The sequence below is a fragment of the Desulfatiglans parachlorophenolica genome (assembly GCF_055394735.1).
In genome coordinates this window covers 5,379,794-5,492,503 of record NZ_AP042460.1, presented here as the reverse complement: position 1 = coordinate 5,492,503, position 112,710 = coordinate 5,379,794, and the positions used below count along the sequence as shown (strand labels likewise).

General features: G+C 58.7%; 113 protein-coding genes and 1 tRNA gene (1 of these 114 running past the window's edge). 61 read left to right on the top strand and 53 right to left on the bottom strand.

Annotated elements, in window-relative coordinates:
- Window positions 1-175 precede the first annotated feature (175 nt).
- The 4 genes from ACZ500_RS25500 (at window position 176) to ACZ500_RS25485 (ending at window position 4,233) form a co-directional block, all read left to right on the top strand.
- The gene (locus ACZ500_RS25500) at window positions 176-928 is read left to right on the top strand and encodes a 3-oxoacyl-ACP reductase family protein (RefSeq protein ID WP_464230242.1); all 753 of its coding nucleotides are present in this window, start codon (window positions 176-178) and stop codon (window positions 926-928) included.
- Between the two features lie 103 nt (window positions 929-1,031).
- Window positions 1,032-2,138 carry a 6-hydroxycyclohex-1-ene-1-carbonyl-CoA dehydrogenase gene (gene had, locus ACZ500_RS25495; protein WP_464230241.1) on the top strand — a complete coding sequence of 369 codons (1,107 nt, stop codon included), beginning with the start codon at window positions 1,032-1,034 and terminating at the stop codon, window positions 2,136-2,138.
- A gap of 84 nt (window positions 2,139-2,222) precedes the next feature.
- A complete protein-coding gene (gene oah, locus ACZ500_RS25490) occupies window positions 2,223-3,368 on the top strand; it encodes a 6-oxocyclohex-1-ene-1-carbonyl-CoA hydratase (protein WP_464230240.1) in 1,146 nt (381 codons plus the stop codon).
- A gap of 97 nt (window positions 3,369-3,465) precedes the next feature.
- The gene (locus ACZ500_RS25485; RefSeq protein WP_464230239.1) at window positions 3,466-4,233 is read left to right on the top strand and encodes an enoyl-CoA hydratase/isomerase family protein; all 768 of its coding nucleotides are present in this window, start codon (window positions 3,466-3,468) and stop codon (window positions 4,231-4,233) included.
- Between the two features lie 290 nt (window positions 4,234-4,523).
- Here ACZ500_RS25485 and ACZ500_RS25480 read toward each other — a convergent pair whose 3' ends face one another.
- Both ACZ500_RS25480 and ACZ500_RS25475 read right to left on the bottom strand, forming a co-directional pair.
- Window positions 4,524-4,925: a cobalamin B12-binding domain-containing protein gene (locus ACZ500_RS25480; protein WP_464230238.1), complete on the bottom strand. Its 402-nt coding sequence runs from the start codon at window positions 4,923-4,925 to the stop codon at window positions 4,524-4,526.
- 11 nt (window positions 4,926-4,936) lie between these two features.
- A complete protein-coding gene (locus tag ACZ500_RS25475) occupies window positions 4,937-6,550 on the bottom strand; it encodes an acyl-CoA mutase large subunit family protein (RefSeq protein WP_464233120.1) in 1,614 nt (537 codons plus the stop codon).
- 583 nt (window positions 6,551-7,133) lie between these two features.
- Between ACZ500_RS25475 and ACZ500_RS25470 the strand changes: the two genes are divergently transcribed.
- Together ACZ500_RS25470 and ACZ500_RS25465 are read left to right on the top strand one after the other, a co-directional pair.
- The gene (locus ACZ500_RS25470; protein ID WP_464230237.1) at window positions 7,134-8,279 is read left to right on the top strand and encodes a sodium ion-translocating decarboxylase subunit beta; all 1,146 of its coding nucleotides are present in this window, start codon (window positions 7,134-7,136) and stop codon (window positions 8,277-8,279) included.
- 81 nt (window positions 8,280-8,360) lie between these two features.
- Window positions 8,361-8,831 carry a hypothetical protein gene (locus ACZ500_RS25465; RefSeq protein ID WP_464230236.1) on the top strand — a complete coding sequence of 157 codons (471 nt, stop codon included), beginning with the start codon at window positions 8,361-8,363 and terminating at the stop codon, window positions 8,829-8,831.
- A gap of 252 nt (window positions 8,832-9,083) precedes the next feature.
- Here ACZ500_RS25465 and ACZ500_RS25460 read toward each other — a convergent pair whose 3' ends face one another.
- Both ACZ500_RS25460 and ACZ500_RS25455 read right to left on the bottom strand, forming a co-directional pair.
- On the bottom strand, window positions 9,084-10,634 hold the full coding sequence (locus ACZ500_RS25460) for an acyl-CoA carboxylase subunit beta (protein WP_464230235.1): 1,551 nt from the start codon (window positions 10,632-10,634) through the stop codon (window positions 9,084-9,086).
- Between the two features lie 114 nt (window positions 10,635-10,748).
- Window positions 10,749-10,961, bottom strand: a complete 213-nt coding sequence (locus ACZ500_RS25455; RefSeq protein ID WP_028320718.1) for a biotin/lipoyl-binding carrier protein — start codon at window positions 10,959-10,961, stop codon at window positions 10,749-10,751.
- Window positions 10,962-11,402: 441 nt separating this feature from the next.
- Between ACZ500_RS25455 and ACZ500_RS25450 the strand changes: the two genes are divergently transcribed.
- From ACZ500_RS25450 to ACZ500_RS25435, 4 genes are read left to right on the top strand one after another with little or no spacing between them, the layout of a single operon-like run.
- A complete protein-coding gene (locus tag ACZ500_RS25450; RefSeq protein WP_464230234.1) occupies window positions 11,403-12,611 on the top strand; it encodes a type II secretion system F family protein in 1,209 nt (402 codons plus the stop codon).
- A 7-nt stretch (window positions 12,612-12,618) separates the two neighbouring features.
- Window positions 12,619-14,424 (top strand): two-component system sensor histidine kinase NtrB, encoded by a 1,806-nt coding sequence (locus ACZ500_RS25445; RefSeq protein ID WP_464230233.1) that lies wholly within the window; start codon window positions 12,619-12,621, stop codon window positions 14,422-14,424.
- A complete protein-coding gene (locus ACZ500_RS25440) occupies window positions 14,408-16,918 on the top strand; it encodes a TIGR03960 family B12-binding radical SAM protein (RefSeq protein WP_464230232.1) in 2,511 nt (836 codons plus the stop codon). Before ACZ500_RS25445 ends, ACZ500_RS25440 begins: the two co-directional genes overlap by 17 nt.
- Window positions 16,919-16,953: 35 nt before the next feature.
- Window positions 16,954-18,498 carry an Rne/Rng family ribonuclease gene (locus tag ACZ500_RS25435; RefSeq protein ID WP_464230231.1) on the top strand — a complete coding sequence of 515 codons (1,545 nt, stop codon included), beginning with the start codon at window positions 16,954-16,956 and terminating at the stop codon, window positions 18,496-18,498.
- A gap of 9 nt (window positions 18,499-18,507) precedes the next feature.
- Here ACZ500_RS25435 and ACZ500_RS25430 read toward each other — a convergent pair whose 3' ends face one another.
- Window positions 18,508-18,738 carry a hypothetical protein gene (locus ACZ500_RS25430; protein WP_464230230.1) on the bottom strand — a complete coding sequence of 77 codons (231 nt, stop codon included), beginning with the start codon at window positions 18,736-18,738 and terminating at the stop codon, window positions 18,508-18,510.
- A 679-nt stretch (window positions 18,739-19,417) separates the two neighbouring features.
- On the opposite strand from ACZ500_RS25430, the gene ACZ500_RS25425 reads away from it, so the two are divergent.
- Together ACZ500_RS25425 and ACZ500_RS25420 are read left to right on the top strand one after the other, a co-directional pair.
- Entirely contained in the window at window positions 19,418-20,578 is a 1,161-nt protein-coding gene (locus ACZ500_RS25425) for a ferric reductase-like transmembrane domain-containing protein (RefSeq protein WP_464230229.1), read from the top strand.
- Between the two features lie 99 nt (window positions 20,579-20,677).
- Window positions 20,678-21,025: a hypothetical protein gene (locus ACZ500_RS25420; protein WP_464230228.1), complete on the top strand. Its 348-nt coding sequence runs from the start codon at window positions 20,678-20,680 to the stop codon at window positions 21,023-21,025.
- Window positions 21,026-21,450: 425 nt separating this feature from the next.
- On the opposite strand, the gene ACZ500_RS25415 is transcribed toward ACZ500_RS25420, so the two are convergent.
- A tRNA-Thr gene (locus tag ACZ500_RS25415) sits at window positions 21,451-21,526 on the bottom strand.
- Between the two features lie 197 nt (window positions 21,527-21,723).
- On the opposite strand from ACZ500_RS25415, the gene pyrF reads away from it, so the two are divergent.
- Window positions 21,724-22,443: an orotidine-5'-phosphate decarboxylase gene (pyrF, locus tag ACZ500_RS25410; RefSeq protein ID WP_464230227.1), complete on the top strand. Its 720-nt coding sequence runs from the start codon at window positions 21,724-21,726 to the stop codon at window positions 22,441-22,443.
- Here pyrF and ACZ500_RS25405 read toward each other — a convergent pair.
- The 5 genes from ACZ500_RS25405 to alaC all read right to left on the bottom strand — a co-directional run bounded on the left by ACZ500_RS25405 (window position 22,432) and on the right by alaC (window position 27,907).
- The gene (locus ACZ500_RS25405) at window positions 22,432-22,881 is read right to left on the bottom strand and encodes a PaaI family thioesterase (protein WP_464230226.1); all 450 of its coding nucleotides are present in this window, start codon (window positions 22,879-22,881) and stop codon (window positions 22,432-22,434) included. The two genes, pyrF and ACZ500_RS25405, sit on opposite strands and share 12 nt — an antisense overlap.
- 191 nt (window positions 22,882-23,072) lie before the next feature.
- Window positions 23,073-23,756, bottom strand: a complete 684-nt coding sequence (locus ACZ500_RS25400; RefSeq protein ID WP_464230225.1) for an adenylate kinase — start codon at window positions 23,754-23,756, stop codon at window positions 23,073-23,075.
- A gap of 373 nt (window positions 23,757-24,129) precedes the next feature.
- Window positions 24,130-25,356 (bottom strand): cofactor-independent phosphoglycerate mutase, encoded by a 1,227-nt coding sequence (locus ACZ500_RS25395; protein ID WP_464230224.1) that lies wholly within the window; start codon window positions 25,354-25,356, stop codon window positions 24,130-24,132.
- On the bottom strand, window positions 25,356-26,666 hold the full coding sequence (locus ACZ500_RS25390; protein ID WP_464230223.1) for a homoserine dehydrogenase: 1,311 nt from the start codon (window positions 26,664-26,666) through the stop codon (window positions 25,356-25,358). Before ACZ500_RS25390 ends, ACZ500_RS25395 begins: the two co-directional genes overlap by 1 nt.
- A gap of 74 nt (window positions 26,667-26,740) precedes the next feature.
- Entirely contained in the window at window positions 26,741-27,907 is a 1,167-nt protein-coding gene (gene alaC, locus ACZ500_RS25385) for an alanine transaminase (protein WP_464233119.1), read from the bottom strand.
- A gap of 163 nt (window positions 27,908-28,070) precedes the next feature.
- On the opposite strand from alaC, the gene ACZ500_RS25380 reads away from it, so the two are divergent.
- The 6 genes from ACZ500_RS25380 (at window position 28,071) to ACZ500_RS25355 (ending at window position 31,214) form a co-directional block, all read left to right on the top strand.
- Window positions 28,071-28,220, top strand: coding sequence for a hypothetical protein (locus ACZ500_RS25380; protein ID WP_464230222.1), 150 nt, complete (start codon window positions 28,071-28,073; stop codon window positions 28,218-28,220).
- Window positions 28,221-28,454: 234 nt separating this feature from the next.
- Complete coding sequence (purM, locus tag ACZ500_RS25375) at window positions 28,455-29,510, top strand: phosphoribosylformylglycinamidine cyclo-ligase (protein ID WP_464230221.1); 1,056 nt, start codon at window positions 28,455-28,457, stop codon at window positions 29,508-29,510.
- 101 nt (window positions 29,511-29,611) lie between these two features.
- Window positions 29,612-29,935 carry a Sec-independent protein translocase subunit TatA/TatB gene (locus ACZ500_RS25370; protein WP_464230220.1) on the top strand — a complete coding sequence of 108 codons (324 nt, stop codon included), beginning with the start codon at window positions 29,612-29,614 and terminating at the stop codon, window positions 29,933-29,935.
- A gap of 165 nt (window positions 29,936-30,100) precedes the next feature.
- Window positions 30,101-30,544, top strand: coding sequence for a CoA-binding protein (locus ACZ500_RS25365; RefSeq protein ID WP_464230219.1), 444 nt, complete (start codon window positions 30,101-30,103; stop codon window positions 30,542-30,544).
- A complete protein-coding gene (locus ACZ500_RS25360; protein ID WP_464230218.1) occupies window positions 30,541-30,873 on the top strand; it encodes a DUF5683 domain-containing protein in 333 nt (110 codons plus the stop codon). Before ACZ500_RS25365 ends, ACZ500_RS25360 begins: the two co-directional genes overlap by 4 nt.
- 8 nt (window positions 30,874-30,881) lie before the next feature.
- Window positions 30,882-31,214 (top strand): hypothetical protein, encoded by a 333-nt coding sequence (locus ACZ500_RS25355; protein WP_464230217.1) that lies wholly within the window; start codon window positions 30,882-30,884, stop codon window positions 31,212-31,214.
- Here ACZ500_RS25355 and ACZ500_RS25350 read toward each other — a convergent pair.
- Window positions 31,205-31,609, bottom strand: coding sequence for a DUF3568 family protein (locus ACZ500_RS25350; RefSeq protein ID WP_464230216.1), 405 nt, complete (start codon window positions 31,607-31,609; stop codon window positions 31,205-31,207). The two genes, ACZ500_RS25355 and ACZ500_RS25350, sit on opposite strands and share 10 nt — an antisense overlap.
- A 284-nt stretch (window positions 31,610-31,893) precedes the next feature.
- Here ACZ500_RS25350 and ileS point away from each other — a divergent pair, with 284 nt between their 5' ends.
- The 9 genes from ileS (at window position 31,894) to ACZ500_RS25305 (ending at window position 40,653) form a co-directional block, all read left to right on the top strand.
- Window positions 31,894-34,686 (top strand): isoleucine--tRNA ligase, encoded by a 2,793-nt coding sequence (gene ileS / locus ACZ500_RS25345; protein ID WP_464233118.1) that lies wholly within the window; start codon window positions 31,894-31,896, stop codon window positions 34,684-34,686.
- A gap of 5 nt (window positions 34,687-34,691) precedes the next feature.
- Window positions 34,692-35,186, top strand: a complete 495-nt coding sequence (gene lspA / locus ACZ500_RS25340) for a signal peptidase II (RefSeq protein ID WP_464230215.1) — start codon at window positions 34,692-34,694, stop codon at window positions 35,184-35,186.
- A 78-nt stretch (window positions 35,187-35,264) separates the two neighbouring features.
- Window positions 35,265-35,396, top strand: coding sequence for a hypothetical protein (locus tag ACZ500_RS25335; protein ID WP_464230214.1), 132 nt, complete (start codon window positions 35,265-35,267; stop codon window positions 35,394-35,396).
- Window positions 35,344-35,481 (top strand): hypothetical protein, encoded by a 138-nt coding sequence (locus ACZ500_RS25330; RefSeq protein WP_464230213.1) that lies wholly within the window; start codon window positions 35,344-35,346, stop codon window positions 35,479-35,481. The genes ACZ500_RS25335 and ACZ500_RS25330 overlap by 53 nt, the downstream gene beginning before the upstream one ends.
- Before the next feature lie 86 nt (window positions 35,482-35,567).
- The gene (gene lgt, locus ACZ500_RS25325) at window positions 35,568-36,359 is read left to right on the top strand and encodes a prolipoprotein diacylglyceryl transferase (RefSeq protein WP_464230212.1); all 792 of its coding nucleotides are present in this window, start codon (window positions 35,568-35,570) and stop codon (window positions 36,357-36,359) included.
- 68 nt (window positions 36,360-36,427) lie between these two features.
- Window positions 36,428-37,645 carry an efflux RND transporter periplasmic adaptor subunit gene (locus tag ACZ500_RS25320; RefSeq protein WP_464230211.1) on the top strand — a complete coding sequence of 406 codons (1,218 nt, stop codon included), beginning with the start codon at window positions 36,428-36,430 and terminating at the stop codon, window positions 37,643-37,645.
- A 3-nt stretch (window positions 37,646-37,648) separates the two neighbouring features.
- Window positions 37,649-38,356, top strand: a complete 708-nt coding sequence (locus ACZ500_RS25315) for an ABC transporter ATP-binding protein (RefSeq protein WP_464230210.1) — start codon at window positions 37,649-37,651, stop codon at window positions 38,354-38,356.
- Window positions 38,331-39,485, top strand: coding sequence for an ABC transporter permease (locus ACZ500_RS25310; protein ID WP_464230209.1), 1,155 nt, complete (start codon window positions 38,331-38,333; stop codon window positions 39,483-39,485). The genes ACZ500_RS25315 and ACZ500_RS25310 overlap by 26 nt, the downstream gene beginning before the upstream one ends.
- Window positions 39,486-39,492: 7 nt before the next feature.
- A complete protein-coding gene (locus ACZ500_RS25305; protein ID WP_464230208.1) occupies window positions 39,493-40,653 on the top strand; it encodes an ABC transporter permease in 1,161 nt (386 codons plus the stop codon).
- Window positions 40,654-40,771: 118 nt separating this feature from the next.
- Here the strand turns inward: ACZ500_RS25305 and ACZ500_RS25300 are convergent, their stop codons facing one another.
- From ACZ500_RS25300 to ACZ500_RS25265, 8 genes are all read right to left on the bottom strand, one after another.
- Entirely contained in the window at window positions 40,772-42,388 is a 1,617-nt protein-coding gene (locus tag ACZ500_RS25300; protein WP_464230207.1) for an FAD-binding protein, read from the bottom strand.
- Between the two features lie 43 nt (window positions 42,389-42,431).
- Entirely contained in the window at window positions 42,432-43,211 is a 780-nt protein-coding gene (locus tag ACZ500_RS25295; protein WP_464230206.1) for an electron transfer flavoprotein subunit beta/FixA family protein, read from the bottom strand.
- 111 nt (window positions 43,212-43,322) lie between these two features.
- Window positions 43,323-44,465, bottom strand: a complete 1,143-nt coding sequence (locus tag ACZ500_RS25290) for an acyl-CoA dehydrogenase family protein (RefSeq protein ID WP_464233117.1) — start codon at window positions 44,463-44,465, stop codon at window positions 43,323-43,325.
- A gap of 41 nt (window positions 44,466-44,506) precedes the next feature.
- On the bottom strand, window positions 44,507-44,962 hold the full coding sequence (locus ACZ500_RS25285; protein ID WP_464230205.1) for a hypothetical protein: 456 nt from the start codon (window positions 44,960-44,962) through the stop codon (window positions 44,507-44,509).
- A complete protein-coding gene (locus ACZ500_RS25280; RefSeq protein WP_464230204.1) occupies window positions 44,962-47,619 on the bottom strand; it encodes a PEP/pyruvate-binding domain-containing protein in 2,658 nt (885 codons plus the stop codon). The genes ACZ500_RS25285 and ACZ500_RS25280 overlap by 1 nt, the downstream gene beginning before the upstream one ends.
- A gap of 126 nt (window positions 47,620-47,745) precedes the next feature.
- Window positions 47,746-48,432, bottom strand: coding sequence for a hypothetical protein (locus tag ACZ500_RS25275; protein ID WP_464230203.1), 687 nt, complete (start codon window positions 48,430-48,432; stop codon window positions 47,746-47,748).
- 2 nt (window positions 48,433-48,434) lie between these two features.
- Window positions 48,435-49,757 carry a sulfite exporter TauE/SafE family protein gene (locus tag ACZ500_RS25270; protein ID WP_464230201.1) on the bottom strand — a complete coding sequence of 441 codons (1,323 nt, stop codon included), beginning with the start codon at window positions 49,755-49,757 and terminating at the stop codon, window positions 48,435-48,437.
- A gap of 83 nt (window positions 49,758-49,840) precedes the next feature.
- On the bottom strand, window positions 49,841-50,266 hold the full coding sequence (locus ACZ500_RS25265; protein WP_464230200.1) for a response regulator: 426 nt from the start codon (window positions 50,264-50,266) through the stop codon (window positions 49,841-49,843).
- Between the two features lie 291 nt (window positions 50,267-50,557).
- Here ACZ500_RS25265 and ACZ500_RS25260 point away from each other — a divergent pair, with 291 nt between their 5' ends.
- Genes ACZ500_RS25260 through ACZ500_RS25250 form a run of 3 tightly spaced genes read left to right on the top strand, consistent with a single transcriptional unit; the run spans window position 50,558 to window position 52,162 of the window.
- Complete coding sequence (locus tag ACZ500_RS25260; RefSeq protein ID WP_464230199.1) at window positions 50,558-50,884, top strand: MoaD/ThiS family protein; 327 nt, start codon at window positions 50,558-50,560, stop codon at window positions 50,882-50,884.
- A 1-nt stretch (window position 50,885) separates the two neighbouring features.
- On the top strand, window positions 50,886-51,236 hold the full coding sequence (locus ACZ500_RS25255; RefSeq protein WP_464230198.1) for a MoaD/ThiS family protein: 351 nt from the start codon (window positions 50,886-50,888) through the stop codon (window positions 51,234-51,236).
- Window positions 51,233-52,162, top strand: coding sequence for a HesA/MoeB/ThiF family protein (locus ACZ500_RS25250; protein ID WP_464230197.1), 930 nt, complete (start codon window positions 51,233-51,235; stop codon window positions 52,160-52,162). The genes ACZ500_RS25255 and ACZ500_RS25250 overlap by 4 nt, the downstream gene beginning before the upstream one ends.
- Here ACZ500_RS25250 and ACZ500_RS25245 read toward each other — a convergent pair.
- Window positions 52,095-53,063 (bottom strand): DUF72 domain-containing protein, encoded by a 969-nt coding sequence (locus ACZ500_RS25245; protein WP_464230196.1) that lies wholly within the window; start codon window positions 53,061-53,063, stop codon window positions 52,095-52,097. The genes ACZ500_RS25250 and ACZ500_RS25245 overlap by 68 nt on opposite strands.
- A gap of 262 nt (window positions 53,064-53,325) precedes the next feature.
- Here ACZ500_RS25245 and ACZ500_RS25240 point away from each other — a divergent pair, with 262 nt between their 5' ends.
- The 3 genes from ACZ500_RS25240 (at window position 53,326) to thiC (ending at window position 56,036) form a co-directional block, all read left to right on the top strand.
- Entirely contained in the window at window positions 53,326-54,144 is an 819-nt protein-coding gene (locus ACZ500_RS25240; RefSeq protein WP_464230195.1) for a YdcF family protein, read from the top strand.
- 179 nt (window positions 54,145-54,323) lie between these two features.
- The gene (locus ACZ500_RS25235) at window positions 54,324-54,488 is read left to right on the top strand and encodes a hypothetical protein (protein WP_464230194.1); all 165 of its coding nucleotides are present in this window, start codon (window positions 54,324-54,326) and stop codon (window positions 54,486-54,488) included.
- 264 nt (window positions 54,489-54,752) lie between these two features.
- Window positions 54,753-56,036, top strand: a complete 1,284-nt coding sequence (gene thiC, locus ACZ500_RS25230; RefSeq protein ID WP_464230193.1) for a phosphomethylpyrimidine synthase ThiC — start codon at window positions 54,753-54,755, stop codon at window positions 56,034-56,036.
- Between the two features lie 10 nt (window positions 56,037-56,046).
- Here the strand turns inward: thiC and mnmE are convergent, their stop codons facing one another.
- The 6 genes from mnmE to rpmH form a co-directional block, all read right to left on the bottom strand.
- Window positions 56,047-57,441 (bottom strand): tRNA uridine-5-carboxymethylaminomethyl(34) synthesis GTPase MnmE, encoded by a 1,395-nt coding sequence (mnmE, locus tag ACZ500_RS25225; protein ID WP_464230192.1) that lies wholly within the window; start codon window positions 57,439-57,441, stop codon window positions 56,047-56,049.
- A 108-nt stretch (window positions 57,442-57,549) separates the two neighbouring features.
- Complete coding sequence (jag, locus tag ACZ500_RS25220) at window positions 57,550-58,347, bottom strand: RNA-binding cell elongation regulator Jag/EloR (RefSeq protein ID WP_464230191.1); 798 nt, start codon at window positions 58,345-58,347, stop codon at window positions 57,550-57,552.
- Between the two features lie 16 nt (window positions 58,348-58,363).
- On the bottom strand, window positions 58,364-60,037 hold the full coding sequence (yidC, locus tag ACZ500_RS25215) for a membrane protein insertase YidC (RefSeq protein ID WP_464230190.1): 1,674 nt from the start codon (window positions 60,035-60,037) through the stop codon (window positions 58,364-58,366).
- A 158-nt stretch (window positions 60,038-60,195) separates the two neighbouring features.
- Window positions 60,196-60,396 carry a membrane protein insertion efficiency factor YidD gene (gene yidD, locus ACZ500_RS25210; protein ID WP_464233116.1) on the bottom strand — a complete coding sequence of 67 codons (201 nt, stop codon included), beginning with the start codon at window positions 60,394-60,396 and terminating at the stop codon, window positions 60,196-60,198.
- 10 nt (window positions 60,397-60,406) lie between these two features.
- A complete protein-coding gene (gene rnpA, locus ACZ500_RS25205) occupies window positions 60,407-60,757 on the bottom strand; it encodes a ribonuclease P protein component (protein ID WP_464230189.1) in 351 nt (116 codons plus the stop codon).
- 34 nt (window positions 60,758-60,791) lie between these two features.
- Window positions 60,792-60,926 (bottom strand): 50S ribosomal protein L34, encoded by a 135-nt coding sequence (gene rpmH, locus ACZ500_RS25200; RefSeq protein WP_084516939.1) that lies wholly within the window; start codon window positions 60,924-60,926, stop codon window positions 60,792-60,794.
- Between the two features lie 345 nt (window positions 60,927-61,271).
- On the opposite strand from rpmH, the gene ACZ500_RS25195 reads away from it, so the two are divergent.
- The 6 genes from ACZ500_RS25195 (at window position 61,272) to ACZ500_RS25170 (ending at window position 67,944) form a co-directional block, all read left to right on the top strand.
- Window positions 61,272-62,309: a rod shape-determining protein gene (locus tag ACZ500_RS25195; RefSeq protein ID WP_464230188.1), complete on the top strand. Its 1,038-nt coding sequence runs from the start codon at window positions 61,272-61,274 to the stop codon at window positions 62,307-62,309.
- A gap of 232 nt (window positions 62,310-62,541) precedes the next feature.
- Complete coding sequence (gene mreC, locus ACZ500_RS25190) at window positions 62,542-63,390, top strand: rod shape-determining protein MreC (RefSeq protein WP_464230187.1); 849 nt, start codon at window positions 62,542-62,544, stop codon at window positions 63,388-63,390.
- A 23-nt stretch (window positions 63,391-63,413) separates the two neighbouring features.
- Window positions 63,414-63,911: a hypothetical protein gene (locus tag ACZ500_RS25185; RefSeq protein WP_464230186.1), complete on the top strand. Its 498-nt coding sequence runs from the start codon at window positions 63,414-63,416 to the stop codon at window positions 63,909-63,911.
- A 134-nt stretch (window positions 63,912-64,045) separates the two neighbouring features.
- Entirely contained in the window at window positions 64,046-65,854 is a 1,809-nt protein-coding gene (mrdA, locus tag ACZ500_RS25180) for a penicillin-binding protein 2 (RefSeq protein WP_464230185.1), read from the top strand.
- A 3-nt stretch (window positions 65,855-65,857) separates the two neighbouring features.
- Window positions 65,858-66,961, top strand: a complete 1,104-nt coding sequence (rodA, locus tag ACZ500_RS25175; RefSeq protein WP_464230184.1) for a rod shape-determining protein RodA — start codon at window positions 65,858-65,860, stop codon at window positions 66,959-66,961.
- Between the two features lie 254 nt (window positions 66,962-67,215).
- Window positions 67,216-67,944 carry a ubiquinone/menaquinone biosynthesis methyltransferase gene (locus ACZ500_RS25170; protein WP_464230183.1) on the top strand — a complete coding sequence of 243 codons (729 nt, stop codon included), beginning with the start codon at window positions 67,216-67,218 and terminating at the stop codon, window positions 67,942-67,944.
- Window positions 67,945-68,006: 62 nt separating this feature from the next.
- On the opposite strand, the gene ACZ500_RS25165 is transcribed toward ACZ500_RS25170, so the two are convergent.
- Window positions 68,007-68,918: an ADP-ribosylglycohydrolase family protein gene (locus ACZ500_RS25165; protein WP_464230182.1), complete on the bottom strand. Its 912-nt coding sequence runs from the start codon at window positions 68,916-68,918 to the stop codon at window positions 68,007-68,009.
- 452 nt (window positions 68,919-69,370) lie between these two features.
- Between ACZ500_RS25165 and ACZ500_RS25160 the strand changes: the two genes are divergently transcribed.
- Together ACZ500_RS25160 and ACZ500_RS25155 are read left to right on the top strand one after the other, a co-directional pair.
- Window positions 69,371-70,549 (top strand): OmpA family protein, encoded by a 1,179-nt coding sequence (locus ACZ500_RS25160; RefSeq protein WP_464230181.1) that lies wholly within the window; start codon window positions 69,371-69,373, stop codon window positions 70,547-70,549.
- Between the two features lie 442 nt (window positions 70,550-70,991).
- Window positions 70,992-71,798 (top strand): mechanosensitive ion channel family protein, encoded by an 807-nt coding sequence (locus ACZ500_RS25155; RefSeq protein ID WP_464230180.1) that lies wholly within the window; start codon window positions 70,992-70,994, stop codon window positions 71,796-71,798.
- Between the two features lie 151 nt (window positions 71,799-71,949).
- Here ACZ500_RS25155 and groL read toward each other — a convergent pair whose 3' ends face one another.
- The 7 genes from groL to ACZ500_RS25120 all read right to left on the bottom strand — a co-directional run bounded on the left by groL (window position 71,950) and on the right by ACZ500_RS25120 (window position 79,593).
- Entirely contained in the window at window positions 71,950-73,575 is a 1,626-nt protein-coding gene (gene groL / locus ACZ500_RS25150; protein ID WP_464230179.1) for a chaperonin GroEL, read from the bottom strand.
- Between the two features lie 14 nt (window positions 73,576-73,589).
- The gene (gene groES / locus ACZ500_RS25145; RefSeq protein WP_464230178.1) at window positions 73,590-73,880 is read right to left on the bottom strand and encodes a co-chaperone GroES; all 291 of its coding nucleotides are present in this window, start codon (window positions 73,878-73,880) and stop codon (window positions 73,590-73,592) included.
- Between the two features lie 176 nt (window positions 73,881-74,056).
- Entirely contained in the window at window positions 74,057-74,335 is a 279-nt protein-coding gene (locus tag ACZ500_RS25140; protein WP_464230177.1) for a hypothetical protein, read from the bottom strand.
- Window positions 74,336-74,425: 90 nt separating this feature from the next.
- On the bottom strand, window positions 74,426-75,238 hold the full coding sequence (gene yqeB / locus ACZ500_RS25135) for a selenium-dependent molybdenum cofactor biosynthesis protein YqeB (RefSeq protein ID WP_464230176.1): 813 nt from the start codon (window positions 75,236-75,238) through the stop codon (window positions 74,426-74,428).
- Between the two features lie 337 nt (window positions 75,239-75,575).
- Complete coding sequence (mutY, locus tag ACZ500_RS25130) at window positions 75,576-76,643, bottom strand: A/G-specific adenine glycosylase (protein WP_464230175.1); 1,068 nt, start codon at window positions 76,641-76,643, stop codon at window positions 75,576-75,578.
- A gap of 71 nt (window positions 76,644-76,714) precedes the next feature.
- On the bottom strand, window positions 76,715-78,031 hold the full coding sequence (locus tag ACZ500_RS25125; RefSeq protein ID WP_464233115.1) for a replication-associated recombination protein A: 1,317 nt from the start codon (window positions 78,029-78,031) through the stop codon (window positions 76,715-76,717).
- A 5-nt stretch (window positions 78,032-78,036) separates the two neighbouring features.
- Window positions 78,037-79,593, bottom strand: coding sequence for a sensor histidine kinase (locus ACZ500_RS25120; RefSeq protein WP_464230174.1), 1,557 nt, complete (start codon window positions 79,591-79,593; stop codon window positions 78,037-78,039).
- Window positions 79,594-79,801: 208 nt separating this feature from the next.
- Here ACZ500_RS25120 and ACZ500_RS25115 point away from each other — a divergent pair, with 208 nt between their 5' ends.
- From ACZ500_RS25115 to ACZ500_RS25095, 5 genes are all read left to right on the top strand, one after another.
- Window positions 79,802-79,945: a hypothetical protein gene (locus tag ACZ500_RS25115; protein ID WP_464230173.1), complete on the top strand. Its 144-nt coding sequence runs from the start codon at window positions 79,802-79,804 to the stop codon at window positions 79,943-79,945.
- A 295-nt stretch (window positions 79,946-80,240) separates the two neighbouring features.
- Window positions 80,241-80,405: a hypothetical protein gene (locus ACZ500_RS25110; RefSeq protein ID WP_464230172.1), complete on the top strand. Its 165-nt coding sequence runs from the start codon at window positions 80,241-80,243 to the stop codon at window positions 80,403-80,405.
- Window positions 80,406-80,422: 17 nt separating this feature from the next.
- The gene (locus tag ACZ500_RS25105) at window positions 80,423-80,587 is read left to right on the top strand and encodes a hypothetical protein (RefSeq protein WP_464230171.1); all 165 of its coding nucleotides are present in this window, start codon (window positions 80,423-80,425) and stop codon (window positions 80,585-80,587) included.
- A 17-nt stretch (window positions 80,588-80,604) separates the two neighbouring features.
- Window positions 80,605-80,736, top strand: a complete 132-nt coding sequence (locus ACZ500_RS25100) for a hypothetical protein (protein WP_464230170.1) — start codon at window positions 80,605-80,607, stop codon at window positions 80,734-80,736.
- Between the two features lie 82 nt (window positions 80,737-80,818).
- Complete coding sequence (locus tag ACZ500_RS25095; protein ID WP_464230169.1) at window positions 80,819-84,376, top strand: DNA polymerase III subunit alpha; 3,558 nt, start codon at window positions 80,819-80,821, stop codon at window positions 84,374-84,376.
- Here ACZ500_RS25095 and ACZ500_RS25090 read toward each other — a convergent pair.
- Window positions 84,313-84,576, bottom strand: coding sequence for a hypothetical protein (locus ACZ500_RS25090; RefSeq protein WP_464230168.1), 264 nt, complete (start codon window positions 84,574-84,576; stop codon window positions 84,313-84,315). The two genes, ACZ500_RS25095 and ACZ500_RS25090, sit on opposite strands and share 64 nt — an antisense overlap.
- Before the next feature lie 60 nt (window positions 84,577-84,636).
- Here ACZ500_RS25090 and ACZ500_RS25085 point away from each other — a divergent pair, with 60 nt between their 5' ends.
- Together ACZ500_RS25085 and ACZ500_RS25080 are read left to right on the top strand one after the other, a co-directional pair.
- On the top strand, window positions 84,637-84,789 hold the full coding sequence (locus tag ACZ500_RS25085) for a hypothetical protein (RefSeq protein ID WP_464230167.1): 153 nt from the start codon (window positions 84,637-84,639) through the stop codon (window positions 84,787-84,789).
- Between the two features lie 150 nt (window positions 84,790-84,939).
- Window positions 84,940-85,710 (top strand): enoyl-CoA hydratase/isomerase family protein, encoded by a 771-nt coding sequence (locus ACZ500_RS25080; protein ID WP_464230166.1) that lies wholly within the window; start codon window positions 84,940-84,942, stop codon window positions 85,708-85,710.
- Here the strand turns inward: ACZ500_RS25080 and ACZ500_RS25075 are convergent.
- Window positions 85,697-86,650, bottom strand: a complete 954-nt coding sequence (locus ACZ500_RS25075; protein WP_464230165.1) for a hypothetical protein — start codon at window positions 86,648-86,650, stop codon at window positions 85,697-85,699. The two genes, ACZ500_RS25080 and ACZ500_RS25075, sit on opposite strands and share 14 nt — an antisense overlap.
- Window positions 86,651-86,792: 142 nt before the next feature.
- Here ACZ500_RS25075 and ACZ500_RS25070 point away from each other — a divergent pair, with 142 nt between their 5' ends.
- The 4 genes from ACZ500_RS25070 to queG all read left to right on the top strand — a co-directional run bounded on the left by ACZ500_RS25070 (window position 86,793) and on the right by queG (window position 91,006).
- Window positions 86,793-88,049 carry an AmpG family muropeptide MFS transporter gene (locus ACZ500_RS25070; protein ID WP_464230164.1) on the top strand — a complete coding sequence of 419 codons (1,257 nt, stop codon included), beginning with the start codon at window positions 86,793-86,795 and terminating at the stop codon, window positions 88,047-88,049.
- A gap of 239 nt (window positions 88,050-88,288) precedes the next feature.
- Window positions 88,289-88,711 carry a hypothetical protein gene (locus tag ACZ500_RS25065; RefSeq protein WP_464230163.1) on the top strand — a complete coding sequence of 141 codons (423 nt, stop codon included), beginning with the start codon at window positions 88,289-88,291 and terminating at the stop codon, window positions 88,709-88,711.
- Between the two features lie 267 nt (window positions 88,712-88,978).
- Window positions 88,979-89,866, top strand: coding sequence for a type I methionyl aminopeptidase (gene map, locus ACZ500_RS25060; RefSeq protein WP_464230162.1), 888 nt, complete (start codon window positions 88,979-88,981; stop codon window positions 89,864-89,866).
- Window positions 89,867-89,968: 102 nt separating this feature from the next.
- Entirely contained in the window at window positions 89,969-91,006 is a 1,038-nt protein-coding gene (gene queG, locus ACZ500_RS25055) for a tRNA epoxyqueuosine(34) reductase QueG (RefSeq protein WP_464230161.1), read from the top strand.
- Here the strand turns inward: queG and ACZ500_RS25050 are convergent.
- From ACZ500_RS25050 to ACZ500_RS25040, 3 genes are all read right to left on the bottom strand, one after another.
- Window positions 90,986-91,594 (bottom strand): flavodoxin family protein, encoded by a 609-nt coding sequence (locus tag ACZ500_RS25050; protein ID WP_464230160.1) that lies wholly within the window; start codon window positions 91,592-91,594, stop codon window positions 90,986-90,988. The genes queG and ACZ500_RS25050 overlap by 21 nt on opposite strands.
- A 65-nt stretch (window positions 91,595-91,659) precedes the next feature.
- Window positions 91,660-92,217 carry a class I SAM-dependent methyltransferase gene (locus tag ACZ500_RS25045; protein ID WP_464230159.1) on the bottom strand — a complete coding sequence of 186 codons (558 nt, stop codon included), beginning with the start codon at window positions 92,215-92,217 and terminating at the stop codon, window positions 91,660-91,662.
- Window positions 92,204-93,091 (bottom strand): alpha/beta hydrolase, encoded by an 888-nt coding sequence (locus ACZ500_RS25040; protein ID WP_464230158.1) that lies wholly within the window; start codon window positions 93,089-93,091, stop codon window positions 92,204-92,206. Before ACZ500_RS25040 ends, ACZ500_RS25045 begins: the two co-directional genes overlap by 14 nt.
- 162 nt (window positions 93,092-93,253) lie before the next feature.
- Here ACZ500_RS25040 and ACZ500_RS25035 point away from each other — a divergent pair, with 162 nt between their 5' ends.
- Window positions 93,254-93,778, top strand: coding sequence for an HNH endonuclease (locus tag ACZ500_RS25035; RefSeq protein WP_464230157.1), 525 nt, complete (start codon window positions 93,254-93,256; stop codon window positions 93,776-93,778).
- A 12-nt stretch (window positions 93,779-93,790) separates the two neighbouring features.
- Here ACZ500_RS25035 and ACZ500_RS25030 read toward each other — a convergent pair whose 3' ends face one another.
- The 10 genes from ACZ500_RS25030 to ACZ500_RS24985 all read right to left on the bottom strand — a co-directional run bounded on the left by ACZ500_RS25030 (window position 93,791) and on the right by ACZ500_RS24985 (window position 101,436).
- Complete coding sequence (locus ACZ500_RS25030; RefSeq protein ID WP_464230156.1) at window positions 93,791-94,210, bottom strand: HIT family protein; 420 nt, start codon at window positions 94,208-94,210, stop codon at window positions 93,791-93,793.
- Window position 94,211: 1 nt separating this feature from the next.
- A complete protein-coding gene (locus tag ACZ500_RS25025) occupies window positions 94,212-94,553 on the bottom strand; it encodes a hypothetical protein (RefSeq protein ID WP_464230155.1) in 342 nt (113 codons plus the stop codon).
- Window positions 94,554-94,693: 140 nt separating this feature from the next.
- The gene (locus ACZ500_RS25020) at window positions 94,694-95,404 is read right to left on the bottom strand and encodes a M48 family metallopeptidase (RefSeq protein ID WP_464230154.1); all 711 of its coding nucleotides are present in this window, start codon (window positions 95,402-95,404) and stop codon (window positions 94,694-94,696) included.
- A gap of 17 nt (window positions 95,405-95,421) precedes the next feature.
- Window positions 95,422-96,627: an acyl-CoA dehydrogenase family protein gene (locus ACZ500_RS25015; RefSeq protein WP_464230153.1), complete on the bottom strand. Its 1,206-nt coding sequence runs from the start codon at window positions 96,625-96,627 to the stop codon at window positions 95,422-95,424.
- 208 nt (window positions 96,628-96,835) lie between these two features.
- Window positions 96,836-97,978, bottom strand: coding sequence for a cyclohexane-1-carbonyl-CoA dehydrogenase (locus ACZ500_RS25010; protein WP_464230152.1), 1,143 nt, complete (start codon window positions 97,976-97,978; stop codon window positions 96,836-96,838).
- Entirely contained in the window at window positions 97,975-98,745 is a 771-nt protein-coding gene (locus tag ACZ500_RS25005; protein ID WP_464230151.1) for an IclR family transcriptional regulator, read from the bottom strand. Before ACZ500_RS25005 ends, ACZ500_RS25010 begins: the two co-directional genes overlap by 4 nt.
- A gap of 410 nt (window positions 98,746-99,155) precedes the next feature.
- Window positions 99,156-99,614, bottom strand: a complete 459-nt coding sequence (locus ACZ500_RS25000; protein WP_464230150.1) for a BCAM0308 family protein — start codon at window positions 99,612-99,614, stop codon at window positions 99,156-99,158.
- A gap of 117 nt (window positions 99,615-99,731) precedes the next feature.
- Window positions 99,732-100,262 carry a ribosome hibernation-promoting factor, HPF/YfiA family gene (gene hpf, locus ACZ500_RS24995; RefSeq protein ID WP_464230149.1) on the bottom strand — a complete coding sequence of 177 codons (531 nt, stop codon included), beginning with the start codon at window positions 100,260-100,262 and terminating at the stop codon, window positions 99,732-99,734.
- Between the two features lie 55 nt (window positions 100,263-100,317).
- Window positions 100,318-101,106 carry a TraR/DksA C4-type zinc finger protein gene (locus tag ACZ500_RS24990; protein ID WP_464230148.1) on the bottom strand — a complete coding sequence of 263 codons (789 nt, stop codon included), beginning with the start codon at window positions 101,104-101,106 and terminating at the stop codon, window positions 100,318-100,320.
- Window positions 101,107-101,187: 81 nt separating this feature from the next.
- On the bottom strand, window positions 101,188-101,436 hold the full coding sequence (locus ACZ500_RS24985) for a hypothetical protein (RefSeq protein WP_464230147.1): 249 nt from the start codon (window positions 101,434-101,436) through the stop codon (window positions 101,188-101,190).
- 1,338 nt (window positions 101,437-102,774) lie between these two features.
- On the opposite strand from ACZ500_RS24985, the gene ACZ500_RS24980 reads away from it, so the two are divergent.
- The 6 genes from ACZ500_RS24980 to ACZ500_RS24955 all read left to right on the top strand — a co-directional run bounded on the left by ACZ500_RS24980 (window position 102,775) and on the right by ACZ500_RS24955 (window position 108,016).
- Window positions 102,775-102,924 (top strand): hypothetical protein, encoded by a 150-nt coding sequence (locus tag ACZ500_RS24980; protein WP_464230146.1) that lies wholly within the window; start codon window positions 102,775-102,777, stop codon window positions 102,922-102,924.
- Window positions 102,925-103,217: 293 nt separating this feature from the next.
- Window positions 103,218-105,248 carry a PAS domain S-box protein gene (locus ACZ500_RS24975; RefSeq protein ID WP_464230145.1) on the top strand — a complete coding sequence of 677 codons (2,031 nt, stop codon included), beginning with the start codon at window positions 103,218-103,220 and terminating at the stop codon, window positions 105,246-105,248.
- Window positions 105,214-105,894, top strand: a complete 681-nt coding sequence (locus ACZ500_RS24970) for a response regulator (RefSeq protein WP_464230144.1) — start codon at window positions 105,214-105,216, stop codon at window positions 105,892-105,894. The genes ACZ500_RS24975 and ACZ500_RS24970 overlap by 35 nt, the downstream gene beginning before the upstream one ends.
- Before the next feature lie 78 nt (window positions 105,895-105,972).
- Complete coding sequence (locus ACZ500_RS24965; RefSeq protein ID WP_464230143.1) at window positions 105,973-106,566, top strand: response regulator; 594 nt, start codon at window positions 105,973-105,975, stop codon at window positions 106,564-106,566.
- Window positions 106,567-107,146: 580 nt separating this feature from the next.
- Complete coding sequence (locus ACZ500_RS24960; protein WP_464230142.1) at window positions 107,147-107,440, top strand: hypothetical protein; 294 nt, start codon at window positions 107,147-107,149, stop codon at window positions 107,438-107,440.
- Between the two features lie 210 nt (window positions 107,441-107,650).
- Window positions 107,651-108,016 carry an Hsp20/alpha crystallin family protein gene (locus tag ACZ500_RS24955; protein WP_464230141.1) on the top strand — a complete coding sequence of 122 codons (366 nt, stop codon included), beginning with the start codon at window positions 107,651-107,653 and terminating at the stop codon, window positions 108,014-108,016.
- Window positions 108,017-108,244: 228 nt separating this feature from the next.
- Here ACZ500_RS24955 and ACZ500_RS24950 read toward each other — a convergent pair whose 3' ends face one another.
- Both ACZ500_RS24950 and ACZ500_RS24945 read right to left on the bottom strand, forming a co-directional pair.
- Window positions 108,245-108,592, bottom strand: coding sequence for a cupin domain-containing protein (locus ACZ500_RS24950; RefSeq protein ID WP_464230140.1), 348 nt, complete (start codon window positions 108,590-108,592; stop codon window positions 108,245-108,247).
- 257 nt (window positions 108,593-108,849) lie between these two features.
- Window positions 108,850-111,120 carry an NADP-dependent malic enzyme gene (locus ACZ500_RS24945; RefSeq protein WP_464230139.1) on the bottom strand — a complete coding sequence of 757 codons (2,271 nt, stop codon included), beginning with the start codon at window positions 111,118-111,120 and terminating at the stop codon, window positions 108,850-108,852.
- Between the two features lie 504 nt (window positions 111,121-111,624).
- Here ACZ500_RS24945 and ACZ500_RS24940 point away from each other — a divergent pair.
- Complete coding sequence (locus tag ACZ500_RS24940; protein ID WP_464230138.1) at window positions 111,625-112,350, top strand: DUF3313 domain-containing protein; 726 nt, start codon at window positions 111,625-111,627, stop codon at window positions 112,348-112,350.
- Between the two features lie 228 nt (window positions 112,351-112,578).
- On the opposite strand, the gene ACZ500_RS24935 is transcribed toward ACZ500_RS24940, so the two are convergent.
- Window positions 112,579-112,710, bottom strand: the end of a protein-coding gene (locus ACZ500_RS24935) for a hypothetical protein (RefSeq protein ID WP_464230137.1). It continues 402 nt past the right edge of the window; the window shows 132 of its 534 coding nt (coding positions 403-534); its start codon lies off the right edge, out of view; the stop codon is at window positions 112,579-112,581.

The window sequence follows — 112,710 nt, the reverse complement described above, 5'->3', positions numbered from 1 at the left end:
ACCCCTCCCTCTCGAAGAACTTCCCCACTCCCTGTCTCCCCATGCCAAAGGTTTTTCCTTGACACCCATCCCATTTTTTTTTAGAGTTCGACAATAACTATATTATGGCTATAATGTAGTTATTTTTTTCGCGGATTCCGTGGCAAAGACCATTATTCTCCGAAAGGTGCCATCTATGAAATTAAAAGACAAAGTCACCGTAGTCACTGGAAGCAGCCGTGGCGTCGGGAAAGCCGTCGCTCTTGGATTCGCCAAAGAGGGAGCCAAGGTGGTGGTCAATTACACCTCCAACGAAAAGGCCGCCAACGAGGTCGTGAATGCCATCGAGGCCATGGGCAGCCAGGCCATCGCCGTCAAGGCCGATGTCGCGGTCAAAGCTGACGCCGAAAGATTGATTGCGAGCGGAGTCGACGCCTTCGGACGCATCGATGCCCTGGTCAACAACGCCGGTTTCACCCGCCCTGCCATGATGTTGAAGATGACCGAAGAAGAATGGGATCAGGTCGTCGACATCCATCTCAAGGGGGCATTCCTCTGCGGCCAGGCTGCAGCCCGGCGCATGAAGGATCAGAACAGCGGTAAGATCATCAACGTCACTTCCGTGGCCGGCCTGGTCGGCACAGTAGGCCAGATCAACTACAGCGCAGCCAAAGGCGGGCTTCTCAGTCTGACGAAATCCATGGCACGCGAACTGGCGCGCTACAATATCTGCGCCAATGTCATCTCCCTTGGGATCGTGGCGACGGACATGACGGAAAAGATCAGGACCGACGATAAACTCAAAGAGATCTACATGAACCGCATCCTGCTCAAGCGTTTCGCGGAGGCAGAGGATATCGCACCCGCCTTTGTCTTTCTGGCTTCAGATGATGCCAATTATATCACGGGTCAGCTTCTATGTGTAGATGGTGGCTATGGGATGATCTAGGCTCAGGCGCCGCTTGAACCTCTCGACCCATACGATCCGCTTCGTCAACGTACCAGAGCGTTGTGATCATCCAAGATGTGATCATCAATAAAGGAGGAGAAAAATGGCAGGAGTACCCGACAAGATTCAGACATGGCAAATGGTGCAACCCACCGTTTTCAACAGGGAGACCAAAGAAACCACACCCGGGAAACTGCAGAAGACCGAAATCCCGGTCCCCGAGCTTCAACCCGGAGAGGTCCTGGTCGAAGTGGCCGGCTGCGGGGTCTGCCACACGGACCTCGGATATTTCTACGACGGCGTCCCCACCGTGGTCAAACCCCCGTTGACCCTGGGGCACGAGATCTCGGGCACGGTGGTCGCCGGCGATGAGCAATGGATCGGGAAAGAGGTCATTATTCCGGCGGTGATGCCCTGCCGGAAGTGTATCCTCTGCAAAACGCGGCGTGGCAACCGCTGCCTCGACCAGAAAATGCCCGGGAACAGCCTCGGAATATATGGCGGCTTCTCGAGCCACATCCCGGTCCCCAGCATCGACCTGTGTGAAATCAAGAACCGCGGCAAGTTCGAACTCTCGCATCTGTCCGTTGTTGCAGATGCTGCGACGACACCCTACCAGGCCTCCAAGCGCGCTGAACTCGAGCCCGGTGACAACGTCATCGTCATCGGCATCACAGGCGGCGTAGGGCAGTACATGGGCCAGATCACCAAGGCCCTTGGAGCCCGCACGGTCATCGGGATCGCCCGGAATCAGGAAAAGCTTGAAAGGTCGCTCAAGTTCGGGGCCGATTTCATCATCAACTCCACCGGCAAGGACGCCGGGGCCGTTTCGAAGGAATTCCGCGGCCTTTGCAAACAGAACGGCCTCCCCAACACCGGCTGGAAGATCTTCGAAGTGACAGGCGCGAAAGGCGGCCAGGAAATCGCGCTGGCCCTGCTCGGTTTTACCGGCAAACTCATTGTCGTCGGGTTCGGCCTTGCCAAGACGGAGTACGCAATCGGACGCCTCATGGCTTTCGACGCCGAGATCATCGGGACCTGGGGCTGCCTCCCCGAATACTACCCCGCCGTCCTGGATATGGTTTTGAACGGGAAGATCAATCTCGAGGAGTTCGTGGAAATACGCCCCATGAGTTCCATCGCAGAAACCTTTGCCGAAGCCCATAAGGTGCCACCCATGAAGCGGATCGTGCTGACCCCTGACTTCTGATGCCTGAAGGGTAAGCGTCTCCCAGAGTAGGGTGGAACAGGCACAAACCATTTTAAATCAGAAAGAAAGAAGGAGAAGAAAACGATGACTTTGAAGGGTCTGGAATGGTTTCCAAGAGAAGACGGAAAGAAAGATCATATGCTGCACACGGACGTGCACTGGGGAACGGAAGCCCCCTGCACGGTCTACGAGAAGCGTCCTCTGAAGGACCCCAAGGGGAACGTGGTGGACGGCCTCTATGTGGCATGGATCCGCTTGAACAACCCGAAGCAGTACAACTCCTACACGACGGAAATGGTCAAGGGCGTCATCGCCGGTTTCGAGAACGCCTCCCTCGACAGAAGCGTGGTGGCTGCGGTTTTCACCGGCACGGGCCCCTTTGCCTTCTGCACCGGCGGCAATACCAAGGAATACAGCGAGTACTACAGCCTCCGCTCGGATGAGTACGGACAGTACATGGAGCTCTTCAACCACATGGTCGACTCCATCCTTGCCTGCAAAAAGCCGGTCATCTGCCGCGTCAACGGGATGCGGGTCGCCGGCGGCCAGGAGATCGGGATGGCCTGCGACCTGGCCGTTTCCTCCGACCTCGCCATCTTTGGCCAGGCCGGTCCGAAGCACGGTTCGGCCCCGGTCGGCGGCGCCTCGGACTTCCTCCCCTGGTATCTGAGCATCGAAGACGCCATGTGGAACTGCGTCTCCTGCGAGATGTGGTCCGCCTACAAGATGAAGGCCAAGAACCTCATCAGCAAGGTCATCCCCGTTTTGAAGGTAGACGGGAAATGGGTGCGAAACCCCATGATCATCACGGAAGACTACGTCAAGGACGGCGAGATCGTCTACGGTGAGTACAAGACGGGCGACGCGGCGAAAGAGGCGCGCGCATTTGTCAAGGAGCATCAGCCCAATGCCGATTTCGAACTGCTCGACAAGGAAGTGGACCGGATCACGTGGACCTTCGCCAACCTCTTCCCCGGATGCCTGATCGAATCGGTCGACAGCATCCGCCAGAAGAAGAAATTCTTCTGGGACACGATGAAGAACGCCCACAGGCACTGGCTGGCCGCCAACATGGGCGGCGAGGCCTTCCTCGGCTTCGGGGCCTTCAACACCAAGAAGATCACCAATCAGGATACCATCGATTTTCTCAAGTTCCGCCAGAACATCGCCGAATGCAAAAACTGGGACATGGAGATGTTCGCGGAGGTCCTGGGAAAGCCCGCCAAATAAAGGGGTTTTGAGGACGCCACTGAACCTGCGGCAGGCATGTCTGCAAACGGAGACCTGCCTGCCGCTTTTTTTTGCAGAAAGATGGGAGCCCCAAATCATGAGTTACGAACATATCGAAGCTACCCTGCAGGACGGCCTCGGGACCATCACACTCAATCGCCCCCCGGTCAACGTCCTGAACATTGCCATGATGACGGAAATCAATCAGGTCCTGGACGGCTGGATCGGGCAGAAAGACCTGAAGGCGGTCCTTTTCCAGGCGAAGGGCAAGTGTTTCTCGGCCGGTGTGGATGTGGGCGAGCATATGGGGGATCTGGCACCCCGCATGATCGAGGCCTTTCACGGGATGTTCCGCCGCATGGACCGTCTGGGCATCCCCACAATCGCCTCGGTCTACGGATCGTGCCTGGGAGGCGGCTGCGAGCTGGCAGTCTTCTGCGACCTGGTGATCGCCGCCGACGACAGCAAGATCGGGCAGCCTGAGATTCAGGTCGGCGTATTCCCCCCGATCGCCGCCCAGATCATGCCGCGGATCATCGGATACAAGGCGGCCATCGAGCTCATCCTCTCCGGCAAAATCATCGGGGCCGACGAGGCTCTGCAGCTCGGCCTGATCAACAAGGCCGTCCCCCGCGACAAACTCGAAGGGGAAACAGCCGCCTTCGTCAAGCCCTATCTGAAGCTGAGTGCAGAGGTGCTGCGGAGCACGAAAAAGGCCATCCGGGCCGGCCTGGACGATGATTTCGAACCGTCCCTGCAGAGGATCGAGGCCATCTACCTCGACGAACTGATGAAGACGGCCGACGCCCAAGAAGGGCTTCACGCCTTTCTCGAGAAGCGCAAACCGCAGTGGACCAATCAGTAGTCATGCACTGACCGGCGGCGGTGACACCGCCTTTTACGGAGTGCAACTCGGCGTCTGCCCGGAAAGGCGACTCGGGCCGGCGCCGGACCCGCCAAATCCGCGGGCTTGTATTCCTCGGGGGAAGACCGCTTCCTTCGAAAGCCGTCGCATGTCGCCAAAGCATACGACGGTCCTCCTCCCCGCCATGGAAAATCCGCTCCGCCTGACTTCCACCTGGTTTCCGCCATAAAACACCGACTCAGCAAGAGCTGATTTTAAATCGAGTCCGCCATGACGGGCCGGGATGCTTCCTATTCTCTTACGTGGGCCCGGATGTAAGCCACGATATCTTCTGTAGAGGTCCCAGGCCCGAAAATCTCGGCGATCCCGCAGTCCTTCAGACCCGGGATATCCTCCTTCGGAATGATGCCCCCGCCCAGGACGATGATGTCCTCGACCTTTTTTTCCCGGAGGAGTTCCATGACCTTTGGGAAGTGGTAGTCGTGCGCCCCTGACAGGATACTGAGGGCGATCACATCGACATCCTCCTGGACGGCGGCCTCGACGATCTGAGACGGGGTCTGACGAAGGCCCGTGTAAATGACTTCCATCCCCGCATCCATCAATGCGCAGGCAACCACCTTGATCCCCCTGTCATGGCCATCCAAACCCGGCTTCGCAGCCAGAACCCTGATCTTCTTCGACGACGTCATCACGCTGCCCTCTATCGACCGATGGTGGTTGTAGGCACATACTCCCCGAAGACACCCCGCAGCACATCGCAGATCTCACCGAGCGTGGCGTAGGCCCTGACCGCCTCCAGGATCGGAGGCATCACATTGCCATCCGACTGAGCCGCAAAGCGCAGCGCCTCGATCGCCCGCGAAACCCGCTCCCCGTCCCGCCGCGCCCTGAGGGCGGCGAGGCGCTTTGCCTGGTCCTCCCGAACCGCGGGGTCTACCCGGAGAAGATTCGAGGGCTCAGGCTCTTCGATCTGGAAACGGTTCACCCCGACCACAACCCGCGCGCCCTTTTCGATGTCCTTCTGATACCGGTAAGCGCTTTCCTGGATCTCACGCTGGATGTAGCCCTTCTCGACGGCTGCAACCGCACCCCCCATTTCGTCGATCTTCTCGATGTAGGCCAGGGCACGGTCATGGATCTCGTCCGTCAGGGATTCGAGGTAATAGGATCCTCCCAGGGGATCCGCCGTATCGGCCACTCCGGTCTCATAGGCGATGAGCTGCTGCGTCCGGAGCGCGATGCGCACGGCCTCCTCCGAGGGCAGGCACAAGGCCTCGTCCATGGAATTCGTGTGCAGGGACTGCGTCCCGCCCAGAACCGCCGCCAGGGCCTGAAACGCCACGCGCACGATGTTGTTCTTCGGCTGCTGCGCCGTCAGGGTGCAGCCCGCTGTCTGGGTGTGAAAGCGGATCATCATCGAGCGGGGATTCTTCGCCCCGAAGCGCTCCTTCATGATGGCCGCCCAGAGTCTTCGCGCCGCCCGGTACTTGGCGACCTCCTCGAGAAAATCGAGGTGGGCGTTGAAGAAAAAGGACAACCGCGGACCGAAGGTGTCCACATCCAAACCGGCCTCGAGGGCGGCATCGACATACGCGATGCCGTTTGCGAGCGTAAAGGCGACCTCCTGGACGGCGGTCGATCCCGCCTCACGGATATGATAACCGCTGATGCTGATGGTGTTCCATTGGGGCACGTGCTCGGCGCAAAAGGAAAAGATGTCCGTGATAATCCGCATGGACGGCTTGGGCGGAAAGATATAGGTGCCCCGGGAGGAATATTCCTTCAGGATATCGTTCTGGATGGTACCCCGCAAGCCGGAGGAGGCGACCCCCTGCTTCTCCCCCACCGCGATGTACATCGCCAGGAGCACCGCTGCAGGGGCGTTGATCGTCATGGAGGTGCTCACCCGGTCGAGGGGGATCCCCTCGAAAAGGGTCTCCATGTCAGCAAGGGAATCGATGGCCACCCCGACCTTGCCGACCTCCCCGATCGCCATCTCGTGGTCCGAGTCGTATCCGATCTGCGTGGGCAGATCGAAGGCCACAGAAAGCCCCGTCTGCCCCTGCTCGAGCAGGAAGCGGTACCGCCGGTTCGACTCCTCCGCCGTCGCAAACCCGGCATATTGCCGCATGGTCCAGTACCTCCCCCGGTACATGGTTGGCTGTACGCCACGCGTAAAGGGGAACTCGCCCGGGAACCCCCTTGTCTCCATATAACCCTGCCTGTCTTCATCGAGCGGCGTGTAAAGGCGCTCGATGGATATCCCCGACATGTTTTCGAAGACAACCTTTCGTTCGGGATGCCTCTGGACCATCTTCTCCACCTGCCCGTGCCACGTGTCAAAAGCCTCCTGGAGACCCTCTTGAACCCGTTTCTCAGTCATCACACCTCCTTGTGCAATTTCTAGTAAACAGATGGCGAGTTACCCTCAAACTGTGAAAAAATAACCTTATTTTGAAGGCAAGACGGCTGTCAAACAAATTTTGACGCCTTTCCTCTTTTCACCTTGACAAAGAATCGCGCCTTTTCTATAGCTATCTCCCATACAGAAACGCATATTTTTGGTCCGCCGTGCCTCTATCCGGCTTCGGTGGGGTAAGGCAAGCATTGGGGTCTGTCGCTCTTTTCCTTGAGCCACAAGGTCTTTTGCAGTGTGCCTTCAGGGTGATTTTAGCGTAACATGCCGACGTCACCGCTATTTGGATGAAACCCGGTTTTTTGCCCAAAGCCTGCCGGTTACTCCGTATTGGGTCTGGACGAAAATCCGTTCAGCATTTTTTTATCCCTTTGGGGGGAGCGGCCTTTTCCCGGATGCGATCGGGGAAAGATCGGTTTTCGTTTTTGTTCGTTCGTACCACCAACCCTTTAACAGACATATCCGAGGAGAGGTTCCACTCATGTCAGTCAACGAAATCATGGACATGCTAAAAGGTATCCTGTATACCACCGGCGTTTTCAACTTTCAATGGAACATCGTCATCATGTGGGCCATAGGGCTCCTGTTTGTCTGGCTCGCCGTTGCAAAAAAGTACGAGCCGCTGCTGCTGCTCCCCATCGGCTTCGGCATCTTTCTGGTCAATTTCCCGCTCGTCCCCCTCATGGGGCACAAGCCGGACGGCGCCCCTGAGCTGCTCCAGGTCTTTTACCATTATGGACTGGAATGGGAGGTCATTCCCTGCGTCATCTTCCTCGGGTTAGGCGCCATGACCGATTTCGGCCCCCTGATCGCCAATCCGAAGACACTCCTGGTGGGGGCCGGCGCCCAGCTCGGGGTCTTCATCACCTTCACGGGCACCGTGCTGGCAGGCTTCACGCTGAAGGAAGCCGCCTCGGTCGGCATCATCGGCGGCGCCGACGGTCCGACCACCATTTACCTGACACAGCACCTGGCCCCGCAGCTTCTGGGGGCCAACGCCCTGGCCGCCTATTCCTATATGGCCATGGTCCCCCTGATCCAGCCGCCACTCGTACGTCTCATGACCAACTCGAAAGAACGGCGGATCCGGATGCGCCAGCTTCGCGTGGTCTCCAAACAGGAAAAGATCCTGTTCCCGCTGGTCACCTGCGGCATCATCGCCTTACTGGTCCCATCGGTCATGCCCCTCATGGGGATGTTCATGCTCGGGAACCTCATGAAGGAGTGCGGCGTCGTCGCCCGACTGACGGAAACCGCCCAAGGGGCGCTCATGAACATCGTCACCATCTTTCTCGGCATCTCGGTCGGCGCCACCATGCACGCGGACAAGTTCCTCAGCTGGAAGCCGCTCTTCATCTTCGGGCTGGGCCTGGTCGATTTCGCCGTCTGCACCATCGGGGGCGTTTTGACGGTCAAGATCATGAACCTCTTCCTGAAGGAGAAGATCAACCCCATCATCGGCGCGGCAGGGGTCTCGGCCGTCCCCATGGCGGCCCGCGTCGCACAGATGGAAGGCCTGCGGTACGACAAGACCAACCACCTGCTCATGCACGCGGTGGGCCCCAACCTTGCCGGGGTTATCGGATCGGCCGCGGCCGCGGGCATGTTCATCGCAATGTTCGACTAGTCTCCTGGGGCTTTTTTCATAGACCCGCGCCGCCCAGGTGAGATCATGACCGTTCATCTATTCCATGGAGAGGATCACAACATGAAAAGGTTTTTCATACTCGCTTCAATCATCTTTTGGATGCTGCCCGCCTTTGCGGGCGCTGAAGAATTTCTGGGGGCCCCGGTCGTTCCCGGGGCGAAAGAGCTGAGCAAGACCGAGAAACGCCTCGAGATCGAGACCCCGATGACCCACGACCAGATCATCCACTACTACCGGAAGGCCCTCGAAAGCCAGCAGGACATCAAGTTTCGGGACTGGCCGCAGGCCACCTATATCGAAGATGACGGGAAGCTTCGCTGGCACTCCATCACCATCGACAAGGCCCCTGGCGCCCAGGGCACCAAGGTCGTCATCATGAAGGACAACTGGACCTGGATCACCGGCACCCTGATCCTGCGGTTCGTGGCGGTGTTCGTCGTCCTGCTGGTGCTCTTCGTCGCCATGAATATCTCCGGACGAATTATCTCGAGTGCCGTCAAGAAATCGGAGGGCAAAAAAGCGGCCGCCTGATCTGCAAAGGCCGCATCGCCGAAGCCATCAGCCCTGTCTCCGGACTTCCTCCGGAGCAGGGCTTTTCGCTTTTTCAGCAAAGAGCTTTTTCGAGTGGAAACAGCAGCTGCACGCCGTTTGTCGGCGAATACGCAGGCTGAACCCGGCGATGAAAAAGGCAGCGCCCGGCCTTGCAGGCCCGGCAGGTTCAGACCTGGTGCGGGTGTAACCCGGTCAGCAGGCAATGATCTTTGGATAAATCCCCCCGCGCGCCTAAAGCGGGACGTTTCCGTGCCGGCGCTCCGGGTGATGCTCCTTCTTGGTCCGAAGCATTTCGAGCGCCTGGATGAGGCGGGGACGGGTATTCTCGGGAAAAATGATCTGGTCGATGTACCCCAGTTCCGCGGCCTTGAAGGGGCTCGCGAAATTGTTGCGGTAAGTCTCTACGAGCCGGGTCCGTGTGGCTTCGGGGTCGTCGGATCCGGCGATCTCTTTTCTGAAGATGATGTTGACAGCCCCTTCCGGCCCCATGACAGCGATTTCCGCCGTGGGGTAAGCGAAATTCATGTCTCCGCCGTGGTGTTTGCTCGACATGACGTCGTAGGCACCGCCGTAAGCCTTCCGCGTGACCACGGTGATCTTTGGAACCGTCGCTTCGCAGTAAGCGTAAATGATCTTGGCGCCGTGTTTGATGATCCCGCCGAATTCCTGGGCCGTACCCGGCAGGAATCCCGGCACGTCCACGAAGGTCAGGAGCGGTATGTTGAAGGCATCACAGGTTCTCACAAAGCGCGCGCACTTCATGGAGGCGTCGATATCGAGGCAACCCGCCAGAAACATGGGCTGATTGGCCACAACCCCGACGACTTCACCATTCAGCCGCCCGAACCCGACCACCATGTTCCGTGCGTAATGCTGCTGCACCTCCATGAATTCACGGTCATCGAGCACGTTGACGATGATCTTCTTCATGTCGTAGGGAACCCTCGGGTTGGTCGGAACAACGGTGTTCAGGGTCTTGTCCGACCGTTGCGCGTCATCGAGGCATGATACGGCAGGAGGGCGCTCGCGGCAGTTCTGCGGGAGGTAGGCCAGCAAGGCCTTGACACGGTCAAGGGCGGCTTGGTCGGAGTCCTCCGCAAAATGGGCGACTCCGCTCCGCGTGTTGTGCGTCATGGCACCGCCCAACTCCTCCGGTGTCACCTCTTCGGATGTGACCGCCTTGATCACTTGAGGCCCGGTGATGAACATGTTGCTGGTCTTCTTGACCATGACGACGAAATCGGTGAGCGCCGGTGAATAAACGGCCCCCCCGGCGCAGGGCCCCATGATGACGGATATCTGCGGTATCACCCCCGAGGCCCAGACGTTGCGCTTGAAGATCTCGCCGTAGCTGCCGAGGCTGACAACCCCTTCCTGGATGCGGGCACCCCCCGAATCGTTCAAGCCGATGATCGGGGCCCCGCTTTTCAAGGCGAGGTCCATGATCTTACAGACCTTCTCCCCGAAGGGACCGCTCAGCGACCCCCCAAACACCGTGAAATCCTGCGAAAAGACAAAGACGAGCCTGCCGCCTATCCTGCCGAACCCCGTCACCACGCCGTCACCGGGGATCGTTTTCTTGTCCATGCCGAAATCGTGGCAGCGATGGACGACAAATTTATCCATTTCTTGAAAAGAACCCGCGTCAAGGAGATACGCGATGCGCTCCCTCGCGGTCATTTTTCCCCTGGCGTGCTGATCTTCGATGCGCTTCAGCCCGCCGCCCAATTCGGCCTCAGAGTTCCGTCGCTCCAGCTCCTTGATTTTATCTTCTATCTCCATCAGTGGCCCCAATGAATCTATTCGATTACAGCATCAAGTCGTATCTACGGCCCTCTGGACGGGCAACGCTCGTCTTTTGTCAATAGTTCAAGGCATATGCAAACCCTCGGCCGTCTACTCGATGACCACCAGTACGGTGCCGGCCTCGACCGCGTCGCCTTTCTTGCATTTGACTTCCTTCACGGTACCGCTGCTCTCCGCAACGACCGGTAGTTCCATCTTCATCGCCTCGATGATCACGACCTCATCCCCTTCATTGACCGCATCACCGGGTTTGACCTTCACTTCCCAAACGTTCCCGCCCATGGGAGCAGCTACTTCGCTCATTTCAACCTACCTCCTCGTTAAACATGATTGAATGGTCTCTGTCCGTTCCGACAGCCACATACCTCCCGCGCACCACCTCGTCTAAACAGCGTCCTCGCGCCGTCATTCGGGCGGCCACGGCCAACGATCCAACTTAAAGCACCTAAGATTTCAATCTTTTGATCAATTTCATAAAGTCGTCATATAACATCTAACAGACACCCCTTGTCAAGTACAATGTCGCGCGTGTATTGCCCTGGAAAAGGAGACAGATCGGGTGATCCTCTCGTAAGCGGCAATCCAGGCCGAACCTGAAGGCCCGCGGAGCCTCCTCCCGGAATCGGGCGTGACAGATCGCTTGACACAGACCCTCACTTTTTCTAGTTTCCTCTCATAAGAGGGTTTTTGGACTCACCCCGTGCCCGCCGGCAGGGAAATCCAGTCGGCTTGAGAGAGGGCGAAATGCCGGTTTACCGTTGGGTGGCTGAAACGAGCAGAGGGAAAACGATCCGGGGAGAAACCGAGGCGTCGGATGAGAAAATCGCCCGGCTGCAGCTGAAACGGCGTAATCTGACAGTCGTCAAAATCAAACCGAAGTCTAAGGATCTATTTGAAAACCTTGCGTTTTTACAGCCAAAGGTAAAAGCGAAAGACCTTGTGATCTTCACACGGCAGTTTTCGACGCTGATCGATTCCGGCCTACCCCTTGTGCAAAGCCTCACGCTTCTGACCGAACAAACCGACAACAAAACCTTGAAGGGCATCCTGAAGCAGATCAGCAGGGACGTCGAAGGCGGACTCGGCCTGGCCGAAGCGCTCAAAAAACATCCCAAGGTCTTCAACAACCTATACGTCAACCTTGTAGCCGCGGGAGAGACAGGCGGCGTCCTCGATACGATCCTGCAACGGCTCGCCGCCCATATCGAAAAGGCTGAAAAGCTCCGCTCCACCATTCGGGGAGCCATGGTCTATCCTGCTGTCGTCGTCACCGTGGCGGTCATGGTCATCACCGTCATTCTGGTATTCGTCATCCCGGTCTTCGAGGACCTTTTCTCCGGCATGGGCGCCAACCTCCCCGCCCCCACTCAGCTCGTGGTCAATATCAGCCGCTTCACAAAGGGCAATTTTCTGTATATTTTGGGCGGCCTCGTACTCATCGCCCTGGCCTTCCGCTCTTACCGCAAGACGAGCCGCGGAAGAAAAGTCACGGATGCCCTGGCCCTCAGACTCCCCGTTTTCGGGCCTCTGCTGCGCAAAGTCGCCGTCGCGCGGTTTACCCGGACGCTCGGCACAATGATCACCAGCGGGGTTCCTATCCTGGATGCCCTCGATATCGTAGCCAGGACATCCGGCAACGTCATTCTGGAAGAGGTCATCTACGATGTACGCTCCAGCATTGCCGAAGGCCAAAACATCGCAGACCCCCTTTCCGAAAGCGATCTTTTCCCCAAGATGGTGGTTCAGATGATTGCCGTCGGCGAAGCGACCGGCGCCCTGGACAGCATGCTCGAAAAGATCGCGTCCTTTTACGACGAGGAAGTGGATGCCGCTGTCGCCGCCTTGACCGCCATGCTGGAGCCGATGATGATCGTCTTTCTCGGCGGCGCCGTCGGCGGACTGGTCATCGCCATGTACCTGCCGATCTTCAAGATGGCGGCCGTCATAGGATAATCCCGACATGCCCGACAACCCGGACCATACCAAACACGCCGAAACCCTGTTTGGACGCCTACAGGCCCTCATGTTTCTTCGGGTGGTCATGGTCTCTCTTTTTCTCGGGGCATCGGTCTTCATCCAGATCAAATCGCCCAAGCCCGATCTGAGCATCGCTCAGAATATGCTCTATATAATCATCGGGCTGGTTTATCTCCTCACGCTCTTTTACGCCGTCGCCTTCAAGTACCTGCGCCGTCTGGTCCATCAGGCGTATATCCAGCTGCTTATCGACGTTCTTATCGTATCCGCCATCATTTATGCCACGGGCGGAATCGAGAGCATCTTCCCTTTTCTCTACATTCTCGTCATCATTGCTGCCAGCATGCTCCTTCACCGCAAAGGAGGCCTGATCATCGCCTCCGCCAGCAGCATCGGCTATGGCATCCTGATCGATGCCCATTTTTACAGCCTGATCCAGCCGCCGCCTTTACAGGGTTTGCACCCCGCCGACTTCAGCGCCTTCAACGTCTTTTACCTGATCATCGTCCATATGGCCGCTTTTTTTCTCACGGGTTTTTTGAGCGGCCTTCTTTCGGAGCAGGTCCGGGAAAGCCACGTGGAGCTGAGGGCCAGACAGACGGATATCCGCAAACTCGAGGCCCTGAATGAAGGCATTATCCAGAACATCGCCTCAGGTATCATCGTCCTGGACGAAAACGCGCGCGTCCTGCTGATCAATCCAGCCGCCCGGACCCTCTTCAGACTCGACGAAAAAGAGGGGCTGGGTCAGCCTGTCGACCGTCTTCTGCCGGAAATCGCCGCGCACCCCGGTGTAGCAGCCCGACTGATCGAGCTGGAGGCTGCAGGCCCCTCGCCCCTTCACGCGCTCTCGCTTACATCCCCGACGGGGAAAAGCCGTCACCTGCGTCTGTCCATTTCCGGTTTGGAACTGCCCGCAGGAGAAAAACACGGCAAAATCCTTTTCTTTCAGGATGTCACGCGCATCAAGCACTTCGAAGACCGATTGAAACGGATGGAAAACCTCGCCACGGTGGGAGAGCTCGCCGCCAAGGTAGCCCATGAAATCCGCAACCCCATGGCTTCCATCAGTGGATCGATCCAGCTCCTTCAGATCCGGCAGGATGAAGACCCGGTCAATTCGCGCCTGCTTTCCATCATGTCGCGGGAAACAGGGCGCATCGAAGGTCTGATCCACGATTTTTTGACCTTTGCCAGGCCGAAAAACCCGAGTTACCGCACGTTTCAGCTGTCAGACATCGCTGAAGAGATCACAGCGCTCTTTCGAAACAGCCCACACTGGCGCGAGGGCATCCACATCGAAAGCCGCATCGAGCCGCTTGAAATGACGAGCGACCCTGATCAGTTGAGCCAGGCTTTGTGGAATATGCTTCGCAATGCTGCCGAAGCACTGCCCGACGCGGGCGGAACAATCACCATCACCGCCGTCTCCAGCCTGAATGCGCACTCCCTTTCGGATCGGCCCCTCGTAACCATCACCCTGCATGACAACGGGAAAGGTTTTACCCCGGCCGATCTGGACCAGATCTTTCATCCCTTTTTTACCACCCGCAAAGGCAGTTCGGGTCTGGGATTGCCTATCGTCAAAGGAATCATCGAAGGAATGGGCGGCAGCGTGAATGCTGAAAATCATCCTGAAGGCGGTGCGCAGATCATCATCGAACTGCCGCTACACCCTGACCAGACATTTGAAACGAATCCGGATTCCGCCGCGGGGGCATCCGGTCCCAACTCATCAACGCCCCGGGATTCCCGCTCAAAGAAAGGCCCTTATGCTGTCCGAACATGAGATCCGGCATCTATTGGCTGTCAGCCGGCCAAGTCGTTATATCGGCTGCGAAGTCAACGTCATTCGTAAACCGTCCGAAGCCACCGACGTCTGCATCGCACTGGCCTTTCCCGACGTATATGAAGTGGGCATGTCCCACCTCGGTCTGAAGATCCTCTATCACATCCTGAACCAGTTGCCTTGGCTCGCTGCGGAAAGGGTCTTTTCCCCCTGGCCGGACATGGAAAGGCGCCTGCGGCAGGAGGAGGCTCCCCTCTTGACCCTCGAATCCCGCCGACCTCTCCGCTCCTGCGATGTGGTCGGCTTCAGCGTTCAGCATGAACTCTGCTTTACCAATATCCTGAACATGCTCGATCTGGCCGACATCCCCTTCAGGGCGGAAGAGCGCCGGGAATCCGACCCCCTCGTCATCGCCGGAGGACCTGCATGCTTCAACCCCGAGCCGATTGCGGCCTTCTTCGACCTCATCGTCATCGGCGACGGTGAAACCGTCGCCCCCGCAATCTGCGAGGCAATCCGAGACTGGAAGCGGTCGGGGGCCGGATCGCGGGAAGAACTCCTGCGGCACCTCGCAGCCTTCAACGGGGTTTACGTGCCGGCCCATTTCGAACCGTGCTACGACCGTGAAGGAAACCTCGAGGCGATCGAGCCGCTTCAAGCCGGGAAGCCGTTCGTGCAAAAAGCGATCGTACCCGACATCGAGGCGATCCCCTACCCGGAAGATCAGCCGGTTCCTTTCACCGAACTCATCCATGACCGGCTTGCCATCGAGATCGCCCGCGGGTGCACACGCGGTTGCCGCTTTTGTCAGGCCGGCATGATCTACCGCCCGGTGCGCGAGAGGCAACCCGCGACCATCGCCCGCATCGCGGAAAAGGCCCTGGGCATGACGGGGTACGACGACCTCTCGCTCCTCTCCCTCAGCACAGGCGATTACAGCTGCATCGAGCCGCTTCTCACCCACCTCATGGATCGGCACGCGAAGGACCGGATCTCCGTAAGCCTGCCCTCCCTGCGCATAGACAGCTTGAGTCCCCTGTTCATGGAGCAGATCAAACGGGTTCGAAAGACCGGTTTCACCCTGGCGATCGAGGCGGGAAACGAACGGCTGCGCCGGGTCATCAACAAGGGTCTGACGGATGAGGATATCCTTAGAACGGCGCATCTCGTCTATCGGGCGGACTGGAATCTGATCAAGCTCTACTGCATGATCGGGCTCCCGTTCGAGACCGACGGCGATCTGGACGACACGGTGAGGCTCGCGCGCGAGATCGCTGCAACCGGCTCCAAGACAAGCAGGCGGAACCGCCTGAATCTAAGCGTCTCGACCTTTGTCCCGAAGGCCCACACGCCCTTTATGTGGTGCGCACAGATCTCCCTCGATGAAAGTCGCAGGCGTCTGCATATCTTACAGGACAGCCTCCGCCGCAGCCCGGTCAAGGTCAAATGGAATCAGCCGGAGATGAGCTGGCTCGAAGGGGTTTTTTCGCGAGGCGACCGTAGGCTGGCCCGCTCGATCGAAGCCGCATGGCGGAAAGGCGCCCGCTATGACGCCTGGGCCGAGCACTTCAATCCGGCCATCTGGCGTGAAGCGTTTGCGGAAACGGGGGTCGACCCGGAAGCCTACGGGCCACGGGAACGGAGCCTGGACGAAGTCCTTCCATGGGACCACATCCGGAGCGGTGTAACCAAGGCCTTCCTCAAACAGGAGTGGCAAAAGGCCGGCGAGGCCCTCCTGACCCCGGATTGCCGTCGGGGCTGCCTCGAATGCGGGGTCTGTGACCATACCGTCATCGACCCGGTCTTCGCCGAGCCATGGTCCCCGCCCCCCGTACCTCCCATCCCTGTCTCCGCCTCCCAGGCTGCGCCCGCAAGGTATCTTCTCGCCTACAGCAAAACCGGAGCAGCGGCGCTGCTCGGCCACATGGAGTTTTCACGGGCCTTCCTGCGCGCCTTCAGACGGGCCGGCACCCCGCTCCGATACTCCCAGGGCTTTCACCCTCTGCCCAAAGTGACCTTTACCACCGCCCTCCCGCTCGGAACCGAGAGTTTCGAGGAGACCATGGTCATCGAAACCGAAGGGAATCTCGACGTCGACCGGTGCGCGGCGGAACTCAACCGGAGGCTCCCGGACGGGATCACGATCAAAGCCATGCTGAAACTCGACAAGACCTCGCCGATCCCCAGGGTCAAGAGCAGCCGATACAGGATTTTCTTCGAAAAGCTTGAACTGCCCGCGAATCGGCTGGATGATTTCTTTGCCCGTAAGCATTTCGAGGTTGTCAAAAAAACAAAAAAAGGCGAACATGTTTTGGACATCCGCCCTCTGATCACAACGTTCGCGTTTTCCGACCTCAATCAACTGGAACTCGTGATCCTCCACCCGGAGGGACCGCAGATACGTCCTGTGGAAGTCATCCAGTCCGTTTTCGGTCTGACCGATTCGGAATCCACGCACCTCCACATTCAGAAAATCGAGCAGGTTTTGATGTAAACTTTCTGATCGGCAACCCTTGAAAGACGCACCCTATGGCCAGTGAACTGATCATCAACGCCCGTCCGCATGAGATACGCGTGGCACTCGTAGAAAACGGCGTCGTCGTCGAACTGCATATCGAGCGGAGAACCGGACAGGAATTGATGGGGAACATCTATCGCGGACGGGTCGTCCGTGTTCTGCCAGGCATGCAGGCCGCCTTTGTCGATATCGGTCTGGAACGGACCGCTTTTCTCTATGTCGCCGATGTCCACAAGGACTTCTCCGACATGGAGCGTCTGATGCTTCAGCGCCACCATGAAAACCACGAAGGGGGCAACGAAGAGGAAGGCGATGAGGAGGCCCTCTCCGCGCTTTCTTCCCCCCTTCGCCCCGTTTACCAGATCGAAGACCTGCTCCATGAGAATCAGGACATCATCGTGCAGGTCTCCAAAGAGCCGTTGGGCAACAAGGGCGCGCGCCTGACTTCTCATATATCCATCCCCGGCAGGCATCTGGTGCTGATGCCTATGGTCAACCATATCGGTGTATCACGCCGCATCGAAGACAGGGAGGAAAAGGCGCGCCTCAAAGAGATCATCAACGCGATCCGCCCGGCGGACTACGGCTTCATTGTCCGGACAGTCAGCGAAGGCGCCAGCAAGGAAAAGCTCAAGGCGGAGATGGATTTTCTTCTCAAACTCTGGTCGAATATCCAGGCCAAAGCGGAAAAAGGTTCGGGGCCTAAGCAGCTTTACAAAGACCTGTCGATCTCGCTTCGTTCCGTCCGTGACCTCTTCACCCGCGAGGTCGATCGCCTTGTCATCGATTCGCGCCCGGAGTACGAGGGCGTCATGGAGTTCATCGAAACGTTCGCCCCCCGTCTGAGGTATTCCGTCGAACTTTACGAAAGCGCCGACCCTGTTTTCGATGCCTTCGGGATAGAGATGGAGATTTCCCGTGCCCTCGAGAAAAAGATCTGGCTGAAATCAGGCGGGTATATCGTCATTGAAATGACCGAAGCCCTGACGGCCATCGACGTCAACACGGGCAGCTATGTAGGGAAACGCAATCTCGAGGAGACCATCCTGAAGACCAACCTGGAGGCCGTCAAGGAAATCGCCTACCAGCTCCGCTTCAGGAACATCGGGGGGCTGATTGTCATCGACTTCATCGACATGGAAAAACCGATCAGCCGTGAAAGGGTTTTCCTGGCCCTGAAAGAGGCCTTGTCCAAGGACAGGGCGAAGTCCAACATCCTCCAGGTTTCCGAACTCGGCCTGATCGAAATGACCCGCAAACGGACGCGGGCGAGCCTCAACCGCCTGCTGACAGAGCCCTGCTTTTACTGCGACGGCCGAGGCACGCTGAAATCGAGGATAACGATCTGCTACGAAATCTTCCGGGATCTCGAACGGGATTGCAGGGCCCTGAATCAGGAGGGTCCGGTACAGGTGCTGGTGCACCCCGATATCGCCAATGTACTCAGGGAAGAGGAGCAGGAATCCATCATGGATCTGGAAAAGAGAATCAATCAGAGGATCGTCATCATCCCCAAGGAAGGATTTCATCTCGAGGATTACGAAATCAGTTTTTGATCCACCCTTTCAGACGTGCCGGTGGGCCTTCTTGATCCTGGCCAACCCCTCCTCGATCTCCGCCTTCGTGAATGTCTTCTGGCAGCGTGTGCACTGATAGATCTCTTCGATCAGCTTGTCGTAGATCAGTTCGTCGGAAAAATTGACGCCGTGAAACCGGAGCGAAAAGTTGTAAACCAATTTGAAATCTTTACCGGCGCAGCTGTCACACAAAAAGTAATCCTGAATATTTTCTTCCATGGTACCATCCTCCCCTTGCCGACAAGGCCTCGCAAGCCCCCAGGGCACATCAGCGGCCGCCTGTGCACTGCCGGCGATATGAACGTGTCATCATCCGTAAGGAGGCCTTTCAGAGGGTCCGGTGCCCTTCCGCCCGTCTGCTCGGGAGGCTCCCGCAAACCCTCTTCCCGCAGCGGCAAAATCACCCCCGCCACGACCGGAAACCTCCGCTTACGGCCGTGGAGCCCTTTCGACACCGAAAGCCTTCCGGATAGAAGACACCACAGGGACTGGAAAATCAGGTTCGACGTGGCTTTATAGCGCTTTTTGGGCGCGTTGACAACGATTTTTCCGGCGGAGGCACAGCTTCCTTTTGCGCACTGTTGGAAAGCCGGGGGCAAAAGGAGCGTTCAATCTGCCACCCATTTTGTGTTAGAATCGTTTCTATTGGAAGGTAGTCCACACGTAATAAGCCTTTCCGGATGGACACCAACATCCTCTTCCTTCGGAATTCATGACCCTGAATCGGTCTCGGAGAGCCCCGCAGCCGCCAGGGGCGGCTTCTGGAGGCATTCCGAATGGCGGCAGGACAACCCCCGGGCCTGATCCGTACGCGCTGGATCGGACGTGAGGGCACGAAACAGGCTGCGGGCGGATTTCTTCGGGAAGACGAAACCCTCTGGTTGGAACCGATCCAACAATGCTCACCATCTCAAAGATCCATCAAAAGACCTGGCCTGCGCTCCTGACGGTATGCGCCACCCTTATCGTCTGGCTCGGCAGCAAGGCCTATTACGACGACTGGTTTTCCGATCCCTGCAAATATCCTGCAAAAGCGGCCTCCCTGAGCGCCACCATCCTGATGTGCTGGTGCGCCGTTCTTTCGACGCGGCTTCGCCCGCTCGAAGCCTTCTTCGGAGGCCAGGACAAGGTCTACCAGGTCCACAAACGGATCGGGCGCTGGTCCTTTTTTCTGATCGTCCTGCACCCCCTCTTCCTTTCAGCTCACAATTTGCCGGATTTCCTTGTCTTTTTTCAGGAACTGGGGTTCCTTCGGCCTTCGGGAAACCCCTATCTCTGGGGTCACAACATCGGCGTTGCGACCTTTTCGCTGATGGCGGGGCTGATGATCTTCACCCTTTGGGTGAAGATTCCCTACCACGTTTGGAAGATAACCCATGAATGGTTCGGAGGGGTTCTGCTCCTGGCTGCGGGCCATGTACTGATCGTCGACCGCGACGTCGCCGCCTACCCCTTTCTCAGAATTTGGGTATACGGGTTTCTCGCTCTCGCCTTGGCAAGCTTTGTCTACATCCGATTTTTCTATCGGTTCTGCGGGCCCCATTTCCACTATACCATCTCCGAAATCGAAAAACATGGGGACGTGGTCCAGGCAACCCTCAGCCCGATTCAGGAAAAGATGGAATTCAAGCCCAGCCAGTTCGTCTATCTCGTTGTGCACAAGGAGGGGATCACCCCGGAGCCGCACCCGTACTCCATCGCCTGCGGCTACAATTCCAGCAACCGGATCAAACTGGGGATCAAGCAGTCAGGCGATCATACACGCTCCCTCGACAGGCTCGAAACAGGGGACTCCGTCACCCTTTACGGCCCCTATGGGCAGTTCAGCGACCGGTTCCTTTCGGCCGAAAGAGGCTGCATCTTCATCGGCGGCGGCATCGGCATCACCCCGTTTCTCGGGATGTGGCATGTGGCCCTCCACTCCGAAGAAAGGATCGAGGCCCGGGAGGCCCCCGAACGTCTGCGCCGGATGCACCCCGAACTGATCAGGACCTGGAAAAGCCCCCTCGTTTTTCTCTTTTATGTGTGCCGAACCATGGCGGACGCAAGGCTTCGATGAAGACATCCGGAAGGAGGTTGCGATAAGCCGTTTCCACGGATTCAAGACCCTTGAAGAGCGGGGCCACCACTACGAATGTTATCTCGTTTCCATCCGGAAATGGTCTTTTTTGCCAATCTCGGCGTCAATCTGCACGTTTGCTTGTGCGGCGACCTACAGGTCGCCTCCGCGCAAACGCTTGATTTCCTTGATATTGACAAAAAATCCTCATTTCCGGATTGGAAACTGGGTAGTGCCGGGAAATCATTTCCGGATGGACACTATCTCACTTCACGCCAGGGCCGGATCACGGCTGAGTATGTCCATGAGCGGGTCAAGGGGGGCGTGCAGGGCAAAAACATCTTTCTCTGCGGCCCATCTCCCATGGTCGCCTCTTTCGTAGAACAGTTCCAGTCCCTGGGTGTGCCAAGCCGACAGATCATCCTCGAAGACTTCAACCTGCTCTGAACATCGGCACAGGCGGACATCCCCAGGCTGCCGCCGCCGGCAGACCAAGTCGTTTCCATCCGGAAATGGCCTTTTTGGCCCATCTCAGCGGCGACATGCAGGTCGTCTCCCCACAAGCGCTTCATTTTCTTGATATTGACCAAACCGGGACTGAGCGGCGAAGCGGGTGAAGAAAAATCCTCATTTCCGGATTGGAAACCGGGTCGTGCTGGATAAGCATTTCCGGGTGGACACCAGATAGATACCAGGTACAGGCTCAAAGCTCGATGGAAATCCCCGCTGCGGCGCTGGAGTCAATGAGCCACACGGCGCCCGGATGACGGGTTCGATGGTGCTGCGTGGAAAAGAACCGAAAGGGTTCAGACAGAATCAGGAGCGTTCACGAAGGAAAGGAAAAAGTCGCAGTCTGAAGAAATCCGAAAGGATGGAGCCACCGTGCGGAATCGAACCGCAGACATCCTCATTACGAGTGAGGTGCTCTACCGACTGAGCTACGGTGGCTCACATTGATCCTTTAACATACTTGCATTTTAAGCGGATGTCCATTATTTTTTCGCTTGTTCCGGCTTTTCCGCACTGGATCGCTTTATTCCCGGGCACCCGCACGGCGACTTGCTCGGGGTTGACAGACCTTTTCCCTTTGGAAACCCTTTCGTTTCGGCGGCGCCCTTTCTGCGCCGCCCGCAAAGAGGCACCGCATGAAAGCACCCAAGGATTACATCATCTTCCCTTTGGATCTTCCTGATTACGAGCAGGCCCTCAGCGCCGTCGACCGGCTTCGAGACCACGTCGGCCTTTTCAAGGTGGGATTGGAGCTTTTTATCGCCGAGGGTCCAAAGATCCTCGAGGCGATCCGCAGCCGCGGCGGGGCCGGGATCTTCCTGGATCTCAAGCTGAACGACATCCCCGCAACAGTCAAACGGGCGCTCTCGGCCGCCGCCCGCTATCAGCCGCGCTTCGTCACCATCCACGCCGAGGCGATGGACCCCATCCTCAAACAGATCCCCGACAACGTCCTCGGTTCCACCCGGATTCTGGCGGTGACCGTGCTGACAAGCCACAGCCGCGAAAAACTCCTGCGCTTCGGGTGCGATCCGGCGCTTGCCGACGATATTCCGGCCCTGGTGCTCATGCGCGCCAGGGCGGCCCGGGAGGCCGGATGCCATGGGGTGGTCTGCTCCGGACAGGAAGTGAGCGGGATCAAGGACGCTTTCGGCCCCGGGTTCATCGCCGTGACGCCAGGGATCCGCCCCGCCTGGTCGATGGTGCCCGGCGACGATCAGAAGCGGATCGTCACGGCCGCCGAGGCTATCCGGCTCGGCGCGGATCACATCGTGGTGGGACGCCCGATCCGCGATGCCGCAGACCCGGCCGAAGCGGCTGACAAACTGGCGGATGAGATCGCCTCAGCGCTTTGACGCAAGATTATCCCGGTGCACAGCCATGAGGGTCACCATGGCCTTGGCCGCCAGCCTCTCAACACCCTCGGCGCGGTCGTAGACCTCCGATTCGGCGATGATGATCTGCCTGCCTCCGCGGAGCACCCTCGAGCGGCAGATCAAACGATCTCCGTAAGCGGGCCTCAGAAAATTGATCTTGAACTCGATGCTGAGGATCTGAAACTCGGCCGGCACGATCGTAAACCCTGCATAACCGGCTGTGTGGTCCGCCATGGTGGCCATAAGGCCCGCGTGGATGAAGCCGTCCTGCTGCCGGTGGCAGGGCGCGATCTCTACCTCCGAGCAAAACCTCCCGGAAGAGGCCTCCCGCGCCTTCAGCCGGCAGTGTTCGATGAAGCCGCGCTCGAAATCCTCCATCAGAAAGGCGGCACGCTCCGCCGATATGTCCCCCTTCATAGAGCGTCCTCAATACAAAGCGCCCTGATCAACCTGGGACCGGGGCGCTTCGATAAAAAACGGCCGAACGATCGACTCCGCGCCTGGAAAGCCTTACACCCGGAGGCCATCCACGCGCAGCCTCGCATTCGCCCGCAGGATCGCTTCAAGGGCCGGCAGGCCTGCCGGCCCGGGGCTCGACAAGGCCGGACTTACCGGCCGAGCTGCCCCAACAGATCCGCCGAGACCTCTTTGACACCGGGGCGTCCGTCCAACTCGATGAACCGGGGCTTGCCGCCGCGGTCGGCCGAGAGCTTCTTGTAAAAAAGAATGGCCGCCATCGTCCCGGTCTTGTCGTCGTAATAGATGTTGTGGCGTTGATCGATGGCTTCTTCGTCCTGGTCGTCGCTGCGGGTCTTGAGGTCTCCGCCGCAGACACGGCACTTGTCGCCGTTGGGCTTGATGGCGTCGATGTAGATGTTGTTCGGGTGATTGTTGTCGTTGACGCATAACCGCCGCCCCATGATGCGGTTCTTCGCGATCTGCCGGTCCAGCGCCATTTCGATCACGATATCGAGGTCGATTTTCTCAGCGCTCAAGGCCTTCTCGAGTTCCTGCGCCTGGGTGAGATTGCGGGGAAAGCCGTCAAGAAGCCAACCGTTTTTGCAGTCGGGTTCCTTCAGCCGGCTCAGGATCATGGGAATGGTAATGCTGTCGGGGACCAGTTCCCCACGGTCGATATAGCCCTTGGCCTCTTTGCCGAGATCCGTCCCGCGGCCGATGTTGTCACGAAAGATGACCCCCGTCTCGATGTGCGGAATCCCGAACTTCTCCTTGACGATGGCGCCCTGCGTACCCTTCCCGCTGCCGTTGGGACCGAAAAACAGTATCTTCATCCTTTTCTTCTCCTTTTCACTATAGTTTGGGGCTGTTGCAATCTGATCCACCCCTGGAATCACCATAACCCGCCGCCCGCCCGATGTACGGCCCGTCCCGTCCCTCGCACGCCCCAAGGCAAGCGGACCCCGGATCTTGGGAACCGCAGACTGCCGTTCTTGACCGCCTGCGCCTGCGCCGTCCCCCTGTTTCACGGCGGACCACGCCCCGGCTCAGAGCTACGGGATCGCATGTGCAGGTGGCGACGCTCTTCAAGCCGCCTCAGAAACGACGGCGCGCGCAGCCACCGGGATCGGACTGTAAGATCCGCCCCGGCAAAAACCCGACCTGCACCGCCCGAAAATATGTGATCGGGCCCCCACTGTCAAGCCATTAAGCCCGTCCTAGAAAATCCGGCATCAAGGTATGCCCGGCCTCATAGACGATGCCGCTCGCCGCGGCGTTTTTCTCGGTAAATCCGCCTTTCCCCGGTGATGCGGCCAAATCCTCGGGTCCGGCCCAAGCGAACGGCGCCGGCTCCCGGCTGTGGGTCTTCAGGCAGATGGGGGTAAAGTGGTCGCTGGCAACCATCACCCGAAACGACGGGTAATCGGAAAGTCCGTCAAGGACGGTCCCGACGACCTTGGCGTCGAAGGCCTCGATCGCCTGAATCTTCTCCTCCAGGCTCCCGTTGTGGCTCGCTTCATCGGGGGCCTCCACATGGACGAGCACAAAATCACGCGTCTCGAGGCCCTTGATCGCGGCCTCACCCTTTCCCCGGTAGTTGGTGTCGAGGTAGCCGGTCGCCCCCTCGACGAAAATCGGATCGAACCCGGCATAAATGCCGATCCCCCTCAGCAGATCCACAGCCGAAATGACGCCGCCGGTCAAGCCGAAGCGCTCGGTGAACCGCGGCAACTGCGGCGCACGGCCCTGCCCCCAAAGCCAGACGGAATTGGCCTCGAGGCGTCCATCGGCCCGGCGCCGGCGGTTGACGGGATGCTCCCGAAGGATGGGCCAGGAGGAGCGGATCACGCCCGGCACAGGGTTCGCACCTCCCAGGTCGAGGTAAGAAGCCATATCGCGGCCCAGGACATCGTGCGGGGGGATGGTCTGCGCATCGAGGGGTCCGGACGACCAAACCAGCAGGTGGCGATAGGCGACGCCGGGATAGATCCGGATGCCGGGCGACTCGAGCCCCGCCTGGAGGTCGGGGATCATCTCCCGCGACTCGGCGGTGGTGATGTCCCCCGAACTGTGGCTGAGCATCACGATCTCGCCCGTCGAACGCCAATCCAACGAGACCAGGTTCATCCGGAAGGCGACATCGTCGGGCGCGAGGCTCACCCCGAGGCTCGCGGCCTCGAGCGGGGATCGACCCGAGTGGTATACGCGCGGGTCATAGCCGAGCAGGCACAGGTTCGCGACGTCGCTCCCGGCCTCCATTCCCTCCGGGATCGTCTGGACCAGCCCCATGCGGCCCTGTGCAATACGGTCCATATTGGGGGTATGCGCCGCCTCGAGGGGTGTCCTGCCGCCCAACGCCTCGATGGGGTAATCCGCCATGCCGTCCCCCACCAGAAGCACGTAGCGGGTTCGCGGCGTCTCGCTGCAGTCCATTATCGATGCGCCCCTTCCACTCGGATCATGACGGTTCTGTCGGTCAATACGTCCAGCCGGTCGATCAGACCGATCGCCTGCTGGGCGCTTCGCTCCCGGGCCTCATGGGTCAGCATCACAATGGGGACCGACCCGTTGACCTCGCGCCCCATCTGGATGACCGACGAGATGCTGATCTCGTGGTCGCCCAGGATCCCCGCGATCCGCGAAAGCACACCTGGCTTGTCCAGGGCCGAGAAGCGGAAATAGTAGGCCGACACCAGTTCATCCATGGGTTGGATGGCGATATGACTCCGAACGGGCCGCGCGTATCCCCGCGAGGGCAGGACCCGGCCCTGCCCCGAACGCAGCTGCCGCGCGAGGTCCATGATATCCGAGACGACGGCGCTTCCGGTAGCCCGCCTCCCGGCTCCGAGACCGTAATAGAGGTTCGGCCCCACGAAATCGCCCTCGATGTAGATGGCATTGTAGACGTCATTGACATTGGCGAGGATGTGGCCCTTGGGGATCATGGCGGGATGCACCCGGGCCTCGACCCGGTCGCCGTGATGCCGGGCGATCGCCAGGAGCTTCACGCTGTACCCGAATTCGCCTGCAAAGCGGATGTCGTCCGGGGTAAGCCGCATGATGCCTTCGCGGTAAATCCCGTCGAAAGGCACCGCCTCTCCCCTCGAAAGCATGATGAGAATCGCGAGCTTGTGGGCGGCGTCGGTTCCGTCCACGTCCAGGGTGGGCGGATCCTCGGCATATCCCTCCCGGACGGCGTCCTCCACGACCTGCTCATAGGGCAGGGCCTCACGGGCCATCCGGGTCAGGATATAATTGGAGGTCCCGTTCAGGATGCCCATGATCGTCTGGATGCGGTTCGCCGCCAAACCGGAGCGCAAGGCGCGGATGATGGGGATCCCCCCGCCGACGCTCGCCTCGAACGCGAGCCCCACCCCGTTTTTCTCGGCCAGATCGAAGAGCTCGTTCCCGGTCTCCGCGAGCAGGGCCTTGTTGGCGGTCACGACGTGCTTGCCGCGCTCGAGCGCCATGCGGATGAATTCCTTCGCCTGTTTCAGGCCGCCCATCAACTCGACGACGATCCGGATGTCGGGATCCTCGATGACCTCCATGGCATCCCGCGTCAGAAGGCTTCGGTCTATGGCCACCCCCCTGTCCCGTTCGATGTCGAGGTCGGCGATGCGCCGGATGACGATCTCCACCCCCACGCGATCCGCGATCACGTCCCGGTTTTCGAGCAGGACCTCGCAGGCGCCGGCCCCGACCGTGCCAAACCCTATAATCCCCACCTGAAGCTGTGGCATATATCCTCACATCATGAAAGCGGAGGGTCGCCCCGCACCCCACGGCCCTCCCTATCCAACCTGGCTTTCCACCCTCAAAGGATCTGCTTGATCCCCCGGATCGCCTGGCGGATACGGTGCGGGTTTTCCACCAGGGCAAAACGGACATGCTCGTCCCCGTACTCGCCGAAGCCTATGCCCGGCGAAACCGCCACCCTGGCCCTCTCGATCAGCATCTTCGAAAATTCCACCGATCCCATCGCCCGATAGGGCTCGGGGATTCGCCCCCAGACGAACATGGTCGCCTTCGGCTTCTCGATCGCCCACCCGACGCGGTTCAGACCGTCCACCAGGACATCACGTCTTTCGCGATAGATTTCGACGATCTGCTCGACACAGTCATAAGGGCCGTTCAGGGCGATGATCGCCGCGATCTGTATAGGTTGGAAAACGCCGTAATCGAGATAGCTCTTGATCCGGCGCAGGGCCGAGACGAGGGCAGGGTTCCCGACGCAGAACCCTACGCGCCAACCCGGCATGGAGTAGCTCTTAGAGAGGCTGAAAAGCTCCACACCGATCTCCTTCGCACCAGGGACCTGCAGGAAACTCGGGGGCTTGTACCCGTCGAAGACCAGGTCCGCATACGCGAAATCGTGGATCACCATGATCTCGTGCTCGCGGCAGAAGTCGACGATCTTCTCGAAGAAATGCAGATCGACGACAGCCGTCGTGGGGTTGTGGGGGTAGGAGATGATCAGCATGCGCGGGTTCGGCCACGTCTGCTTGGTGGCCGTCAGCAGATCTTCGAAGAAATCCCGGTCCGGACCGATGGGGATACTCCTGACGTCCCCCCCGGCGATGATCGCCGAGTAGGGGTGGATCGGATAGGTCGGATTGGGTGCAAAGACGACATCCCCCGGGCTGATCGTCGCCAGGACCAGATGCGCCAGGCCTTCCTTGGCCCCGATGGTGACGATCGCTTCTTCGTCGGGGTCCAGATCGACGTCGAACCGCCGCTTGTACCAGTCACAGATGGCTTGCCGCAGTTTGGTGATCCCCATGGATGCGGAATAGCGATGATTCTGACCCTTTTCCGCGGCCTCCACCAGCTTGTCGACGATATGCCTCGGGGTGGGGATGTCAGGGTTTCCCATCCCGAGATCGACGATGTCTTCGCCCCTGTGCCGCGCGTCCATCTTGATTTTGTTGACCGTGGCAAAGACATAGGGCGGCAAGCGACTCATTCTCCTGAATTCCTGCATCATTTCCTTCATCTCCTTTAAAAATCCACACCCTGTCCGACGGGTCCTACCGACCGGGAGCGTTTACCACCGTCTTGCCCGCCAATCCACAAAGCCCCTGAACGGGCAAGATCATAGTGGATCGTCCTCAAAAATGCAAAACCTACTTGGTTTCCATCCGGAAATGGTCTTTTTTGCCAATCTCGGCGTCAATCTGCACGTTTGCTTGTGCGGCGACCAGCAGGTCGCCTCCGCGCAAACGCTTGATTTCCTTGATATTGGCCAAACTGGGACCCGCCGCGAAGCGGTGGGACTGAGCACCCGAAGGGTGTGAAGAAAAATCCTCATTTCCGGATTGGAAACTGGGTTCTATAGGGAAATCATTTCCGGATGGATACTACTTGGTTTCCATCCGGAAATGGTGTGCCGTTATCGCTCGGGCGGCCGGCATGCCGATCTTGCCAGAAATTGTTTGACAAACCGGGCCCTAAAAGCCGAGTATAGTAGAGTTGAGATCTGCCTGAAACGCCCTCATCTTTGCTTAAACCGCCTTGTTGGACAAGAACCGATGGCCGAGAAGAAAGTGACGCGACAGTATGCCGATGCGGGCGTCGATATCGACGCCGGCAACCGCTTCGTACAAAGGATCAAACCGATCGTCAGCAAGACCTTCCGGACCGGGGTCATCACCGACATCGGGGGATTTGCGGGGCTGTTCTCCCTCAACCTCCAGCACGTCGAGAAGCCTGTCCTTGTCAGTTCGACCGACGGGGTCGGCACCAAACTGAAGATCGCCTTTATGATGGACCGGCACGATACTGTCGGCATCGATCTGGTTGCGATGTGCGTAAACGACATCCTTGTCCAGGGAGCCACCCCGCTTTTCTTTCTGGACTATCTCGCCATGCGGAAACTGGATGTGGACAGGGCAGCCGACATTGTAAAAGGCATCGCAGACGGATGCCAGGAGGCGCAATGCTCCCTGATCGGAGGAGAAACCGCCGAGATGCCTGACTTCTACGGTGAGGGGGAATACGATCTGGCCGGGTTCGTAGTCGGTCTGGCCGACAACAAAGACATCCTGGACGGCTCCGAGATCGCCGTGGGGCACCAGCTGCTCGGCATCGGATCGAGCGGTTTGCACAGCAACGGCTACTCCCTGGTGCGCAAAATTTTCTTCGAAGACCTGCAGATGAATGTCCACGATTTCATACCCGAGTTCGGACGAACCCTGGGCGAGGAACTGCTGAAGCCGACGCGCATCTACGTCCGCACGATCCAGAATCTACGGCGCGATTTCCGCATATATGGCATTGCCCACATTACGGGCGGCGGGTTGATCGACAACCTGCCCCGGATCCTTCCGGCCGCCTGCAAGGCGGTGATCGAACGGGGATCCTGGGAACGCCCCCCTGTCTTCCATTATCTAGAGCAAAAGGCCGATATCCCCGAACGGGAGATGCTCCGCACCTTCAACAACGGCTTGGGCCTCGTGATCGTCGTGAATGCCGACGACACGAAGGAGGTCATGCTAAGGCTGGAGGCGATGGGTGAGAAGGGTTATCTGATCGGCACGGTCGACGAACGTAGTGACGGCGAGGAACCGGTCGAACTGACCGGTTGATCTCCGAGGGTCGGGTCATCCGTCGACAGCCGGGCAAATTCCCCTGCAGCCGGCTGGAACCGACCGAACCCCTGAAAGCATTCCTTTGAAAGAGCGCCATTATGTTCGGATTAGGCCCCAGTGAACTTCTCATCATCGCGGTCATCGTGCTGATCCTGTTCGGCGCCAAGCGCCTTCCAGAAATCGGCAAGGGTCTGGGCGGCGCGATCCGGGAATTTAAAAACGTCAAAAAAGATCTTGCCGACCCGATAGGCGAACTTGGAAAAGCACCCGACACAGGGTCCAAAAAGACCGCGGCGGAGGCCTCCGCCCCCAAGGCCCTCGAGGCCAAGCTGACCGATGCCGTCATCGGGCAGGTCCCAGGCGTCAAGAGGGCCATGGAGGTCAAGGACAAGGCTCAAAAGATAAAAGAGATCCTGCAATAATGCGGTGGAATCGGAAGGAAACGAATGCCGCGCCGACGTCGTGCCCCGGCCGTTTTCGCCCGCGCAGGTTTATCCAACCGAGGCGTCTTTCGACAACCCGTCATCATGAGACCCCATGCTTCGGCGCCTCTACCGGGTCCTTGTGGAGGCGCCTGCTGAAAAGCCATGTCAAGCTGTGAACTCCCAGATAACCGGCCGCCGGACGAAGCCATCGGCGCCATTCTGCGCCGATGCCGGACCATTGCAGTAGTGGGGCTTTCGCCGAAACCCGCGCGGGACAGCCACCGGGTGGCGGCTTATCTGCTGGAACACGGCTACGATGTCATCCCCGTCAATCCCGGACAGAGGGAAATCCTCGGACGCCCCTGTTTCCCGACCTTGGCGGCAATCCCGTTCGAGGTGGATCTCGCCGACCTGTTCATCGGTTCTCAGAGGGTGGATCCCTTTGTCGATCAGGCCATCGCCAAAGGGATCGGGGTGATCTGGATGCAGCTCGGGATCGTGCACGAGGAGGCCGCCCGAAAAGCCCGGGAGGCGGGATGCACGGTCATCATGAACCGCTGCATCATGCGGGACCACCTGCAGTTGTGGAAAGGGGGCCGGGGATGAAAAAGGCGTGGCTCGCGGCGCTCTGCTCCGGGCTGGTCATTCCGGGTCTGGGGCAAATCTTCAATCAGCACCTGAAGAAGGGCTTGGTCCTCCTGGGCTCCGTTTTCGTGCTTTTTCTGGCCGCCCTCTTTGCGTCTTATCGACTTTTCCAGCAGGCGATGGAAAGCGCCCCTGGCCCCTCCAACGCTGAGGGGGGATTCATCGCCAGGCTGCAGTCCCAGGATTTCACGGCGCTCAAGCTGATCCTGGCCTTTTTCTTGCTCCTTTGGATCTACGCGGTCATCGACGCCTTTGTCTCAGGCGCGCGGATGGATCGCGAAAAAAGGTGATTCCGACGATGCGCGCCTATCTGCTCGATGAAATTCCGACCGTCAGCCTCGAAAAGATCAAGGGCTTTCTGGAGGAAAACGCCCTGCACAGCCGGATCGACGGGATCTACTGGGTTCAGATCCCGGACGACGTCCTGACCAAGGAGCAGTGCAGCCATCAGGCCTGCCGCCCCCATGTCTTCGCCGTTGAGCTGGGCCCGGACTGGGTGCGGCTCGAATTTCTCATCCGCTCGCTCCACACCATGCAATGCACCTGTCTCGGATACTGCACGGAGCCGCAAAGGCATTTCGTGATGCATTTCGCAGACAATATGCTGAAGGCCCTGGACATTCAGACCTGACCGCTCAGAGCCTCCCCGATTCGCTTCTCGATCACCGCCGCACCATCCTCGTCGCCCCAGAAACCGACCCGAATCGCAACTTCGGTTTGTTCCGCCGAAACATACTTCATTTTGAGCGTAACCGGCGTCCCGTCCGCCTGCTCGGCCGAGACCGTACCTGAGCTGAGATCGTGCCGGGCGTCCTTCACCTTGAACCCGAGCGCCTGGACAGCCGCGAGGCCCGCCTGCCAACTTCTTTCGAACGGCGCCTCGTAGACGACGATCAAAGAACCCTGGCAATACCGATAGCCTCCCACACCGGCGGCCGCGCCGGTGCCGAAGACGATCAACGGCCCGCAACCGCTCAGGATAAAGGACAGCAACACCCCTGCCGCAACAAATTTGATACGCTTCAATTTGATATCACCTTTCCTCCCTGGTTTCATCCGGGTGAGGCGGCACCCCGCTTCACCCGTTTCCCTTCAGCTTGCCGACACCCCTCACGGATGTCAACCGCTTCGAGTTCAGGGTCCCCGTTTCTTCACCCGATTCGCCGCTCAGTCAGCGTCCATCCGGAGACGGCATGAAACACAGCGTCGGCGCGGGCCTTTCCGCCGATCGCAAGACCGATTCTGGATTTGACTTGATTCCGGGCATCTGTTATGTTTTGGGTTTATTATATGCTATGGAGGCATCCTGCATGGATTACAAGCAAACACTCAACCTTCCCCAAACCGCCTTTCCCATGAAGGCCAATCTGGTCAAGAAAGAGCCTGAGATCCTTGCCAAATGGGAAGCAGAGCATCTTTACGAACTGATCCGGACGCGGTCCAAAGGCCGGAAACGCTACATGCTACATGACGGCCCACCTTACGCCAACGGCCACATCCATATGGGCACCGCCTTCAACAAGATCCTGAAGGATATCATCATCAAGTCGAAACAGATGGCCGGCTTCGACGCCCCTTACGTCCCCGGATGGGATTGCCACGGCCTTCCGATCGAACATAAGGTGGACCAGGAACTGGGGAAACGCAAAGCCGACATGACCCAGGCCGAGATCCGGCGCCACTGCCGGGCCTACGCCGAGCGCTTTATCGACATTCAGCGCAATGAGTTCAAACGGCTGGGCGTCCTCGGCGAGTGGGAACGGCCCTACCTCACGATGAACTATCCGTACGAAGCCACGATCGTCCGGGAATTCGGCAAGTTCGCGCTGAACGGCAGTCTGATCCGCAGCAAGAAACCCATTTACTGGTGCGCCTCCTGCCACACCGCCCTGGCCGAGGCCGAAGTCGAGTACGGGGACCATGCCTCACCGTCGATTTTCGTCAAATTCCCTATAGTCTCCGACCTCTCGGCGCGCTATCCGGAGCTCGAGGGCAAGCGGGTCTTCGTGCTCATCTGGACCACCACCCCCTGGACAATCCCCGCGAACCTAGCCATTGCGCTCCACCCGGACTTCGATTATGTCGCGGTCGAAATCCCGGGGGGCGATGTCCTCATCCTGGCCGAAGGGCTTCTCTATGTCTGCATGGACTCCTTCGGAATCGAGGATTACTCCGTTCTGACCGCCGTCGATCCAAAGGACCTCGAAAACCTCGAGGCGCGCCACCCCCTCTACAACCGGCCCTCCCGCATCGTGCTGGCCCCCTACGTGACCCTCGAGGCCGGCACCGGCTGCGTCCACACGGCCCCGGGGCACGGGCGTGAGGATTACGAAACCGGGCTCGCCTACGGCCTGGAGGTCTACTCTCCGGTGGACGGCGACGGCCGTTTTCTCCCGGAAGTGGAGTTCTTCGCCGGACAAAGCGTCTTCGAGGCCAACCCCCTCGTCAACCAGAAACTGCGGGAAGTGGGCGCCCTCATGAAGGAAGAGGTCATCCACCATGAATACCCGCATTGCTGGCGCTGCAAGCAGCCGGTCATTTTCCGCTCCACGGAGCAGTGGTTCATCTCGATGGACAAGACCCAATTGCGGCAGCGGGCCCTCGAGGCCATCGGGCGCGTCAACTGGATCCCGGCCTGGGGGCAGGAGCGGATCCAAAACATGATCGCCAACCGGCCCGACTGGTGCATCTCTCGGCAGCGAAGCTGGGGGGTCCCCATCACGGTCTTTTTCTGCAAGGACTGCGGCGAGATCCTCGTCTCGCAGGAGATCATCGACCATGTGGCCGCCAAGGTGGAGACCTCCGGCGCGGACATCTGGTTCACGGAATCCGAGACCGATCTTCTGCCGCCCGGTACGACATGCCCCGGCTGCGGGTCGAACCGATTTCAAAAAGAGACGGACATCCTTGACGTCTGGTTCGACTCCGGTGTCAGCTATGCCGCCGTCATGGAAAAACGCCCCTATCTCGAAAACCCCGCCGACATGTACCTCGAGGGCAGCGACCAGCATCGCGGCTGGTTCCACAGCTCCCTCCTCTGCTCCGTCGGAACCCGCAGCGAAGCCCCTTACCGGAACGTGCTGACCCACGGGTTTGTCGTGGACGGCGCGGGGAAGGCCATGCACAAATCGGCCGGGAACGTCATCGCCCCCGAGGAGCTCATCCGGAAATACGGGGCGGAGATCCTGCGGCTCTGGGTCGCGGGGGAAGACTACCGCGACAACATCCGGCTCTCCGACGAGATCCTGCAGCGTCTGACTGAAGCCTACCGGCGCATCCGGAACACCTGCCGCTTCCTGATCGGGAACCTCTACGACTTCGATCCGGCAGCCGACCGGATCCCGCGTGAGGACATGCAGGAACTCGATCAGTGGGCCCTGCAACGCCTCCAGGACCTCAGCCGGAAGATTCTCAAGGCCTATGAGGACTGCGAGTTTCACGTGGTCTACCACGGGCTGCACAATTTCTGCGTGCTGGATCTATCCTCCCTCTATCTGGACATCGTCAAGGACCGGCTGTACACTTCGCCCCCGCGATCCCGGGCGAGGCGCTCGGCCCAGACGGCCATGCACATCATCCTGGACACCCTGGTACGTCTCATGGCCCCGGTCCTTTCCTTCACCGCCGAAGAGATCTGGCAGTATCTGAAAGGAGAACGGGCGCCGAGCGTACACGCGGACGGCTTCGCGCAGATCGATGAAGCCTTTTCCAATCCGGACATCTCCGAGCGTTGGGACCGCATCATGACCGTCCGCCGGGAGGTCACCAAGGCCCTGGAACTGGCCCGCAAGGAGAAACGGATCGGGCATTCGCTGGATGCCGTCGTCACCCTCGGACTAGCCGAGGATTGGATGAACCTGATGAATCCCTACCGGGAAGAGCTTCGCTCCGTCTTCATCGTCTCGGAGGTTCGGCTCGCTTCACCAGCCGAACTGGAGGCAGTCGCCGAAAGTGAAACCGTTCCCGGTCTGCGGGTGCTCGTCGGGCCGTCCAGACAGCCCAAATGCGAGCGGTGCTGGGTGCATGACGCGAGCGTCGGCGAGGCGGACGCCCATCCCAGTCTCTGCCGCCGATGCCTTCTGGCGATCGAGGAAACGGAGTAAGGCCTTTGGCGAGCCCTGTCCATTTCACCGTTTGGCCGGCGGTTGTCGTCGTAGCCCTGGACCAGGTCTCCAAGTGGCTGTTGACGCGTTTTCTACAGCCCCTCGAGACGTTCCCGGTCCTGAGCGGTTTTTTCAATATCGTGCATGTCCGCAACCGGGGAATGGCCTTCGGGCTCCTCAACCGGAGCGACGGCGTGCAGTGGCGGATGATCCTCCTCATCGGGGCGAGCCTGGCGGCTACCATCGTACTGGTGTGGTGGCTCACGCGCTTGAAGCCCAGCGAAAGGCTGATGGCCTTCGCCCTCTCCCTCGTCCTTGGTGGGGCCGTCGGCAATCTGGTAGACCGTTTGGCATACGGTGAAGTCATTGATTTTCTGGATTTTTATATCGGGTCCTACCACTGGCCGGCCTTCAACGTCGCGGATGCAGCCATTACGATCGGAACCATTCTGATCGGGTTTGTCTTTCTGCGTGGATCCCGGAGAGGCGCTCAATTCTAGGGGTTTGGCGACCTTTCGCCTGGACGTTTGTTCAACCCGTTGTTCGCTGCATGGATGGCTTTAGTTTCCAATCCGGAAATGGTCTTTTTTGCCAATCTCAGCGTCAATTTGCACGTTTGCTTGTGCGGCGACCTACAGGTCGCCTCCGCGCAAACGCTTGATTTCCTTGATATTGGCAAACCGGGACCCGCCGCGAAGCGATGGGACTGAGCACGCGAAGCGTGTGAAGAAAAAATCCTCATTTCCGGATTGGAAACTGGGTTGTACCGGGAAATCATTTCCGGATGGATACTAGATAAAAAAAGGCATCTTTTATGATGCCAGTGTCTCAGACATCAAGTCCAGCAGGCTCCGAAACCCTCGAGCCCGGAAAGATTACGTATGTTCCCTGACCTTATCTCCATAGGCCCCTTCACCCTGCACAGTTACGGCCTTCTCGTGGCCATGGGCTTTCTTGCCGGTCTTTTTGTCACCGTGCAGATCGGAAAGCGGGAGGGGTACACCTCGCAGCAGATCATGGACATGGGGTTCCTGATGATTCTCGGCGGGGTCATAGGATCACGGCTCCTTTATATCCTGATCAACCTCGGCCACTACCTTCAGCACCCACTGGACGCCCTCAAGATCTGGCAAGGCGGCCTCGTCTTCTCGGGCGGGATCCTGGGCGCCTTGATCGCGATGGGCTGGTACAGCTACCGTCACAGCATTCCCTTGTGGAATTTGGGGGATCTCTGGGCCCCTGCCGCCTCCATCGGACAGGGCTTCGGCCGCATCGGCTGCCACCTGGCGGGATGCTGCTACGGGAAGCCAACCGATTCGTGCCTGGGCATCGTCTTCACGCATCCCCACTCACTGGCACCCCTGGGGATTCCCCTCCATCCCACCCAGCTCTATTCGTCGCTCAGCGCCTTCACGATCTTCGCGATCCTTCTCTTCCTTTCGCTTCGCAAGACCTACAACGGGCAGGTCTTTCTCTGGTTTCTCATCCTGCACAGCACCGCCCGACTCTGGATAGAAAAATACCGCTGGGACGATCGCGGAACCCTGTCGGGGACCTCCATGACCGTGACCCAGTTGATTGCCCTCTGCATCCTGCTCGCTGCGATCATCACGCTGTTCGTCCTCAAATCGCGGCGCAGAAAACAGGGGAAGGCCCCCCGGCACTCTCCCTGACTTGACGCAAGTATCCAGGACAATGGCGCATTTGACCGGCACCCATCCATCGAAAGGAACCCTGCGGCATGCCTGAGCAAGAAGACCTTTCCGGTCTGCGCATTGAAAAAAAGACGTTCACTCCCCGCCGGAGCCGGAAAAAATATCTTTTCACCATCCTGCTGGGAATGGCGGTCGCGGCGACGCTCTACTGGCTTCATCAACGACAACTCCTCAAACCCGCTACCGATGTCCACACCTATCATATCCAGGCCTTGTATCCGGCTCAGACATTCACACGTCTGAATGCCAGCGGCTATGTGGTAGCACAGCGGAAATCCGCAGTAGCCGCCAAGATTACGGCGCAACTGGTCGAGTTGTCCGTCGAAGAGGGCAGTCGCGTTTCCGAGGGGGACGTAATCGCCCGTCTCGAAGCTCGCGATGCCCTGGCTGCGCGCGATAGGGCCCTCGCAAACCTCGAAATGGCCGTTTCAAACCTCGCGCAGGCAAAAGCGGAGCTGCGGGATGCCCGGCTGGAATACGAGAGAAACCGCCAACTTGTCGAACGGAGAATCGTTGCGCAGGCCCAGTTCGACAAGGCCGAGGCGCGCTACAGAAGTGTATCGGCCCTGGTCCGAGCCCGCGAAGCGGCGATCGACGCTGCAAAGGCAACCGTGCGGGAAACCGAGGTGGCGATTGAATACACTCACATCCGGGCCCCGTTCGACGCCGTCGTCCTGACCAAGAACGCCGACATCGGCGACATCGTCACCCCCATTGGAGCGGCCGCCAATTCCAAGGCGGCCGTCGTGACCATTGCGGATATGGGTTCCCTGCAAGTGGAGGTGGATGTCTCCGAGGCGAATATCGCGACGGTTTACGAAGGCCAGCCCTGCGAGATCCAACTCGACGCCTTCCCCGACCGGCGTTTTTCAGGCAAGGTCTATATGATCGTGCCCACGGCCGACCGAACCAAGGCCTCCGTCATGGTCAAGGTCGCCTTCAACCATCTGGAACCGGACATCCTGCCCGAGATGAGTGCCAAGGCGGCCTTCCTGGAACGGGCCGTTCAACCCGGCGAAGAGGTGCCGGTCCTTGCCGTCCCTGTTTCTTCCCTGGTCGAAAAGAACGGCAAAACTCATGTCTTCACCATTTCCCGACAAAGGGCCCTCTTGACCCCTATCGAGACCGGACGTCTTTTCGGATCGATGCAGGAAATCACCGACGGGATTGCTGCCGGCGACCGAGTCGTCATCGATCCCCCTGCGCAACTCGCCCATCTGACCCGGGTCAGCCTCCTGGAGTAGCGTATGGACAAGGAAGGCCGTGTTCTGGTGGAAATCGACAACCTCAGCAAATCCTACCGGCGGGGCGATCAGACGATCCCGGTCCTCAACGGCATCAGCCTGAGAATTCCCGAGCGTGACTTTTTGGCCCTCATGGGCCCCTCGGGCTCGGGGAAAAGCACCCTGCTGAACCTCATCGCCGGCCTCGACCGGGCTGACAGCGGCCTCATCCGTGTGGCCGGGGTCGTCATCACGGATCTCTCCGAGATCGAACTGGCCCACTGGCGGGCCCAGAACGTCGGGTTCATCTTCCAGTTCTACAACCTGATCCCCGTTCTGACCGCCTTTGAAAACGTTGAGCTGCCCCTTCTCTTGACCGATCTCTCCAAGAAAGAGCGCCGTGAGCATGTCAAGACCGCTCTCGCCCTGGTCAAGCTGGATGACCGTATGGACCACCGCCCGGGCCAGCTCTCCGGCGGCCAGCAGCAGCGGGTGGCCATCGCCCGCGCCGTCGTGACCGACCCGGCCATCCTGGTCGCCGATGAGCCCACTGGAGACCTGGACCGGCGTTCGGCCGACGACGTACTCAACTTGATGGAGCGTTTGACCGGCGACCTCGGTAAAACCGTCATCATGGTAACCCATGACCCGCGTGCGGCTGAGCGGGCCCGCACCTTGAAGGTCCTCGACAAGGGCATCCTGGCCAATGCTTCTGAAGCTCCTCTTTCGTAACACCTTTCGATCCCGGCTGCGTAGCGCCCTTACGATCAGCGGCGTGGCCATCGCCGTACTCGCCTTCGGTCTTCTGAGAACGGTTGTCGATGCCTGGTACGCCGGTGCGGACGCCACTTCCGCCACACGACTGGTCACCCGCAACGCCATCTCCCTCATCTTTCCTCTGCCAATCTCGTACATCGAGAAGATCCGCAGCATAGACAACGTCAAGACCGTTTCCTACGGCATCTGGTTCGGGGGGCGATACATCGACGAAAAACATTTTTTTGCCAATTTTGCCGTCGAACCCCGCAGCTATCTCCAGCTCTATCCGGAATTCGTCCTGCCTGAGGAGCAGAAAGAGGCCTTTTTCCGCAACCGCAAAGGGTGCATCGCCGGCAGGAAGCTGGCCGAGCGGTTCGGCTGGCGCATCGGTGACAACATCACCCTTCAGGGAACCATTTATCCGGGAAACTGGGATCTCACCCTTCTGGGCATATACAAAGGACGTGAGCCGACCACCGACGAGCGGCAGTTTTTTCTCCACTGGGACTACCCGAACGAAACCCTCAAAAAGCTGGGTTTGCCGAGGGCGGATCAGGTGGGCTTTTACATGATCGGCATCGAGGACCCCGACCGGGCGGCTGCTACGGCGGAGGCCATCGACGGACTGTTCAAAAATTCCTATGCCGAAACCCTGACGGAAACGGAAAAGGCCTTTTCCCTCGGCTTCATCGCCATGGGCGAGGCCATTCTGACGGCGATTCAACTGGTTTCCCTGGTGGTGATCGTCATCATTATGGCGGTTGTCGCGAACACCATGGCTATGAGTGTGCGGGAGCGCTCAGGTGAATACGCGGTCTTCAAGACCCTCGGCTTCGGGAGATTTTTTCTGGGGCGGCTCATCCTCGGGGAATCGCTTCTGATAACCGGCCTGGGCGGGCTTTTGGGAATCCTGCTGACCTTCCCGGTAGCCGATATCTTTGCGGGCGCAGTCGCGGATTATTTCCCGGCCTTTTTCATCAAACCCGGGACCCTCCTACTCGACGGGATCGCGGTCCTGGTCGTGGGGCTGGCGGCATCCGTCATCCCCATCTGGAGGACCTCGAGCGCGCGAATCACCGACGCGCTGGGCAGGGTCGGATAGGCCTGGCATGAAACTGCTCTTCTTCTACAGCTTCAGAAACATCCTGACACGCAGGCTTACGACATTTCTGACCACCGGCGGGATGGCCCTGGTCGTCTTCGTCTTCGCCGCCATCGTCATGCTCGCCGACGGGCTGCAGAAGACGCTTGTCGATACCGGCGCTGCGGACAACATCGTGATCATCCGACGCTCGGCCGTATCCGAAGTCCAGAGCGCCATCGAACGAAACAAGGCCGCGATCGTCGAAACCGACCCCGGCATCGCCCTCGGCCCAAACGGACAGCGGCTTCTCGCCAAAGAACTGCTGGTTTTGATCACCCTGCAGAAGCGCGCAAGCAGAAATCCGGCAAATGTCGTGATCCGCGGCGGCACTCCTCAGTCCCTGCAGCTGCGGGACCAGATCACCCTCACGGCCGGTCGGCTGCCCCACCCCGGCGCGCTCGAGATCATGGTGGGTCGAAACGTGGCGGAGCGCTTCGATCAGGCTGGACTCGGGGAAAGCCTCTTCTTCGCGCAGCGGCGTTGGCGCGTCGTCGGCATTTTCGATGCCGGCAACACCGGATTCTCCTCCGAGATCTGGGGGGATGTAAATCAACTGATGCAGGCCTTCAGGCGCGACGTCTATTCCTCCATCATCTTCCGCCTGCGGCAGGCCGGCGGCTTCGATGCCGTCTCGGAGCGTATCCTCAGCGATCCCCGCCTTACCCTCGATGTCAAACGCGAAAGGGATTTCTACCGGGAGCAGTCGGAGATGATGAGCAAGTTCCTGCGGCTCCTCGGCTTTTACCTGACTCTGATCTTTTCGATCGGCGCCGTGGTCGGCGCTATGATCACGATGTACGCCGCCGTCGCCAACCGTACCCAGGAGATCGGCACCCTGCGCGCACTCGGGTTCCAACGCGGCACGATCCTGACGGCCTTTCTTCTCGAATCGCTCCTGCTCGGCCTCCTCGGGGGTCTCGGCGGCCTCTTCTTTTCGAGCTTCCTGCAGTTTTTCACCGTTTCGACGACCAACTTTCAGACCTTCTCCGAGTTGGCCTTCCGTTTCAACCTGACCGCCGCCACCGCGTTGAAGGCCCTCGCCTTCGCCCTCTTCATGGGTTTTGCAGGCGGCATTCTGCCTGCCATCCAGGCCGCCCGCAAAAACATCGTCGAGGCCCTGCACTGACCTCTCTTGCCTGTGGGCCGCTCAGTGAAGACACCGCTCCGTCAGGAAACAACCACCCGACGCAGCCAGGCTCGAAATCAACCGCCTGAATGGATGACGCCACAGAATGGGCAATCCTCTAGGGCGTGTACAAAACGACGAGGCAGCGGGTTGGCTCGTTCGAGACGCTTTTCAGCTTGTGGGGGGTATCGGAATTGAAGTGGCGGGAGTCTCCGGGTTTGAGGTGGTGGGCGCGGTTGCCCAGGGTCAGCATGAGTTCTCCCTCCATGACGAAGATGAACTCTTCGCCTTCGTGCTTGTAGGCCACCGGCTTGTGGGTCTGGCGGGATTCGATGGTTACGAGGAAGGCACGCAGATGGTCGTTCTCGGCCCCCGGGCTGAGGGTCTGGTAGGAGTAGTTCCGGGTCCGCTTTATAAACGCCTGCGCGCGCAGATCCCGGAGGAGTGTCTTCTGCTCCTGGCGCAGGAACTGGCCGGGGTCGATCTTCAAAGCGTTTGCGAAACGGAGCAGAAAGCCGACGGGAGGCGTCATGAGGCCCGCTTCTACCTGGCGGATGAATTCCGGGGACTCGCCCGTCGCTTCGGCCAGGGCCTCCAGCGACCAGCCGTGCTGCGCACGAAGGCGGGCAAAACGCGCTCCGAAACCATCCCCCTGTTCGCCGCCCGCCATTCCGGTCAAGGCATCCGCCATACGCCGCAGGGTCAACTGCTGCACGGCCTCGGTCAGATGGGGCAGAAAAGCGCGCGCATCCGCGACCACGCCGATATCGGCCATTTGGAAGATGGGCGCGGCCGCGTCCCGGTTGACCGCCACGATGATCCCGGCCTCGCCGATTCCCGCCGTGTACTGCACCGCACCCGAGGTGCCGACGGAAAAAAGCAGCCTCGGATGGACACGCTTCCCGGTCTGACCGATCAACCGCTCTTCCTCCACCCAGCGGGCGAGCACGGGCGGCCGGGTAGCCCCGACCTCCCCGCCGAGCGCAGCGGCCAAATCCCGAACGAGTCCGAATCCTTCCATATTTCCGAGGCCGGCCCCGCCGACCACGGCCACATCGGCCTCCTCGAGCGACTGCCCTTGGGGCGTTTCAGCCGAGGCATCCACAAGCCGGCACCCCGCCTGCCCCCCGATCTTTTCCAAAAGAACCCATTCGAGAAGCCCCGGCGCCCCTCGCTCCTCGCCAGGCATCCAGGCATACGGATCCACCGTCACGAGGCCGGTGGCGGCATCATCCGCAAAGGCGATCTCGGCCGCAATCGTACCCCCCCAGGCCGGACATTGCGCGGCAATGCGGCCGTCCCTTGCATCGAACCGGGTGCAATCGGCGATCAGGCCTGACCCGGTCAGGGCGGAGAGCCTGGCGGCCGTCTCTCGGCCAACGTCCGTCAGCGGGAAGATCACGAGGCGGGGTCCAAGCAGGGCGATCCGGTCCGCCAGCGCCCGCGCAAAACCGTCCGCGGGCGGCCCTTCCGGCCATGGGATTCGGTAGAGATGGACGTAGTCCGCCCCGCCGGCCACGGCGGCCTCCGCCGCCTTTTCCACCGAAAGCACCTCGGCCAGCGAGGCAGATGGTGCGTCTGTCCGATCGGGGACCATGAGCACCATGACCGTTTGAACACCAAGGGAAGAGGCCGCTTGCCGGGCGGCGCTCAAAGCCCGCAGGCTCAAATCGTAAAGGGCTTCGGTCCGGCGGTCGCCGAAGACCCAGACCCCGTTTTCAGATCCTTGCTGCATGCCTATCCCCCGGCCCCTTCCTGCCGCACCTTTTCCGGATGGTTCACGCAATCAGCCCCTTGTCCAAGAGACGCCTCGCGATGGTCCAGGCCTGCTCCTTCAAGTCGCCTTCCAGGAATTCACACTGCCGCCGGCCGCCCGCCGCCGGAGACATCCCGCAAAGCCGCGTGGGTGAACCCGCCTCACCCACAGCCTCGGGCGGCAGATCGAGATCCGCAAGGGTCCACCGTTCGATCGCCCCCTCTGCGAAGGCCGACTCGATCCCCCCCAACCCCGCCTCGCGCGGATCCGCACATTTCGGGTGGATCGACATGACACCAGGGAAGGCCAGACGGTAGGACTCCCGGAAGCCATCGCAGACGCGCTCCACCCTGAGACCGTCCGACTCCGGAACAAAACGCCGCACCCCGGTGACCAGAGGCAGATCCAGCAGGACGGAGACCTGTGCGGGCACCTGACCGGTGTCGCTGTCCGCGCTGCGCAGACCGAACAGGACCAGATCGACGGGCGCGGCCTTCTTCAGGCCGGCGGCCAGCACCCGGGCGGTGGCCAGGGTATCCGATCCGGCAAAGGCGCGATCCGTCAGCAGGATCGCCCTTTCAAAGCCCAGGGCGAGGGCCTCGAAAAGCACGAAGGCGCTGCTGTCCGGCCCCATAGACAAAGCCGTCAGATGCCCGCCGGTCTCCGCCCGCAAACGCAACGCCGCCTCGAGGGCCGCACGGTCGAAAGGATTCAGCACACAGGTATCCGAAGACCGGACCGCCCTGCCCGACGGAGCCTTCATCATCACCGCCTTGATGCACACAGCGATATGGCGTTTCATCCATTCAATCCTCAGCGGGACGTTCGATCCGCACCGATCCTCTCCCGGCCCTGCACCCGTCCGATCAAGCGATCGATCGTGAAAACGGGAGCCACGCATCGGCTTCACCCTTTATTCCCCCAGCAGCCCCCGGGCGACCACCAGACGGTGCACCTCGCTCGTCCCCTCGTAGATCCTTGTCACACGGGCGTCACGGTAATAGCGCTCCACGGGATAGGCCTTCGAATACCCATATCCCCCGTGGATCTGCAGGGCCTTATCCGTCACCTCCGAGGCCGCCTCAGCTGCGTACAACTTGGCCATGGCCGCCGCCTGCCCGAAAGGCTTGCCCTGCTCGCGGACTTGGGCCGACCGGTATACGAGCAGGCGCGAGGCCTCCACCTGGGCCGCCATGTCGGCCAGCATCCCTCCCACGGCCTGATGCTGGCCGATGGGGACGCCGAACTGCCGCCTCTGACGGGCGTACATAACCCCTTCTTCCAGCGCGGCCTGCGAGATGCCGACCGCCTGGGCGGCGATCCCCATCCGGCCGGTGTCGAGGGCCGCCAGGCCGATTTTCAGCCCCATGCCCTCCTTCCCGAGCAGGTTTTCAACAGGGACCGGACAGTCATAGAGCCGGATCGAACTGACCGGGTTGGCGCGCACCCCGCACAGATCCTCGAGATCACCCACCACGAAACCCGGCGTGCCACGCTCGGCCACGACGACGCTGATCCCCTTGCGGCCCGCCCCGGGGTCCGTACGGGCAAAGATCAGGCACACATCGGCCACGCCTCCATTGGTCACGAAGACCTTGTTGGCGTTGACGACATAGCGATCCCCGTTACGGATGGCGGTGGCCTCGATGCCGGCCGCATCGGAACCGGCGTTCGGTTCGGTCAGGCAGAAAGCGCCGATCTTTTGACCCCTGGCAAGCGGCGTCACCCATTTGTGGATCTGCTCCTCGCTGCCAAAGGCCATGAGCGGGTAAACGGCCACGCTGTTATGCACCGTTACGCAGAGGCCCAATGCCGCGCAGACCCGCGAGATCTCTTCGATAACCACGCAGTAGCTGACGGCATCCATCCCCGCGCCGCCGAGATGCTGGGGGACCTGGATGCCGAAGTATCCGAGCCGGCCCATCTTCTCGACCACCTCCCAGGGGAAGGAGGCCTCCTGGTCGATCTGCCGGGCGATAGGCCGCAGCTCCCGCTCGCAGAATCCCCGCACCGAGCGGCGCACGGCGCGGCCCTTTTCCGTCAGGAATGTGTCCATCGCCTCTCTATCAGCCTCTCTCTCCCTCCCAGCAAACCCATTCAACCCACCAGCCAGCCCTGATTCACCTGGAAGGCCTTCTTCAAGATCTGGAGCGTTTTCTTCTTGTCCTGCGGCCGCTTGACCATGATGCGGGTCTCCCCTACCACGAAGGTCAGATAGCTTTGGAACTTGACGTGACTGACCGCCGAGAAATCGGCGCTGATCCGCCCCCGTTCATCCGAAAAATGGAAGACGATCCTGCGGCCCTCGAAGTCGAGTTCGATCCGCTCGGCAAACCGCCGCCGGTAAAAAAGGACCAACGCATAAAAGGGGCCCACAAAAAAAAGGCCCTCGAGGGCAGCCGCAGACCCTGCGATTTCGTTCGCCCTGAAGATCAGCAGGACAACGATCAGGTAGACCGCGCCGGCGATCGCGTGGAGATATCGCAAAAAGAAGCGCTCCTCCCCCGGCATCGCGAATGTGCAGATCTCTGGCTGTGCCGGCCCGCCGGTCATCAGCCCTCCTCCCTTTCGGGGCGCTCCTCCGGCCCGGTGCCGGCCCCCCGATGAAGATTTCGGAGCGCCTCCAGGTCGTGCAGGATCCGGCCCCGATAGCGGCTGACGGAGGCCCCGTTCTTCATGATCATATCCAGCTGACGGGTGTGGATGGTCAAGTAACCGAGAACCTTGAGATTCTCTTCCATCTCCTCACGCCCGCGGTCTTCCATTCGCGCGACGAGCATGTCCTCCTTCACCTCGACGCGGAACCCCTGGTTTTCCAGGATATCCGCAATGAAGAGGATCCGCCGCTGCCGACGCTCGTCGTCGGCGGCCCCGCCCTTGAAATGGAAACTCGCGTAGTTCTCGCTCGGGCGGTCGCTGACCAACGCCTCCACCGTCGAAAAATGGAAGCCCAACCGCGAGGTCAGGCTGCAATAGTTTTTGGAGATCATGAAATAGTTCCGTTCAGCATACCTGGACCGCATCCCGGTGACAAGGTCGGTGTTGGTGGTCGCCTGAAACATGACCGAGAGCATACCTCTCCCGTCGACGGGCGGGGGACCCTCCCACGGCTTGAAACGGACCCCCTCCCAGAGCGCCCGCATCGGGATCGAAACGATGTTTTCGAGGGCCACACGCCTTCCCTCGACCTCCTCCCTGAACCCGTCATCGAGGTTCAGGACCCACCACTGCATAGGCACCTCGCACACGAGCTGCTTGCTCGATCGCTCGGGGAAATCGTGCTCCTTGCCGAAGCGGAACATCTCCGCCACGGCCTTTTCGTGGCAGAAACGCGTGATATCGTGGAAGGTGCGACAGTTTTCGGGCTTGAACTCCATCGAATCGGGGTCGAGAAGGTTCAAGGGCACGATCAAGGCCGCGGCCCCTTGAAGCGCCTTGTAGACCGGACTGCCCGCCATGAGATTGCGGCGGGAGACAGGCGCACGCTCCAGAAGGGCCTCCACCCGCCCATCATAAACAGCTAGGCCGTCCGCATCCACCGTCACGACCTGACCCTCCTCCAATCTTTCCATCGCGCCTTCGAGGCCGAAGAGCGCCGGGACCCCGAATTCGCGGGCCACGTTGGCGAGATGCCCCGCAAGCCCTCCCTGCTCGGTGACCACCGCCGCAGCGCGGCTGAGGAGAGTCGCCCAGCGCGGCAGGGATTGAGAAGCCACCAGGATGGCCCCTTCAGGGAACCGGAGGGTATCCATGTCCTTGCGCACCTTGAAGACCGGCCCGGCTCCCACCCCGGAGCCGGCCGTCACTCCTCCGGCCGCGAGCCTGCGGGCACCATCCGCTGCGCCGCCGGCACTCGCAGCGGCGTCGATATCCGTCTCCGTCCGCTGCTCCAAGGGACGGCACTGCAGGATCACCAGTTCACCCGCCGCATTCACGGCCCACTCGATATCCTGCGCCCCCCCGTAATAGTCGTCGAGCCGTCCGGCAAGCGAGGCGAGTTCGAGCGCCCGTTCATCCGTGAGAGAGGGCTCGTCCGCCTCTTCATCCAGGGCGTCCAGCCGGCAGACCCCCTCCGCCGGATAGCAGACAAACTTCTCCCGTTTGCGGGAAACCTGCCGCCTGAGGATAACCGGCGTCCGTTCCCGCGCAACGACGAAAAGGTCCGTGGGCGTGCTGCCGTCGACCACCGATTTGGGGAGGCCCCACACCGCATGGATCATCACCGCGTCATCCCGGATATCCACCGGATTGCGGGAATAGGTCACCCCGCCCGCCACGGCATCGACCATCGCCATGCAGGCCACGCACATGGCTACGTCCTCGTCCCTTATTCCGCGGTTGAGCCGATAGGTCATGGCCGTCAACCCATACTTGCTGGCGACGATCTCTTTATAGGCATCGAGGATGTTTTCCTTGCTGACATTCAGCTGCGAGCGATACTGGCCGGCAAAGGACACCCCTTCCAGGTCCTCTCCGAGCGCGCTGCTGCGCATGGCCACCGTCACCCCAGGCTTTTCCTTCTCCTCGAGCGCCCGGTAAGCCGCTCTCAAAGCCTCTTCGAGTTCGGGTGGCATGGGGGCCTGGATAATCAACTGCTGAATGGACGCGCTCAAGGCATAGAGCTGATCGAGACGCTCCACATCCGTGGCCTGAATGCGCCGGTCAACCTCGGGCTGAAGGTCGCTGTAAGCCATGAAATGCTGGTAGGCAGCCGCCGTGATCGCAAACCCGTTGGGAACCCGGACGTTCAAGCGGTTCCGGATTTCGGCCAGATTGGCAATCTTCCCCCCCACCTGATCCGCGAGGTTCCGGTCGATCGCCTCGAGCGGCAGGGTCCATTCCCCTTCCCGCAAGCGGACATCGGTTTGGAGAAACGGGTTCAGTCGCTTCTGGATGGCCTTGAAACGATCGAACAAAGCACTGTATTTGTCGGTGGATAACTCATTGATGTGTTTTATGATTTTGAAGACACTGGTCGAGGCGGCGATGCAGCGCGAGCGGACAAAACGCATCCCGAAGGGCGCCGACCCCCGCAGGGCCTGCTCTATCTCGGCCATGATGTCGAGCGCCTGGTTGTTGGCGCTCAGAAGCAATTTGAACTGATGGTACCGTGCCCGGAAGTCGGTGCGCAGGCCCTCCACATCCCCGCTGAAAGACCCTCCCGTCCTCCTGAACCAGGAACTCAGAAACGCCTTGAGTCGTCCCACCATCGGCCTGTTCCCATCTTGAAACAGCATGCAGCAGACAGGGTTTCCACCGGAAAACGGGAGCCAAAGGCGTTTGACACAACCGACGACCTTTGGCTCCCTTGTACCGCTGCCTGAGTCCAGCGGGCATCAATGCCCGAATTTCAACCCCAGACCCTCAAACAAATAGAGGATACCGAAGCCGTACCAGACCGTGTAAATAACGTAAAATACAAGAGAGAAAGCCACGACGCCCATGCGATCCCCGATCTTCTGGGCTTGGATGCCGTAATAGTTGTAGGAGGCCTCGACGGCCTTCTGGCCGACCAGATCCACCCATTCGGCCAGCTTGAAGGCCTTCTGCTTGGTGAGGTCCTTGTTCATCTCCTTGAGGGCCCTCCACCAGTTGTAGAGGGCGGCTCTTTCATCATATCCGTATTTTCCGGAGACCTTCGCCCCGTCATTGTGGTACATGGCATCCGCGTCCGCAAGGCAGTTTTCCACCACACGGCCAAGATCCCCCTTCACATTGACCGACGACCCCGCTACGATCGCCTCCGCCCCTCCAGCCTGAAAGAGCAGGGCTGTCTGCTGGGCCATACGCTCATCGGCCGTTTCGACGGTCACATCGACCGATGTGCCCATGAAACCGGCATTCCCCTCTTTCACCTTGGGAATATAATACGCTGAGCCCTTGGAGATGGAATTGTACAGGGAGTCGAGATATTCGAGGCCGTTGTGGCCGTTGAAAACCGGTGAAAAGAAGATGCCCAGCACGATGAAAAAGGCCACCATCATCACCAGACCCCTCGTGAGATATCCTTTCCGAGTCGACATGATCAGACCTCCTCCCCCCGCAGTTTAGGCATATTGGTCAGAAACGTAGAGATCACCCACACCGAAAACCCCCCGATCACGATAAAGAACGCCCAGACACCGATCTTGTCGAGCAGGGCGCCCATTTCCCGTGATATCGGCAAAATCTCCATCTCTCCCAGCTTTCCAGGAAGCGCGAAGATCCGGTTGATGAAGCCGGCCAGCACCGCCATGGCATAAAACCCGCGGATCGTGATCCCTTTGACCACCTTGGTCACCAGGGCCCCGATCTGGACTCCGAGGAGGGATCCGAGCAGCATGCCCATGGCCAGCGTATAGAAGATAAAGCCGAAGATGGCGTACTGGCTGATCGCCGCATACCCGGCAGTGAAGATGATCTGGAAGATGTCGGTCCCGACCGTCGTCATCGAGGAGACCCCGAGCATGTACACGAAGATCGGAAAGGTCAAAAAGCCGCCGCCCACGCCCATGATGCCGGCTGCGAGCCCCACCAGCGCGCCGCTCAGGACCAGGAATACCCAGGAGATGCTCCGCCCCCCGGGGGTGAAATCGAAGTCGAACTTGACCATCGGGGGGATCTTGACCCCCTGCAGCTTCCGGGGCAGATTGCCGATGTCGGTGCCTTCATCCCGTCCGCCATGGGCATCCATGTGGGCATCCTCTTCCCCGACATCCCCCCCGAGAGGGGCACGCTTTTTGCCCGCCTGCCTGGCGCGCAGGAAATCCAGCAGGGCGTAGATCCCGAGGAAACCCAGCATCAGAGAATAGATGGTGGTGATGAAGGCATCGCTCAGAACGGGGTTGATTTCATAGAGCACCCGGTTGATGATCCCTCCCACCGTAGCCCCTACAATCGCGCCGATCAGGAAGACAAGGGCCAGTGGCACCGAGACATTGCCGAGCTTCCGATGGATCACACTCCCCATGATGGCCTTCGCGAAGATGTGGAACAGGTCGGTACCCACAGCCAGGATGCCCTTGATGCCGGCGCTCATGAGGGCCGGGGCGATGATGAAGCCACCGCCTGCCCCGATGCACCCCGTGATCAGACCGGCGCCGAGCCCGATCAAGATGGAAACGATGAAGATCCCGGTAGAGTAAAAAGCCGGGCTGTAGGCCTTCTTGCCCCCCAGGAACTGGGGCAGGGTCTCGCCGATCTGCTCCGCAAACGCAATGCCGCCGATCACCACCGGCACGAGCAGCAGCCCGAGCATCACCAGCCGCTTCCGGTCCCCCAGGATCGTTTGAGATACATTCAATTCCCAGCGCGCATGGGCTTGCGCACCTGCCATCATAAAACGTCCCCACTGCCGAAAAAAACCCATCTCCGATCACCCTCCAGTCAACGTGCAAATAGCGGTTCCGTTCCGACTTCGGCGGACTTCGGCCTTCCAGCTGAACAACTGCCTTATACCGGCGCCTGTGGTGTCTTCTTTCGTGCGCTGATCTTTTCCAGATGAATGCGCCTTTTCTTGCAGGCGTCCTGTATCTTGTAAAGCAGCTGGTCGATATCGACCGGCTTCATCAGATAGTCGAATGCCGCCAGTTCCATTCCAACGATCGCCACGCCCACGTCGGCGTGGCCTGTCAGCATGATCACCTCCACAAGCGGATGGCGACGTTTGACCTCACGCAAGGTTTCGATGCCATCCATCCCGGGCATTTTGACATCCAACACCATCACATCTACAGGATGTTTCTCTAAATGGTCGAGCGCCTCCTCTCCGGATTTCACCCCGGCGACAGCCACTTCCCGCTTTCTCATCCGCTTGAGCAGCGTCTCCAGGAAGTCTGATTCGTCATCAACGAACAATACGGTCATCCCTGACTCCAACGTTTCCCTCCTCACCGATAACAAACCGCAGCGAAACCGCCCCGGGACCCCTTTTCGGTTTTACGCAGGGAGACAAAAGGAACTGCCCCTGCTTTGTAATATTTTTCACAAAATCTTTTAAGACAAAAAAACAGGAAATGCAAACGATATCGAAACAATCCAGGCGAAAAATCGAACACCCAAGAAACCTCTTCGCGCGGTTCTCCGGGATCTTTCACCAGGGTCCCACGCCTTCCACAGAAATCGCTTGACGCGCTTGCCATCGAGCATCTACTTTGGTTTTATCTGGGAATGGTGTTTTTGCCAATGTTCAGGAAATCCAGCACCCGGACGGCTTCATCCCATAGGAACCGCCGCCCGATGCTTTCAGGCCGATCCATGGCGCTGACCGTGTTGCTCAGTTCCTCCCTGCGGACAACTGTACCGGGCTACGATCCTGTGTGCGGCCTCACGGTCGATGCCGTGCGGGGCGCGTCGGTGGAGGAGGTCTGTCGGACCCTAGGCATCGATCCCGCCGCCGTCAAGATCGTCATGGTGGATGGGCGGGCGCGCCCGTTGGATCACCGGCTCGAAGGGAATGAACGTATTGCGCTTTTTCCCCCGGTTGGCGGAGGTTGACATGCAGGAAACCCACCCACAGGACCAGGTAGAAATCGCCGTTTTCGGGTCGCTCCAACTGTCCCGGCAGCAGCAGGGGCTACCGGCCAGGCTTCGGCTCACGGTCCCGCAATCGGGGATGGCGGCCCACGAACTCCTCCAGGCGATCGGGGTATCCCCCACCGAGGTCGAGGCAGTGTTCCGCAACGGCCGGGTCGTCAATATCTACGACCCGGTGTTTCCCGGTGACCGGATCGCCTTTTTCCCCTTCGGGACCCCTGGACCATACCGGGTGTTCCTGGGCATGGCCCGCGAGAATATCCGGCGCGCCGAAAAGGAACAGCCCGCTCCGGAAGAGGACGGCCGCCCGTGAGCGTTTCTCTTCCTGAAGAACAGCTGACCCTTCTGAAGAGCGCTGCCGAATCGGCCCTTCAACCCTCGGGCGAAGAGATTCCCATCCTCCGTGAAAAAAGGGCGGCTGCGCTGGCCGCCCAGTGGGGCCTGCCGCTACGGACCGTCCACGATGCCGCCATGCAGGCCGGGATTTATCCCATGCGCTACACCCGCAACCGCGGATCCCTCTCCCTCGAGGAGCAGATCGGGCTCTCGCGCGCGCAGGTGAGCGTCATCGGCGCCGGCGGCCTTGGGGGGTGCGTGATCGAACTTCTTGCCCGACTCGGTATCGGGCGTCTCCTGGTGGTCGATCACGACCGCTTCGACGAAACCAACCTGAACCGCCAGGCCCTGAGCCGGGCCGATAATGTCGGCGCGTTCAAGGCTGAAGAAGCCGTCCGCGCCGTCAACGCGATCAACCCGGCCGTGGAGGTCATCTCCCATACCGCCCGTTTGACCGAAGCCAACGCGGAAGCGGTCCTCATCGGCTCACTTGCGGCGGTGGATGCGCTCGACAACATCCCCGACCGGTTCCTGCTCGAAGCCGCCGCCCAAAGGCTCGCCATCCCGCTGGTGCACGCGGCCCTGGCGGGATTCGAGGGGCAGCTCATGACCATCTTCCCGCACGACCGCGGACTCGAAATGCTTTACGGGAGGCCGCCGGCCCGCAGGGACCATCCCGTCCGTCCGGAGGCCGTCCTGGGCGTCCCGACCCCGACACCCGCCCTGCTCGCCACCCTCCAGGCCATGGAGGTGCTCAAGATCCTCACCGGCCGCGGGCAGCCGATCCGTAACGCCATGCTGCACATCGACCTCGAGACAGGGGCTTTCGACACCTTCAGCTTCGATCCGTCCCCCCGTCCGGAGCGAGGCGGTCAAACGCCAGGGCAAGTTGCTGCGCAATAAGCGGGGCGTTGCCCCCCGAACGGTTGTTGACGACCACATGCGTCTCGGCCCGTTCGGCAACCGCCGTCCAAAGAATCCGCGCCGTATCCGTGACCATCCGTCGATCCAGCATCTCATCGACCAGCTTGTCGAAAGGGAAGGCGCGGGCGTAGGCATCCTCGTAGCGTACGCCGCGCGGAGTCATGAGCCGGATGACATAGGTTCGTTCTCTGTTCCGGCAGCGCCGCCCGGAGAGATTGAACTGCTCCTCCAGCGAAGGCAGCCAGGTCCAGTGGGAAAGCACCTGTCCCACGCCATGGGCCTCGAGCGCATCCAGAACAGTCGGCTGCCAGAGAGAAGGGGTGCGCAATTCGACGTGATAGCGGCCGTCTTCCGGCAGAGATCCGAAAAAGGAATCCAGGTCCCCGGCGTGGTCGGCCGGATCCGGACGCTCGCCCTGGCGCTGATATTCCTGCTCGAAGACCAGGCCTGCCAGCCACGGTCCGATCAGCTCCAAAGCGGGCTCATAGAACCGGCTTGTGAAGAAGGCCCCATCCAGGTAGGTCTCATTTTCCACGAAGCCGCCCGCACGGTGGAGCCTCCGGGCAAAGACCGCCTGAGGCACCTTGAGGATCAGGCGGTCTGAAGGCCCGAGAAAACCGGCATACCTTTCCAGGGTCCGAAAGGTGCGCGTGGGATGTTTCTTTGCGTCCAGAAGGGGCTCATAAAAGGTGAAATCCAACTCCAGGGTCCGGAAGTGTCTGAAGTAGTCCCGAACGCTCTCCACCGGCAGGACCTCTTCGACGAACCGTTTCCCGCCTAGGCGCTTGGTTCGGCGGCTGATCCGCCGGCGCCAGGCATCCGGATAGATCTGCCCGATCCAGCCGGCATACCGGTCGCTGGCTGTCCCGATATAGACCAACGGGTGAACCTCCCTGAAACGATACCCGTCGAACGATGATCCCGAACGTGTCATAGACCTCCACTCCTGTTAAGGACACCTCTCAGCATAGCGCAAGCCACCGCAATTGCAAGCGGATTGAACCGCTCCGCGCACTTGCCATTCCTTCGCAAGCAGAGTATGCTTTAGGCCGTGTTCGCGCCCCAGGAGCAAACAGCCTTTTCCCAGGCCGACGTCAAAATACCGTTTCCTGATGAAAAGCGTTTCCCCATAAGGAGGCATCATGGCTTTCCTCCCCTCTGTGCGCCGTCCTTCCGGTGAAAAACAGGCCGGTGAAGATCTCTTTCAGCAGCTCGGTCTCGACAGAGGGGCTCCATCCGACACCCCGCCGGATCGGTTAGAGATCGAAAGCCCTTCCATCGGACAGGATAACCGGCCGATCGAACCCGAAGGCCGCTCCCTTTTCGGGGGAAACAGGTTCAAGTGGATTCTTTTCCTTCTCTTCGTTCTTTATGCCCTGTTCGCCCGCTACCACGAACCGCTCCTCCAGAAGATGAGCGCCTATCTCGTCGTCTCGGATGAGCCACGTCAGGTCGATCTCGCCGTCATCAACATGGGAAGCCCTCTCGATCGCACCCTGACCGCTGCGGACTGGTATAGAAAAAAACGGACGGGGCTGATCTTCGTCGGCCGGCCTGCACCCCGGGACGGCGAAAAGGAGTTTCTCCGGCGGAGGATTCCGCTCAGGGAAGAGCGGGATCAAATTCTCCGTTGGCTCGAAGCCCTCGGTGTGCCCTCATCGGTCTGCCTGCTCGACGACACCTACCTTGAAGACACGACGGCCGAATCCCTCACGGTCAAGCGCCTCGCCATCGAGAACCGCCACCGGCGCATCGCCGTGATCACCGCGCCTCTCGAAAGCCGCCGGATCGCAAAAATCTACGGCGAGGTCTTCAAGGATACACAGATTGAAATCCTGGTCATTCCGTCCCCTTTCGCCTCTCGCGGCGAAGAGGCCTGGTGGCGGTCCTCCACGGGGAGAGAGGCTGTGATGACAGAATATGTGCGGTTGGGGATCGCCGCTGTCACTGCCGGCCGATAAGGCGGAAGCGGGACACGCAACCCTCCGTGGACTTGGCTCCCCCAAGGGGGTAGGCGGCGAGCGAAATCATCCACCCGGGCCCTATCGGCAGCGTCCGATCAGCGAAGCGATCAGGCCGGCGGGTTGGGGGGATATTTTGATTGACAGCCACTACAACGCTTGTTAGTTTCCACCCGGAAATGGTCTTTTTTGCCAATCTCGGCGTCAACCTGCACGTTTGCTTGTGCGGCGACCACCAGGTCGCCTCCGCGCAAACGCTTGATTTCCTTGATATTGGCAAAAACTCCTCATTTCCGGATTGGAAACTGGGTTGTACCGGGATATCATTTGCGGATGGACACTGAAACACCGCCACCTTGATCCGAACCGTGATCCTCGCGGCAACCTCTTCTCGACATGCACCCCCCCATTCGGAACGACAAACCGAGACAACACGGGCGATGCGCGGTGTCGTGTCAGGCGGTGCCGTGCGGGGATTGCCCCGTGCCAAAACGGTTTTCGGGTGGAGGAGGCATATTCGATGCAATCCGCGGGCAACTCCGCGCGCCGCCGGTCATGACGCCCAGCGTCTTTTACAGGGCGAATCTCTGCAGAAAAAGGGAACTTCCATGACACAATTAGCAGCAGCACGTTCCGGTGTAATCACACCCGAGATGAAGACCGTTGCCGAAAAGGAACGGGTCGATGAAGAATGGCTGCGGGGGCAGATCGCCGCAGGCAGGGTTGTCATTCCCGCCAACCGGAACCATCGGTCCCTGTCCCCCTGCGGGATCGGGGAGGGGCTCACCGTAAAGGTCAACGCCAATATCGGAACGTCGTCCGACCACGCCGTCCTGTCCGAAGAACTGGACAAGCTGAGGGTCTCCGTCGAGGCGGGGGCCGATGCCGTCATGGACCTGTCTACAGGGGGGGACATCAACCGCACCCGCGTTGAAGTGATCAAAGCCTCTCCCATTCCGGTCGGAACCGTCCCCATCTACCAGGCGGTCGTTGAAACCACCGAAGAAAAGGGGGGACTCATCCACCTTACGGTCGACAAGATCTTCGATGTCATCGAACGGCAGGCCCAGGACGGGGTCGATTTCATCACGGTCCACTGCGGGTTGACTCGGGGGGCGCTCGAGATGCTCCGCAAAGAAGGGCGTACGACCGACATCGTCAGCCGCGGGGGTGCCTTTCTGACGACCTGGATGCTCCACCACGACCGGGAGAACCCGCTCTATGAGCACTATGACCGCCTCCTCGAGATCGCCGCGCGGTATGACCTCACCCTGAGCCTCGGGGACGGCCTGCGCCCGGGCTGCATCGCCGATGCGACCGACCGGGCCCAGATCCATGAACTGATGACCCTTGGGCACCTGACCCAACTCGCCTGGGAAAAAGACGTACAGGTCATGATCGAAGGCCCCGGGCATGTGCCGCTCGACCAGATCGAAACCAACATCATCCTTCAAAAGCAGCTCTGCCACCATGCGCCTTTTTATGTGCTCGGGCCTCTGGTCACGGATGTCGCGGCAGGTTACGATCACGTTGCGTGCGCCATCGGCGGGGCCCTGGCCGCGTGGGCGGGGGCGGATTTCCTCTGCTATGTGACACCGGCCGAGCACCTGTGCCTCCCGAGCGTGGAAGACGTCCGCGAGGGCGTGATCGTCACCCGGATCGCCGCGCACGCCGCGGACATCGCACGGGGACACCGGCACGCCATCGAGCGCGACCACCAGATGGCCATAGCGCGGAAGAACCTCGACTGGGAGCGGCAGATGGAGTTGGCGATAGATCCGAAGAAGGCCAGAAAATACCGGGAGGAGCACCCCCCCGGCGAGGACGATGTCTGCACGATGTGCGGGAAATATTGCGCGATCAAACAAGTCAGGGAGTACTTCAAGCGCTGAGGGGCGCCGATCACTTCCCGATGCAGAACCGGCTGAAGATCTCTTCGAGGACCGCCTCGTGAGACACCTCTCCGATAATCCCACCCAACGCATCGATGCCGGTCTGAAGCTCGAAGGCGACGATCTCTGGAGGATTTTCCGACCGGATCCCTTCGAGCGCGCGGTCGAACGCCGCCGCCGCCGTCTCAAGGGCCTGCTTGTGCCGGAGATTGGGTGCGATATCCGAGCATGCGCCACGATTTTCCGCTGACAAAACGGTGTTCTTGATAGCCGTACGCAGCCCTTCCATACCCTCACCGGTCAAGGCGGAGACCCTGACGCTTGTGGAAGCCGCCAGAAGCTCTTCACCAGCGCGCCCGATCCGCGGCGGAAGGTCGATCTTGTTCCGGATCACCAGGTGCTCTCTGCCTTTGCAGCGATCGAGCAGCTCGAGGTCCTCCGTCGTCAAGGCCCGGCTTTGATCGATCACCACCAGAATCAGGTCGGCCTCTTCCAGCTCCCGGCGGGAGTGTTCAAGGCCGATCCTTTCGGCCGCGTTCCTGGCGCGCCGGAATCCCGCCGTGTCCATCAGCCGCAGTGGAACGCCATCCAGGTTGAGCAACGTCTCGATCACGTCGCGGGTGGTCCCGGGGCTCGAAGTGACAATCGCACGTTCTTCATCGATCAGGCGATTCAAGAGGCTGGACTTGCCGGCGTTGACCCGGCCGGCAAGAACCGTTCCGACCCCCTCCACCCACACCCGGCGCCTGTGCGCCGCCAGGAACCCCTCGATTGGCCGCTTGAGCCCATCCAGGATGGCCTCCAGCAACTCTGACGAATCGAATCCGACACCCTCCTCGTCCATGAAATCAATGGCAGTCTCTACCCGCGCGAGAACCGCCACCGCCGTCTCACGCAGAGAGGCAATCTCTTTCCTGAGACCGCCCTGTATCTGACGGGACGCCATCAGAAGCCCCTGTTCGGACCGGGATTGGATGAGATCCATGACCGCTTCGGCCTGCGTCAAATCGATACGCCCGTTCAGATAGGCTCTCAGGGTGAATTCACCGGGTCCGGCAAGCCTCGCGCCGGCATCGACCGTCAGCTGAAGGATCTTCGAAAGCACCACGCGGCCGCCATGGGAATTGATCTCTGCATAATCCTCACACGTGTAAGAATGCGGAGACTGCATCAGGCTCACAAGCACCTCGTCCAAGGCTTCCCGGGTTTCAGGATCGATGATGTGCCCGTAGTAGAGGCGCTGGGGCGTCCAAAGGATCGCGGGGTTTCTGGGGCGGAAAAGCTTCCTGACGACCGCATGGGCCATGGGCCCGCTCACACGGACGATGCCAATCCCCCCCGGACCGGTGGGCGTGGCGATGGCGGAAATAGTGTCGTTGGCGGCAGGGTCAGGCGTGCCATTCATGTGAGGTGCCTTCAGTCGGCCGGAACAGGGGCGAATACTCGCAGCCCGAAAGGCCGTCTGCATCGCCGGGAGCGAGGCAAAAAGGCGGCTTTCCGGGTAAAACGGCCTTCAGTGGAACCGATCGGGGCGCTGGTTCCCACCCGACCGCTTGGGCATGATGACGATCTTCTTGAGCATCCCCTCTCCACGGCTGCGGGTATCCAGATCCGCATCGTCACGCAGCGCCAGATGGACAATCCTCCGGTCATAGGGGTTGAGAGGGTTGGTGCTCACGGGTTTTTTCAGTCGCTTGGCCTTCTCTCCCATCCGGAGGGCCATCTCGATCAAGGAATCCCGCCGGCGCTGGCGGTAATTCTCAGAGTCGACAACCACCTGCATCCGTCGATCGAGCGTCTTGTTGACGATCTTGTTGACGATGAACTGCAGCGCGTCGAGCGTTCTTCCTTTCCGGCCGATCAGAAGCCCCGAGGTGTCCCCCTTGATGTTCAGGAGGATGGCGCCGTTGCTGAATTCGACCGCTACGGAGGTGTCATCCAACGGAATGCAGGCAAGAATCTTTTCGAGAGTCTCGCGGGCGACCTTCAAATCATTTTCGTCCGCCTGGATCGAAGCATCCGCAGCATCTTCAGTTTCTTCAGTTTCTTCAACTCCGAGGACGGCCTCGAAAGCGGACTCCACCGCAGGCTCCGTCTCCTGCTCCACCTCGGGTTCGGGAGGAATTTCCTCCTCCGCCACGGGGATCGTCACTCTGATCTTGGCCTTGCGTCCACCGACAAGCCCGAAGATCCCCGCAGACCCCTGCTCGAGGACCTCGATCTCCAGATCTTCTCTGGGACGGTTCAGCCGACGGCAGGCGTTGGCGATAGCGTCTTCTGTGTTTTTTCCTTCAAATTCATAAACTTCCATGCTTTTCCTCCGAATGTTATGCCGGCTTTTTCTGAATGCGGTACTGCTGCCCGATAGAGAGCACGTTGTTCACCAGCCAGTACAGTACCAGGCCCGAGGGGAAATTGATAAACATGAAGGTAAAGATCAACGGCAGAAACATCATGATCTTGGCCTGGGCGGGATCTCCCGGAGTCGGAGTCATCTTCTGCTGAATAAACATCGAGGCCCCCATCAACAATGTCAGTACGGGGATGCCGGAGGGCGGCGCCATCAAAGGAATATCGAACGGAAACTGGAAGAGGCGGTCGGGGGCCGCAAGGTCATCGATCCAGAGCAGGAAGGGGGCGTGCCTCAGTTCGATGGCGCTGCCGAGGATTCTGAAGAGGGCGAAAAAAACCGGGATCTGGATAATCATGGGCAGACACCCGCTCATGGGGTTGACCTTGTAGGTCTTGTAGAGCCCCATCATCTCCCTATTCATCATCTCTTTGTTATCTTTGTATTTTTCTCTGATCTTGGCCAGACGGGGCTGCAGCTTCTGCATTTCCTTCATGGATTTGTAGCTCTTGTGCGTCAGCGGCCAGAAGATGATCTTCACAAGGATCGTGAGCAGAATGATCGAAAAACCGTAGTTGTGAATATACTGGTTGAAAAATCTGAGGAGGTGGAGGAGGGGTTTGGCGATAATATCCGTCCAGCCGAAGTCGACCACCCGATCGAGGTCGCGGCCGACCCCTTTGAGGGTTCCGAGATCCCGCGGCCCAAGGTAAAGGCCATAGGTCGCGGCAGCCGTCTGGCCCGCTGCCACCGTCACGACGGATGGCACGTAAACGGCCTCCAGCCAGCCGCTCACCAGCCTTTCGGCCTGAACCCGCCCCTCGGTCAACGGCTCGGGGGGCAGCAAGGCCCTCATGAAATAATCGTCCTCGTAGGCCAGCCAGCCCACAGCGCCGTTGAACTGCTTCTGCTCGGAGGGATCCTCCAACTCCACCTCTTCGAGCTTACGGTCCTGATACAGAACCAGCCCGACATAGCTGTAATATCCCTTCTTCTCCTTCGGGGGAACGGCCGTCAGACCGCCCTTGAATGCGCCGGTCACATCGGTGGCGCTCCCGTTCTTCACCTCCAACTCCACATCGATGGCATACGATCCAGGGCTGAAGCGGTAAATCTGCCTGTGGACCAGGCCTTCGGGTGAGCGGCGCTCGAACACCACCTCTTTCCGCTCTCCCCCCTCGGTCAACGTCACGCTGTCGACGTCCACCTCGAAGGTTCGATCCCGATCGAAGGCGAACGTCTGGTCACCGAACTGGACCAGCGTAAAATCCCCCGCACCCTGCATCCGGCTCAAGAGTTCGATCCAAGGGGAGGCAGGATCGTTGGCTTCGCGGTACCGTTTCAGCTTGAAGCTTTTGAAGGTGGGCCCGACATTGGTCATCACCGCCCGATAAAGGGGGGTCTCGATCACGACCTCTTTCTGGGTTATCTGCGCACCGGGATCAGGCGACGCTTCGTGATCGGCGGCAGGTGCAATCTCCTGCGGAACCCCGGGCGCGACCGTCTGCGTCTCAGCCCGTGTGGGTGAACCGCCCTCGGTCACCATTTCCTTCCGGGGCGGTCTTTCCGCTTCCTTCGGGGCAAAGAGAAGCGACCACCCGATCAGCACAACGAAAGACAAGACGAATGCCACTATCGTTCTTTTTTCCATGGTAAAAGCTCTTTGATTTCCGGGGCGCCACGAGAGCCTTTCGCCGGCCGGTCCGGGGCTGCTCCTGCGGGGTGGGGATTCAAAGGAAATTCGGACAGGAACCGTAAACGGCCAAGAGCCCTCCACGCCTGCCTGCAGACACACTCATCAGAGCCGGATCAAACCAGAGGGTCATAACCGCCTGGATGGAATGGATGGCACTTCAGGATCCTCAGAAGAGCCAGAATGCCCCCTTTTACGATCCCGTATTTCATGAAGGCATCCCGGGCATAAGATGAACAGGTTGGATAAAAACGACAGGAAGGAGGCCACAAGGGCGAGAGAAAACGCTGATAACACCCGATCAAAGCTACCGGGATATAGCGGGCGTTAAACAAACAACTCTTTAGTGAAAAAGATCTCCTCAAGCTCTTTAACAACCTCAAAGAGATTCAGGCTGCCGGCTTCCTTCTTCGCGATTATCAGAACATCGTAGCCCTGGGGAAATTCGACCTTGTGCAGTCTGAAAAATTCACGCATCAAGCGTTTGGCGCGATTCCGCTGAACGGCGTTGCCTGTCCTTCTGCTGGCCGTAACCCCCAACCGTGTATATTCCAGCCCGTTTCGCACGCATTTGACGACAAAATGTCTGCTCTGCCGGCGCTTCCCCAACTGATCGACATGGACAAAATCCGGTCGGGACAATAACCTTTCGCTTTTCGGAAGGGAAAAATCGCCCATACCTAAGCCGCAAACGGCCGGATCCACAGAGCCCTTAAACGGTCAGGCGCTTGCGCCCCTTGGCCCTTCGCCGCCTCAGAACGTTGATCCCGCCCCGTGTTTTCATACGGGCCCTGAAACCATGTGTCCGTGCTCTCTTGATATTGCTGGGTTGATAGGTCCTTTTCATGATTCCTCGTCATCGATATGGGATGAACGGTTTTCCCCGTCCGGAAGCGTTTATCGGGATTCTGTTCACCGGCCTGCCCGAAAACCGCGGCCGCTGCATATACAGGCCATCCGGTCCAGTGCTCCTCCGGCAGGCTCGCGATCCCCCAAGATATCGGCCCGAACACTCCAACCCGGGATTCTTACGAGGGGCTTCCTGAACGGCTCTAAAGTAAATGGGTATTTAAGCATCAGCTCACGAAGTTGTCAAGGCAAATCATTTTTGCCATTTTTGTGTTTGATCATTCAGCGAATTTCCATTAATAAGATACTCTTGATGCGTCGCTGATTCAGAAAGGAGATCTGCATGCTTTTCGATCCCATTTTGGGCTTGTTTTCAAACGATTTAGCCATTGACCTCGGAACGGCCAACACCCTTGTTTACGTCAAGGGAAAGGGCATCGTCCTGAGTGAGCCTTCCGTGGTGGCCGTCCGCAAAGACGCTAAAGGCACCAACAGGGTCCTCGCGGTCGGGCGGGAAGCCAAAATGATGGTCGGCCGCACCCCGGGCAACATCGTGGCGATCCGCCCCATGAAGGATGGGGTCATCGCCGATTTCGAGATCACCGAGGCCATGCTGCGCCACTTCATTCGCAAGGTGCACAACCGGCGGAACCTTCTTCGCCCTCGCATCATCATCTGCGTCCCAAGCGGCATCACACAGGTCGAAAAAAGGGCTGTCCGTGAATCAGCGGAGTCGGCGGGCGCGCGGGAAGTCTTCCTGATCGAAGAACCCATGGCCGCGGCGATCGGGGCGGGGTTGCCCATTACGGAACCGACAGCCAATATGGTTGTCGACATCGGCGGCGGCACCACGGAGGTGGCCGTCATCTCCCTGGCTGGAATCGTCTACAGCCGCTCGGTTCGGGTTGCCGGAGACAAGATGGACGACGCCATTCTGCAGTACATCAAGCGAAAATACAACCTCCTGATCGGCGTCCGGACCTCCGAGATCATCAAGACCACCATCGGCAATGCCTATCCCGGCAAGGAGATCGAAACCATCGAAGTCAAAGGGCGCGATCTCGTCACCGGCATTCCCAAGATCCTGACGATCGATTCGGAAGAGGTTCGCAGCGCCATATCGGAACAGGTCGAGACGATCGTCGAAACCGTTCGCATCGCCTTGGAGCAGACGCCGCCCGAACTCGCAGCGGACATTGTGGACAAAGGCATCATGCTGACGGGCGGCGGCTCCCTGCTCAAGAACCTCGATGTCCTGCTGCGGGAAGAGACCAAACTGCCTATAACGGTGGCGGAAGACCCCCTTGCAGCCGTCGTACTCGGCTCCGGCAAGGCTTTGGATACGCTGGCTATTTTGAGGGAAGTCGCCGTAAGCACCTAGCCTGCTTCCATGCGGGAAAAGGCCACGGGTCAATCCCGGGGGCGGGGTCTTTGAGCGCGGTTTCAAGGTTTTCATGCCCGTTCTGCAGCTGAGAGCCGTAAATCTTTTCCCGTTCGTCGTCACCTCGGGTGACGTCTCTCCGCGCCATTTGTTAAAGGAACATTTTTCCACCGGTGCCCCGTCAGGAGAAGGCGCTTTACTGCACTGAACCGAATCAGAATGCCTGGATACTGTGAGCTTTTTCCGCAGAATTTGGATATGGATTTTTTTTCTGGCCTTCGTCCTGTTCCTCTTTTCATCGAGCCCGAACAGCGGCAACAGCTGGAATTCCCTTGAAAGGCTGTTCGTCGAACTCACCGCCCCGCTCCAGAATTTTTTCACCCGGACCGTTCGAGCGACCAAGGATTTCTGGCTCGATTATTTCTATCTTGTCGATGTGCGGCAGGAAAACGAGCGGTTCAAGGCCGAAATCCAGTCGCTCAGGATGGAAAATCAGCGTTATCGGGAGATGGCTGCTGCTTACGGCCGTCTGCAGGGCCTGCTCCAATTTCGGCAAACCATCGCCGATCCGGTCCTTGCCGCCCGTGTGATCGGGCGCGATCCGAGCGGCTGGTTCAAGTCCATCATCATCGACAAAGGGGCACGCGACGGATTGACGGCCAGTATGCCCGTCGTCAACGCCGCGGGTCTGGTGGGGCGTATCGTGGCCGTTTCACCCCATTATGCCCAGGTGCTTCTTCTGATCGACCAGAACAGCGCGGTCGACATCCTCATTCAACCGTCGCGGGACCGTGGGGTCCTCCGCGGTCAATCCACGGAGACTTGCCGGCTGGACTACGTCGCAAAGGCATCGAACGTCCGGGAGGACGACCCGGTTATCACCTCGGGACTCGCCGGTGTCTTTCCCAAAGGCATACCGGTCGGTCATATTTTGACCGTCACAGAACCCCGCGGCGACCTTTTCAAAGAGGTCACCGTAAAAACAGCGGTGGATTTTTCCAAACTCGAAGAAGTGCTGGTCATTTTGAAACCCAGGGAGGAAGAAACATCCATCTTCCAGAGCGAGCCAACAGACCATTAGTTTTCTTCACCCTCCTGTGGTTTTTGGGTCTGACTTACATCCTTCTGCGGGGGGATCTTGCCGAGGGGCTTGGTGTTCCATTTTTTCACCTCGACATCCTGACCATACTCACGGTCTATGTATTCCTCGCCTTCGGCTCCGTCTCCGCAGGCGTATTCGCCCTCACGCAGGGGCTCTGCATGGACCTGTTCAGCCGCGGGAAGCCGGGCCTTTTCCCCCTCCTGTATCTGAGCACTGTGGCGGTCGTAGCCATTCTCAGGCGCCTTTTCGAACTCGAAAACCCCAAAGGCCAGATCATCATCTGCGCCGCCGCCGAAATCTGTGTCCACGCAGTCCGGGCGCTCCTCATCATTCTGCTCTTCCCGGCCCTTTCGCCCTGGTGTCAATCCCTCTTGAACTCGGCCTTGATTTCTGCCACCATGACAGGGCTTGCAGGGCCGATCATCTTCCTCCTGCTTGGCCGGTTGAGCGCCGCTCTGATGAAAGACATGCCCAATGGACAGAAGGCAAAGATCGAGTGACATCTACCGGCGCAGAGCCCTGACGTTCCGCCTCGACGCAAAACCGAAAAACGGATGGAGAACCAATCGATTTGCACTCATTCGGATCTGATTCCACCTCTTCCAAAGCCCTGAATCGGCATATTCGGGTCGCGATGGTGCTGATATTCTCGGCCTTCGCCGTACTGATTCTGCGGCTGTGGTTCCTGCAGATCCTGCAGGGCCCCACCTTCAGAGAAAAGTCAGAGAACAATCGAATCCGCCTGCGCGATATCGCGCCTTTCCGCGGGATCATCTTCGACCGGAACGGGGAAGTCCTGGCGGACAACCGGCCCGCCTACGATCTCTACGTAATCCCCGAAGAGGTTCAGGACCGTCAGCGGCTTTTGAGCGAGGTGTCTCGAATGGTGGATCTCGACCCCCTCAAAGCCGGCGCCGCAATCGACAAGGCAGGCGCCCGATACCCTTTTCTTCCTGTCTGCCTCCTCCGGGACATGCAGCGCGACCAGTTAGCCAAGGTGGAAACACACCTGTACGATTTGCCCGGCCTGTTCATCCAGGTGCAACCCCAGCGGCATTATGTGTGGGACGATTTCGCCACCCATCTCCTTGGATACGTCGGCGAAATTACCGATCAGCAACTGAAGAGCGGCCGGTTCGCCGACAACAAGCCGGGGGACCTCATCGGAAAATCCGGTATCGAAGCCCGTTGGCAGACCCACCTGAACGGCGTTCGCGGTGGAGAACAGGTCGAAGTCGACGCCTCGGGACGGCAGATCAGGGTCGTTTCCCGTAAGGCCCCACTTCCCGGGGCCAACGTCCATCTGACCATCGACCGGAAGCTTCAAGCCGTCGCGGAAAGCTGCCTTGCAGACAAGACCGGGGCCATCGTGGCGCTGGACCCGACCAACGGTCAGGTGCTGGCGCTCGCGAGCAGCCCCGACTATGACCCGAATGTGTTCATCGGAGGCATCGACAGAACCCTCTGGAAGGAAATGATCAGTGCGGAATCAAGCCCCCTCCAGAACAGGGCCCTTTCCGGACAGTATCCACCGGGGTCCATATTCAAGATCGTCGTCGCCTTGGCCGGTCTCCAGGAGGGGCTGATAACCCCGTCCGAGACAGTGTTCTGCAACGGGGTTTACAGCATCGGAAACTTCAAGTACCGCTGCTGGAAGCGCCAGGGCCATGGGCACGTCGACCTCCGGCAGGCCCTGGTGCAATCCTGCGATGTCTATTTTTATCTTCTCGGCAAGAAACTGGGCATCGAGCGGATAGCGCGCTATGCAAGGGCATTCGGGCTGGGGCAGCCCACCGGCTTCGACGCGGGTGAGGAAAAGGCAGGGCTGATCCCTGACAACGACTGGAAGAAAAAGACATACGGCGTATCCTGGCAATTGGGAGAAACGCTCATCTCCTCGATCGGACAAAGCTTCGTTCTCGTAACCCCGATCCAGATGGCCACCCTCTTCTCGGCGGTCTTCAACGGCGGCGTTCTATACCAACCCCAGGTCACAAAGGAAGTGATCGGCAGAGACAACGAAACGATCTTCCGATGCGAACCGGTTGTCAAAGGGAAGTTTCCCGTCGACAAGGTCCATCTCGAGCGGGTCAAACAAGCCCTGGTCGGGGTGGTCGAAGACCCGCGGGGAACCGGTTCGCGTTGCAGGATCGAGGGATGCGCGGTCGGGGGTAAGACCGGGACCGCCCAGGTCGTGGCGCTCGAAAAGGCCAAACATTACGAAAACGAATCGGACATTCCATGGCGGTATAGGGACCACGCATGGTTCGTGGCCGTCGCACCGGCCTACAATCCCAGGATCGCTGTAGCCGTTCTTGTCGAACACGGGGGTCATGGGGGAAGTACTGCCGCCCCACTGGCCAAGACCGTGATCGAGTCCTACCTGGGATTGCCGCTGCAATCGGCCGACGAAACAGGCAAACCGAAGGATACAGCGGGTTAGGATATGATCGATCGCAGACTCATCCAGAACTTCGACTGGATCCTGCTTTTTCTGATTGCGGGAATCGCCGTCATGAGCATTGCCAATCTCTACAGCGCCACCTACGCCGTTCGAAACATCGGTGGATCCCAGGTCTTTTACAAACAGATCTACTGGTTCCTGATCGGCTTCAGCTTCCTGCTGGTCATGACGACCTTCAACTACACCCACATGGATCGATTCGCCTATCCTGCCTATGCTATATCCATCCTGCTTCTGGTCCTCGTGCTCGTGACCGGGAAAGTCACATCGGGGTCTCAACGGTGGATCAGCCTTGGGCCAATCACCTTCCAGCCCTCCGAAATCGCAAAATTTTCGATCATCCTGGTGCTGGCCAAATTCATCTGTGAGAGGGGAACGCAGAAAAGCTATCATCTGAGGGACCTCTGGCAGCCCTTTCTCCTGATCGCCTTGCCTGCGGGCCTGATCCTCAAGGAGCCCGATCTCGGAACGGCCCTTCTTCTGGTTGCGGTGGGCGGCTCGATGATCCTGATAGTCGGAATCCACTGGAAATCCCTGGTGATCCTCCTGTGCGCCAACATGGCGGCGGCCCCGCTCATCTGGATGAAGCTCGAGCCCTACCAGCAGATGCGCATCCTGACCTTTCTCGATCCGGGTCTGGACCCGCTGGGATCCAGCTACCATATCAACCAGTCCAAGATCGCGATCGGCTCCGGGCTTTTCTGGGGCAAGGGTTACCTGCACGGAACCCAGACCCGGCTTCATTTTCTGCCAGAGCAGCACACCGACTTCGCCTTTTCGGTCCTGGCCGAGGAGTGGGGCCTTCTCGGCGCCGGATTCCTGCTGCTCTTCTACCTTGCCCTCATCTTCTGGGGCCTGATGATCGCGGCAAATTCGCGAGACCGGTTCGGCTCCATGCTGGCCATCGGGATCGTAGCCATCGTTTTCTGGCAGGTCCTGATCAATGTCGGCATGGTCACGGGCATCCTGCCCGTCGTGGGCATTCCGCTCGTCCTTTTCAGCTACGGCGGCTCATCGCTCGTCACCACCATGATCCTGCTCGGGCTTCTGATGAATATCAGCATGCGCCGGTTCATGTTTCAATAGAACGCGGGCCTTTCACCCCCACCCGCCGGGGTGCCACACCGTCATCCCGAAGCCCGGGCTTGGCATGGTCGATACCCATCAGCAGGCGGCGTCTGCCCAAACGGCTGCACTGCAATGCCGGCGCAGGAGCAGAGGCCGCCCTAAAGCCGGCACAAACCCATACCTCAGAGAAAGGCACTTTTGGATTGAAAGATGAAAAACATCCGCCTTTAACAGCAGCAGGAGCAAAAGATCACCGGCCGGAGGTCCGGCGGATGTTCGGCGAAATTTCAGCCCGCTACGACCTCATGAACCGGTTGATGACCTTCGACCGCGATCGGAACTGGAAGCGCGAGGTCATCCGGCGCGCACGCCTCCAACCGGGGCACCGCCTGCTCGATGTCGGAACGGGGACGGGAGGCGTCGCCTTCGAGGCGCGGAAGCGCTGCCCGCAGATCCAGGTCACTGCGGTGGATTTTACCCGGGCCATGCTTGAAATAGCCCGGAGGCGCGATCCGGAAAACTGCGTGTCGTGGTGCCAGGCCGACGCCCTGTCCCTCCCCTTCGGGGAAGAGACCTTCGATGCCGTCACCTCCGGTTACCTCATCCGGAACGTCCCCCGCCCGCTGCAAGCATTCGAAGAACAGTTGCGCATCCTCAAGCCCGGCGGGCGAATCGTCTGCCTCGACACTTCCCCGCCGCCAGCCGGCCCCTTCGCGCCTTTCATCCGCTTCTATCTGCGGCGCGTCATCCCGTTCCTCGGCGAAATCATCGCGGGCAACCGCTCGGCCTATACCTATCTCCCCGAAACAACTCAGGCCTTTTTCAAACCGCAGCGGCTCGCCGCCCTCATGCGCGAGGCCGGCTTCGAACAGGTTTCACACCGGCAATTCATGTTCGGGACGATCACGGTGCACGCCGGAGAACGCCCTCTCCCAACCCACGCCTCCCGGACCTCTTCAGAGGGTCGTTCCTTTCGAAGCCCCGCCGAACCCACACTTTAAGATGTCGAAATCATGAACGCGTTTTCCGCCGGAAAATGATCGAATGCAGCACTGAACGACTCTTATGAAGGAAGGATACCCTCGATCAGCCCCAGCAAGTGATCGCGGTGCCGCATGCCCCTTATCCAGGACTCCGGCAACCCTGACATCCCGGCATGCGCCCCCAGCACCAGACCCACCAACATCCCCCGCCCGGCGCTGTCGCCTCCAGCCATGACCCCCTGGATCAAAGCCTCCTTCAGGTCATCCGGATATTTCGCGATCAAATGGATCACTGCCGGAAAGGCCTCCGGGGTGTGGCAGCTTTGGCCGAAAGCGAGAATCGCCTCGACACTGCCCCTTCCAACCGAGTTACGGCCCTGCCGAACCCACTCCTCGATCCTCGATCCCCCGAAGCGCTCTTTCGTCACCTCGAGAATCGCATCCACGGGCCTCAGCCCATGCAGGACCGCGTGGGCCAGACGCGCGAAAAACTCGGCGCTTTCGACCGTCCACGGATCGGCGTGGGTCATCCGCGTCTGCTCTCTGGCCGACGTCACGAGGGCATCGAGATGGTCGGCATAAAGGCAGACAAGGGGGGCCAGGCGGGCGGCCCCCGCCAGGTCGTTCGAAGGAGGGCCCGGATCGCGCCAACTCTTGCCCGCCGCATAGCGTGAAAGCGTCATCTGCGTAGCCTGATCGACATACCCGTTATACCCGTTGAACAAGGCGCGCCAACGCCCGGAGAAATCCTGAAGATCGAACCGTTTGAGAGCCGCCAGAGACTCGAGGAGCACCAGCATCTGATCGCCGTAATGAGTGAAATCCCCCTTCGATTTGGTTGAATGATATGAGTTGAGTGCCGGTTCGAGCGGTTCCTCGACCCGCCCGAAACGCTTCATAATCTGATCCGTGTCGTAAATCCAGTGTACGCCCAACGCCAACGAGTCCGCCGCAAAGGATGCCAATACAGCCGCCTTCGATCGCTCTTCCATCCAAACCTCCCCGTCTGCAGGTAGCCGCATCTCGCAGTCATGCACTCTTCGCATCACATCGCGCCGCGCTTTAAGGCGCCGTCCCTGACGGATACTCCCCGTCGTCGACCAGGCTAATGGACCGGCACACGCAACTGCATCCACCCCTCTGGGACCCCTCTTCAACAAAGCGACCCAAAGGGGCTCTTTCGGCGAAATAGTATGAATTCTCAAGAGGAAAGGCAAACATTCTTTCACATTCCGCTTGACTGAAGATCAACTTTGCTATAGTTTGGCCTCTAGTGCCGATTCGGTTCTGCGCCTGAAAGGACGCAGCTTCGAAGGGCCGGAAGGCCCGTGCGCAAGGGGTTGGCGGCGTTTTTCACAAAAGCCCGGTTGTACCAGAACGGATCTGCAGCAGAGGTTTAGGTTTAAGCTTGTGGACCAAAAACATTTTTCAGGAGGTAGTGGTGATGCGTAGATCTTTTTTCATGGCGTTTCTATTGATTGCGGCAGGGGCTTTCTTCGTTGGGTGTGCAACAGCGCCCCAACCCATGGCGCCTTTCCAGGCGTATGACCTGAACCCCAAAGTCAAGTCCGGCGAATACAGCCAAAGCGTGGACAACTTTGCAGTCATCTTCGACGGATCCACCTCGATGTCCGACAAGTGCCAGGGGTACAAGAAGCTGGATGTCGCCCGCGAACTGGTCAGCCGTATGAACCAGACGATCCCCGCCATCCAGCTCACGGGTGCGCTGCGCACCTTCGGACAGGGCAGCTGCATTCCCGGGGATCCGACCTCCGTCATTTACGGGCCGGCCCCCTATGTGAGCGCCGATATGGCGAAAGCGATCGCCAAAATCACCTGCACGGGTGGAAACACCCCCCTCGGCGAAGCCATGGAGGCCTCTGCTGCTGAACTGAAAACCATGAAGGGCCCAACCGCCATGATCATCTTCAGCGACGGTGAAGCCACCGACAAGGCCGTTCCCGCCGCGGAGGCCCTCAAGAAGGAATTTCCTGGACTCTGCATCTACACCGTCCAGATTGGAAACAGCAAAACGGGCAAAGCAGTCCTCGATGAGATCGCCAAGGCCGGTGGCTGTGGATTCGCGACAGATGGCAAGGATATCATGGGCGGCGCAGAGATGGCCTCTTTTGTCGAAAAGGTCTTCCTCACCAAAGCTCCCGCTGCAAAACCGAAGGCCGTCGGCCGGCTTGACAGCGACGGCGACGGTGTGCCCGACGATATCGACCAGTGCCCCGGCACCCCCAAAGGCGCCAAGGTCGATGAGAGAGGCTGCTGGGTCATCCCGAACGTCCTCTTCGACTTCGACAAAGACACCGTCAAGCCCCAGTACCAGGGTGTCCTCGATGACGTCGTGCGCGTCCTCAAACTCAACCCCAACGTCATGATCCAGTTGGACGGACATACCGACAGCATCGGCACCGATCAGTACAATATGGGCCTCTCGCAGAGGCGAGCCAATTCCGTCAAGAAATACCTCGACAAAGCGGGCATCGCGGCTGATCGCCTAACCACCAAGGCCTATGGCGAAGCCAAACCGATCGCCCCGAACAAGGTGGACGGCAAGGATAATCCCGCCGGCAGAGCGAAAAACAGACGCGTCGAGTTGTCGCCTGTCTTTTAGTGTGACCTCAGCTTAAACTAAACCTGGAACCAGGCAAGGTTTGGACGGTGGCCCTTCATCAAACAAGGGCTGCCTTCTAAACCGCCTGGTTGCCTTTTCTTGACCTGCCTGTCAGTTAAACCGGCTTCATCCAGATTAACATCGCTACCGGAATCCCCCCTTATTCTATCTCCATCTCGACCGGTTGAACCGATTCCACAAGCTGTTGCGGGGGGGGAGACCGCTGGTCTTCGCAACATCATCATGCCCTGCATCGGGATCCCATCGTTCACCTGGAACCGGATCTCGCTGCGACATCGGCGGAATATTCCGATTTGAGCACAAGCAGCCTTCGCTGAGGGCGGAGGGCTTTTCAAATCCTGCAGGCTTTCCCTCAGCAGCCTGCTGCACCTTTTTCAACCTGTTTCAAGCCTGATCCATAGACGCTGGAAAGGAGCTGCCCATGCAGGATTCTTTCGAAATTGTCATACATTATCTGACCACTTACGGCATGAACGTCATCGGTGCGATCATCATTCTGATCCTGGGTAAGGTCGGCGCAGGAATCGCTCGGAGGATCGTCACCAGGTTGCTTCGTAAATCCAATACCGATGCGTCCGTCATTTCTTTTGTCGCGGGTCTGGCCCACGCGATCGTCCTTGTCTTTGCCATATTGGCCGCCCTCGCCAGATTCGGCGTACAGACCACCTCATTCATCGCGGTACTCGGCGCCGCGGGGTTGGCCGTCGGCCTCGCACTGCAAGGATCCCTTGCCAACTTTGCAGCCGGCTTTCTCCTGCTGGTCCTGCGCCCCTTCAAGACCGAAGACTATATCGAGGCCGCCGGCGCAAGCGGCAGTGTGAAAGAGATCCATCTTTTCACGACCACGCTCGTTACGCCCGACAACATCAAGATCATCGTCCCCAACAGCAAGATCTTCGGCGACACCATCAAGAACTTTACGGCATACGATATACGCCGACTCGACATGGTCTTCGGCATCGGATACGGATCTTCCATTGGAAAGGCCATCGAAGTGCTTCACAACCTCATCAAGAAGGACCCTCGGATCCTGCCCGAACCCGCAGTGCAGATTGCCGTCGCGGAGCTGGCAGACTCCAGTGTGAACCTCGTTGTACGCCCATGGGTCAAAAGCGCCGACTATTGGGACGTCAAGTTCGATTTCATGCAGACCGTCAAGGAGGCGTTCGACCAAAACGGCATTGAAATCCCGTTCCCGCAGCGCACCATCTACATGGTCAAGCCGTAGAATGGACTGCAGGGCCACCGCAACGGGGTAAGGCCGGAAGATGACGATCGTCATGGCCCGCCTCCTCCCATAAACAAAGGGCTGTGCGATCCGAAAACCGCACAGCCCTCTCGTCAGGCCCAAAAGGCCCGGTATTTCGCGAGCCTGTGTATCAGTACATATCGTCATCGGGGGACATGGGCGGTGCCGCCGGCTTTTTCTTGGCGGGTTTTTCCGCAACCATCGCTTCCGTCGTCATGAGCAGCCCCGCCACCGAGGCGGCGTTCTGCAGCGCAAAGCGGGTGACCTTGGTCGGATCGATGACGCCAGCCGCAATGAGGTCTTCATAGACACCCGTATCGGCGTTGAACCCATAGGCATCGTTTCCTTCCAGTACCTTCTGGATCACGACGGAGCCCTCGAAGCCCGAGTTATTGGAGATCTGCCGAACCGGTTCTTCGAGCGCGCGTTTGACGAGATCCAGGCCCAGCTGTTCATCGCCTTCAAAGTGCTCTTTTTCGAGCGCTTTGATCGTTCGAACGAGGGCGACCCCTCCCCCGGGAACAATCCCCTCTTCGACCGCCGCACGGGTGGCGTTCAAAGCGTCCTCGACACGGTCCTTACGCTCCTTCATCTCACTTTCGGTAGCCGCTCCAACACTGATCACCGCCACGCCGCCGATCAGCTTGGCGAGGCGCTCCTGCAGCTTTTCCCGGTCATAATCACTCGTGGTCTCCTCGATCTGCGCCCGGATCTGCCTGACACGCCCATCCAGGGCCTCACGGCTGCCGCCGCCGTCCACGATGGTGGTATTGTCTTTGTTCAAAGAGATGCGCTTGGCCGTGCCCAGATCCTTGACCGTGATATTTTCGAGCTTGACTCCAAGGTCCTCGCTGATGATCTGTCCGCCGGTCAGAACGGCGATGTCCTGCAGCATGGCCTTGCGGCGGTCACCGAAGCCGGGGGCCTTTACGGCCGCGCATTGCAGCGTCCCGCGAATCTTGTTGACCACCAGAGTGGCCAGGGCCTCCCCCTCCACATCCTCCGCAACGATCAAAAGCGGTTTGTTCATTCGGGCGATCTGCTCCAGGATCGGAACCAGATCCTTCATACTGCTGACCTTCTTCTCGCTGAGCAGGATGAACGGCTCATCGAGATGAACCTCCATCTTTTCCGCGTCGGTCACAAAATAGGGGCTGACATATCCACGATCAAACTGCATCCCTTCGACGATCTCAAGGGTGGTCTCCATGCTTTTGGCCTCTTCGACCGTGATCACCCCTTCTTTACCGACCTTCTCCATGGCCTCGGAGATGATGTCTCCAATGGTCTTGTCATTGTTGGCCGAGATCGTTCCGACCTGCGCGATTTCCTTTTTCTCCTTTGTGGGTTTGGAGATCTTCTTCAACTCCGCCACCACAAGCTCCACAGCCCTGTCGATCCCGCGCTTGACCGCCATCGGATTGGCGCCTGCCGCCACCAGCTTGGACCCTTCGCGGAAAATCGCCTGGGCCAGAATCGTGGCCGTCGTTGTGCCGTCCCCAGCCACATCCGAGGTCTTCGAGGCAACCTCCCTCACCATCTGGGCGCCCATGTTCTCGAACTTGTCCTCGAGGTCGATCTCCTTTGCGACCGTCACACCGTCCTTGGTGATCTTCGGAGCTCCCCAGGACTTCTCGATCAGAACATTCCGACCCTTCGGGCCCAATGTGACCTTCACCGCATTGGCGAGGGTGTCGACACCCTTCAGGATCTTTTCCCTGGCAGCTGCACTGTATTTGATATCCTTACCGGCCATCGCTCCATTCCTCCTCAAGCTTCCACAATCGCCAAAATATCATCCTCACGCATGATCAGATGTTCCACACCATCGATCTTGATCTCGTTCCCCGCATACTTGCTGAACAAAACACGGTTGTTTTCCTCGACCTCCATCGGGATCCTTTCACCCTTGTCGTTCAGTTTCCCGACGCCGACCGCGATCACCCGGCCCTCCTGCGGCTTCTCCTTGGCAGTATCCGGGATAATGAGGCCGCCCGGCGTCTTCTCCTCTCCTTCGATGCGAAGCACCACCACGCGATCATTCAACGGTCTGATTTTCATGCGCAAAAAACCTCCTCAGTAAAAATTTCCGAAGGCTAAGCCGCCTTCCTGCTGCGTTAAAACCCACTGCGATGCCTGGGCTGTTCCAAACGGAACAGCACCTCATTTTTTACTATCGAAATTCACGTGCGAAAGCTAAGCACCATTTGAGGGTTGTCAAGCACCGAACCTCGCTTTCAGCCAAATTTTCGGACAGAACTGCGGGCACGCCCGGAACCCGCCGGAAAGCGGTGGGACTGAGCACGCGAAGCGTGTAAAGGAAAAACCCTCATTTCCGGATTGGAAGCTAGGTTGTTTCCATCCGGAAATGATTTCCCTATAGAACCCAGTTTCCAATCCGGAAATGAGGATTTTTGGCCAATATCAAGGAAATCAAGCCTTGGAGCGGAGGCGACCTGGTGGTCGCCGCACAAGCAAACGTGCAGATTGACGCCGAGATTGGTCAAAAAGACCATTTCCGCACGGATGCTAAATGGTCGCAAACGTCATTCCGGACGTCGAGCATCCCTCTCAAAAAACGCCGGCAAGGCCCAGAATTTCACCGTTCAGACGGCATAAACCCTCAGGATCCCCTCCAGGACCCCGCCGCCGACCGCCAAGGCCTTTTCGGATATCGTGAAACAGTGCTGGACATTGCCCCGAGGATCGATGTCCCCAATCTTCATGCCTTTCACTACAGAGATCTCGGGATGGATCATCCCCCGCAGGACGCCCTTGATGCGGGCCTGAACGGCGATACCGCCAACCTCCCCTATGCGGCCGCCCGGGTCTACCATACGGCCGATCTCGCTGTCCGCCTTCCAAATTCCATCTTCCGGCGCCCGCAGAACACGATCCTGCGTCACCCCTTCGACCGCTCCGGGAACACCTGTATCGGCCTGCGCGGTCCCGTCGGTGATCACACGGCCCAGAAAATGCCCGCGGTTCGTCTCGACGACGTAGTGTGCGTCCTTTCCTGCCTCGAATCCAGGGCCGAGCGCAATGCAAAGCGGAGCCATGGATCGCTTGGTCCCGAGGTTCTTCTTGGCCAGGATGGCATCCACTATGACATCCGGTTTCAAACGCCTGCCGATTTCAAAGCCGGGGTCCACATACACGGGCAGCCTGCGCTCACGCCAAAGGCCCTCCGCCGCCTCCGGACCCTCGACACGGACAGCCTCGATCCCTTCAACAACCGTCCTGCCGTCGTACACGGCCTCTGAAAACGAGACCGTCCGCCGCACCGTCAGCGGCTGCGCCATCTCCGTCACAAAAACCTTGAAGCCGCATCGATGAAGGCGGTAAACGACGCCGGAGGCGATGTCCCCCCCGCCTCTCACCCCTACGACCACCTGCGACACATCGATTCGTTTTTGCATGATTGACACCCTCTCCTCTTGTGTTTCGCCTAAAGGCAAACTCCAGACCTGTTTTCCGGAGGCCGGCAGATCGATCAAGCAAAACAGCCGTCGCCAGAGATTCTATGTGAAGGCCTGGAAACGGTTTTCTGCTCTCTTCTTCCACTTCGCTTCCGCTCGAACCAGGTTGTCGAACTCAGGCCGCACGCCGCGATCGAACACCCGGATCCAGCATCACAACTGATCGTCCAGGGAAATTTCACATCCCCTGCCATTTGTCAACCGGATTCTTGGCAGGACAGGCCTCCCGAAGGGAACCCGCGCGTCCGTCTCCTCGAGCGGCCCGGCCGCGCCAGACTCAAACAGGCGGCCCTTCGGCACCCGAGGCACCGCCGGGAAACGCCGCAGCAAGGATCTTTCTCTCCAGCTTCGAAACCGGCAGAGTCGCGAGGGCATCCCATGCCACCCATCGCCACTCGACCCCGCCTGCCGGCGATCCATGGGACGGAGACCATACCCACCTGAAAAGGCCGACCTTCAGCCTGAAATGGGTATAGGCATGAGAGATCTCCCCGACGAAGTCCGCTTCGGACACAGCCAGACCCAGTTCCGCCTTCATCCAACGCCCGAGCGCCTCCCAGCCCGATTCGCCCGGCGCAGCCTCTCCCCCCGGGAAACGCCACAAACCGCCCAACAAACCTTTTCCGGGCCGCTTCACCATCAAGAGCGCACTCTCGGCACTGCTGACCACCCCCACACTCATTTTACGGACAGGGGGCCTCACTGTTTTTGCCGAAGCCGGCAGATCCGCCTCGATACCGGCACGCCGGGCCAGACAATGCGCCTCGACAGGGCAAGAGCCGCATACCGGACGTCTGGGGGTGCAAACGGCTGCGCCAAGATCCATCAACGCCTGATTGAATGCGCCGGGGGCTTCGGGCGGCACCAGAGCGGCGGCCAGAGCGCCGATGATCTCCCGCGCCTCCCGCTGCGCCGGCGGCTGTCTGATGCAGGCGATCCTGCACAGGATACGCCGCACATTCCCGTCTACCGCCGGGACCGGCTGCGCAAAGGCGATGCTCAGAATCGCTCCGGCCGTATAGGGTCCTATGCCCGGAAGGCCCATCAGGCCCTCCCTGTCGTCGGGTATTCTCCCGCCATACATCCGGCAGACGCAACCCGCCGCCTCGTGCAGCGCGCGGGCGCGGGAGTAGTAGCCCAGATTTTCCCAAGCCTTGAGGACCGCATCGAGAGGGGCCTCCGCCAGGGCTCGAGAGTCGGGAAAGCGTTCGAGGAATCTTCGGTAGTAAGGGATCACCGTATTCACCTGGGTCTGCTGGAGCATGATCTCGGAGAGCCAGATGCGGTAAGGATCTTTCGTATGCCTCCAGGGCAGATCGCGGCCATGGCCTCTGTACCACGCCAACAGGCTCTGCCTCAGCCGCGGCAAAGCCTCTGCCGGAAGGGAACCCGCTTCCACCGAAGACGATCGCGGCCTCACGCCTCTTCCTTCTTCTTGAGGATCCGCTTGAAGGAAGCCAGCCGCCGCTCGATCTCCCGTTCGAATCCACGCTGGGTCGGAGTGTAAAAAACCGCTTCCATGAGCTTGTCGGGCAGATAGGTCTGGGCCACCAGGGCGCCGGGGAAGTCGTGCGGGTAGCGGTAGCCCTTGCCATAGCCGAGTTCCTTCATCAGACGGGTCGGCGCATTGCGGATGTGCAGGGGAACCGGAAGCCCGCCGTGCTGTTCGATCAAGGCGCGGACCCTTTTCTCGGCCATATAGAGGGCATTGCTCTTGGGTGCGACCGCCAGGTAGACGGCCGCCTGCATCAGAGCCAGCCTTGCCTCGGGCGGACCGACCTTTTCCCATGCCTCGAAAGCGGATAAAGCAAGCGGCAAAGCCTGCGGATCAGCGAGCCCAACGTCCTCCGATGCGAACCGGATCATTCGACGGGCAATAAACAGGGCATCTTCGCCCGCTTCGAGCATCCGGTAGAGCCAGTAAACAGCCGCCTGGGCGTCCCCGCCCCGCAGACTCTTGTGAAAAGCGGAAATCAGGTTGTAGTGCTCCTCACCAGCCTTGTCATATACCAACGCCTTCCGGCTTAGGGCCTGCTCCAACTCCTCTGTGCCGATGGGCCTTTCCGGATCGGGGCCGGCCAGGTGATAATCGGCGGCTGCCTCGAGATCGTTCAGCGCCACCCGGGCGTCACCCTCCGAGAGACTCACCAGGAAATCCAATGCCTCCGGGATGAATTGAATGCCCATTCCCCCGAGCCCCCTTTCCCGATCAGCCAATGCGCGCTCCAGCAGTTTCCGGATATCCCGCTCCGACAGAGGCCTCAGCGTCATCACCCGCGCCCTGGAAAGAAGCGGGGCAATCACTTCGAATGAAGGATTTTCGGTCGTCGCTCCGACCAGGACAATCAGGCCGTTTTCCAGATAGGGAAGAAAGGCATCCTGCTGCGCCTTGTTCAGACGGTGGATCTCATCGACAAACAGGAGCGTGGACCTGCCGCTGCAATCCTTTTCTTTCTGAGCCTCTTCGACGACCTCCCGCAGGTCCTTGACACCGGAACTCACCGCCGAGAAAGAGCGGAAAGGCAATCGGCTCTGCCGCTCCATGAGCCTCGCAAGCGTCGTCTTGCCGCTTCCCGGCGGACCCCAGAGGATGACCGAGTTCAGACGGCCGCTCTCAAGGGCCCTTGCCAGCGGCCGGTCCCGGCCCAGAAGGTGCTCCTGCCCAACCATTTCCTCGAGGACAGCGGGCCGCATCCTTTCTGCCAGCGGCATGGTCTTTCGATCTTCGGACACGCCGGTCAAATGGGCCTGACCTCCCGCCCCAGCGACGCGGTGATGGCGCGCATCAGGCCATCCATATGCAGTGGTTTGAAGGCAATCAGATCCGCCCCCAGATCCTTCAGAAGCGCTTTTCCAGGCTGCCGACCCTTTGTCTTCAAGATGACCAGAATCGTTTCCAGGTCTTTTTCCCGCAGCTTGGGCAGCATAATCAGAGGGTCCGCTTCTTTGGGATCTGCGTCCATGACCAGCACCTCGTGCCGTCCTTTGCGGTGAACCCTCAGCACCTCCTGCAGATGGGAAACCACTGTCACTCGGCATCCTTTACTCTCCAGGACCTCACGCAGAAGATGCCTGATCATCACCTCGTCCGACCATATCAGGATGCGCTGCCCCTTCAGGCGACTGAAGCATCCGCGGCTCCCCACCGATTTCGCTGCGGCCGCTGCGGGCAATTGCATCACGACCTGCGTTCCTCCACCCGGCCGACTCGCGAGTTCTATGCCGCCACCATGGCGTTTGAACACGCAGGAGGCCAGCGGCAAACCCAAACCGAACCGACCGCCTTCCCGGGTTGTAAAAAAGGGCTCGAATACCCTTTCCCTCAGCGCTTCGCTGATGCCTGGTCCATTGTCCAACACATAAACACATACATGGCCAAGGCTCTCCTCCGTAGAAACATGCACTTCCCCGTTTTCGCCAACCGCCTCGATGGCGTTTTCGATGACGGCCGCGAAGGCCTCTTTCAAACCGACCCTGTCGCCTTGCACGCGGGCGTCCGTCCGCAGATGCGTCTGGATCCTGGGCCCTCCACTCTGAGATCCCTTGCGCTGCTGCCAGTCCAGACGGGCCTCATCGAGCGCATCCTGAATCAGATCCTTGATATCCTGAAGGTGATTTTCCATGCCAACCGCTTCGGCGCGGCAAAGCTTCTCCAATTGGCGCAGCGCCCCCAAACCCTGCTGCACAGGCTCCGAAAAATCGCCCGGCAGACGACGCGGCTGCACGCCACCCTGCGCTCGCCCAGCCATTTTATCGAGAAACATCTCCATGAGCGGGCTCAACTCGCGCACCACGGCCTTCGCCAGATCCATGGCACCGCTCACCCTTTCATTACGCAAGCGCTCAGAATCACCCAACGAACGTTCCCCGCAATCGATGACGCCCAGAAGAAAGGCACGCCGCCCCATGTGAAGGATCTTCCGTACGAAAACCTCGCACAGGAAACGGCGTCTATCCTTATCGAGGAGTTCGGCCTGATAGCGATCCGGCGCCACCTTGCCCATCGAGCGCTTGTAATGGATGGTGCTGACCTCCTTTGCGCAGTCAGGATGCACGAAGTCCATGAAAGACCGGTCCTGAAGCTGGCCGGCATCCAACCCCAGACCTTCCTCCGCAGCCTTGTTGGCCAGAACGATCTTCCCGTTCTGCACGATCGCCACGGCGACGGGGATATCCATCAGCAAAGCGTTCGCCGTATCCAGGGATCTCCTGAGCTGCCTGATCTCACTGTTGGCCTGGGTGAGTTTTTCCTTCAAACGGGTAATGCCCTCTTGAAGTCGTTCATGGTGCTTCATAAATATAACCTTCTGCAATCCGGACGCGTTTCCATCCAAAAAGGGGCTTTTTGGCCAATCTCGGCGTCAATCTGCGCATTTACTTGGGCGCCGACTTACAGCTCGCATCCGCATAAACGCTTCTTCTGATAATCTTTGACCAACCGGGACCCACCCCCCAAGGGGTGGGAATGCGCGGCGAAGCCGATGAAGTAGTTTCCATCCGGAAATGGTCTTTTTGGCCAATCTCGGCGTCAATCTGCACGTTTGCTTGGGCGGCGACCACCAGGTCGCCTCCGCGCAAGCGCTTGATTTCCTTGATATTGGCCAAAAATCCTCATTTCCGGATTGGAAACCGGGTCATGCTGGATAAAGCATTCCCGGATGGAAACGAAGTAAAATCTTCTTCTCCGGATCGGGAACCCCAGGCGGCCGGGTCTTCACCCCTCAGGAACACCGGGCGGGGACCGGATACGGTCATCACCGGAATCCGCAGAACGAGAAGCGATGAAAGGCATCGGCAGACGGCCGTAACACGACGCATCTGGGTTGAAACCGGCTTCACTTTTGGAATCGCTATGTCAAAGGAGTTGCATCCATTTGAAAACGGCCTTGCTGAAGGCACCGGCATACCGTATCATAAAATCATAAATAGTTTCCAACCGGAAATGGTCTTTTTGGCCAATCTCGGCGTCAATCTACACGTTTGCTTGTGCGGCGACCCACAGGTCGCCTCCGCGCAAACGCTTGATTTCCTTGATATTGGCCAAAAATCCTCATTTCCGGAATGGAAACCGGGTTCTATAGGGAAATCATTTCCGGATGGACACTAAATAGTTTCCAACCGGAAATGGCCTTTTTTGCCCATCTCGGCGTCAATCTACACGTTTGCTTGTGCGGCGACCCACAGGTCGCCTCCGCGCAAACGCTTGATTTCCTTGATATTGGCCAAAAATCCTCATTTCCGGAATGGAAACCGGGTTCTATAGGGAAATCATTTCCGGATGGACACTAAATAGTTTCCAACCGGAAATGGCCTTTTTTGCCCATCTCGGCATCAATCTGCACGTTTGCTTGTGCGGCGACCACCAGCTCGCCTCCGCGCAAATGCTTGATTTTCTTGATATTGGCAAACCGGGACCCGCCGCGAAGCGGTGGGGCTAAGCACGCGAAGCGTGTGAAGAAAAAAATCCTCATTTCCGGATGGGAAACCGGGTTGTGTTCATTTTGTCCATTAGGAGGAATCTTGACAACCGCAAACTCTTTCGTTCATCTCCACGTGCACACCGAATTCAGTCTGCTCGACGGAGCCATCCGGATCGGCCAGATGCTGGATAAGGCCGCGGCGCTCGGAATGAGCGCCGTCGCGGTGACCGATCACGGGAACATGTTCGGAACCGTTCAATTCTCCCAGCAGGCGGCCAAGGCGGGCATCAAACCCGTCATCGGCTGCGAGGTCTATCTCGCACCGGGCGACCGGCGCGACCGTTCTCCAGCGCCGGACGGAAGCCCCAGCGCCTACCACCTGATCCTGCTCGTCACGAACCCGGAAGGGTACCGCAACCTGTGCCGCCTGGTCACGCTCGGCCACCTCGAAGGGTTTTATTACCACCCCCGCGTGGATATGGCGCTTCTGAGGGAGCACAATCAGGGCCTCATCGCCCTGTCCGCCTGCCTCAAAGGGATCGTTCCCCACCTCATCCAGCAGGGGCGGATGGAAACGGCCCGTGAGAAGGCCCTGGAACTGGCGGCGATCTTCGATCATAACCGGTTTTTCCTCGAGGTCCAGGCAAACCGGATGCCCGAACAGGTTGCGCTGAACCGTGCGCTCAGAGCGATGTCCGACGATCTTTCCCTCCCTCTGGCAGCAACCAACGACTGCCACTATCTCAACCGGGCCGATGCCGAGGCACATGATGTGCTCCTCTGCATCCAGACCGGCAAGACCCTCGAGGATGAAAAGCGCATGCGCTTTCCCTCCGACGAGTTCTATTTCAAATCCCAGGAGGAGATGGCGGCGGATCTGCCGGGCTTCGAGGACGCCCTCTCCAACACGGCCGCCATCGCCGGACGCTGCGATTTCGAACTGGAACTCGGCCATTACAAATACCCTGTCTTTCATCTGCCCGAAGGTCAGAGCCTCGAGGAGCGGGTGACCGAGGACGCCGAAAAGGGTCTGGAATCCCGCTTAACGGAGTTTGAAGCCGAAGGCCGTGCCCCCTCCGCCGATCTGATCAGGGCCTACCGCGAAAGGCTCGACTACGAACTCGGTATCATCAAGAAGATGGGGTTTGCCGGCTACTTCCTCATCGTCGCCGATTTCATCGAATATGCCCGCGGAAAACAGATCCCGGTCGGACCCGGCCGGGGGTCCGCCGCCGGATCACTGGCCGCCTACTGCCTCCGGATCACGAACATCGACCCCATCCGCTACGGTCTCCTCTTCGAGCGTTTTCTGAACCCGCAGCGCATCAGCATGCCTGATATCGACATCGACTTCTGCATCAACGGCCGGGAAGAGGTCATTCAGTACGTCACCGAAAAATACGGCCGGGACAACGTCGGGCAGATCATCACCTTCGGGACCATGAAGGCCCGTGCGGCCATCCGCGACGTCGGGCGCAGCCTCAACATCCCCCTAAAGGATGTCGACCGGATCGCCAAGCTCGTGCCCGAAGGGCCGCGGGTAACCCTCGAGCAGGCTCTTACAGAGGAGCCTGAACTCCGCAAACTGGAGCAGAGCGACCCCGCGATCCGCAAGCTCCTGGCCATTTCCCGCTCCCTCGAAGGGCTTTCCCGCCACGCCTCGACACATGCCTCGGGCGTGGTGATCTCCGACCGGCCCCTCGTCGAGTATTTGCCGCTCTTCAAAGGGGCGCGGGACGAAATCATGACCCAGTTCACCATGGACCGGATCGAGCAACTGGGGCTGATCAAGTTCGATTTTCTGGGTCTGAAGACCCTCACCGTGATCCGGCAGGCCCTGGATCTGATCAAACAGACCACCGGCCAGGAACTGGATCTGGAAAAGATCCCCCTGGACGACCTTGCAACCTATCAGCTTTGCTGCGAAGGGAAGACAACGGGGGTCTTCCAACTGGAAAGCTCCGGGATGAAGGAACTGCTGAGACGCCTCAAACCCGGTGTTTTCGAAGACATGGTGGCCCTGGTGGCCCTCTATCGGCCCGGGCCCCTCGGAAGCAACATGGTGGAGGATTTCATCAACGGGAAGCACGGCCACACCCGAATCCGCTACGCACTCCCGCAGCTGGAACCAATCCTCAAGGAGACCTACGGGGTCATCCTTTACCAGGAACAGGTCATGAAGATCGCCCAGGTCCTCGCCGACTACAGTCTCGCCGAGGCGGATGAGCTGCGCAAGGCCATCGGCAAAAAGAAGGTCGAGGTCATGGCCCAGCACCAGGCCCGCTTTACGGAAGGCGCGGCCAGGAACGGTGTGAATGCAACCAAAGCGGAAAACCTTTTCAACCTGATCGAGAAGTTCGGCGGGTACGGCTTCAACAAGTCCCATTCAGCCGCCTATGCCCTGATCGCCTACCAGACGGCCTATCTGAAGGCCCATTTTCCGGTGGAGTTCATGGCGGCCCTGCTGACCCAGGACATGGGAAACCAAGACAAAACCATCAAGAACATCGCTGAATGCCGCGAGATGGGGATTCAGATCCTGCCCCCGGATATCAACGAAAGCCAGGCGGATTTTTCGGTGAACGACGGCAGGATCCGCTTCGGGCTTGCCGCCGTCAAGAACGTGGGGATCAAGGCCGTCGAAGTCGTCATCGACGAACGGCGAAACAATGGACCTTTCACCGGGCTGTCAGACTTCTGCCGCCGGGTGGAGAACGGCAAGGTCTCGAAGCGGGTGATCGAATGTCTGATTCAATGCGGGGCTTTCGACTTTACCGGCCAGTTCCGCTCGCGGCTCTTCGCGGGGATCGAGGACATCCTCAAGCGTTGCGGCAGGAACACCGACCCGAACCAGCTCAGCATCTTCGCGGCCCTGGAGGCACAGAACGGCGGTCCGTCGCATTTCGAAGGGCTCCCCGAGATCGACGAGTGGTCCGAAAAAGAAAGGCTGGCCCTGGAGAAGGAAGCCCTCGGCTTCTATATCACCGGGCATCCTCTGGACCGGTTCCAGCAGGTGCTTGAACGGGTCGCCGACTGCACCGTTCAGGGGCTTTCCGCAAAAGAGGACAAATCCCTGGTCAAAATCGCCGGGGTCGTCGGGGAACTCAAGCTGAAACGCACCAGGAAAGGCGACAGAATGGCCGTATTCCAACTCGAAGACCTGACCGGCTCAACCGAAGTCGTCCTTTTTCCGGAGGCCTTCGCCCGCTGCAGTTCACTCCTCAAGGGCGACGATCCCATTCTGGTTTGCGGACCCGTGGAAATCGGCGAAAGCTCCGCCAAGATCGTCGCCCAGGAGGTCGAGGCCCTCAGTGCGGCCCGGCAGCGCGCCGTCAGGGCCATGGCCATCCATCTGGAGGAGAAGGAAATCACCCGCCCGCTGATCGAGGACCTTCGCAATATCGCTTTCCGGTACCCCGGGAGCTGCCGCCTGCTCTTCGCGGTCACCACCCCGGAGGGCGGCGAGATTCGGATCGCCGCCCACGAGCGCTTCAGGGTTCAGCCCTGCCCGGAACTTCTGGGAGAGATCGAAACGCTGGTGGGAATCGGCCACCACGAGTTCTATTTCGACCAAACGGCAGCCGACCACGCCGGTTACCTTCCGCCCATTTCCTCCTCCAGATCCCTTACATATTGCCCGATCAACACACCGAGGTAGATGCAGACATTTCCCTCCATGCAGGAGTCGGCATCTTTCCGGTCGAGGAAGGCATGCCGTTGATGCGGCCCCTTCTGAAAGGTCACCACCCAGGCATCTTTGTCTTCGTCCATCACGAGATCCATGGACAGGCCGTATTTGGTGATCTCGGGATACATCTGCAAAAGTTTTTGTTTGAGATCCTCTTTTGTGTAGCTCATGATGACCCTCCTTGGTTTGAGTGGACTTTGCCGAATATCATACCATGTTTCCATCCGGAAATGGTCTTTTTTGCCAATCCCTGCGTCAACCTTCACGTTTGCTTGTGCGGCGGCCTACAGTTCGTCTCCATGCAAATGATTGATTTTGTTGATATTAGAAAAGCCGGGATCCGCCACGAAGCGGCAGGACCGACAGCCCAAGGCGGTCGATAAAACATCCATCATTGGGAAAAGAACAGGGCGTTTTCTGTGAACACCGCGCTTGCGCGCTCGACCGGCGGCGGATAATATGCACAGGAAAGTGCCCGGAAAATCCCGGTATACCGAAAACACACCAAACGAACCCGGCACCGAGGAAAACATATGCACACCGTCATCACGGAAATGCGCGCGGAGACCGCGATTCTCACGTTGAACCGTCCGGACAAACGCAACGCCCTGAACGCTCGACTGCGCGCCGAACTTCGGGAGCACCTGGAGCGGATCGAGGCTTCCCGACATGTCCGTGCAGTCATCATCACCGGCGCCGGAGAAGCGTTTGCGGCAGGCGCCGACATCGCCGCCATGCAGAGCTATACCCCTGCGGATGCGCAGGTTGCAGCCGAGGAGGGCTGCGCGCTCTTCGCCTTCCTGGAGGAGATGCGCGTTCCCGTCATTGCGGCCGTCAACGGTTGGGCCCTCGGCGGGGGATGTGAACTTGCCCTCGCATGCGATATGCGGATCTGTGCGCCGGAGGCCCGTTTCGGCCAACCGGAGATTCGTCTGGGGCTCATCCCGGCCTACGGGGCCCTCTTCCGTCTGCCTCGCCTGGTGGGTCCGGCCAAGGCTAAGGAGATGGTCTACACCGGCCGGCTCCTAGATGCGCGGGAAGCCCTCGAGGCAGGGGTCGTCAGTGAAATCATCCCCGGGGACCAACTCCTGCACCGCGCCCTTGAACTTGCTGACGCCGTTTTGCCCGCCGCCCTGGCGGTCAGCGCGGCCAAGAAAATCCTCAATCGAGCCTTCGATCTCACGCGCGGTGAAACCGATGCCCTCGCTGCCTCCCTATACGCCGGCCTTTACCGATCCGAAGACCTGCACGAAGGTCTGAACGCCTTCCTCGAGAAGCGCAAACCGCAGTTCAAGGGGCGGTAATCGGAAGGCCGGCGTGCCCGTAGGCCGACAAGCTCCCGGCCCGCCGCTCCGTAAAGCGTCTTTCGAGTTCATGGACCGTCCGTCCGCGACCCGGATCGGCAAGGTAAAGGTACGGCTCCGCGTCCATCGAGGGCGCCCGGCCGGCAGCCCACTGCTCGATCCGCAATAGGGCCTCGATCGATTTGTCCCAGACCGGATACCCCTGGTCATCCAGTGGCACCACCCCCTCAGGGGGCCGCGACGAGATGTTGTTGATATCCACCAGCCGGATCGCGCCTGCCCTGTCGATGAGCAGATTGCCCACACCCGATAGATCGGGCATCAGGCCGGCCTCGGCAACCAGCCGCTTGGTCCTGGCGACGAATATTTGCGCTTTTTCTTTTACGGCCTCGACCTGGATGCCCTCTCCCGAGGCTCCACCCGTCCGTTCGGTCTCACGGGCGATCAGCCTCAGGAGCGTTTGCAACCGTCGATCGGAGAGTTGAGCCCAGGGATCGAACACCGCACCTTCCACATATTCCTGCAAACCGCAAAGCAGGACCTCCGGAAGTCCTTCGAAGCTGCAACTGACCAGGAATTCTTCCGAAAGGGCCAGGCACTCCGGACCCAGAAACCGTATTACCTGCTTCACCCTCGCAATCTCATTTTCGGCCTCCTGGAGTCCGGCAAAACGGGTCCTGAATATCCGCAGGATTTTCACGGGCTTCGCACTGGGAAAAACCCGCACGCCCTCCTGCACAATCCCCTCCCTCTCGCGCCGGACGGCCTCCGGATCGAGCACCGCCAAAATGTGAGAACGTAGTCCGGCCCTGTGGTACCGTCTAAAAACGTAGACCGGCGGATTTCGGATGAAACCGAGCGCCAGGACGTCCTCCGGCTTCAGAAACGGCGTGGTGCGGATATCCTCCATGATGCTGTCCTTAAGCGGGCGCTCATTCACGCCCCGGTGAAAAAGCCCGAGCTATTCCCTTCCAAAACGCCGGCTTTTGTGGCAGGGTGGCTTCCAACGGCGGCGCGGCCCAGCCCGCCGCCTTTCCCAACCGCCGCTTGTTTAGACGAATCGAGGAGATCGAACCCTGCCGATGTCTGCAACCCTTCGCACCCTCTTCAGCGGGCGCATGCTCGTGGCCCTGATCATGGGTTTTTCGAGCGGCCTGCCCCTGCTCCTGACCATCTCCGTCCTCCAGGCCTGGATGAAGGAAGAAGGAGTCGATCTCTCGATCATCGGCCTGATGGCCCTGGTCGGCCTTCCCTACACCATCAAATTCCTCTGGGCACCGATCCTGGATCGTTTCACGCCGCCGTTTCTGGGACGCCGGCGCGGCTGGCTCCTGATCACCCAGATCGCCCTGGCGGCCGCCATCGCGGGGCTCGGCTTTACGGATCCGGTCCAAATGCCCTGGATGGTCGCCTTCGCCGCATTCCTCGTCACCTTTTTCAGCGCCTCCCAGGATATCGTGATCGATGCCTACCGGCGCGAAGATCTATCCGACGAGGAGCTCGGGCTCGGGTCTTCTCTCTACATCAACGGCTATCGCGTCGGGATGCTCCTCGCCTCCGGCGGCGGCCTGATCCTCGCGGACCGCCTATCCTTTACCAGCGTCTACCTGATCATGGCTGCATGCATGCTGCCGGGGGTCCTCACGACGCTCTGCGCCCGTGAACCCGAGGTCCTGGAAGGCGCGCCGCGAACGCTGCGGGATGCGGTCGTTCAACCGCTGACGGATTATTTCAAACGCCCACAGGCCCTGTGGATTCTGACCTTCATCCTCCTTTACAAAATCGGCGACACGATGGCAAGCGCCATGACTACCCCATTCTATCTGGATTTGGGCTTCACCAAGACCCAAATCGGTACGGTCGTAAAGCTTTTCGGCTTCTGGGCCACGATCGGGGGGGCGCTTCTGGGGGGCATCACCATGCTCCGTCTCGGGATCAACCGCGCCCTCTGGGTCTTCGGGGTCCTGCAGGCCGTTTCGACCGCCGGCTTCGCCGCCCTCGCCCGCATCGGACCCAGCATCCCGGCCCTGTCGGGTGTCATCGCCTTCGAAAATCTTTCCGGCGGGATGGGAACCGCAGCGTATGCGGCCTTCATGGCCAGCATCACCAACCGCCGCTTTACGGCCACCCAATATGCGCTCCTGAGCAGCCTGATGGGCATCCCCCGCGTCATGGCATCCGCCCCGACCGGGTACATGGCCAAGGCATTCGGCTGGGAGGGGTTTTTTATCCTTTGCACGCTCATCGCAATCCCCGGAATGCTGCTGCTCTTGAAATTCGCCCCCTGGGGAAAGGCACACCCCGAGTCCGGCCAAACTCACGCACCGCGTCCAATGTAAGACACCGGCATTTCCGGATTGGAAACTGGATGGTACCGGGAAATCATTTCCGGATGGACACCAAATAGCTTTATCTCCGGCGTTAAACCGAATTCTATCTGTCATGATTTACGATCCCGACCCCTCGCATCCCGGGTCCCGGACCCAATCCTGCAGACCGGCGTTGATTTCGGAACCCGCATCTGCTATGGTGCCCGTATTGACTAGCCTCGGCTCCGTCCGGGCCCGGAGGTCTGAAAATGATAAGACGGATGGCGATCCACCCTTGCCTGCGGCTGGTGCCCGTGCTGATGCTCGTTTGGCTCTTCTCCCAGGCTGCGCGGGCCGAGGATCCCCAGGACCCCTGTACGGCACTGCGGCAGGAGATCCAAACCCTTCGTAAGGCCATCACCGCCCTGGAGGACACCAACAACCTTTTCGTGGAAAATCTGGCAAACTGCGCCGAGGAAAACCAGTCCCTCGCGGAACGTCTCGAGGGCTCCCCAAACCCGGTTTCCGCCGCTGAAGAAGCGGAAAGGCAGCGGCTCATCGATCTTCTGCGCCGGCGCCTTTCAGGCGATGATCCCCTGATCTATCTCCACAAACTGAATCCGGATGAATTGGAAGCCCTGATTGCAGCGGTAGAAAAAGGGTGCGTTTCCGAGACGCAGCATGCGCCCTGAAACCGATTTCTCCGGGTGCGTGCGGTTCTTCGCGCTCCATGCACGGCCAGACCACCAGCCGACGTGACGTGAACCCGAGCGCCAGCCGGGCCGTTCCTGAACAGGTCGATGCGTGGGTTGCCCGTTATCCGGGACCGGGAAACGGGTTTTGCGTTACAGCGCCCCAGACCGCACGCGGCATGAGGCCTTTTCCAAAAAATGCACCGCTTGCCGGCCTTCCCCGAAGAGGCCGGCGGTTTTTGAATTTCAAAGAAATCGAGACTCCAAATGAAAAACAAGATCGTCAAGGTTGGCCGCAACGACCCCTGCCCCTGCGGCAGCGGCCTCAAATACAAAAAGTGCTGTCTTCCCCGCGAACAAGCCGGCCAAACGAACCGGAAGGATCTTTACTGGAGGCGGCATCGGATCCGGATCAAGGAACCTATCGACATCGAAGGGATCCGGCGGGCCGGAAAGGTCGCGATCGCCACATTGGACCTGGTGGAATCCCAGCTCAGGATCGGCATGACCACCGATGAGATCAACACGATCGTCCACGAGTTTACGATCGAGCAGGGTGCCGTCTCCGCACCGCTCCATTATCGCGGGTTTCCGAAGAGCGTCTGCACCTCGGTGAACGAGGTCATCTGCCACGGCATACCGGGGGATCAGACGCTGAAGGACGGCGACATCGTCAACGTCGACGTGACACCGATCCTGAACGGCTATTATGCCGATACCAGCAAGACCTTCTATATCGGGACCCCCGGACCGGACGCCCGAAAGATAGTGGAAACAGCGAGGCAGTGCCTGAAGCTCGGGCTCGAGGCCGTGGCCCCGGGGCATACCGTCGGGGATATCGGCTGGGCGATACAGCACTACGCCGAGGCGCAGGGCTGCTCCGTGGTCCGGGAATTCGTCGGGCACGGGGTAGGCTTCGAATTCCACGAACCGCCGCAGATATCCCATTACGGCCGCCAAGGGGAGGGGATCGTGTTGATCCCCGGCATGGTCTTCACCGTGGAACCGATGATCAACCTCGGGAGGAAGGAACTCGAGGTGCTGGATGACAACTGGACGGCGATTACGCTCGACCGGTCGCTTTCCGCGCAGTTCGAGCAAACGATCGTCGTCACGGAAGACGGCTTCGAAAGCCTGACGCCATACGATCTGTAGCGCAGTCTCGGGCCGGCCAGGCGGGTCCTGAGTGCCTGCGAAGCCCGGAAACAATCCGTAAGGAGGGGGGGATGCGCTTGAATCCGCGGCCCTTCAGGAGAAATGACGTCGGGGTCCGTAAAACCCCTCAGCCGGACGTCGGCGCTCGGGGTCGGCATGTCCGATGAAACACCGTCCGAAGTGGAACATCCGGATGAAACGGGGCCGTTCACATCCATGCACGCACCCGATAGCGCCGTTTTCGAGCGGAGAGCGAGGGAACTGGGCTTTTTGCGGTCGGGGTTCTCCCCCGCGGAGACCCCGCTTTACTACGCGGCCTTCCGGAACTGGATCGCCGCGGGGCGTTGCGGCGACATGCACTGGATCGCAAGACATGCCGAGCTGCGCCGCCACCCCTCCCGTCTCCTCGAAGGGTGCCGGACCGTCATTTCCCTGGCCTACCCTTACTCGCCTCACAAGCCTGTGACATCGGACGGCTTCGAGACGGCGCGGTTCAGCGAGCCCCGGCAACCCGACTATCATGACCGTCTCAGAAAACGCGCCCGCCCCCTGCTGGATCTTCTTCGCACCTGGGACCCGCAGAGCAGAAACAGGGTCTGCGTGGATTCCGCGCCCATCCTGGAGCGAAGCTTCGCCCTGCGCGCGGGCATCGGTTTCATCGGCAAGAACAACCTCCTCATCGTCCCCGGATACGGCTCCTACGTTTTTCTGATCGAGATCCTGACCACCATCCCCTTCGCGCCGACCCTGGATACCCTGCCGGAGGACCTTTGCGGGTCATGCGACCGGTGCCTGGCTGCCTGCCCATCCGGCGCCCTCACAGGGCCCCGATGCTGCGATGCGCGCCGCTGCCTCTCCTATCGTACCATCGAATGCCGCGATCCCGTAGAGGCCGATGCCGCCAAGGCCATGGGCCTCTGCTTTTTCGGCTGCGATGTCTGCCAGGAGGTCTGCCCGTTCAATCCGGCCCCGGAGACCAAGGATCCGTGCCTTCCCGGCGCGGCCGACATCCTGGACATGGACGCGGCGGCATTCGCGCTCATATTCGGAAAGAGTGCCTTCGCACGTAGCGGTCTCGAAAAGATCAAGGGCAATCTCCGGGCGGTGATGCGTACGGCCTCAGCACGCCGCCGGGGGTAATCCGCCTTTGCGCTCCGCCTCGACCGCCTGCCGGCCGAACCGGAACGCCTCTTCGAGCATCTCGGGCTGCTGCTTCAGGTCCGATCGCTTCTCGAGGCCCCTGGCAAAAAGACCTTCGCCGCAATGCATGTCCAAGGCGTCGAAGAAGTAGCGCGCCTCCATTCGGGCCCCATCGAAAAGCGTCTTCCCTTTGGTGGCTCCCGCGGCGATCAGATACCCCGTGCCGCCGTCGTAGCGCTTGCGCTCCTCACGCGTCTTGACCAGCATGCGGCGCGCCCACACGGCCTGGCAGCGATCCACCAGGGCCTTGGCCTGGGCCGTAATGCCGTAGAAAAAGATCGGCGAGGCCAGGAATATCACCGACGCGTCGGCCAGCATCGGGTACACGCCCTGCATATCGTCCTTGACGACACACTCGCCGGTCTTGTCGCAACCGCCGCACTCGATGCACCCGGAAATCTTCAGTTCGCGGACGTAGATGCGCTTTGTTTCCGCACCGGCCGCCTGGGCGCCATCGAGTGCGCTGTCCAGGAGACGGTCTGTGTTCCCCGCTTTGCGGGGACTGCCATAGATGCCCAGTACCTTCATCGCTCATCCTTTCATCGAGGGTGTCGTTTTCGCGGGCAAGGCCCAGGGAGGGGTCCAGGATTCCATCAGGGGGAGTCCGAACTCCTCTTGCGGCAGACAATCTCGGCCATTGCACGGTCGGGGTCCGGCCTGACGCCTTCCCAGGAATGAATCACCTCCCAGTCCTCGAACCAACTGAGAAGCTCCCCGGGGTTCAGCAGGTGATCCGGATTGCGCGGACGCCCCAGCAGCCGCTGCGCTGTGGTGAAGGTGCAGTACATCAGGATTCCGCCTTCCAACAGCGCCTTCCGGAGGCACGGGATCAACGGCCTGTGCAGATAGCGGAAGACGAGTATCCCTCCGAAGCATTGCCCCTCGAAGGGGTTTTCCCCTGGCTTTTCGAGATCGACCTCCCTGAGTGTCACGTCGACACCTGCCTCTGCAGCCGATCGGCGGGCCTTCTCGAGCATCTCCTTCGAGACGTCGCACAGGGTCACGTGCAATCCGAGTTTTGCCAGGAAGATCCCATTCCGCCCGTCACCACAGGCCACATCCAGGACCCCGCCACGGAAGCGGTCGGGTCTGAAGAGCCCCGCATAGGCAGGCAGAAGCGGATGCGGCCTGACGGGATCACGCGGCTTCACGAGATCCCCCGTCGCATCCCAAGGATCCGAGATGGCGCTCCACGAAGGCTTTGATTGCCTCGGGGTACCTCGGATCGAGGCTGGCGCTGCTGTGATCGCTTTCACAGGCCACAAAGAGTTCGGCTTTCCCTGCGGGGAAAGCGTCCCTCAGGCTCCACGCATGCCGGAGCGGAAAATGCTGGTCCTTTTCGCCATGAATCAGGAGGACAGGACAATGGAGGGAAGGGGCGATCCGGACAGGGCTCACCTGATCCATGCGAAACCGGTAGAACAGATCCATCCATGCCACTACGGCGGGCGCAAACACCAGACCGAAGAACCGGTTGAAATTCCGGTAGAGGCGCAGCAGGGCCTCCCGCGTCCGGGCATAGCACCCTTCCAGAAAAAGAAGCCGCACCATCTCCGGGTTGCGCCCCGCCGCAATGATGGCCCCTGCGGCCCCCGCCGAATGCCCGTAGAGGAGAAGCGGCCGGCCGATCCAGTGCATGACCGTTTCGATGTCCTCGGCGAATCGGAAGGCGTTCATGAAGGGATAGGGGCTGGAGCCGCCGTGATCCCGCGCGCTGTGCAGGACGGTCGTAAATCCGAGACCTCCGAAGACCCTGGCCCGCCCAACCATCCGGTCGCGATTGCGGCTCCACCCATGGGCGAGGAGGACGATCCCGCGCGAGGCCGCCGGCCCTCCCTCGGGCTCGACCCGCCAGACCTCCAGGAAGCCACCCTCGACCGCCGGGATGCGCACATCCTCGACCCTCCCCCAGTCCGGCAGATCCCGAACCGGATGACGGGGGACGCGATGGACCACATAGGTCAAAAGAAGACTGATGCAAAGATAGAGGATGAGAACCGTCAGGATCCCATAGAAAACCGCCACGAAATCTCACCTTTCAACCGCATCGATCCCTGGAAGGCGCAACACGGTCATAACCGGGTCCAAATCTACTTTTTACTTGATTATTCCAGATACTTGGGTTATGATTTTTGCGTTTTGCGGTCGTTCATCCCGATCCCAAACCTCCATACGGGTGAAGGTCTCATGGATAGGGTCCTGCTGCTGAACATCACGTATGAACCTCTCAAGATCATCAACTGGCGAAAGGCGGTGACGCTGCTTTCGCTCGGCAAGGTTGAGGTCCTGGAGGAATACGGCCGCGAAATCCACTCGGTCAGCTTTCAGATCAAACTGCCGGCCGTCGTGAGGCTTTTAAGGCTCGTCAGACGCCCTCCGAAACCGGTCAAATTCTCCCGCCAGAATATCTATGCCCGGGACAAGTACGCCTGTCAATACTGCGGCGAAACCTTTGCGCCCGAGGAGCTGACCTATGACCATGTCATCCCACGCTCACGGGGTGGAAAGACGGAATGGGGAAACATCGTCAGCTGCTGCGTCGAGTGCAACCGCAGGAAAGGCGGCCGCACGCCTCAGGAGGCGGGCATGAGGCTGGTCCAGAAACCCTGCCGCCCCAAGTGGCTCCCCGTCCTGAAAATCACCATCGGCATCCATGAGGTGCCGACTTCCTGGCGTGACTATCTCTATTGGAACATGGAACTGATGGAGTAACCCCCGGTCGATTCAGCCGACCGCCGCTGCGATCCTCTCACTGAGCCGGCCGATCGCCTCCATGTCCCCGGGCTTGATCTCCCAACTCGATACGGGCAGCTGTGGCTCCTGCGCCGAGCGTGGGATCAGGTGCAGGTGGTAGTGCATCACCACCTGATTCACCCCGCGCCCGTTCAGCTGCAGGCAGGCGATACCGACCGGCGCGAGCGCCTTCCTCAAAGCACCGGCGATCCGCTTTCCAGCCAGCTGGACAGCGGAAAAATCCTCGCGGGAAATCTCCCAGAGGTTTTCGGCGTGTTTCTTCGGGATGACCAGGGTGTGTCCAGCCGTAATCGGGTTGATGTCGGCAAAGGCCAGGACCCGCTCGTCCTCCCAGATCTTGAAACAGGGGATCTCCCCCCGGACGATCTTACAGAAGATGCACTCTCCCACCTCAATCCTCCTCCTTTTCCACAGGATGCTCATCGACCTGAACCGCACCGATGCGACCCAGGATATCCAGCACCGCCTGCTCCTGCGCAGGGTCCGGATGTGTATTGCGCCGCAGATTCAATGAACGGAGAATATCGTATGTTCCATCCGGGAAAACCACCGGAATCCGGCTGTTATAATCCGGATCGGCGCAGCACCCGGGTGCGAAATACCTGCCGGGCCGTTTGCCCTCTCGCAGGAGGCGCACCGCAGCACGATAGTCTGCCGGGCTCAAGACCCTACCCGGTTCGTTCCTGAATGTCGCCACCCATTCACCCGGGACAAAAGAACGCTTGCCAGCCATGTCGTCCTCCTTCGAGCCAGAGGCTGAAACACCGGTGGAACGCGGGAAAAGACAAGCCGCACCCGCGACTCCCGACGCTCCTATCCTAATCGCCGACGCGCGGGATGTCGAGATCCAAAAAATGGCCGAAAATGTGTGTATCAAAACCATCCGGGTACACGCTTCCAGGCGGTCTGCAAAGCAGCGTCCCTGGATCTGTATCCCGGATCGTGCCTCTCCAGCAAAGCCCAGAACTCCTGTGAATGATTCATGTGCACCGTGTGACAGAGTTCGTGCAGCATGACATACTCCACCCACTCAGGGGGCAGAAACAGAAGCTTGCAGTTGAGGCTGATGGTCTTCCGGCTCGAGCAGCTGCCCCAGCGGGTTTTCTGACACTTGACCGAGACCCGGCCAAACCGGAAACCCCTCTGGCGGGCGAGCACATTCGCCCACTCGGGTAAAACGCCCTTGGCCTTCTGAACCACCCACGCGCGCAGGGCGGCCCGGGCAGCCTCAGCGTCAGTTGCCCCGCCGCAAAGGATCAGTTCGCGACCATCGCCTTCAACGATTCGGATCCCCGCCGAGCGGGAGGGTAGAAACCCGACCTTGAATTCGGCGCCGATCGCCTGCAGGGCGATTTTGTCCGGCAATGCGGCCTCGGCACACGCTGCGCCCACTGCACTCCGCCGCGCGAGACGCGCCTGCGCCCGCTCGAGCCAACCATCCTTCTCCTCGAGGATTGCAGGGATCCTCCCCCGATCGAAGCCCTCGGGCACTACCACAACAAGCCCTTCACGCAGCGACAACTCGAGCCGGACGCGTCCTGCGCGCGGACTCTCCCTGACCCTGTACTCTTTTCGACCCGCCACGACCCGCCTCCAAGGCCTCAGATCAGGTTCATGCGGATGAAATCCAGGTTCAGTTTCTTGAGGATCCTGACCATGTTGTTGAGCTGGACCTCCACCGTTCCTTCGTAGATCTCCACGATCCGGTTGTCGCGATACCTCCGCTCGACTTCCTGCTCCAGAAAATAGCCGTACCCCCCGAAAACGGTGATCGTCTCGTCGATCACCTGCTTGGCCGTTTCAGGGACGTGATGCTTCACCATGGATGTGAACAGCGGAATGGCGGAGGCCATCTGCTCCGTTCGGTTGTCGCACAACCAGGCCGAATAGTAGGTCATCCATTTCATGGACTGGATCTGGCTCCACAACCTCCCGAGTTTGTGCCCGATGGCCTGGAAGTCGATGATGGGCTTTTCGAATTGCCGCCTTTCCCGCGCGTGCTTGAGCGCCTTCAGAAACGCGCCTTCCGCGTTGCCCAGGGCCTGGGCCCCGATCTCGATGCGGCTTTCATCCAGAAAATCGAGAATGTTCAGAAGACCGCGGCCCCTTTCCCCTAAGATGTTTTCCTTTGGAACCTTCAGGTTGTGAAAGACCACCTCGCCGCTCGAGGTCGTCCGAAGCCCCATCTTGTGGGGGATCTCGTTGATCTCCATCCGGCCTTCGAGCCACGAGGCGGAATCCCGTTCGACGAGGATCGTCGACATCCCTTTTCCCGGAGGCGCATCGGCGTCTTCCTGCGCCAGCACGATGAAGAAATCGGCGTAGGCCGCGTTGGTCGTAAAGACTTTCACACCGTTCAGGACAAACCCGTCGGCGGTTTCCGTCAGGGTGGTCTCCATGCTCCTGAGGTCGCTTCCGTGATTCGGTTCGGTGAACGATACGGCGGAGACCCACCTCCCCTCGGTCAAGGGCGTCAGGTATTTCTGCTTCTGCTGCGGCGTCCCGAAGATCCGCACGATCTTGGCCGGAAGGTACGCCAGATGGATCGCCATCCCGAGACCCGAATCCGCCTTGCAGAACTCCTCGATGACGAGGACGTTTTCCATGACCCCCATCCCGCCGCCGCCGATCTCTTCGGAATAATCGATCCCGATGAAGCCGAGCCCCCCCGCCTTCTCATAGAGTTCCCTGGGAAAGCGGTGATTGAATTCACACTCTTGCGCGAGTTCGGGTTTGAATTCCCCCCTTGCAAACTCCGCCGCCGCCCGCTTGATATCCTTCTGCTCCCTGCTCAAAGAAAAATCCATTGCGTGGCACCTCCCTGGACGATTCTCGAATCGCGCTCCCCAGAAAATTTATGGCATGCTGCTACTGCAAACAATATCCCCGCAAAGACGGCTCCCGAAAGCTTCGTCGGAATAAGCAGCCCATCCGGAGGCGGCCGCGGAACGGCGCACGGACACCGCGAGAGGCCGACACCGTCCGGCAGCGGATAGAATCATCTCGTGACGGGTGTCACGGCCCGGCAGATGCCTTTTTCATGATCTCCCGTCCGATGATCATCCTCTGGATCTGGTTGGACCCTTCGAAGATCTGCGTCAACTTGGCATCCCGGAACATCCGCTCGACGGGATAGTCTTTGATGTACCCGTACCCCCCCAAAACCTGCACCATGTCCTCGGTGATCTTCATGGCCGCATCGCTGCAAAAATACTTGGCCATGGAGGCCAGGCTCGTATTCTGCCGGCCCTCGTCGAAGTTCAGGGCCGCCTTTTCCATCAACCCGCTGCCCGCCTCGATCAGGGTGAGGGAATCCGCGAGAATGAACTGGATCGCCTGGTGTTGAATCAGCGGTTGACCGAAGGTGAAGCGTTTGGTTGCATAATCGGTTGCAAAGGCGAGGGCCCCTCGGGCCAGGCCTAGTGCGAGGGCCGCTACGGTTGGGCGCGACATGTCGAAATCGGCCATGGCGATCTTGAACCCGTCGCCTGGTCTGCCCAGGAGGTTTTCCTCCGGAACCTCGACCTCCTCGAGGATCACCTCGGCCGTGTTGCTTCCCCTGAAGCCGCACTTGTCCTCGAATTTTCCTATTACCACGCCCGCGGTTTCTCTCTCGAGGATGAAAAAGGAGAGCTCGCCCGCACCGGTCCGCGCCAGTATGGAGTAAAGGCCTGCAACCCCACCGTTGGTGGCGAAGGTCTTGCGCCCGGTGATCACGTAACGGCCGTTCGCCCTTTGGGCCTTCGTTGAAACAGCCGCCACATCCGAACCCGCTCCCGGCTCCGTCACCAGGTATCCCATCAGCAGTCGGTCCTTCGAGATCATGGGTAAATACCGGTCTCTCTGCTCCTTGCTGCCGGCGCGGATGAGGGGAAAACTCCCAACCGCCTGAATGATCAGATTCAGGGCCGAAGAAGCGCAGACCTTCGCGATCTCTTCGACGCTCAGACAGAGCGTGTGACAGGGGTTGATGGGCCAACCGCCGTATTCCTCAGGCAGCATGATCTGGAGCAGCCCGAGATCCCAGAACAAGGAAGCGACCTCCCAGTTGAACTCCCCCTTCCGGTCGATCTCAGCCGCCAGGGGGGCGATCTTCTCCTCCGCCATCCTTCTGACGCTTTCGACCAGCATCTTCTGTTCTTCCGTGATGCGGCTCATCTCCGACTCACCTCCCGGCTCAACTCTTCAGCGACATCCTTGACGGCCCCGCCGATGAATCTCTCCCTTTCGTCGTCCAGCCTGAAGGAAGGCCCCGCAACACCCAGACAGGCAACGATCTTCCCGTCGCCACCGAAGACCGGTGACGCCATACGGAAAACGCCCAGGCGCATTTCCTGATTATCGATGGCATATCCTTCCGCCCTGACCTTTGCAAATTGCTGCTTGAGCACGCCCAAGTCCGTCACAGTGTATTCGGTGATGGCAGGCAGGCCTATCCGCTCGATCACACTCTCCAATCGGTCCTCCGGCATGTAGGCGAGGTAAACCTTGCCCGGCGCGGTGGCGTGGAAATAGGGGTAGGTGCTTCCGATCCGGGAAAAAAGCCGCACGGCCTGCGGGCCCTCATCCTGATCGAGCAGCACGAGTTCATCCTTGACGCGGCCCGAAAACTCGGCGGTTTCCCCCGTCAGGTCCACCAGCTTTCTGAGATAATGCCTCGCTTCGGAACGGAAGCCCATCCGATCCAGAAGAAGATTCCCCATATAAAGGAATTTGTAGCCCAAGCGGTACGTGTGATTCCCTGGATCGTAGAGGACATACCCCGTGTCGCGCAGGACATGCAGCAGCCGCCACAAGGAAGGACCCGGGATCTGAGAGGTCTCTTTCACAGACGAGAAGCTAAGCTCCCCATCCGCAGCCGCCAGGACCTCGAGGATCTTCAACCCCCTTGCAAGCGCCGGAGCCCCTCTCTGATTTTCCCCCATGAAACGTCCTTTCGCAGCGTTTGGACGACGAGCACCCGTTACGAGCCAGGCACAGGAAAATAATTTCATATATGAAATTGTTATTATCAAATATGATACTCACATTGTTTTCGTCTCCTTGTCAAGCTTATTTTCCCCCAGGCTCGTCCATCGCCCAAAGGACAGCCGGCAGTAGGCACCTCTTTCAAGGACCTACTCCCGGACGAAGACCGCTCTAGGGCACACGTTTTTTCAGAGATGCAGCCATAACAAAACAAGGATACGGATTGCCCATATCCTTGTTTGAAAAGACCTGCGTTTTTGGTGGAGTCAAAAAGACGGCTGCCACAAGAAGAATGAGACGATGAGGCGGGTACAGGCTCAGCTTGAGAGTATGCGCATTATTTTCGAAAAAACACCCATAGGGGGGGTTAACGCCTCCAAAAGACCCGCAGGAGGTTTTCCTCTTCCTGATAGCTGAAATCCAGTTCTCCTTTGTATGCCTGATGGAGTGCCTCGCCTATTCCCCTGGCAAGATGCGGATCGGTGACGGTGACGACCAGCCCATCCGGCTTCTCGTCCACAGCCATAATCCGTTTGAGGGGGTGTTCTTTTTTTTCTTTCGCCTCGATATTGCGGACAAGGTGCATGACCTCCTCGCGATGTTCTACCAAAAAAGACCCCTCGAGGGTCAAATAACCCGCAGGTACATTGTCTTCTATCCGCAGACAAGCCGCGCAGGTATCTTCGTGTGCCCCGACGGGGGCATCCTCCCAGCGCCAGCTGCCTTTACGATATACTGCCCCGCATTGACGGCAGACCGTGGGTTCCGGTAACTTATGCTTGGATTTGTATGTGTCATGCACCCATTCCTTGAGCAGGCGATTCATTCGCGCCGCTCGTGAGAAGCCCCCGGTTCTAGATGAATCCGCCACGTTGCATCCTCCTGCAGAAAAGCCTGGGGTGAAATCGACAATAATGCATCCTGACCACAATCGATTCGTATCCTAGATCAACTCCACAGTACTGGCTTGAGGTCCTTTCTCTCCCCTTTCCTCCACGAATCGAACCGATGTACCGACCTTCAGTTCTTCAAATTTCCCCCCAAGCACACTATTGCGATGAAAATAAATTTCTCTTCCTTCATCTGTCGTCAGGAACCCGTAGCCATCCAGCGGAAAAAGACTGCTGATGAAAGCGCGTGGAACCTCTTCATGGGTTTTTACCTGCCCTCGTCTTTCCCCGGCATAATCCTGAATCTGACGCCGTGCCGCATCGAAGGCATCCCGCACGGCCACATAGAGATCCTCATTAGGCTCGTTTTTAACCACCAACTCTCCGCCGGGTACCTTCAGATCAATCCGAACATTGAACAGGCGCCCTTTGCTTCTATGGCGGTGAGGCATCTCCAGCACGACCTTGCACCGCACGATATCCTCATAGTACTGGTCGAGCTTTTCCGCACGGCGCTTTACGACTTCTTCAATTGCTTCGGTAAGCTCAAAATCCCTGGCTGTAATTTGTAAAGGGATCTTCATCCTTCCCCCTCCTTCTCTAAACAGGACAACCCTTCGCCTTGGTTTATGCCCCCTCTCACTCCCTTTCCGGAAGGGGGCGATCGGAAGGTGTATAGGTCAAGTCCTCCTCCTCGGATTCAGCCGTACTTTCCGTGAAATCCTCCTCGGCATAAAGAAGGCGATCCTCAGGGCTGCATGGGGCCGTTTCTGCATCGCTCGTCCGGGCTTCACGCTCCCACGCGACTTCATCGACAGAAAGGAGATCGATGAAAGAAGTCAAACCAATGACGTCCGTCAGAATGCGATGCACAATCTGGCGCTCTCCCTCGCTCGGGATATATCCTTCCAGATACAACACCCCCTTTCGGTTGAAGATCTGCAACTCCTCAAGATCGATCCGACCGTCTTCCTTGAGTTGATCCAGGATCGATTCGACGATTTCCTCCTCACTCAGCCCCTTCAACTCATCGGGCAGCTCCGTGCAGGGGATTGCCTCCCCGGCACGCGCCAGTTTCTTTTGTTTTCTTTCGTACTCCCTCGCGCACCTCAGGCAAAGACGAGCGGTAGGAATGGCTCCCAGGCGCTCGAATGGGATCATGGCCTCACAACCTTCGCAGATCCCGTAGGTTCCCGCCGCCATTCTGCAAAGCGCCAAATCGATATTCTCGATTTCCTCGAGTCCCTGTTCTTCCAACCGCGCCAAGGCAGCGGCAAGATTTGCTTTTTGGGCCTCTTCCTCAACTTCGATGTCACGCTCTCCCAAAGCACCCAGGTCAGCCTTCATCATGTCGATACGCTCAAAGATTGCCTGCCGATTCTTGAGAAGCAATTCCCTCAGATCCATCAAGGTTTTTTCCGCCGACATCCCCACCTCCTTTTCGGCAAAGCTCTAAAGTTCGACACAGAACAACCAACTCTTCAGCTGAACTGACAAGATAGCCTGCAGTTAAAAATAATCGTTGCGGAGCATGCGATCGATTGTCGGCGGCACTGTACAATATAGCGAAGCACAGTCGGTAAAAACGGCATCCTCTGTAATTTGCGGCCCTGTCGCAATATAAGGACATTTGGAGCAGTGCCAAGTATTCCAGGCGCGCGCCACCGCCTCATCAAGGCAATGGTCATAATAAGGGCAGAAAACATTTCTCTCCCCTTTTTTGGGTGTTGGATTGCATTTTGCGGTCATAGAATCCATAGCATCACCCCCGTCGCAAGAAAAGATTCACCCAAACAAACTGTTTATATCCACAAACCACATGAATCCTATTCCGTTCACATATTCGATCATGCTTCTAATAATTTTGTAAATTGCAACATTCACACAGTCCAATTTCTCATCTATTTTATAATATGATTCAAGTGTCTGATATATTCAAAAGGAATGCAAAAGTTTTATCTGCAACATGCCGCATTCATGAAGCTGCGATCGGAAAAGACAAGAGTTATTCTACCATCCATAGCTGTATGAAATCCGGCAACAGAAGTGGTCAAAATTGTCAATCACACGCGCGCCGACAATAGGCCCGCCAAATGCAGCCCGTCTCTTCACAATAGGCCCCTTCTGTATCGAAGCACTCGGGTTTTCCTTCCTGTCTCTGAACTGAGCGTATTATCCCTCTGATAATCGCTTCATCCCTTTCATTTACAGCGAGGATCCTGCGTCTGTCACTCATGACCGGTGTTTCCCTTCCGACGGTCAAACAAAGGCAAATCGATCTCATCCAACCCGCTGTTATCCACCGGTTTCCACTTCACAAAAACCAAGCTTAGCCTTATTGAACCCTGCGGGATGCTCTCCCCGGAAAAAAATGAATTTTTTGGCGGACCGTTGGAAAACACGCACCCACTGCGTCTTGCTCATCCGCCATCACTATCGCGTACTTGACAGTACGCCTCATTCCGCGGGGATTCACAGGCTTTGCATCGGGCCCTTTTTCCTCAGTCTGTCAATTGTGGGTTTTTCAACACGATGTCAGGGATATTTAAAACCACTATCGCAATCCTTCTGGGCATTGTCCATGAGCACAACACCTCATTTTGCTGGAGATAATCCCCGGCCTGAACTCGAGAACTTCACCAAGGGGGTTCAGGCAAAAGCCCTCCTGAAGATTTCCTCAGATCGCACCGCACCAGCAAGAGGGATAGGCATTTGAAATGGTGCAAGAATTTCTCAATGAGCGCAAGCCTTGAGAAAATTGACACTTGAAGTTCCCGATAAAAGCCCAGGAAAATTACCTTCCTGCAATGGGAAAAAATCCTTTTCGCAAAATCAGCGCCAGAAGAACAACGAAGTCCGGGACTCCAAGAATAAGGCGAATATGTTGATTTTACACCCAAATTATCCAAAAATGTCTCAGGTTTGTTCGGTAGTTTTGCTTACCAAAACTTTTATTCAAAAGACACAAGGATTCTGGTAATAATGCGAAAATATCTTTATCTTTTCGTGCGGCCGGCCCTATTTTTCTTCGAGTCTTTATCTGCCGGGATCGAATAGAGGCGTCATTAGTGGACACGACTCAGTTTTCATCCGGAAATGGCCTTTTTGGCCAATCTCGGCGTCAATCTGCACGTTTGCTTGAGCGGCGACCCACAGGTCGCCTCCGCGCAAACGCTTGATTTCCTTGATATTGGCCAAACCGGGACCCGCCGCGAAGCGGTGGGACTGAGCACCCGAAGGGTGTGAAGAAACCGGGACCCGCCCCGCAGCGGTGGGACTGAGCACGCGCAGCGTGTAAAGAAAAATCCTCATTTCCGGATTGGAAACTGAGTTCTACCGGAAAATCATTTCCGGATGGATACGACTTAACACCGAGATGAGAAATCCACTGTTCACAGGCCGACGAAAAATGTCCGGTTGCAATGCCTGCAAAATCCCGCGGAATGAGGCGTACCGACGACTGCGCCGGAGGTGACGGGGGATGAACAAAACGCTGCAGATGGGTGTTTTCCGACAGCCCTTTAAGAGAAAAACCAGAGATGGAAGAAGACTATAGACGAGACAGGCAGCAACGAACAGACACCGATCCATTTCAGGAATTGCGTCAAAAGGCAGAGAGCCTTTTGCAGAAGGAGAACCTCGAAGGAGACGTGCTCATTTCTCCGAATGATCCTCGAGATGTCCTTCGACTGGTTCATGATTTCCACGTCTGTCAGCTGGCCTTGAAAATCCAGTACGAGGAACTGCAAGAGACGAAACGGGAACTCGCTACATCTATCCTCCCTTGCTTCGACGTCTTCGACCATGCTCCAATAGGTTTCTTCGCTTTGGACCGGCAAGGGCGGATCCTGGAGGTCAACAGGGCCGGAGTCAGGCTCCTCGGGTTTGAGAGAAACGAATTAAAGAACCGGATTTTCAGCCGCTTTGTGGCACCGGAACATACCGCCCGGTTTCTTGATCATCAACAAGATACCCTCGAAAGAAAGAATAAGACACCATGCGAACTGGCGCTGCAAAGGAAAAACGGTACTCAGGCCTTCGTTCTCGCCCAGAGCGAGTCCATTCCTTCCCGCAAAAATCAGCCGGATCTTTTCCTGATGGCCGTCATCGAAATAACCGACCGGAAAATCATCGAGAAGGCTCTTCGAACGAGTGAACAAAAATATCGCAGCATTTTCGAGAACATCCAGGATGTTTATTATGAGGCGTCCCTGGATGGGACAATTCTTGAAGTCAGCCCATCCATCGAAAATATTTCTAACTACAAGAGAGAAGAAGTTATAGGAAAATCATTATACAATTTCTATGTTGATCCTACGAAGAGAAATGATTTTCTTAATACAATTATAAAATATGGAAAAGTCATTGACTATGAAGTGCATTTAAAAGGCAAAAATGATTTATCAGCCTTCTTTTTAGTCACAGCTAAATTATTACGTGATGAATATAGTCAGCCTATAAAGATTGTTGGTTTAATGCGAAACATCGATGAACTGAAAAGAGCGCAGAGTATGCTTAATGCGATTCTTGCGGCATCTCCTGTCGGTATTGTTTTAATTCAAGAGAATGCAATCAGTTGGGCGAATGACGCGATGTATAAAATATTGAGTTATGAGTTCAACACTTTAATCGGAAGAAATACTATAATACTATACCCAAATAGAATTGAATATGAACGTGCTGAAAATTATTTATATGAATCAATTCACCAATCTGGAATTGGACAGATTGAGACAAGATTACTCAAAAAAGATGGCAGTTTAATTGACTGTTATATTTACGCGAGCTATCTTGAACCTCATGATATCAAAAATGGTATCATCATAGTCGTTTTGGATATAACTGTTCGTAAAAATGCCGAGGAGCAAATTGACATTCTCAGCCAGGAATTAATGAGGGCACACGAAAATGAACGTAAAATGATTTCAAGTGAACTTCACGATCGCATCGGCCAGGATCTATCGTCATTGAAAATCGGTTTTGACACCCTCTTTGACAATCAGCCCGATGTTTCTCAGGAGGTTCGGCACAGGATTGCAGAATTGTCAAAAATTCTTCAAACCAATATACACAGCGTTCGTGACCTGTCCTATGATTTGCGTCCTCCCAGTTTGGACCAGTTGGGGCTCCCGAAAACCATCTTCCAGTTCTGTGACGATTTCTCCAAAAAAACGGGGCTAAACATTGATTTCAGGGCGGCCGGAATGGACGATCTTGTGCTGGACACGGACACCGAGATCAACATCTACCGACTGATCCAAGAGGGGCTGAACAACGTCAGGAAGCATGCCGAGGCCGGGAAGGTGCTCATCAGGTTGCTTGCTTCCTTCCCAAACATCCTTCTGCGTATAGAGGACGATGGAAAAGGGTTCAACGTGAAGCAGCGCCTGGCGGGCATGAGGAGAGAAAAGCGGATGGGACTGCGCAGCATGGAAGAGAGGGCCAAGTTTCTCCACGGGAAAATGGAAATAAAATCGAAGCCGGGGAAGGGTACAAAGATCGTAATCGAAATCCCATATAAAAAGGGGCATAACAGTGCCAGTGAAAAAAAAGCGCGTCTTGATCGTTGATGATCATCCTCTTTTCCGCGAAGGGCTGAAGTCCATCATCGGCCGGGACAAAAGCTTCGAGGTCGTGGGAGAAGCAGGGGACGGCCGCGGGGCGAAGCTGATGGCCAGAGAACTCAAGCCTGACCTCGTTCTGGTTGACATATCCCTGCCGGATCAGAGCGGCATTGACCTGGTGCGCGATATCAGGAATTTTCTCCCGGATACACGCGTGCTCGTTGTCAGCATGCATTCAAAGGTCCAGCATATTGCCGAGGCTTTCAAGGCTGGGGCCACTGGTTACGTCGTCAAAGAATCCGCATCCGAAAGGCTGGTCCAGGCCCTCGAAGCTGTATCGAAAGACCATTACTTCCTCGACAGTTCCTTGTCCCAGCAGGTGGTGGAAACAATGATCGGATTCCCCGCCAAAGAAGCGAAGATTACCAACGGCGCATACAAAAAGCTCACCCCCCGCGAGCAGGAGGTGATGCGTTTGTTGGCGCAAGGGTTACCGGCAAAGCAGATCGCCGAAGAGCTTTTCATCAGCCCGAAAACCGTTGAAAATCACCGGTCCAACATCATGAGCAAACTCGAGGTCAAAAGCACCCTTGAACTCGTTCGCTATGCGGCAAAGATCGGGCTGATCGATGTCGATCTGTGGAAGGAATGACACTCCCGTCCGATACCTGTTTTTCCATCTTTCCTAATCCGGGAAGAACTCCTGCCTCTCCGCTTTTCTCCCGTCAAAATGAGTCCATCCCCTGATGGACAACTCAAAGAAAAAATGGAAACGTCTAAAGCGCGTAATGGCCGTATTTCCCTGAATCCTTGCCACAGGATGTTTTCATCGTCGGTGTCCGGAATCCTCGACGCCCAGATTCAGAAGAAACTTGGCACGGGATCTTATCCAAGAAAAGCCATGATGAAAAGAGGGCGTTCCATGCACAGAATTCTTGTTGCTCACAGTGATGCATCCATGCGTATCCTGTTTTCAGAAGAGCTCTTCGAAGAAGGGTACGATGTGACCAGTTGCGGGAATCTCAACCAACTCTCCGAGTTGCTCGAAACGAAATCGACCGATCTACTCATAATGAACGCCGCATTAGTGGGATGCACCGGCCTTGATCGTTTCGCGTCAATTCTCCAAAGGTCTAACGCGCCGCCTCTCCTGTTATGCGTGAACCACTCAGGCATGCGGGAAAATCCGCTCATGGCCGTCGACCATTATAAGTACGACTCATTAAGCCTCGAGGGGCTCAAAAATAAGGTCAAAAGGATCCTAGCCATCAAGAAAACACACCAAACGGGAAAGAAAACGGATACCGCGACCAGGCAAGTCTAACCTTATCTGGTGCCTTTTGAAGGCAAACCCGATTTTTGGCGGTTTTTTGTTGGGAATGTCCATTTTAATTCATGTATATTTTGATTTGATAACGCAAATCGATTACCACCTAATGTCAAGTTAGTATCTTACTAAAAATCACAATCCTCGAGATATGATCTTTTTCAGAGATTTAAAATACGTTTGTAATTCCTGTCTAAAGAGGCGCACTTTATGATTTAGGTTTTTTCGACGATATAAACTTTCAATCCGGAAATAATTATTTGGCACGAAGAAGTCTCTAATACGGAAATGATTTTTTTGCCAATATCAACGAAATCAATTGGTTGCTTATGAGGCAACCTGTAGGTCGCCTCACAAGTAAAATCCCAAGTCAATTCCGGAATTGGCAGAAATGATCATTTACGGATGAAAACATAGCAGTGTTGCAAAGCCAACATCCGGCGCAGGAACTGCGGTTCGCTCCCCTAGAAGAATTGAGCACATAAAGCATGTCGAACGGTCAAACTGCAGTGCCGAAATCGCGTGATTTGTTTGCAATGTCCTATTCAAAACCCCACCAATGACAAAGGAGGAAAGCATGAAAGCAGGGATCGTCTTCACCGGCACTGGCCCCATTTTGATTTTGACCACTTATGAGGACTTCTCCGATGAGAAATTTGTAAAAAAGCTTGAGCAGAAAGGGATCAAAAAGTTTATGGCCGCAGAGGTTCCCGTATCAGATTGTCAGAAAAAGTATGGGGGCCACTACGAAGCCATTCTCAAAGATGTTAAACAAACGGATGATCTCCGGGTATTGGATTACAATGGGTTTAATGTCTTCTACAATTTTCCTTTCAGCAGTTGGGGGAAAGAATACCGGCACGAGGGCTGAGAGCGGTATTACCGGAGATCCTGGCCGCCGTCGGCCTGAGGTCGATCTGAGCAATAGGAACCCTGGGCTTCTATCGGGATGCATTCTGGCTCGGGGAGGATTTAAAACAGGAATGCTCGAGAGGTAAGATATATGAAAGTAGTGCCTTGGAAACCGTTTGGGGAATTGGGAACCGTCCGAAAAGAGATGGACAGGCTGTGGGAGCGGTTCTTGGCGGAAGGGCCGTTTCGCAGTCGCCTGCCGGAACAATGGGAACCGTCGGTGGATTTGGCGGAAACCAAGGACAAAATCATCGTCACAGCCGAATTACCTGGTCTGGATGCTAAGGATGTCAGTGTATCGCTGATGGGGGACCTCCTGACCATCAAAGGTGAAAAGAAAAAAGAAACAGAGGAAAAAGACGAACATACCCATATCATCGAACGTTACTACGGCGCATTTGAGCGGTCCTTTCGCCTGCCTGAAAACGTACAAGCCGACAAAATCGAGGCCAACTTCGAGAAAGGCATCCTAAAGGTAACCCTCCCGAAAACCGAGGAATCGAAAAAGAAAGAGATCTCGATAAACGTCAAATGAGTTGCGAACCCTGATCCGGACGAGCGAACGGAGGGCCGGCTACGCCGACGGAAAGGAGGATCAGCGGGTCAACGGCGTATTGAAAGACCGGCTGTTCACAGTCTGAGGAAAAATGCCCGGATACAAGGTTTGCGAAATCCCCTGACCGAGGCGTAGATATAAGTACGCCACAGTGAAGAGGGATGAGCGAGGCGCGGCAGATGGACGTTCTTCAACGGTCTGTCAGAACTATCGGGGCATGGCGGCGGAGACAAGGATCGTACAATCCTTGTCTCCGGTGTTCTTCAGGCTGTGCGGCACGCCGTGAGGGAGCCATATCGCATCGCCGGTCTTGACCGCCCTGCCTTCGTCTCCAACCGTCATGTACCCGTCTCCATCGAGGATATAGTAGATCTCCTCATAGGGGTCGATATGGGCCTCGATCTCTTTTCCCGGCTTCAGCACGGCATGCGCAAAAAAAAGCATGCCCTCGAGAACCCGGCTGGTCAGCAGCATTACAGCGCTTGCACCTCCGTGAGCCCGGTACAGGCTCCGCACAACCTCGTCGTGTTCCAGATTTCTGACGATCATGGACATAAAACCCCTCTCGCATTCATTCACGAAAATTGCTTCGAGACAACTTACAAAGACTGCGCTACACCGGTCGGTATTCCCTCATCATGGATTCGGTCCCGGCCATCGTCGGTGCATGGCCGCACATCTGTTTATAGGGTGTATGGGCCCCTTTCGTCCCCTGGGTAACGATCATGTCCCTGATGTATCGCAGCCCCCCCACGATCTCCGATATAACCGGAAACATCTGCCTTGAAACAACAAGGACCTTTGCGCGACTATCATTCCCTTTCTTTCCGCTTCCTCAGCTCCTGCGCCTGTGCGACCGTGATGGCGATGACATTGACGACATTTTCCATGTCGCTGCTGCGCTGAAGGACGTTGAACGGTTTGCTGAGGCCCATCAGCAATGGACCGACGGCCTTTGCCCCGCCGGCGTATTCAAGCAGCTTGAAGGCCGCATTCCCCGCGTCCAGGTTCGGGAAAATGAGCACGTTCGCCGGCCCCCCGAGCCGGCAAAACGGGTAAAGCCGTTTCACGATCTCCTCCGAAAGGGCGGTGTCCACCTGCATCTCCCCGTCTATCACCAGGCCGGGCTTCTTGAGCCGACAGAGTTTGACCGCCTCCTCGACGACCCTGGCATCGGGATGCCGGGTACTGCCGAAGTTGGAAAAGGACACCATGGCGATCCGGGGGTTGATATCGAAGAAGGCCGCCTGCTCCGCAGAGAGCAGAGCGATCTCGGCCAGATCCTCCGACGACGGGTGAAAATTCACGGTCGTGTCGGCGAGGAGCAGCGTCCGGCCTTTGAGGATGAGAAGGTAACCGCCCGAGACCTTGGATATTCCGGGACGCCTCGGTATCACCTGCAGCACCGGGCGGATCGCATCCGGGTAGGAACGGCCGATCCCGTGGACCTGCCCGTCAACGTATCCCTCGAGCACCATCGCTGCCCCGAACACATAACGGCTCCGCAGCTGCCTTTTGGTCTCCTCGAGGGACCAGCCTTTGCGGGCCCTCTTCTCGAAGAGGGCCTCGACGAAACGGTCGTAGAGCGGGCTCGTGAAGTTGTCCAGGATCTCGACACCCTCTAGAGAAACCTGTAACTCACGGGCCAGAGACCGGATCTTCTCTTCGTTCCCGAGCAGCAGCGGCTTCGCTATTCCCTCGCGCGCCACCTCGTGAGCCGCGCGCAGGATGACCGGGTTGTCTCCCTCCGGGAGGACAATCCGCCGCGGGTCCTGCTGGGCCTGGACCGCCACTTTGTGGAGGATCTCCCGCTCTGCGCCCAGACGCGATTCTAGGGTCTGGACATAATCAGGCTTCGCGGGCAGGCGGATCCGCGCCACGCCGCTTTCGACGGCGGCCTGCGCCACGGCCGGGGCCACTGTGAGCAGCACGCGCAGGTCCAGAGGCTTCGGGATGATGTAATCCGGCCCGAAATGAATCGGCCGGCCTCCATAGGCTCGGATCACGGAATCGGGAACGTCTTCGCGGGCCAGCTCCGCCAGCGCACGAACGGCCGCTACCTTCATCGATGCGTTGATCGTGGTAGCCCGCACATCCAGTGCCCCGCGGAACAGAAACGGAAAACACAGAACGTTGTTGACCTGGTTCGGGTAATCGGATCGGCCCGTAGCAACGATCGCATCGGGGCGGGCACCCTTCGCTTCATGGTAGCCAATCTCCGGCTCAGGATTTGCCAATGCAAAGACGATCGGGTGCTCCGCCATCCCGGAGAGGAGGTCTGCATCGAAGGCCCCTTCCTTCGAAAGCCCGACCAGGACGTGGGCCCCTTGAACGGCCTGCTGGAGGGTCCGAAAGGTCGTTTCGACCGCAAAGGCGTCTTTGTAAGGGTTCATCCCCTCCGGCCGGCCCTTGTAGATGACGCCTTTCGAATCGACCAGCAGGATGTTCTCCTTCCTGGCCCCCAGTTCGACATACATCCTGGCGCAAGCGATCCCCGCGGCCCCGGCTCCGTTGACGACGATCCGGCTGTCTTCCAGCGCACGACCGGCGAGTTCGCACGCATTCAGCAAAGCGGCGCCAGAGATGATGGCCGTTCCGTGCTGATCGTCGTGGAACACCGGGATGGACATGATCTCGACCAGCCGCTCCTCGATGTAGAAGCAGTCCGGGGCACGAATGTCTTCGAGGTTGATCCCTCCAAAGGTCGGCTCCAGCAGCTTGACCGTCCGGACAAACTCGTCGGGATCGAGGGTGTCGAGTTCGATATCGAAGACGTCGAGGTCGGCGAACCGCTTGAAGAGGACCGCCTTCCCCTCCATCACCGGCTTGCTGGCCAGCGGCCCGATGTTGCCAAGTCCCAGAACCGCGGTCCCATTGGTGATCACCGCCACGAGGTTGCCCCGTGTGGTATAGTTGAAAGACGCGTCCGGGTCCTGCTTGATGCGCAGACAGGGCGCCGCAACCCCGGGCGTGTAGGCCAGACTCAGGTCCGTCTGGGTCAGGCAAGGCTTGCTTGGAACAACCTCGATCTTCCCCGGCCTCGGTTCCCGATGATAACGCAACGCTTCAACATCGTAAGTCATATTTCCTCCAACATGCATCGATGATTACCGTTTTTCGATTTCGAAAGGTTCTTGTCCAAATCCAGGAAAAATATCTTACGCCTTAGCGCACGAGGAATACAGCTGTTTAATTTTCAATGAAAAATCATGGAATGGAACATTGTTTCCCCCTTGATTTGTGATATAAAGAAACGCCGGTGTCCTGGTACGTATCCATCAGGAAATGATGATCCAATGCGACCCAGTTTCCAATCCGGAAATGAGGATTTTTTGCCAATATCAAAGAAATCAGTCCCTTGCGAGTAGGCGACCCACAGGTCGCCGCACAAACTAAAGGTGCAAATTGACGCCGAGATTGGCAAAAAAGACCTTTTCCGGATTGGAAAGTAAGGAGGCACCCTTCGCTCGATGCCGGGAGGTCTGCGCCGCTTCAGCCATCTCAGTTTTTGTCATGGGATTTGAATGAGAGAAGGGATAAAATCTTGTCAGCAGCCGGCGGTTGCAACCAATCGAAGGAGTCTTCAGATGAGAGCGCTTTTCGGGTTTGTCTTCGTCATCGCCTTTGTGGTGGGATGCGCAGGAAATCGGTTCGAAAACATACAGGCAAAAGTGGAACCCGGTACAGCGCAAGTGGGCTTCCTCGGGGATTACTATCGGCACCTGACACCCGGGCCACCGGGCGGCGCCAAGATGCGCTGGCTCAGACCGGCAGTCGATTTCCATAAGTACAACCGGATCATGATGGATAGCGTGACCTTTTATTATTCCGACAATTCGGAGGATTTCGGAATCGATGCCGTAGAAATGAAGGATCTGACGGACATCTTCAATCAGGAGATCGTCGGTGCTCTTCAAAAAGGGTATCCGATTGTAGCTGTACCAGCCCCCGACGTCGTCCGGCTCAAAATCGCCATAACGAACCTGAAGAAGAGCAGGCCCGCGTTGAGTGCCGTCACCACGGTCATCCCTGCAGGGATGGGCGTGAGTCTTATCCGGAGAGGGGCCACGGGTGCCTGGAGTGGCGCGGGCGAGATATCCATCGAGGTATTGGCTCTCGATTCAGTCAGCAACGAGGTCATTGGCGCAGCGCAGGACTGCCGGTCTGCGACCTTCACGGAGAGGTTCACCTCCCTCGGGATGGTCCAGAAGGCTGCACAATACTGGGGCAACAGAGTCCGTCACCTGATGGACATCGCCCAAGGCAGGGCAGGATCCGCCCGGCCTTCCATTGGCGGCAGCTCCGATGGGTAATCGAACCGGTTGTCCGATCATCCTGGATAGGTCGAGGCTCGAAACTCCGCGCCCTCAGGAAATCGACCGGAACCTTCCCTTCACCTCGGCAAGCTCCTGACAGACAATCCAAGACCTGCTCTTGTCCGAGATATCCACAAACACGGAGTGGCATCGAAGCAAGGCCTGTGACGGATGGGCAGGTCCCGATCGAGATTTCGCCACCCCTCCGATGATGGCGCCTCCGGCTCAATTCAATCCTGCCTTCTCAGGAGTCGTTATCAGGATGGACAGTCTTTTCCCCTCGTATCCAAGGGCCACGATCGCGACGCCATGGGTTTTATCTATGAATGCCCTTCTGGCTTTCAGATCGGGCCTGTA

Excerpts from the sequence above, each read along its gene's own strand:
- rnpA (WP_464230189.1), bottom strand. The coding sequence starts at position 60,757 with ATGGGCGATTTTTCCCTTCCGAAAAGCGAAAGGTTATTGTCCCGACCG.
- ACZ500_RS25110 (WP_464230172.1), top strand. The coding sequence starts at position 80,241 with ATGGTCTTTTTGGCCAATCTCGGCGTCAATCTACACGTTTGCTTGTGC.
- ACZ500_RS24990 (WP_464230148.1), bottom strand. The coding sequence starts at position 101,106 with ATGTCGGCGGAAAAAACCTTGATGGATCTGAGGGAATTGCTTCTCAAG.
- ACZ500_RS24945 (WP_464230139.1), bottom strand. The coding sequence starts at position 111,120 with ATGACTTACGATGTTGAAGCGTTGCGTTATCATCGGGAACCGAGGCCG.
- ACZ500_RS25270 (WP_464230201.1), bottom strand. The coding sequence starts at position 49,757 with ATGGGTTTTTTTCGGCAGTGGGGACGTTTTATGATGGCAGGTGCGCAA.
- ACZ500_RS25035 (WP_464230157.1), top strand. The coding sequence starts at position 93,254 with ATGGATAGGGTCCTGCTGCTGAACATCACGTATGAACCTCTCAAGATC.
- ACZ500_RS25500 (WP_464230242.1), top strand. The coding sequence starts at position 176 with ATGAAATTAAAAGACAAAGTCACCGTAGTCACTGGAAGCAGCCGTGGC.
- ACZ500_RS25025 (WP_464230155.1), bottom strand. The coding sequence starts at position 94,553 with ATGGCTGGCAAGCGTTCTTTTGTCCCGGGTGAATGGGTGGCGACATTC.
- ACZ500_RS25380 (WP_464230222.1), top strand. The coding sequence starts at position 28,071 with ATGGTCTTTTTTGCCAATCTCGGCGTCAATCTGCACGTTTGCTTGTGC.
- ACZ500_RS25000 (WP_464230150.1), bottom strand. The coding sequence starts at position 99,614 with ATGAATCGCCTGCTCAAGGAATGGGTGCATGACACATACAAATCCAAG.
- ACZ500_RS25430 (WP_464230230.1), bottom strand. The coding sequence starts at position 18,738 with ATGGAAGAAAATATTCAGGATTACTTTTTGTGTGACAGCTGCGCCGGT.
- ACZ500_RS25420 (WP_464230228.1), top strand. The coding sequence starts at position 20,678 with ATGGTCTTTTTTGCCAATCTCGGCGTCAATCTGCACGTTTGCTTGTGC.
- ACZ500_RS25160 (WP_464230181.1), top strand. The coding sequence starts at position 69,371 with ATGCGTAGATCTTTTTTCATGGCGTTTCTATTGATTGCGGCAGGGGCT.
- ACZ500_RS25285 (WP_464230205.1), bottom strand. The coding sequence starts at position 44,962 with ATGACCGGCGGGCCGGCACAGCCAGAGATCTGCACATTCGCGATGCCG.
- ACZ500_RS25370 (WP_464230220.1), top strand. The coding sequence starts at position 29,612 with ATGTTCGGATTAGGCCCCAGTGAACTTCTCATCATCGCGGTCATCGTG.
- ACZ500_RS25460 (WP_464230235.1), bottom strand. The coding sequence starts at position 10,634 with ATGGAGATAGAAGATAAAATCAAGGAGCTGGAGCGACGGAACTCTGAG.
- lgt (WP_464230212.1), top strand. The coding sequence starts at position 35,568 with ATGTTCCCTGACCTTATCTCCATAGGCCCCTTCACCCTGCACAGTTAC.
- ACZ500_RS24975 (WP_464230145.1), top strand. The coding sequence starts at position 103,218 with ATGGAAGAAGACTATAGACGAGACAGGCAGCAACGAACAGACACCGAT.
- ACZ500_RS25085 (WP_464230167.1), top strand. The coding sequence starts at position 84,637 with ATGGTCTTTTTTGCCAATCCCTGCGTCAACCTTCACGTTTGCTTGTGC.
- ACZ500_RS25240 (WP_464230195.1), top strand. The coding sequence starts at position 53,326 with ATGGCTTTCCTCCCCTCTGTGCGCCGTCCTTCCGGTGAAAAACAGGCC.
- ACZ500_RS25355 (WP_464230217.1), top strand. The coding sequence starts at position 30,882 with ATGCGCGCCTATCTGCTCGATGAAATTCCGACCGTCAGCCTCGAAAAG.
- ACZ500_RS25105 (WP_464230171.1), top strand. The coding sequence starts at position 80,423 with ATGGCCTTTTTTGCCCATCTCGGCGTCAATCTACACGTTTGCTTGTGC.
- ACZ500_RS25445 (WP_464230233.1), top strand. The coding sequence starts at position 12,619 with ATGCCCGACAACCCGGACCATACCAAACACGCCGAAACCCTGTTTGGA.
- ACZ500_RS25155 (WP_464230180.1), top strand. The coding sequence starts at position 70,992 with ATGCAGGATTCTTTCGAAATTGTCATACATTATCTGACCACTTACGGC.
- rpmH (WP_084516939.1), bottom strand. The coding sequence starts at position 60,926 with ATGAAAAGGACCTATCAACCCAGCAATATCAAGAGAGCACGGACACAT.
- ACZ500_RS25275 (WP_464230203.1), bottom strand. The coding sequence starts at position 48,432 with ATGTCGACTCGGAAAGGATATCTCACGAGGGGTCTGGTGATGATGGTG.
- jag (WP_464230191.1), bottom strand. The coding sequence starts at position 58,347 with ATGGAAGTTTATGAATTTGAAGGAAAAAACACAGAAGACGCTATCGCC.
- ACZ500_RS25260 (WP_464230199.1), top strand. The coding sequence starts at position 50,558 with ATGGTGTTTTTGCCAATGTTCAGGAAATCCAGCACCCGGACGGCTTCA.
- ACZ500_RS25310 (WP_464230209.1), top strand. The coding sequence starts at position 38,331 with ATGCTTCTGAAGCTCCTCTTTCGTAACACCTTTCGATCCCGGCTGCGT.
- ACZ500_RS25255 (WP_464230198.1), top strand. The coding sequence starts at position 50,886 with ATGCAGGAAACCCACCCACAGGACCAGGTAGAAATCGCCGTTTTCGGG.
- ACZ500_RS24940 (WP_464230138.1), top strand. The coding sequence starts at position 111,625 with ATGAGAGCGCTTTTCGGGTTTGTCTTCGTCATCGCCTTTGTGGTGGGA.
- alaC (WP_464233119.1), bottom strand. The coding sequence starts at position 27,907 with ATGCAGGAATTCAGGAGAATGAGTCGCTTGCCGCCCTATGTCTTTGCC.
- purM (WP_464230221.1), top strand. The coding sequence starts at position 28,455 with ATGGCCGAGAAGAAAGTGACGCGACAGTATGCCGATGCGGGCGTCGAT.
- queG (WP_464230161.1), top strand. The coding sequence starts at position 89,969 with ATGACGTCGGGGTCCGTAAAACCCCTCAGCCGGACGTCGGCGCTCGGG.
- ileS (WP_464233118.1), top strand. The coding sequence starts at position 31,894 with ATGGATTACAAGCAAACACTCAACCTTCCCCAAACCGCCTTTCCCATG.
- ACZ500_RS25470 (WP_464230237.1), top strand. The coding sequence starts at position 7,134 with ATGTCAGTCAACGAAATCATGGACATGCTAAAAGGTATCCTGTATACC.
- ACZ500_RS25005 (WP_464230151.1), bottom strand. The coding sequence starts at position 98,745 with ATGGGGGAAAATCAGAGAGGGGCTCCGGCGCTTGCAAGGGGGTTGAAG.
- ACZ500_RS25425 (WP_464230229.1), top strand. The coding sequence starts at position 19,418 with ATGCTCACCATCTCAAAGATCCATCAAAAGACCTGGCCTGCGCTCCTG.
- ACZ500_RS25140 (WP_464230177.1), bottom strand. The coding sequence starts at position 74,335 with ATGGTCTTTTTGACCAATCTCGGCGTCAATCTGCACGTTTGCTTGTGC.
- mnmE (WP_464230192.1), bottom strand. The coding sequence starts at position 57,441 with ATGAATGGCACGCCTGACCCTGCCGCCAACGACACTATTTCCGCCATC.
- ACZ500_RS25390 (WP_464230223.1), bottom strand. The coding sequence starts at position 26,666 with ATGCCACAGCTTCAGGTGGGGATTATAGGGTTTGGCACGGTCGGGGCC.
- groES (WP_464230178.1), bottom strand. The coding sequence starts at position 73,880 with ATGAAAATCAGACCGTTGAATGATCGCGTGGTGGTGCTTCGCATCGAA.
- ACZ500_RS24985 (WP_464230147.1), bottom strand. The coding sequence starts at position 101,436 with ATGGATTCTATGACCGCAAAATGCAATCCAACACCCAAAAAAGGGGAG.
- ACZ500_RS25395 (WP_464230224.1), bottom strand. The coding sequence starts at position 25,356 with ATGGACTGCAGCGAGACGCCGCGAACCCGCTACGTGCTTCTGGTGGGG.
- ACZ500_RS25170 (WP_464230183.1), top strand. The coding sequence starts at position 67,216 with ATGTTCGGCGAAATTTCAGCCCGCTACGACCTCATGAACCGGTTGATG.
- ACZ500_RS24960 (WP_464230142.1), top strand. The coding sequence starts at position 107,147 with ATGAAAGCAGGGATCGTCTTCACCGGCACTGGCCCCATTTTGATTTTG.
- ACZ500_RS25010 (WP_464230152.1), bottom strand. The coding sequence starts at position 97,978 with ATGAGCCGCATCACGGAAGAACAGAAGATGCTGGTCGAAAGCGTCAGA.
- ACZ500_RS25070 (WP_464230164.1), top strand. The coding sequence starts at position 86,793 with ATGTCTGCAACCCTTCGCACCCTCTTCAGCGGGCGCATGCTCGTGGCC.
- ACZ500_RS25435 (WP_464230231.1), top strand. The coding sequence starts at position 16,954 with ATGGCCAGTGAACTGATCATCAACGCCCGTCCGCATGAGATACGCGTG.
- ACZ500_RS25295 (WP_464230206.1), bottom strand. The coding sequence starts at position 43,211 with ATGAAACGCCATATCGCTGTGTGCATCAAGGCGGTGATGATGAAGGCT.
- ACZ500_RS25305 (WP_464230208.1), top strand. The coding sequence starts at position 39,493 with ATGAAACTGCTCTTCTTCTACAGCTTCAGAAACATCCTGACACGCAGG.
- map (WP_464230162.1), top strand. The coding sequence starts at position 88,979 with ATGAAAAACAAGATCGTCAAGGTTGGCCGCAACGACCCCTGCCCCTGC.
- ACZ500_RS25335 (WP_464230214.1), top strand. The coding sequence starts at position 35,265 with ATGGTCTTTTTTGCCAATCTCAGCGTCAATTTGCACGTTTGCTTGTGC.
- ACZ500_RS24980 (WP_464230146.1), top strand. The coding sequence starts at position 102,775 with ATGGCCTTTTTGGCCAATCTCGGCGTCAATCTGCACGTTTGCTTGAGC.
- mrdA (WP_464230185.1), top strand. The coding sequence starts at position 64,046 with ATGGTGCTGATATTCTCGGCCTTCGCCGTACTGATTCTGCGGCTGTGG.
- ACZ500_RS25165 (WP_464230182.1), bottom strand. The coding sequence starts at position 68,918 with ATGGAAGAGCGATCGAAGGCGGCTGTATTGGCATCCTTTGCGGCGGAC.
- ACZ500_RS25360 (WP_464230218.1), top strand. The coding sequence starts at position 30,541 with ATGAAAAAGGCGTGGCTCGCGGCGCTCTGCTCCGGGCTGGTCATTCCG.
- ACZ500_RS25455 (WP_028320718.1), bottom strand. The coding sequence starts at position 10,961 with ATGAGCGAAGTAGCTGCTCCCATGGGCGGGAACGTTTGGGAAGTGAAG.
- ACZ500_RS25450 (WP_464230234.1), top strand. The coding sequence starts at position 11,403 with ATGCCGGTTTACCGTTGGGTGGCTGAAACGAGCAGAGGGAAAACGATC.
- ACZ500_RS25320 (WP_464230211.1), top strand. The coding sequence starts at position 36,428 with ATGCCTGAGCAAGAAGACCTTTCCGGTCTGCGCATTGAAAAAAAGACG.
- ACZ500_RS25235 (WP_464230194.1), top strand. The coding sequence starts at position 54,324 with ATGGTCTTTTTTGCCAATCTCGGCGTCAACCTGCACGTTTGCTTGTGC.
- pyrF (WP_464230227.1), top strand. The coding sequence starts at position 21,724 with ATGAAAGCACCCAAGGATTACATCATCTTCCCTTTGGATCTTCCTGAT.
- ACZ500_RS25120 (WP_464230174.1), bottom strand. The coding sequence starts at position 79,593 with ATGAAGCACCATGAACGACTTCAAGAGGGCATTACCCGTTTGAAGGAA.
- ACZ500_RS25195 (WP_464230188.1), top strand. The coding sequence starts at position 61,272 with ATGCTTTTCGATCCCATTTTGGGCTTGTTTTCAAACGATTTAGCCATT.
- hpf (WP_464230149.1), bottom strand. The coding sequence starts at position 100,262 with ATGAAGATCCCTTTACAAATTACAGCCAGGGATTTTGAGCTTACCGAA.
- yqeB (WP_464230176.1), bottom strand. The coding sequence starts at position 75,238 with ATGCAAAAACGAATCGATGTGTCGCAGGTGGTCGTAGGGGTGAGAGGC.
- ACZ500_RS25065 (WP_464230163.1), top strand. The coding sequence starts at position 88,289 with ATGATAAGACGGATGGCGATCCACCCTTGCCTGCGGCTGGTGCCCGTG.
- ACZ500_RS25115 (WP_464230173.1), top strand. The coding sequence starts at position 79,802 with ATGGTCTTTTTGGCCAATCTCGGCGTCAATCTGCACGTTTGCTTGGGC.
- ACZ500_RS25015 (WP_464230153.1), bottom strand. The coding sequence starts at position 96,627 with ATGGATTTTTCTTTGAGCAGGGAGCAGAAGGATATCAAGCGGGCGGCG.
- rodA (WP_464230184.1), top strand. The coding sequence starts at position 65,858 with ATGATCGATCGCAGACTCATCCAGAACTTCGACTGGATCCTGCTTTTT.
- yidC (WP_464230190.1), bottom strand. The coding sequence starts at position 60,037 with ATGGAAAAAAGAACGATAGTGGCATTCGTCTTGTCTTTCGTTGTGCTG.
- ACZ500_RS25365 (WP_464230219.1), top strand. The coding sequence starts at position 30,101 with ATGTCAAGCTGTGAACTCCCAGATAACCGGCCGCCGGACGAAGCCATC.
- ACZ500_RS25440 (WP_464230232.1), top strand. The coding sequence starts at position 14,408 with ATGCTGTCCGAACATGAGATCCGGCATCTATTGGCTGTCAGCCGGCCA.
- ACZ500_RS25280 (WP_464230204.1), bottom strand. The coding sequence starts at position 47,619 with ATGGTGGGACGACTCAAGGCGTTTCTGAGTTCCTGGTTCAGGAGGACG.
- groL (WP_464230179.1), bottom strand. The coding sequence starts at position 73,575 with ATGGCCGGTAAGGATATCAAATACAGTGCAGCTGCCAGGGAAAAGATC.
- ACZ500_RS25300 (WP_464230207.1), bottom strand. The coding sequence starts at position 42,388 with ATGCAGCAAGGATCTGAAAACGGGGTCTGGGTCTTCGGCGACCGCCGG.
- ACZ500_RS25465 (WP_464230236.1), top strand. The coding sequence starts at position 8,361 with ATGAAAAGGTTTTTCATACTCGCTTCAATCATCTTTTGGATGCTGCCC.
- oah (WP_464230240.1), top strand. The coding sequence starts at position 2,223 with ATGACTTTGAAGGGTCTGGAATGGTTTCCAAGAGAAGACGGAAAGAAA.
- ACZ500_RS25315 (WP_464230210.1), top strand. The coding sequence starts at position 37,649 with ATGGACAAGGAAGGCCGTGTTCTGGTGGAAATCGACAACCTCAGCAAA.
- had (WP_464230241.1), top strand. The coding sequence starts at position 1,032 with ATGGCAGGAGTACCCGACAAGATTCAGACATGGCAAATGGTGCAACCC.
- ACZ500_RS25400 (WP_464230225.1), bottom strand. The coding sequence starts at position 23,756 with ATGAAGATACTGTTTTTCGGTCCCAACGGCAGCGGGAAGGGTACGCAG.
- ACZ500_RS25485 (WP_464230239.1), top strand. The coding sequence starts at position 3,466 with ATGAGTTACGAACATATCGAAGCTACCCTGCAGGACGGCCTCGGGACC.
- ACZ500_RS24950 (WP_464230140.1), bottom strand. The coding sequence starts at position 108,592 with ATGTCCATGATCGTCAGAAATCTGGAACACGACGAGGTTGTGCGGAGC.
- ACZ500_RS25290 (WP_464233117.1), bottom strand. The coding sequence starts at position 44,465 with ATGGACACATTCCTGACGGAAAAGGGCCGCGCCGTGCGCCGCTCGGTG.
- ACZ500_RS25100 (WP_464230170.1), top strand. The coding sequence starts at position 80,605 with ATGGCCTTTTTTGCCCATCTCGGCATCAATCTGCACGTTTGCTTGTGC.
- ACZ500_RS24965 (WP_464230143.1), top strand. The coding sequence starts at position 105,973 with ATGAGTCCATCCCCTGATGGACAACTCAAAGAAAAAATGGAAACGTCT.
- ACZ500_RS25090 (WP_464230168.1), bottom strand. The coding sequence starts at position 84,576 with ATGAGCTACACAAAAGAGGATCTCAAACAAAAACTTTTGCAGATGTAT.
- ACZ500_RS25405 (WP_464230226.1), bottom strand. The coding sequence starts at position 22,881 with ATGAAGGGGGACATATCGGCGGAGCGTGCCGCCTTTCTGATGGAGGAT.
- thiC (WP_464230193.1), top strand. The coding sequence starts at position 54,753 with ATGACACAATTAGCAGCAGCACGTTCCGGTGTAATCACACCCGAGATG.
- ACZ500_RS25475 (WP_464233120.1), bottom strand. The coding sequence starts at position 6,550 with ATGGTCCAGAGGCATCCCGAACGAAAGGTTGTCTTCGAAAACATGTCG.
- ACZ500_RS25080 (WP_464230166.1), top strand. The coding sequence starts at position 84,940 with ATGCACACCGTCATCACGGAAATGCGCGCGGAGACCGCGATTCTCACG.
- ACZ500_RS25480 (WP_464230238.1), bottom strand. The coding sequence starts at position 4,925 with ATGACGTCGTCGAAGAAGATCAGGGTTCTGGCTGCGAAGCCGGGTTTG.
- ACZ500_RS25050 (WP_464230160.1), bottom strand. The coding sequence starts at position 91,594 with ATGAAGGTACTGGGCATCTATGGCAGTCCCCGCAAAGCGGGGAACACA.